The organism is Bacillus sp. FDAARGOS_235, from assembly GCF_002073415.2.
GTDB classification, from domain to species: Bacteria; Bacillota; Bacilli; order Bacillales; family Bacillaceae_G; genus Bacillus_A; species Bacillus_A toyonensis.
On record NZ_CP020434.2, the window covers coordinates 57,672 to 173,014 of the forward strand.

96 protein-coding genes and 8 pseudogenes (1 of these 104 only partly in view) are annotated in these 115,343 nt (G+C 31.9%); 85 read left to right on the forward strand and 19 right to left on the reverse strand.

Annotated features, from left to right (window positions below):
- Positions 1–158: 158 nt before the first annotated feature.
- The 5 genes from A6J74_RS00310 to A6J74_RS00330 all read left to right on the forward strand — a co-directional run bounded on the left by A6J74_RS00310 (position 159) and on the right by A6J74_RS00330 (position 7,139).
- Positions 159–1,127, forward strand: a complete 969-nt coding sequence (locus A6J74_RS00310; protein WP_098155523.1) for a Replicase RepFR55 — start codon at positions 159–161, stop codon at positions 1,125–1,127.
- 1,165 nt (positions 1,128–2,292) lie between these two features.
- Positions 2,293–2,847 (forward strand): MerR family transcriptional regulator, encoded by a 555-nt coding sequence (locus A6J74_RS00315; protein ID WP_000455694.1) that lies wholly within the window; start codon positions 2,293–2,295, stop codon positions 2,845–2,847.
- A 1,631-nt stretch (positions 2,848–4,478) separates the two neighbouring features.
- Entirely contained in the window at positions 4,479–4,847 is a 369-nt protein-coding gene (locus A6J74_RS00320; RefSeq protein ID WP_080609155.1) for an ASCH domain-containing protein, read from the forward strand.
- Between the two features lie 665 nt (positions 4,848–5,512).
- Positions 5,513–6,700, forward strand: coding sequence for a ParM/StbA family protein (locus A6J74_RS00325; RefSeq protein WP_000798156.1), 1,188 nt, complete (start codon positions 5,513–5,515; stop codon positions 6,698–6,700).
- A gap of 1 nt (position 6,701) precedes the next feature.
- Positions 6,702–7,139, forward strand: a complete 438-nt coding sequence (locus A6J74_RS00330) for a hypothetical protein (RefSeq protein ID WP_000763937.1) — start codon at positions 6,702–6,704, stop codon at positions 7,137–7,139.
- 64 nt (positions 7,140–7,203) lie between these two features.
- Here A6J74_RS00330 and A6J74_RS00335 read toward each other — a convergent pair whose 3' ends face one another.
- Complete coding sequence (locus tag A6J74_RS00335; protein WP_000342930.1) at positions 7,204–8,883, reverse strand: helix-turn-helix domain-containing protein; 1,680 nt, start codon at positions 8,881–8,883, stop codon at positions 7,204–7,206.
- A gap of 337 nt (positions 8,884–9,220) precedes the next feature.
- On the opposite strand from A6J74_RS00335, the pseudogene A6J74_RS00340 reads away from it, so the two are divergent.
- The 6 genes and pseudogenes from A6J74_RS00340 (at position 9,221) to A6J74_RS00365 (ending at position 16,562) form a co-directional block, all read left to right on the forward strand.
- Positions 9,221–9,973, forward strand: a pseudogene (locus A6J74_RS00340) (glycosyltransferase).
- A gap of 1,534 nt (positions 9,974–11,507) precedes the next feature.
- Positions 11,508–13,208, forward strand: coding sequence for a hypothetical protein (locus A6J74_RS00345; protein WP_080609157.1), 1,701 nt, complete (start codon positions 11,508–11,510; stop codon positions 13,206–13,208).
- A gap of 1,036 nt (positions 13,209–14,244) precedes the next feature.
- A complete protein-coding gene (locus tag A6J74_RS00350) occupies positions 14,245–14,541 on the forward strand; it encodes a hypothetical protein (protein ID WP_001077845.1) in 297 nt (98 codons plus the stop codon).
- 1 nt (position 14,542) lies between these two features.
- On the forward strand, positions 14,543–14,728 hold the full coding sequence (locus A6J74_RS00355; protein ID WP_080609159.1) for a hypothetical protein: 186 nt from the start codon (positions 14,543–14,545) through the stop codon (positions 14,726–14,728).
- 99 nt (positions 14,729–14,827) lie between these two features.
- On the forward strand, positions 14,828–16,009 hold the full coding sequence (locus tag A6J74_RS00360) for an FtsK/SpoIIIE domain-containing protein (RefSeq protein ID WP_080609161.1): 1,182 nt from the start codon (positions 14,828–14,830) through the stop codon (positions 16,007–16,009).
- Positions 15,948–16,562, forward strand: a complete 615-nt coding sequence (locus A6J74_RS00365) for a replication-relaxation family protein (RefSeq protein ID WP_001216349.1) — start codon at positions 15,948–15,950, stop codon at positions 16,560–16,562. Before A6J74_RS00360 ends, A6J74_RS00365 begins: the two co-directional genes overlap by 62 nt.
- Positions 16,563–16,567: 5 nt before the next feature.
- Here A6J74_RS00365 and A6J74_RS00370 read toward each other — a convergent pair whose 3' ends face one another.
- Positions 16,568–16,798 (reverse strand): helix-turn-helix domain-containing protein, encoded by a 231-nt coding sequence (locus A6J74_RS00370; RefSeq protein ID WP_000467337.1) that lies wholly within the window; start codon positions 16,796–16,798, stop codon positions 16,568–16,570.
- 798 nt (positions 16,799–17,596) lie between these two features.
- Between A6J74_RS00370 and A6J74_RS00380 the strand changes: the two genes are divergently transcribed.
- The 11 genes and pseudogenes from A6J74_RS00380 (at position 17,597) to A6J74_RS00435 (ending at position 27,364) form a co-directional block, all read left to right on the forward strand.
- Positions 17,597–17,932 carry a hypothetical protein gene (locus tag A6J74_RS00380; RefSeq protein ID WP_000831332.1) on the forward strand — a complete coding sequence of 112 codons (336 nt, stop codon included), beginning with the start codon at positions 17,597–17,599 and terminating at the stop codon, positions 17,930–17,932.
- 41 nt (positions 17,933–17,973) lie between these two features.
- The gene (locus A6J74_RS00385) at positions 17,974–18,402 is read left to right on the forward strand and encodes a hypothetical protein (protein ID WP_080609163.1); all 429 of its coding nucleotides are present in this window, start codon (positions 17,974–17,976) and stop codon (positions 18,400–18,402) included.
- 395 nt (positions 18,403–18,797) lie between these two features.
- Entirely contained in the window at positions 18,798–19,622 is an 825-nt protein-coding gene (locus A6J74_RS00390; protein ID WP_142309184.1) for a DUF2262 domain-containing protein, read from the forward strand.
- A 260-nt stretch (positions 19,623–19,882) separates the two neighbouring features.
- A complete protein-coding gene (locus tag A6J74_RS00395) occupies positions 19,883–20,752 on the forward strand; it encodes a hypothetical protein (protein WP_016107011.1) in 870 nt (289 codons plus the stop codon).
- A gap of 599 nt (positions 20,753–21,351) precedes the next feature.
- On the forward strand, positions 21,352–21,945 hold the full coding sequence (locus A6J74_RS00400) for a TasA family protein (RefSeq protein WP_000053750.1): 594 nt from the start codon (positions 21,352–21,354) through the stop codon (positions 21,943–21,945).
- Positions 21,946–22,624: 679 nt separating this feature from the next.
- Positions 22,625–23,107 (forward strand): annotated as a pseudogene (locus A6J74_RS00405) (excalibur calcium-binding domain-containing protein).
- Between the two features lie 129 nt (positions 23,108–23,236).
- Entirely contained in the window at positions 23,237–23,830 is a 594-nt protein-coding gene (locus A6J74_RS00410) for a DUF4352 domain-containing protein (RefSeq protein ID WP_000515993.1), read from the forward strand.
- A 317-nt stretch (positions 23,831–24,147) separates the two neighbouring features.
- A complete protein-coding gene (locus A6J74_RS00415) occupies positions 24,148–24,666 on the forward strand; it encodes a DUF4352 domain-containing protein (protein ID WP_000515999.1) in 519 nt (172 codons plus the stop codon).
- Between the two features lie 307 nt (positions 24,667–24,973).
- Positions 24,974–25,537: an excalibur calcium-binding domain-containing protein gene (locus A6J74_RS00420; RefSeq protein WP_080609165.1), complete on the forward strand. Its 564-nt coding sequence runs from the start codon at positions 24,974–24,976 to the stop codon at positions 25,535–25,537.
- 56 nt (positions 25,538–25,593) lie between these two features.
- The gene (locus A6J74_RS00425) at positions 25,594–26,253 is read left to right on the forward strand and encodes a class D sortase (protein ID WP_001036114.1); all 660 of its coding nucleotides are present in this window, start codon (positions 25,594–25,596) and stop codon (positions 26,251–26,253) included.
- A gap of 217 nt (positions 26,254–26,470) precedes the next feature.
- Complete coding sequence (locus A6J74_RS00435; RefSeq protein ID WP_000397866.1) at positions 26,471–27,364, forward strand: helix-turn-helix domain-containing protein; 894 nt, start codon at positions 26,471–26,473, stop codon at positions 27,362–27,364.
- Positions 27,365–27,984: 620 nt separating this feature from the next.
- Here the strand turns inward: A6J74_RS00435 and A6J74_RS00440 are convergent.
- On the reverse strand, positions 27,985–28,278 hold the full coding sequence (locus tag A6J74_RS00440) for an LCI fold-containing protein (protein WP_000473819.1): 294 nt from the start codon (positions 28,276–28,278) through the stop codon (positions 27,985–27,987).
- A 404-nt stretch (positions 28,279–28,682) separates the two neighbouring features.
- On the opposite strand from A6J74_RS00440, the gene A6J74_RS00445 reads away from it, so the two are divergent.
- The 3 genes from A6J74_RS00445 to A6J74_RS00455 all read left to right on the forward strand — a co-directional run bounded on the left by A6J74_RS00445 (position 28,683) and on the right by A6J74_RS00455 (position 30,179).
- Positions 28,683–28,793 (forward strand): YjcZ family sporulation protein, encoded by a 111-nt coding sequence (locus A6J74_RS00445; protein WP_002109682.1) that lies wholly within the window; start codon positions 28,683–28,685, stop codon positions 28,791–28,793.
- Positions 28,794–28,988: 195 nt separating this feature from the next.
- On the forward strand, positions 28,989–29,549 hold the full coding sequence (locus A6J74_RS00450) for a DUF4236 domain-containing protein (protein WP_000540757.1): 561 nt from the start codon (positions 28,989–28,991) through the stop codon (positions 29,547–29,549).
- Between the two features lie 201 nt (positions 29,550–29,750).
- Positions 29,751–30,179, forward strand: coding sequence for a hypothetical protein (locus A6J74_RS00455; protein ID WP_000476460.1), 429 nt, complete (start codon positions 29,751–29,753; stop codon positions 30,177–30,179).
- A gap of 191 nt (positions 30,180–30,370) precedes the next feature.
- Here A6J74_RS00455 and A6J74_RS00465 read toward each other — a convergent pair.
- Positions 30,371–31,533, reverse strand: a protein-coding gene (locus A6J74_RS00465) for an IS3 family transposase (RefSeq protein ID WP_087962473.1) whose coding sequence is annotated in 2 segments (ribosomal slippage) — positions 30,371–31,266 and positions 31,266–31,533 — 1,164 coding nt in all. Because the reading frame shifts where the segments join, the coding sequence is not laid out codon by codon here.
- Positions 31,534–31,645: 112 nt separating this feature from the next.
- Here A6J74_RS00465 and A6J74_RS00470 point away from each other — a divergent pair.
- A pseudogene (locus tag A6J74_RS00470) lies at positions 31,646–33,075 on the forward strand (IS4 family transposase).
- A gap of 398 nt (positions 33,076–33,473) precedes the next feature.
- On the forward strand, positions 33,474–34,703 hold the full coding sequence (locus tag A6J74_RS00475) for an NAD(P)/FAD-dependent oxidoreductase (RefSeq protein WP_080609167.1): 1,230 nt from the start codon (positions 33,474–33,476) through the stop codon (positions 34,701–34,703).
- A gap of 234 nt (positions 34,704–34,937) precedes the next feature.
- Here A6J74_RS00475 and A6J74_RS00480 read toward each other — a convergent pair whose 3' ends face one another.
- From A6J74_RS00480 to A6J74_RS00490, 3 genes and pseudogenes are all read right to left on the reverse strand, one after another.
- Positions 34,938–35,084, reverse strand: coding sequence for a hypothetical protein (locus A6J74_RS00480; protein ID WP_098129157.1), 147 nt, complete (start codon positions 35,082–35,084; stop codon positions 34,938–34,940).
- Between the two features lie 87 nt (positions 35,085–35,171).
- A pseudogene (locus A6J74_RS30225) lies at positions 35,172–35,354 on the reverse strand (nucleoid-structuring protein H-NS); the annotation flags it as partial.
- Positions 35,355–35,470: 116 nt separating this feature from the next.
- The gene (locus tag A6J74_RS00490; protein ID WP_000758862.1) at positions 35,471–35,965 is read right to left on the reverse strand and encodes a DUF2716 domain-containing protein; all 495 of its coding nucleotides are present in this window, start codon (positions 35,963–35,965) and stop codon (positions 35,471–35,473) included.
- Between the two features lie 668 nt (positions 35,966–36,633).
- Here A6J74_RS00490 and A6J74_RS00495 point away from each other — a divergent pair.
- A complete protein-coding gene (locus tag A6J74_RS00495; RefSeq protein WP_001120957.1) occupies positions 36,634–36,966 on the forward strand; it encodes a DUF1904 family protein in 333 nt (110 codons plus the stop codon).
- A 366-nt stretch (positions 36,967–37,332) separates the two neighbouring features.
- Positions 37,333–37,521: an RNA chaperone Hfq gene (hfq, locus tag A6J74_RS00500; RefSeq protein WP_000282528.1), complete on the forward strand. Its 189-nt coding sequence runs from the start codon at positions 37,333–37,335 to the stop codon at positions 37,519–37,521.
- A 106-nt stretch (positions 37,522–37,627) separates the two neighbouring features.
- Here hfq (A6J74_RS00500) and A6J74_RS00505 read toward each other — a convergent pair whose 3' ends face one another.
- Positions 37,628–38,323 (reverse strand): ArsR/SmtB family transcription factor, encoded by a 696-nt coding sequence (locus tag A6J74_RS00505; RefSeq protein WP_000993334.1) that lies wholly within the window; start codon positions 38,321–38,323, stop codon positions 37,628–37,630.
- A gap of 100 nt (positions 38,324–38,423) precedes the next feature.
- Between A6J74_RS00505 and A6J74_RS00510 the strand changes: the two genes are divergently transcribed.
- On the forward strand, positions 38,424–39,044 hold the full coding sequence (locus A6J74_RS00510) for a flavin reductase family protein (protein ID WP_000738042.1): 621 nt from the start codon (positions 38,424–38,426) through the stop codon (positions 39,042–39,044).
- 526 nt (positions 39,045–39,570) lie between these two features.
- Here the strand turns inward: A6J74_RS00510 and A6J74_RS00515 are convergent.
- The gene (locus A6J74_RS00515) at positions 39,571–40,977 is read right to left on the reverse strand and encodes an alpha/beta hydrolase family protein (protein WP_000889693.1); all 1,407 of its coding nucleotides are present in this window, start codon (positions 40,975–40,977) and stop codon (positions 39,571–39,573) included.
- Positions 40,978–41,608: 631 nt separating this feature from the next.
- Between A6J74_RS00515 and A6J74_RS00520 the strand changes: the two genes are divergently transcribed.
- The 5 genes and pseudogenes from A6J74_RS00520 to A6J74_RS00540 all read left to right on the forward strand — a co-directional run bounded on the left by A6J74_RS00520 (position 41,609) and on the right by A6J74_RS00540 (position 48,845).
- Positions 41,609–42,499: a helix-turn-helix domain-containing protein gene (locus tag A6J74_RS00520; protein WP_000395463.1), complete on the forward strand. Its 891-nt coding sequence runs from the start codon at positions 41,609–41,611 to the stop codon at positions 42,497–42,499.
- 504 nt (positions 42,500–43,003) lie between these two features.
- Entirely contained in the window at positions 43,004–43,855 is an 852-nt protein-coding gene (locus A6J74_RS00525; RefSeq protein ID WP_001093203.1) for a P-loop NTPase family protein, read from the forward strand.
- Positions 43,856–44,591: 736 nt separating this feature from the next.
- Positions 44,592–44,774 (forward strand): annotated as a pseudogene (locus tag A6J74_RS30575) (hypothetical protein).
- Positions 44,775–45,133: 359 nt separating this feature from the next.
- Entirely contained in the window at positions 45,134–46,663 is a 1,530-nt protein-coding gene (locus A6J74_RS00535) for a thiol-activated cytolysin family protein (protein ID WP_000859049.1), read from the forward strand.
- A 532-nt stretch (positions 46,664–47,195) separates the two neighbouring features.
- Complete coding sequence (locus tag A6J74_RS00540; protein WP_002156563.1) at positions 47,196–48,845, forward strand: M4 family metallopeptidase; 1,650 nt, start codon at positions 47,196–47,198, stop codon at positions 48,843–48,845.
- A 225-nt stretch (positions 48,846–49,070) separates the two neighbouring features.
- Here the strand turns inward: A6J74_RS00540 and A6J74_RS00545 are convergent, their stop codons facing one another.
- Together A6J74_RS00545 and A6J74_RS00550 are read right to left on the reverse strand one after the other, a co-directional pair.
- Positions 49,071–50,240, reverse strand: coding sequence for a pectinesterase (locus A6J74_RS00545; RefSeq protein WP_000022066.1), 1,170 nt, complete (start codon positions 50,238–50,240; stop codon positions 49,071–49,073).
- 434 nt (positions 50,241–50,674) lie between these two features.
- Positions 50,675–51,610, reverse strand: a complete 936-nt coding sequence (locus tag A6J74_RS00550; protein ID WP_000756793.1) for a nucleoside hydrolase — start codon at positions 51,608–51,610, stop codon at positions 50,675–50,677.
- Between the two features lie 329 nt (positions 51,611–51,939).
- On the opposite strand from A6J74_RS00550, the gene A6J74_RS30230 reads away from it, so the two are divergent.
- The 7 genes from A6J74_RS30230 (at position 51,940) to hfq (A6J74_RS00585) (ending at position 56,821) form a co-directional block, all read left to right on the forward strand.
- Complete coding sequence (locus tag A6J74_RS30230) at positions 51,940–52,209, forward strand: amino acid carrier protein (RefSeq protein ID WP_225988031.1); 270 nt, start codon at positions 51,940–51,942, stop codon at positions 52,207–52,209.
- A 331-nt stretch (positions 52,210–52,540) separates the two neighbouring features.
- Positions 52,541–53,818: a right-handed parallel beta-helix repeat-containing protein gene (locus A6J74_RS00560; RefSeq protein ID WP_000732097.1), complete on the forward strand. Its 1,278-nt coding sequence runs from the start codon at positions 52,541–52,543 to the stop codon at positions 53,816–53,818.
- The gene (locus A6J74_RS00565; protein WP_001264234.1) at positions 53,818–54,324 is read left to right on the forward strand and encodes a nitrous oxide reductase accessory protein NosL; all 507 of its coding nucleotides are present in this window, start codon (positions 53,818–53,820) and stop codon (positions 54,322–54,324) included. Before A6J74_RS00560 ends, A6J74_RS00565 begins: the two co-directional genes overlap by 1 nt.
- Before the next feature lie 81 nt (positions 54,325–54,405).
- On the forward strand, positions 54,406–55,218 hold the full coding sequence (locus A6J74_RS00570; RefSeq protein ID WP_000267183.1) for an ABC transporter permease: 813 nt from the start codon (positions 54,406–54,408) through the stop codon (positions 55,216–55,218).
- Entirely contained in the window at positions 55,215–55,910 is a 696-nt protein-coding gene (locus A6J74_RS00575) for an ABC transporter ATP-binding protein (protein ID WP_000217362.1), read from the forward strand. Before A6J74_RS00570 ends, A6J74_RS00575 begins: the two co-directional genes overlap by 4 nt.
- Before the next feature lie 455 nt (positions 55,911–56,365).
- Complete coding sequence (locus A6J74_RS00580) at positions 56,366–56,566, forward strand: hypothetical protein (RefSeq protein WP_000381150.1); 201 nt, start codon at positions 56,366–56,368, stop codon at positions 56,564–56,566.
- 21 nt (positions 56,567–56,587) lie between these two features.
- Positions 56,588–56,821, forward strand: coding sequence for an RNA chaperone Hfq (hfq, locus tag A6J74_RS00585; protein ID WP_000448509.1), 234 nt, complete (start codon positions 56,588–56,590; stop codon positions 56,819–56,821).
- A 355-nt stretch (positions 56,822–57,176) separates the two neighbouring features.
- Here the strand turns inward: hfq (A6J74_RS00585) and A6J74_RS00595 are convergent, their stop codons facing one another.
- Complete coding sequence (locus A6J74_RS00595) at positions 57,177–57,761, reverse strand: SCO family protein (protein WP_000738663.1); 585 nt, start codon at positions 57,759–57,761, stop codon at positions 57,177–57,179.
- An 804-nt stretch (positions 57,762–58,565) separates the two neighbouring features.
- Here A6J74_RS00595 and A6J74_RS00600 point away from each other — a divergent pair.
- The 9 genes from A6J74_RS00600 to A6J74_RS00640 all read left to right on the forward strand — a co-directional run bounded on the left by A6J74_RS00600 (position 58,566) and on the right by A6J74_RS00640 (position 68,904).
- Positions 58,566–58,901 (forward strand): cupin domain-containing protein, encoded by a 336-nt coding sequence (locus tag A6J74_RS00600; RefSeq protein WP_000800965.1) that lies wholly within the window; start codon positions 58,566–58,568, stop codon positions 58,899–58,901.
- A 408-nt stretch (positions 58,902–59,309) separates the two neighbouring features.
- A complete protein-coding gene (locus A6J74_RS00605) occupies positions 59,310–60,584 on the forward strand; it encodes an ATP-grasp domain-containing protein (protein ID WP_000791267.1) in 1,275 nt (424 codons plus the stop codon).
- Between the two features lie 140 nt (positions 60,585–60,724).
- On the forward strand, positions 60,725–61,633 hold the full coding sequence (gene rocF, locus A6J74_RS00610; protein WP_001036988.1) for an arginase: 909 nt from the start codon (positions 60,725–60,727) through the stop codon (positions 61,631–61,633).
- Positions 61,634–61,736: 103 nt separating this feature from the next.
- Positions 61,737–63,026 (forward strand): lysine N(6)-hydroxylase/L-ornithine N(5)-oxygenase family protein, encoded by a 1,290-nt coding sequence (locus A6J74_RS00615; protein WP_001060352.1) that lies wholly within the window; start codon positions 61,737–61,739, stop codon positions 63,024–63,026.
- A 16-nt stretch (positions 63,027–63,042) separates the two neighbouring features.
- Positions 63,043–65,058, forward strand: coding sequence for a class I tRNA ligase family protein (locus tag A6J74_RS00620; protein WP_000546770.1), 2,016 nt, complete (start codon positions 63,043–63,045; stop codon positions 65,056–65,058).
- Between the two features lie 66 nt (positions 65,059–65,124).
- Positions 65,125–66,033: a branched-chain amino acid ABC transporter substrate-binding protein gene (locus A6J74_RS00625; protein WP_000659945.1), complete on the forward strand. Its 909-nt coding sequence runs from the start codon at positions 65,125–65,127 to the stop codon at positions 66,031–66,033.
- 25 nt (positions 66,034–66,058) lie between these two features.
- Positions 66,059–67,072, forward strand: a complete 1,014-nt coding sequence (locus A6J74_RS00630; protein WP_232304915.1) for an NAD(P)/FAD-dependent oxidoreductase — start codon at positions 66,059–66,061, stop codon at positions 67,070–67,072.
- Positions 67,073–67,086: 14 nt separating this feature from the next.
- Positions 67,087–67,542, forward strand: coding sequence for a GNAT family N-acetyltransferase (locus tag A6J74_RS00635; protein WP_001061014.1), 456 nt, complete (start codon positions 67,087–67,089; stop codon positions 67,540–67,542).
- Positions 67,543–67,686: 144 nt separating this feature from the next.
- The gene (locus A6J74_RS00640) at positions 67,687–68,904 is read left to right on the forward strand and encodes an MFS transporter (protein ID WP_001122313.1); all 1,218 of its coding nucleotides are present in this window, start codon (positions 67,687–67,689) and stop codon (positions 68,902–68,904) included.
- A gap of 552 nt (positions 68,905–69,456) precedes the next feature.
- On the opposite strand, the gene A6J74_RS00645 is transcribed toward A6J74_RS00640, so the two are convergent.
- Together A6J74_RS00645 and A6J74_RS00650 are read right to left on the reverse strand one after the other, a co-directional pair.
- Complete coding sequence (locus tag A6J74_RS00645; protein WP_000479686.1) at positions 69,457–69,660, reverse strand: hypothetical protein; 204 nt, start codon at positions 69,658–69,660, stop codon at positions 69,457–69,459.
- A gap of 385 nt (positions 69,661–70,045) precedes the next feature.
- A complete protein-coding gene (locus A6J74_RS00650; protein ID WP_000799645.1) occupies positions 70,046–70,375 on the reverse strand; it encodes an Lrp/AsnC family transcriptional regulator in 330 nt (109 codons plus the stop codon).
- Positions 70,376–72,378: 2,003 nt separating this feature from the next.
- Between A6J74_RS00650 and A6J74_RS00655 the strand changes: the two genes are divergently transcribed.
- The 10 genes and pseudogenes from A6J74_RS00655 to A6J74_RS00700 all read left to right on the forward strand — a co-directional run bounded on the left by A6J74_RS00655 (position 72,379) and on the right by A6J74_RS00700 (position 84,741).
- Positions 72,379–72,585, forward strand: coding sequence for a hypothetical protein (locus A6J74_RS00655; RefSeq protein ID WP_000581809.1), 207 nt, complete (start codon positions 72,379–72,381; stop codon positions 72,583–72,585).
- 643 nt (positions 72,586–73,228) lie between these two features.
- Entirely contained in the window at positions 73,229–74,833 is a 1,605-nt protein-coding gene (locus tag A6J74_RS00660; protein ID WP_000746347.1) for a sensor histidine kinase, read from the forward strand.
- Positions 74,830–75,537, forward strand: coding sequence for a response regulator (locus A6J74_RS00665; RefSeq protein ID WP_000598686.1), 708 nt, complete (start codon positions 74,830–74,832; stop codon positions 75,535–75,537). Before A6J74_RS00660 ends, A6J74_RS00665 begins: the two co-directional genes overlap by 4 nt.
- 392 nt (positions 75,538–75,929) lie before the next feature.
- A complete protein-coding gene (locus A6J74_RS00670; RefSeq protein ID WP_001172105.1) occupies positions 75,930–78,224 on the forward strand; it encodes a M60 family metallopeptidase in 2,295 nt (764 codons plus the stop codon).
- 860 nt (positions 78,225–79,084) lie between these two features.
- Positions 79,085–79,279, forward strand: a pseudogene (locus A6J74_RS30235) (type II toxin-antitoxin system RelE family toxin).
- Positions 79,280–79,681: 402 nt separating this feature from the next.
- Positions 79,682–80,449 (forward strand): ABC transporter ATP-binding protein, encoded by a 768-nt coding sequence (locus A6J74_RS00680; RefSeq protein WP_000836176.1) that lies wholly within the window; start codon positions 79,682–79,684, stop codon positions 80,447–80,449.
- Positions 80,439–82,421 carry an ABC transporter permease gene (locus A6J74_RS00685; RefSeq protein WP_000286995.1) on the forward strand — a complete coding sequence of 661 codons (1,983 nt, stop codon included), beginning with the start codon at positions 80,439–80,441 and terminating at the stop codon, positions 82,419–82,421. Before A6J74_RS00680 ends, A6J74_RS00685 begins: the two co-directional genes overlap by 11 nt.
- 61 nt (positions 82,422–82,482) lie before the next feature.
- On the forward strand, positions 82,483–82,854 hold the full coding sequence (locus A6J74_RS00690; protein ID WP_255410426.1) for a YxeA family protein: 372 nt from the start codon (positions 82,483–82,485) through the stop codon (positions 82,852–82,854).
- Between the two features lie 196 nt (positions 82,855–83,050).
- Positions 83,051–83,722, forward strand: a complete 672-nt coding sequence (locus tag A6J74_RS00695) for a response regulator transcription factor (protein ID WP_080609174.1) — start codon at positions 83,051–83,053, stop codon at positions 83,720–83,722.
- Positions 83,719–84,741: a sensor histidine kinase gene (locus A6J74_RS00700; protein ID WP_000021943.1), complete on the forward strand. Its 1,023-nt coding sequence runs from the start codon at positions 83,719–83,721 to the stop codon at positions 84,739–84,741. The genes A6J74_RS00695 and A6J74_RS00700 overlap by 4 nt, the downstream gene beginning before the upstream one ends.
- 428 nt (positions 84,742–85,169) lie before the next feature.
- Here the strand turns inward: A6J74_RS00700 and A6J74_RS00705 are convergent, their stop codons facing one another.
- Positions 85,170–86,636 carry a catalase gene (locus A6J74_RS00705; RefSeq protein WP_001069197.1) on the reverse strand — a complete coding sequence of 489 codons (1,467 nt, stop codon included), beginning with the start codon at positions 86,634–86,636 and terminating at the stop codon, positions 85,170–85,172.
- Positions 86,637–87,703: 1,067 nt separating this feature from the next.
- Here A6J74_RS00705 and A6J74_RS29865 point away from each other — a divergent pair.
- The 8 genes and pseudogenes from A6J74_RS29865 to A6J74_RS30580 all read left to right on the forward strand — a co-directional run.
- On the forward strand, positions 87,704–87,859 hold the full coding sequence (locus A6J74_RS29865) for a hypothetical protein (protein ID WP_000056873.1): 156 nt from the start codon (positions 87,704–87,706) through the stop codon (positions 87,857–87,859).
- Between the two features lie 30 nt (positions 87,860–87,889).
- Complete coding sequence (locus A6J74_RS30240) at positions 87,890–88,012, forward strand: hypothetical protein (RefSeq protein WP_000562068.1); 123 nt, start codon at positions 87,890–87,892, stop codon at positions 88,010–88,012.
- A 253-nt stretch (positions 88,013–88,265) separates the two neighbouring features.
- Positions 88,266–88,547 carry a hypothetical protein gene (locus tag A6J74_RS00715; protein WP_000053167.1) on the forward strand — a complete coding sequence of 94 codons (282 nt, stop codon included), beginning with the start codon at positions 88,266–88,268 and terminating at the stop codon, positions 88,545–88,547.
- Positions 88,548–89,115: 568 nt separating this feature from the next.
- Positions 89,116–89,811: a response regulator transcription factor gene (locus A6J74_RS00725; RefSeq protein ID WP_000207757.1), complete on the forward strand. Its 696-nt coding sequence runs from the start codon at positions 89,116–89,118 to the stop codon at positions 89,809–89,811.
- A 583-nt stretch (positions 89,812–90,394) separates the two neighbouring features.
- Positions 90,395–91,516 carry an IS200/IS605 family element RNA-guided endonuclease TnpB gene (gene tnpB, locus A6J74_RS00735; RefSeq protein WP_000973303.1) on the forward strand — a complete coding sequence of 374 codons (1,122 nt, stop codon included), beginning with the start codon at positions 90,395–90,397 and terminating at the stop codon, positions 91,514–91,516.
- 171 nt (positions 91,517–91,687) lie between these two features.
- Positions 91,688–91,999: a heavy metal-binding domain-containing protein gene (locus A6J74_RS00740; RefSeq protein ID WP_000637486.1), complete on the forward strand. Its 312-nt coding sequence runs from the start codon at positions 91,688–91,690 to the stop codon at positions 91,997–91,999.
- A gap of 537 nt (positions 92,000–92,536) precedes the next feature.
- Positions 92,537–92,824 carry an ArsR/SmtB family transcription factor gene (locus A6J74_RS00745; RefSeq protein WP_000935902.1) on the forward strand — a complete coding sequence of 96 codons (288 nt, stop codon included), beginning with the start codon at positions 92,537–92,539 and terminating at the stop codon, positions 92,822–92,824.
- A gap of 51 nt (positions 92,825–92,875) precedes the next feature.
- Positions 92,876–92,975: pseudogene (locus A6J74_RS30580) on the forward strand (DDE-type integrase/transposase/recombinase); the annotation flags it as partial.
- Positions 92,976–93,125: 150 nt separating this feature from the next.
- Here the strand turns inward: A6J74_RS30580 and A6J74_RS30245 are convergent.
- Positions 93,126–93,260 (reverse strand): hypothetical protein, encoded by a 135-nt coding sequence (locus A6J74_RS30245; protein ID WP_000653177.1) that lies wholly within the window; start codon positions 93,258–93,260, stop codon positions 93,126–93,128.
- Positions 93,261–93,913: 653 nt separating this feature from the next.
- On the opposite strand from A6J74_RS30245, the gene A6J74_RS00755 reads away from it, so the two are divergent.
- The 8 genes from A6J74_RS00755 (at position 93,914) to A6J74_RS00795 (ending at position 104,593) form a co-directional block, all read left to right on the forward strand.
- Positions 93,914–94,201, forward strand: coding sequence for a lactococcin 972 family bacteriocin (locus tag A6J74_RS00755; RefSeq protein WP_000768886.1), 288 nt, complete (start codon positions 93,914–93,916; stop codon positions 94,199–94,201).
- Positions 94,202–94,378: 177 nt separating this feature from the next.
- Positions 94,379–96,598, forward strand: a complete 2,220-nt coding sequence (locus A6J74_RS00760; RefSeq protein WP_080609176.1) for a DUF1430 domain-containing protein — start codon at positions 94,379–94,381, stop codon at positions 96,596–96,598.
- Positions 96,599–96,603: 5 nt separating this feature from the next.
- Positions 96,604–97,230, forward strand: coding sequence for an ABC transporter ATP-binding protein (locus A6J74_RS00765; protein WP_000402084.1), 627 nt, complete (start codon positions 96,604–96,606; stop codon positions 97,228–97,230).
- A 732-nt stretch (positions 97,231–97,962) separates the two neighbouring features.
- The gene (locus A6J74_RS00775) at positions 97,963–100,197 is read left to right on the forward strand and encodes an N-acetylmuramoyl-L-alanine amidase family protein (protein WP_080609177.1); all 2,235 of its coding nucleotides are present in this window, start codon (positions 97,963–97,965) and stop codon (positions 100,195–100,197) included.
- 206 nt (positions 100,198–100,403) lie between these two features.
- On the forward strand, positions 100,404–100,523 hold the full coding sequence (locus tag A6J74_RS00780) for a DUF2164 family protein (RefSeq protein WP_000658556.1): 120 nt from the start codon (positions 100,404–100,406) through the stop codon (positions 100,521–100,523).
- 385 nt (positions 100,524–100,908) lie between these two features.
- On the forward strand, positions 100,909–102,408 hold the full coding sequence (locus A6J74_RS00785; protein ID WP_080609179.1) for a spore germination protein: 1,500 nt from the start codon (positions 100,909–100,911) through the stop codon (positions 102,406–102,408).
- Between the two features lie 20 nt (positions 102,409–102,428).
- Entirely contained in the window at positions 102,429–103,511 is a 1,083-nt protein-coding gene (locus tag A6J74_RS00790; protein ID WP_000809704.1) for a GerAB/ArcD/ProY family transporter, read from the forward strand.
- A gap of 2 nt (positions 103,512–103,513) precedes the next feature.
- Positions 103,514–104,593, forward strand: coding sequence for a Ger(x)C family spore germination protein (locus tag A6J74_RS00795; protein WP_000832868.1), 1,080 nt, complete (start codon positions 103,514–103,516; stop codon positions 104,591–104,593).
- Positions 104,594–104,873: 280 nt separating this feature from the next.
- Here the strand turns inward: A6J74_RS00795 and A6J74_RS00800 are convergent, their stop codons facing one another.
- Positions 104,874–105,824, reverse strand: a complete 951-nt coding sequence (locus A6J74_RS00800; protein WP_001170302.1) for a nucleoside hydrolase — start codon at positions 105,822–105,824, stop codon at positions 104,874–104,876.
- Between the two features lie 866 nt (positions 105,825–106,690).
- Here A6J74_RS00800 and A6J74_RS00815 point away from each other — a divergent pair.
- The 5 genes from A6J74_RS00815 to arsC all read left to right on the forward strand — a co-directional run bounded on the left by A6J74_RS00815 (position 106,691) and on the right by arsC (position 110,106).
- Positions 106,691–107,587 carry an Rpn family recombination-promoting nuclease/putative transposase gene (locus A6J74_RS00815; protein ID WP_000071780.1) on the forward strand — a complete coding sequence of 299 codons (897 nt, stop codon included), beginning with the start codon at positions 106,691–106,693 and terminating at the stop codon, positions 107,585–107,587.
- 225 nt (positions 107,588–107,812) lie between these two features.
- Complete coding sequence (arsR, locus tag A6J74_RS00820) at positions 107,813–108,118, forward strand: arsenical resistance operon transcriptional regulator ArsR (RefSeq protein ID WP_033659113.1); 306 nt, start codon at positions 107,813–107,815, stop codon at positions 108,116–108,118.
- 60 nt (positions 108,119–108,178) lie between these two features.
- Positions 108,179–108,616, forward strand: a complete 438-nt coding sequence (locus A6J74_RS00825) for an ArsI/CadI family heavy metal resistance metalloenzyme (protein ID WP_000878296.1) — start codon at positions 108,179–108,181, stop codon at positions 108,614–108,616.
- An 18-nt stretch (positions 108,617–108,634) separates the two neighbouring features.
- Positions 108,635–109,675: an ACR3 family arsenite efflux transporter gene (gene arsB, locus A6J74_RS00830; protein ID WP_000826534.1), complete on the forward strand. Its 1,041-nt coding sequence runs from the start codon at positions 108,635–108,637 to the stop codon at positions 109,673–109,675.
- Positions 109,676–109,701: 26 nt separating this feature from the next.
- The gene (gene arsC / locus A6J74_RS00835) at positions 109,702–110,106 is read left to right on the forward strand and encodes an arsenate reductase (thioredoxin) (protein ID WP_000428324.1); all 405 of its coding nucleotides are present in this window, start codon (positions 109,702–109,704) and stop codon (positions 110,104–110,106) included.
- Positions 110,107–110,348: 242 nt separating this feature from the next.
- Here arsC and A6J74_RS30250 read toward each other — a convergent pair whose 3' ends face one another.
- Positions 110,349–110,588: a hypothetical protein gene (locus tag A6J74_RS30250; RefSeq protein ID WP_000002615.1), complete on the reverse strand. Its 240-nt coding sequence runs from the start codon at positions 110,586–110,588 to the stop codon at positions 110,349–110,351.
- Positions 110,588–111,337 (reverse strand): annotated as a pseudogene (locus tag A6J74_RS00845) (tyrosine-type recombinase/integrase); the annotation flags it as partial. The gene A6J74_RS30250 and the pseudogene A6J74_RS00845, both read right to left, overlap by 1 nt.
- Positions 111,338–111,970: 633 nt before the next feature.
- Between A6J74_RS00845 and A6J74_RS00850 the strand changes: the two are divergent.
- The 3 genes in view from A6J74_RS00850 to A6J74_RS00860 are tightly spaced (at most 20 nt apart) and all read left to right on the forward strand, a layout consistent with a single transcriptional unit that may run on beyond the window.
- Positions 111,971–113,005 (forward strand): bis-aminopropyl spermidine synthase family protein, encoded by a 1,035-nt coding sequence (locus A6J74_RS00850; RefSeq protein ID WP_000662191.1) that lies wholly within the window; start codon positions 111,971–111,973, stop codon positions 113,003–113,005.
- 20 nt (positions 113,006–113,025) lie between these two features.
- A complete protein-coding gene (locus A6J74_RS00855) occupies positions 113,026–114,693 on the forward strand; it encodes a carbamoyltransferase family protein (protein WP_000289407.1) in 1,668 nt (555 codons plus the stop codon).
- A gap of 13 nt (positions 114,694–114,706) precedes the next feature.
- Positions 114,707–115,343: the 5' portion of a DUF5591 domain-containing protein gene (locus A6J74_RS00860; protein WP_001246017.1), read on the forward strand. The gene runs 122 nt beyond the window's last position; 637 of the gene's 759 nt are visible here — the first part of the coding sequence; its start codon is at positions 114,707–114,709; its stop codon lies off the right edge, out of view.

Genomic DNA, 115,343 nt, shown 5'->3' on the forward strand with positions numbered 1-115,343 from the left:
CTCCTCTGGATAGGGTTTTAGATTCACACTACAAATGTATGTGTTTTTCTTTAGTATCATACTTGATATTAAAATTATACCATAAGGTGCATACATTGTGAATATAAAACCCCTGTTTTCCTATTTATTTGTGGTGGGAAATTTAGGAGGGTTTTTCTGTGTTATTGCACAACTTTTTACTTAGTCGAGCGAAAGCCGAACTAAGTCCTCACATCAGTCACCTATCAAAGAAAACCGGGGCTATTAATCATTCAATAAAAAAAGTTACTACTTACATTGACAATATTGTCCTAGAATATGAGGGTGTTACCACTAAAGATTATCTTACCAAAAGAAAATATGAAGCTTTAGAGACTGTTTTATCTTATTTAGTACAAGAAGGCTTTAGTCAAGTTAGGCAAGAACACATTAGCAAAAAATCAGGCATTTCAAAACCAGTCATTAACTACGTGTTAACATGGCTGCAAGATCTGGGCGTATGCCAACAAATTAAAGTGCGAAGACATGGTAAAATCGCCCCTTCAATTTACATATTAACCATACATAACAACTATTTAAAAATCATTGAATATTTTAAGATAAAATGGGCTTTAGCAATTGATGTGTGCTCTACTTTCACTAAATTTCTACGTGAAAAACTCTTTAAGAAAAATTTTGTAGCCAATCCTGAAAATCTAAAGAATGATATACAAGTCTCGTCTAATTCTTTAGATGTTTTCGACATAAATAAACAAGAAAAATCAGATAAGGATTGTGAATTAAAAGAAAAGCATAACAGATTACAAGATTTAGATGACTATCTAAGTGAGGATCAGAGAAAAGCTTATTACTACATTTTAAGCCAAGAACTAAATCATCTTAGTGAAAAAGATGCATATACAATTGCTTTAAGGATGCCACATTATATCGACCGCTATGCTAGATGGGATTTTGAAGAATGTGTGCAATGGTTCCAATACAATGAAGCTCAAAATAGCAATCCTGCACATTTTATAAAAATGTTTGGGCAAAAATCTAAACAAAACTGGGAACGAAGAAATCAAAACGCATTAGAAAAGAAATCACTGCATGGTTTAAATAAAAAAAGAGAATTTGTTTTCTATAATTTTTTAGAAGAGAGTAATTAAATTTAAAAAATCATACTAGTCTGTAGCCTTGCTTAAAAAAATCAACCATAGCAAGGCTATTTGTCATATCCTCTTATAAACAGTCATAAACTTGCTATTTTTCGACACAAGAAACTTCAAAATACAAATCATCTTATAGGATTTGTATTTTGAAGTTTCAGGAAATCTACGTATACAGTTAACCATAATATATTTATAGTTAGCTCTTCTTTAACTATCAAATTAAACTTGAAATTTACTAAGAGAAAATGCTGAATAGCTTGCTAGAGTAAGTTTAAAAGCATCATTATTTATTCTAATGTTATTAATGGTTTTACTTTTTAAAACAAGATTTATTTAATATAGCATTCTGGAATTCTTTCTCTTTTGTCTAATTTTAGGGAATCCGATTCAACTTGAAAAATATATAAATGATTATGTAGATGCCTGTAATCAGCTTCCCTAAAATCTGATAAAATTCTATTCATTTCAAATGGAATCTATATGCCTCCCCCTTCCTCCCCCACTTCTAAATAATATCACTAGCTATTGAATACACTTTAAAAAGATGGACCATACTAAAAAACGTAAACTATTAAATATAACCTAGTAGCATTATTTTTGTTTAAGATTAAATACCTCTAATACTTTGTAGATTATGTAAAAGTTTAAAACACCTTATAAGCCATTTTGAGGAAAAAAATTTCATTAGAAGTATCTCTATTTCACATTGAGTATTATTATTTACTAGTAAAACGCTATTTAAACGCATAGCGTTCAATACACCCCCTCATTATTTTTTGTATTTTGAATTAAAAGAATATTAACTGGATACTAATTCTATTAATGAAAACTTTGATTCTTGCACATATATCTAGTAAAATTCTTATATTGGAAACAAACTTTTAATAATAAAATTTTAAGTAATTCTTTAGTTATTCTATTGTCTACTAAATATCTTTTTACTTCCAAAGGTGAACGTTATCAAAACGGATAACCTTTATAATTTAATTCACATTAATACTAGATACATAGACTAATCTAGCACACAAGTAGCTGCACTGAAAACATTTTAAAGGTAGTAAAGCTTCTTACCGAGTGGCCCAATAAAGATTTTTATTATTAGAGGAATGATCCTTCTAATAAAGAAAGAATATCTAACACACAAATAATGGAGGTGTGAAGTTTGGAATATGGATATTTTGCACAAGAAGTAGCAAAGCAACTGGATATAAACACCAATACACTTCGTAGATGGTCAATTGAACTAGAAAAAATGGAGTACATATTTGAAAGAAATGAACGTAACCAAAGAATTTATTATGAAAATGATATAGATATTTTAAAACAAATGAAGGAATACCTAAATCAAAACTGGAAATTAGAAGAGGCCGCTACACGAAGCATGGAGACAGCCGAAGAAAACGCCCCGAAAACGGATAGTGTTCAGGAAGAAAATGAAACTGAAGTAACACTTCAGAAACGTTCACAAACAGATATTTCAATAATTCAAGATAAGTTTTCCTATATGTTTAACCAGCAGGAAAAAATTGTACAACAAAACCAAGATATTATTAATTTATTATTACAAGAACGTTCAGAAAAGGAAGAAAAAGATTTACAAATCCAGTTACTACAGGAAAAACTGGATAAAGCCATTCAATTGTTAAATGAGGATCGCCAAGAACAACAAGATAACAGTAAACAAACGTTCATTCAACGTTTGTTCAATCGAAAATAATTGGGCGATTTTCTTTTAAACACATTTCCCAAATAAAAAAAAGCGGTAATTACCGCTTTTTTTTATTTGGGAAATCACCTTCACAAGGCTAAATATACATCATTAAAAAGAATTCCTCTTATGTCTGTCTTTAATACCTATTTAACTTCAAAAGTAAAATGTATATTTACTAATATACATCTAACTAATACTCATTAAAAGTTCATATACTTTTTTACTAAAGTTCATACATATCGTCTAAGTATAATAAAGAGAAAATCACTTAATTTCAATTATAATATTATTAGTTGAAAAAGCCAAAAAACCCCTGTCTTTTTCTCAACCTTTTCTTAATTACTTTTCTTAATTCAAACATATCAAAACCATCTTAATCCTTTTAATATCAAGGGATTAACGCATCATAAACGCCTAGCGTTCACGATGAATTTCAGTTTTTATATACTTCAATTCTATATAGTTATTCCTCAACTCAAATTTAACTTTAATTTTGTATAAAATTTAGAGTATTAGTTTCAATTTTATTGCGTTTAAGGTACTTCCACCATTTCAACAATTAGAAGTATTTATATATTTATTTGGCCTTACCTATGAATCCCAAAAATCCTCGGTATTAATTAATATCAATGTATTGATCGTTATTTTCAAAATCATCAAAATTCCATCAGTTTTTCGGGAAGCTTGGTTAAACGCTGTAACGCCCTAACCTTTTAAAAATTTCATATTATAGAACTTAAGTAAGAATGCCTTAACCCCATAAAACAATGGGTTTAACGGATTATGAACGCATAGCGTTCACGTTCATTAGAACGTTAATTTACCACTTCACAAGCGTTCATTCTGTATCCGTTTTATCTTGTTGTAATGAAATTATATATTGAATACTTAAATTACGTTTCTTTATTACAAATATAGAATGCTAGCTTATTTTAAATGAAACTACAAATTTAAAATAACGCATCCCTAAATTTCACAAACAATGCTTTCTTGATCCTCAACTTTCAGCTTTACCAGCAAATCTTTTATCATTATCTCTAAGCAATCTTAGTACAAGTTGCATTCTTCTAAATAAATGAACCCTCATAAACGTTGCTATGAAAGGGATAGTCGCTACAAAAACGGATAGCGTTTACGTATTCTTAAACACTAAAATAACACTTTGATAACGTTTATATCTTAGGGGGTTTAGTTACATTCTCTAAAACATCACATCCTCTTGAAAGTATTAAACTTTCAGATCCAACTAACTACTTTATTAACTAAAAAATGAATTCTAACTTAAATAATTGGGTTGGTTCATATACAAATTACTCGCTCTAATTAATGCTTTCATTATTACTTTTGAACACTATAACTTAAGCGGTCTATCAGTTATTACACTAAATCTAGAGGGTCATGCCGAATGTTATTATGTAAACTGGGAACTCACATTATATATAGATCAGAGAAAGCAAAACATCCTAAATTAATATATTTAATAGTTTACATGTTCTTCTAAAATATTGAGAGATTATAGGGATGAGGGACTAATATAAGTTAATAAGATAGAAGAATATTTGCATATGTGCGCGAGAGAAAATGAGTTAAACATAAGTGTTCCAGATGCATAGGTGTTCGGAGATGATTCCAAGGAAATGAGAGATGAATTAAGAAGTTTGATTGTTAAAGGAATCAAAACAGGAACATACGCTGCACATTGTGTTTACGGGCTTGAAGGAGAGGAAATTCAAAAGTTTGGTCAGTACGATATTGTATTGGCTGGAGACAATACTCGATTAGCAATTATAAAATATACAGAGATTGATTTTTTAAAAATGAATGAAGTAACAAGTGATTTTTCCAGATCTGAGGGTACAGGTGATTTAGGCTATGATTATTGGTATAGTGAGCGTGTTGAATTTCTCACTTGGGAATTAAGCCCGTATGGACTTACTTTTGCTCCAGACTTATTGCTAATTTCTCAAACGTTTAGGGTGATGGATGTTTATAAGGATAGAGTATAAATTGAAATCCAAACATGCTTTATTCTAGCTATATACAAGAAACAGGCTGTAAAAATCCGATTTTACAGCCTGTTTTTAAACATCTATTTTATTTTTAAAACAACTTTATTATTCGTTAACAAAAACCTTACAAACGTTGTTATTAAAGGGATAAACGCCATAATAACGTATAGCGTTTATGTATTATTAAACACCAAATTAACACTTTGATAACGTTTGTCTGTTAGTGGATTTTATACATCCTCGAAAACTTCAAATTCTCTTAAGAAGATTATAATTTAAACTATTGATTTTAACTTTAATTCCTAAGAATATCTTAAAGGAATTCATTCAACTCATATAGAAAACTTCTCCAAGGTTTATATAAATGCCTTACAAAAGATACAATTAACTAAAAAAACAATCAATCTAGCAAACGAACTGAACTTATTTCTAATAAATATAAAATAAATATCTAATTTATATTTATTTTATATAGAAACCTAATTAATCAACCATTAAATATAAAAAGAATTCATTTAAATATTAATTTTATATTTAAATTATATCTGATCGATATTTAATTAAGGTTAATCCCGTCCAAAACCTTGTAATTACTCTATTTTTAAGGTATAATATATTTATTAAATATAAATAAAAAATAAATTTTATAGAGGTGATGTATAATGAAGAATTCAAAAGGAAAAACTCTTCATATAGACATTGAAGGCGATATTGGGAACGATTCTTTTAAAGGTTACATTAATGGTGAATACATAAAAATGAAAAACGTATATCAAAGCGTTTACTCAATGCCAAATGTAACAGAAACAAACACTCAAAAAAATGTGATTAATCTAGTAGACAATATGTTTGTAAATATTGCTAGTAAATCAATTAGAAGATCTGGTATGTACTTTATTGGTAATCGAGCGATGCTGACAGGGAAGAACCCAAAAAACATGAACATTAAAGTAGGTCAAAAATATAACGATGATTTGCCGTTAATTAATATGCTAGGACTAATTGCAAATAAATCCGTTCAGCTTGAGTGGGAAAGAACTGAACAACTACCACAATCAATTAATGTGACTGTTGATCTTATTTCAGCTATTCCAGCAAGCCAATGGACACCAGTAAATGCAAAACACCTAGAGCAACGTTTTACTAATTCAAATCATGTTGTAGTTGTTTATGTAGGGGAAGAACAAGTAACAGTCAGCTTAACATTTAACAGTGCAAACATTACCCAGGAAGGCGTTCCTCCTTTATATGCAATCCTTGAAGGCGAAGAAGATATGTTTAGTGACTTTATTAAACTATATAAAGACAAACTTGAGGTAGAGACAGTTGAAAAATCCTTCTTTAAGAACAAAAAAATCTTACATAGCGACATTGGAGATGGAACAACTGAGTATATATACACAGTTGGTGTGAATCCAGTCATTGATGCTTGTAGCGGAGAAAGACGTGGAGTTGGGCATGCTACAGAAGAAGCTGTTAAGCTATTAAACCAAGAACGTGGAACAAACATTAAACGCCAACAATTCTCACAAATCCTTCAAGATCCAGATCATAAATACTATGAAGAAGCAACTGGGTACTTTAATATTACAAAAGTAGAACAAGCTGAACTTATCTTAGAAGATACAAGTGAAAAGTATGTAAGCAATACCGCCAGTGAAGCTGAAATTTTATGTGTATACGGTGGGGGAAGTGTTACTTTTAAAGATGAGTTATATAATCAACTATTAGAGTATTGTGAGCAAGTTGGTATGTACTTATTATGGATACCAGAAAAATATGCTGTAGATATGAATGCTAGAGGGATGCAAGTAATCAAGAAGATTCTTACTCGAAAAAAGGTGAGATAATATGGCTGACAAGAAAAGAGAATCTTTCTTTTGGAATCTCAAAAAAATTGAGAATGAAGAGTTCTTTAAATGGTTTGAATCTCAAGGGAATATAGCAGATTCATTATATAAACTTGTCTGTTACTTTATTGATAAACATGGTTTACAAGATGTTGGTGATTATAAGATTCAACAACAAATGCAAAGAGAGATCTTACTTCAAGATAAAGATTTTTTAAATGAGGTTAAACGGGTCCTATTGAATGATTCAAAACTCATTATCAAAAATGATGATCAAAACATCCATAATGAGATTAAATCTTCTAATGAAGTAATTGGAACTTCTGAAGAGAAGCCCGATAATGAAGATGAAAAAAAAGAAGACGTTTCTAAATCTGAAACAAATGTTTTGAATGATGAATATGATGATCTTGATACGGCAAGTTTATTTGGTAATTAGTATGTAAATACTCTAAAAAAAGAGTCCTAGAAATAGGACTCTTTTTTTAGGTTTAATTTTCAACTTACATCTTATCAATGATTAACTGTCGTTTATACCATTGATTTAATTTGCTTCTCGCCGTACTAGAGAGACGTTTTGTTTTTTTATTATAAAATCTAGAAAGAGTAGGCTGCGATATACCTATCTCAATTGAAAGTTCTCGCATAGTTATATTCTTTTTCATATGCACAAACTCTATTTTTTCTCTAATTACTTGTTCATTTTCAGTTGTATCTAATGGTTTTTCTACAATTTTTATTGGCTGATTTTCCTCATGTATTGTATCAATTGTTTTCTTTTTTGCTAAGTTTTCCATTGAACTAATTAGTTCTTTTGGCGGCAATATTACTATTCCTAACTGTGAATAATAGTTTTTAAACCAATTCTTTTTTGTTAGTTTTTCTTCTTCTAAACCATTATCATATTCCCAATGAGAAATTACCTCTTCTTTTTCTAGATCCATAAGAACATTTTCTAATTGTTCGCGAATACGATTCGGTTTTTGTTTCTGGTTTATCCCCATAACTGCTAACAAACCTTTATCTCCACCTATGGAATAAGGTCTTTGTAAACTAGAAAACATTTGACGTATTCTCCATTGCCATGTCAAATATCGAATTAACCTTTTATGATATTTATGTCTATAACTATTATATTCAAGTGCCTTTTTTGATAATAATGCGGTAGTACTATTAGATCCATATAAATATCCGGATAAGAAACTTCCCGGTTTGATTCGGCACGATTCTATTCCCATATATTCGTTTGTGTTTTTATCTCTCCATAGAACTACAGAATCTAATACGAATAGTCTTTTAATTACCTCACGTTTTACTTCATAATGCTTACCTGTTTCAGCACGATCATTTAATACGACTACTTCATTGTCATCATTTAGATATATAAAAATACTTGCTAGGGCCGCAATCCGCTTCGCTACTTTAATTTTATCTTCTACCCTGTAGTATTCAACACCATTTGCCTTAGCCTTTGAAATACTGCACATCTCTAAAACTTGTTCATATGAAAAATCAATAAATTCATCGGGCGATTTTGCTTCATTCAACCATTGAATCGTGATGGTATCTAAACAATCTGCAGTTAAATCATCCATATTACTCATTACACCATCTACTAATGTATTCCATCTTGCTGCCTCTTCAATATTCGTTAATTTTAGATCTTCATCTTTATGAGAGGAAAGCTGTGCCACTCCATTACTATCCTTTGTTTCAATAGGATATGATTTTAACAGTGTATTTTCATCTTCTTCAAATTGATTTTTAGCTATTCCATCCCTTAACTTATAATATACTGCGGAGTTATTCACTTCTAAATAATTTTCATTCAATGTGCTTGCATTTGATTCACTTGTTGCTGTATGCACTTTATTACTAGCTGTCTGATTTTTACGAAACTCTTGTTCAATAAAGACACCTATTGTCTCATCAATGATTAATCTATATTCATCAATATTTCTATATATATCTAGAGGAGAAATACCTTTTCTTTGTTGTTGCTCTAGCCACTGTACGAGCATTGAAAATGATGGAGAAAGGTATTCTGAAGTCACAATTTTACTTTTATCTGCTTCAACCTCAACATAATAAGACACCCATTTTTGCCACAATTGCTCATCTTTTTTATACAATTGTTCCGTTATTGATAGTGCATCTCTAAACAATTGTAGAACGTCATCCATATAAATTCTGCTCCTTATATACATTTAGTTATTCTTAATCTGAACTTGAAAATAATTAGCTATATGATGTTCCTTTTTATAAAAACTAGAAATGAAGTCAGAATATTCCCGTTCCTATTTCGTTGTTAACATGTTAAAGGCTCTAGTTTGCATACTTATAGCCCGCTCTGTAACTGATTATACAAGACTCAATCAATTTGTAAAATCCAAAGGGATAAAACGGGGCATCTTTTTTCAAAACGATTAAATTTTATTTTTGCTTTCTCTAATAAAACCTCAAAAATGTTAATATATGTTATGTATAGTTAAAATTCACTTTATAAAAAGGGGGAATATTATGACTGATACAAATGAACCTTCAGGAGTCAATTTTAAAAAAGATGTGAAGTTTTCTATTATAATACCTGCTCACAATGAAGAAAAGTACATTAGGAAATGTTTAGATTCAATTGCAAAGGCATCAGAAGCATATAAAGATCAAATTGAGGTCATAGTTGTTTTAAATCGTTGCACAGATAAAACAGAGGAAATAGCAAAATCTTATAATTGTATTACATTAAAAAATAACGATAAAAATTTGTCTAAAATCCGAAATGCAGGGGCTAAAATAGCTAGTGGAGAAATAATCATTACTATAGATGCTGATACTCAAATGGCAGAGTCTATGTTATCTAATGTAGATAAATATTTAGCTTCAGGTAAATAGATTGGTGGTGGGGTAACTGGGAAGTTTGAAAGAATATCTTTAGGAATATTCTTTTCCGCAATTTTAATAATAATCCCCTTACTTTTTAAGTATGGAGCTATATCTGTCGGGATTTTTTGGTGCTATAAAAAAGACTTTATGGAAATCAACGGATTTAATGAAAACATGCTTATGACAGAAGATGCAGATTTCGCTAAACGGTTAAAAGTGTGGGGAAAGCAAAATAATAAGAAATTCGGTACAATTAAAAATGGAATGATCACTTCATGCAGAAGATTTGATACATATGGAGACTGGGCTTTACTTAAAAATCCAAAAGTAATCTTAGCCTATCTAAAAGGAAATGATAAAAAATACGCAGATAAAACATATTATGATAACTAGGAAAGATAACCGTGAGAATCCCTAAACAAATCATCATTAAATGAACTAATAAACAGGATTGATAAAATTCAATACAGAAAATATAGGTAGAAAATTCAGGACAACTTTTATATTATATAACGCACTAACACCATACATTTTCATGGCAAAGGAATGCAAGTATAATAATCTATACTGCATTCCTTTATTGTAATTGTATGTCCACTATATTTTTATTCTTCCTTTTCTAAAGTTAAAAAACTAATATCCAAATTTCTTGTTTTTCACCTCTTTCTGGATCCGCTCCATTGTAATAAAAACTCTTCATTAAGTGTCTAAGCTATTAGCTATCCCTCCTAAACAATAATAATTTTTAAAATAGTAATCCCAAATGTTAAAAAAAATTAAATCTTTACAAGAGAAAACAACTTGGATAAAAACAGGTTGTTTTCTTTTATAAGGAAGAACAAAGAAAGAGTGGAAAAGCAATACACAAACGTGAAAATCATACGGAGTAACCGATAAAAAGTGAATATTCTGACAATTTAATCGCTAAGGGTTTTCGTTTACTCTTTCTTTGTTGTTATGAGTTTAACATTATAAACAACATAAATCAACAAAAAAATAACAAAATTCTTATATTTTCGACATTTTATTCACCTTGCTCTAATTTCACCTTAAAAACATAGTTACTCTAGCTTGAAAATAAAGTTTAATCGTTTTATGCCTAATATTCAAAAGGGGAACTACGCTTAACAAGTCTTGTTTAGTGCTTTTATTTTTCGATTACTTCGAACATCCCAAACTCATGAACATGAAAATTTATAGTCATATCATGTACCTTTTTTACAAAACATGAAACAAAAATAACATTATGTGTCTCTTTCTTACTAACTCGAAATTTTTTTCTAATATTGCTTAAACCTTGATATATAAGCTTTTCTATTACAGCAATACTATTAGTTATGAAAATTTACAGCTATATGATGTCCCTTTTTTTTTTAGATAAAAAGCCCATAAACCCTTTCGCATTAAGGATTAACACGTTTCTAACTCTATTTTCATGTATTTATGCAACATGAAAACATATAGCTATATGATGTTCCTTTTTTTAACCGAACATGAAAACTCACCTAGCTAATTCATGTCCCTTTTTCAATTGGAAAATTACAGATAAATCCCATCAACATCACTATTTAAAGAGTTTTTCTTATTTAACTCATAATTATAAACATGAAAATTTATAGCCATATCATGTCCCTTTTTCCTTTTGAAAAACTAATATAACTGTTGATTTAATCATACTTATACAGGTTTTTTTCTATTTTTCATCTTTTCTACTAATATGAAAATCTATAGCCATATCATGTCCATAAAAAAAAATGAAAGATTCCTGAAACCCCTTGGTACACAAGGGATTAAAGGCCGTTTCATCTTTTCATTTTTTCTCTTAAAGGGACGCATTTCATCAAATTTCGATTTGGTATAATCAAAATTGATATATTTTATAGTTTTTGGTATTTATTTCAAGATTTATAGGTAGGAGGTGAAAAAGATGGGAAAATCATTTATTATTCGTAATCAACGTAGTCTAAATGGACAATCCACAAATGCAGTTTTAGTAACACTGAAGTCTTGGCAAAAACTTGTTGAAACTTTCGAAGAGAAATACTACAGCTATAAAGATACATACCTTGAGGATATTGTTGATCATATGACATACGAAGAGCGTATTGCCGATGTGGATGGCTTCGTTGCACAGGCTAAACCATCTTTTTCACGTCGTACACTATCTGCTATTTCGGAAACAATGGGAAGAAAGCATAAATTATATGGCATTACAAACGCAGATCTGGAGGTCTTCTTATATCTACATAAAAAATGTTACACAAATGGAGTCATTCCAAATGTAACAATACATATGATGTGGGAAGATTACAAACTGTATAAAGAAGAATTTGCTTACATACAGCATTCTCAATTCTATATTGCATTAAAGAAATTAAGTATACATAACATTATTTCGATTGAAAATGAACTAGATGGCCGATATACAATTAAATTAACTCATTTTATGAATGAAGAAACTGAAAAGGCCAATGCATATGTTTATATTAGCCCCGTGGTATTTACAAAAGCTTTCTTTGAGTTATCAATTGCATCTAAGAAACTCTTCTTAGATATTGCAATGCAACAGCACAGTGAAACTACACTAAAACGTTCCTTAGACAAACAAGATGAAAGAGGGAATAGAACTCATTTTGGTGGGATGTACCGCTTCTTACATAAAAAATACCCACATCAGATACGTGCGGTTATAACAGAGTTAACAACTGCATTACCATGTACAGGGACTCCACTATTCAAAATTTGTAAATTACAAAAAGGGGTTAAGAATAAAAAAAGATATACAACTCTATATCTATCCTTACATACCGATTTCTTATGTACAAAAGAAATCGGAGAAGTACAGTATCGTGATCCATTCACACCAAAGCTTACTTATGCTCGTAAAGCTCGTTTTATCGAATCCGTACTACAAGAGATGAGTATTGGAGAATTTACACAAGACATGAACAAATTTATTCATGTACTAAAACATACATGCAATCGACAAATTCGAAGTGTAATCCATAGCTTACGTGACATGATAGATCGTAATGAAGAATATCCAAGCAAGTTAGTATATACACTGAAGAAATTATTAAATCAAACATCACAATATAAAATTCTTGATACAGCTGCTAAAGAGGGTATCTATTCTCTTATTACACAGCATGTTCCAAAAGAACAAAAAGAACAAGCTGTATTTGATTTCGGATTGCATTTCTCTATGTACTCTCTGCGAAACATCAAAAAGTTGTTCCGCAAAACATATGAATTACTAAACTCTAAATTTGCTATACCTGTTACAGAGGAATCGTATCACCGCAACTATCTAAAGTATCAAGAAGAAACGTTGTTTAGAAAGTACGCCTATGAACAAGGTACAAACCTCAACGCTTATATGGCTTTAGAAATTGAAATACGTGAACTCTTAAAAGCTAGAGGGCATAAAGAGCGTATTATTCCTAGTGATGTTCGTGAATTGTTCATTGAAAAGATAGATAGATTACCGAAAGAAAAGCTTCGTGTTATTGAAGTACCAGATAGCTTCAATTTAATTACATTTATGCGTGCCTTTGAAAAGTTAATACGCGCTGGTATCCAAGTAACAACAGCTGAGCAAGTACTGACAGCAATGAAAGCGAACTAATCATCATCAGCTCTCTATTTTTGAAAAAATTCAAGATAGAGGGCTATTCGTGTTGATCCGTTTATTTAAAAGAAATTTACTCCTTCTTCACAATAAGTAGCTTTACTCGATTCTATTCATAATAGAGTCTTTTTTTATGCAATCATATACAAAAATAGTATGGTACTTATCTCAATTTCCACACATACTTTCATAAAAAGACGTTATGAGTTGTCTAAATACATTCAAATACCTACAAGAAATCATAAGAAATAAATTAAATTTCGTGGATAAGTAGATAAATAACACATAATGTGAGTAATTTAGTGCAATTATCATTGATATAAATAGCCTATACGCCTTCATCTATCAAAAATCATCAATATTCATGTGATTTATGTGCTAAATATGGATTATGTTGATTAATTAACACATAATGTGAATCTTTTGTGGGTAACTATAATCAAATTGTGGAGATTCCGTTAATTCATATGAAATTTCACGATTGAATAAATATGTTTAATAATGTATTAATTTGTTTCATTTTTTATGTAGAAATACTAAATTTCATTTATGATTATTTGTAGTTTTTAGAGCTTAATATGGTTTGTTCTTCTGCTGTAAAATTCTACTATTTATGATTTTTTACGCTATATAATGTTAAAAGGCTTTGTTACAGTAAGGATATACGTACATTTCTCAGTCCTATATAAGTTTTATCTTTATATTTTAAATATATATAAGATATATATTTATATTAGATTTTATTAACTAATGTTCATAAACAAACTGATATAGTATAACGATAAACAATGATTATAGAAAAGCTAACAAAACTATAGCATTCATTAAATACCATTGTGTGTTCAAAAATAAATCTATAGCCATCCTCATAGTTATTTTTTAAGGCTATAGCAACATGTCAGAGAATTTAAGATTCCTGTCAAACGTCATTCCTATTTTGGAATGATGTATTTTTTTGGGACAAATTCGAAAACTCATATCATTATCATATGTATTTAGTGTATCTAGAATTCTATATGGATGGTGAAGACATATGAATCAATATCAAATGCTGTATAGTACACCTTATCTGTATTCTTCTCGAACATTGAAACAAATGTACAAAGCGACTAAAAATGAAGAAAACGTATGTGCTATACAAGAACACATGCGACGACATGAAGTATATCTGGACCGACAATACCGAGGGTATTATTATTTAAGTCAAAAAATCGAAGAGGATCTATATGGTGATGAACTGGCTGTCTCCTGGAATCAGCTATTAGATGAATATCAACTTTTTAAAGACGGTAAAGGGAATTTGTCCATTAAACCAAAAGGATGGGGTTAATATGACTATCATTGGGGAGCTAGGGATTGTGTATGGCGTGACAGGAGCTTCAGTTTTAGGAATAAAATTGCTGAGGAAGAAAGGTTTCTATCTTCCAGGTTGGTTGCTACGTGCGGGTCTTAAATGCTTACTAATTGGGAGCGTTTGGTACGTTCTAATGGATATTCTAGATGTGTTTCTACGCTAGCATTACATCTGGTAGTTGAAAATGATTATAATAGCGCATCTTAAACGCTTTTTCTAAGCTTCCATACAGGCTCAACTACCTTAAGGAGGTATGGAGGGAATGTTGTCACTTTTATTAATCCCAGCAACCTTTATAACTGTGGCTTATTTTTACCAAAGTAATGGACCGAATGATAAGAAAAAAATTGCAACGTTTTTTGAAATTACAAAGGTTTGTGTTCAACATAAAGGTGAATTACAATATCCCATTTTTATAAAAGAAATTAAAGATGATATAAGTATGAATTATGTTTACAAGTTACCACTTGGTGTACCTAGTCAACTAATCCAAAAGTTAGCTGAAGTATTAGAAGAAGGTCTATATAAACCTGTTAAAATATCGTTTCATCAAAGAGAGCTTCATATTCGAGTATTTAGCCAAAGAATACCTGAAATGTGGAATTGGTCTAAGGATCTATTAAAAGAGCATACATGGAGAGTTATGGTGGGGAAAGCGTTAGATAAATATGTATATCATGATTTTGAGAAAACACCGCATATGTGTGTAAGTGGAATGACTCGTTTTGGAAAGACAGTATTCTTAAAAAATGTGATGACTAGTTTAATTTTACAACAATCTCAACACGTGAAATTTTTTATTATTGATTTGAAAGAAGGGTTAGAGTTTAGCCCTTACAAAGAGTTATCCCAAGTTGTAGAAGTCGCTGAAAACCCGAAACAGGCATTAGAAATGTTGGGAAGAGTACGTGAAAAGATGGTAAAACAGATTGAAATGATGAAGAAGTCCTATTTTACCAATATCATAGACACATCAATTAAAGAACGTTGCTTCATCATAGTAGATGAAGGAGCAAATCTTTGTCCGACACAAGGATTACCTAAAAAACAACGTGATGTTTTATTTTTGTGCCAGGAGGTGCTATCTGAAATCGCAAGAATTGGAGGTGGTTTAGGATTCCGGCTCATATTTTGTACGCAATATCCAACCTCTGATACATTACCAAGGCAAATTAAACAGAATGCTGATGCGAAAATAGGCTTTCGATTACCAACGGCGGTCGCTTCACAAGTTGCTTTGGATGAACCAGGTCTTGAAGATTTACCTTCTCTTCCAGGAAGAGCATTATTTAAGACTGATCGTACAGAAGAAATTCAGGTACCTTTTTTAAAGGATACAGATATGTGGGAGTTACTAAAGCAATATAAGGTGGTGAAGCAAAATGAGGCATCAAACACTCAAACAGAAAGCGAGACAAATCGAGATTTTATCCACTTTGAGTAAGTTGGATTTTTTAACTAGGAGGCAATTACAAGCCATCCACTGTCTAGGGAGTATTCGAAATGCAAATCGTGTATTAAAGGATATGCACCCGTATTGTCACATTACAAAAATGGCTCGTGAACACGTATATTATTTAAATAAAAAGGGACGGGATTTATTAGGAATTACAAAAGAAGTAAAGAAAAGTAGTCAATTACAGCACATATTAATGCGAAACGAAAGCTGGATGTGGCTTGGATTTCCAGAATGGAAAACAGAAAGACCTATCGAGTTTTCAATTAATGGTCAACGGTATCAGATTATTCCTGACGCAACGTATTTTGAAGATAATGTTCCCCATTTTGTTGAAATAGATCGTATGCAACATATGAAGGCAAACGAACATAAAATACAGTTATATGGCCATATAACAGATATCTACAAAAGACAGAATGCTATTGTTCCAGTAATTAATTTTTTTACATTATCAGACTATCGACAATCAAAGTTAGAGCAATATGCTATAAACCGAAATGTGTTTATGAGAACATTTGTAATGGAAGATATATTTTAGTTGTTTTAAGCATTTATGTCCCAAAAATCATGATAATCAATACGTTTATCAAATTTCCTTAGTGTTTTAATGATTTTAGTTGCGGATGTTAAGGTGGGAATTCGATTCTTCTTATTTGCTAAATCACTTATTAAAGATTTACTTAATCCAGTTCGTTGTACTAACCATTGTTGTTTAATCCCTCTACGGTCTAAATATTCACCAAATGGAGTTCTCTTTTTTCCTAACCCAAACATCGGGATCCCCCCTAAGTAAGCTTGTGGTAATAATAACTTGTCCAAATTTCCATAAATCTAAACTTTTGTTCATAAATATGGAATTATAATTTTAAATAAAGCATAGAATAATATAAAGAAAATCTAAAAAATGTGTAATAATTTTGAAGAATGTAGCATTCATAGTAATAGCTACAAGTTGCTGATACACTATCCTAATGGCAACTTGTTGCAAAGGGTATTCTTACAAAATAAAAAGCTTAAATCCATTGGTGCATAAGGATTTAAGCTTTTTTAAATTTATGAAGAATTGAGGGTGAGTTTAATAAATTAAGAGATATTAGACTGTTCAGCATTCGAATTTTGAAGAACATTGTACTTATTTCATTGGTTTTAAAGAAATAAGTATTTCTCTTTTATAACAATCTGGGTATAACGTGTTTCTTAAGAATTTTCCGCTGTTCAGTATCCAATAGGATCCACTCTTTAAAATGATCTGGATATGTATCATGCAATGGTTGATTTAGGTTTCCGTGTAAAGAGATAGACATGACTTAAGGAGGGGATGTCTATCTTCTTTATTAATCCAAGACTTAATTAAATTTCACGTACTGGAATTTAATTAAAAAATGTTTGTATAAACCAAAACAAAAGGTTTATAGTAAGAACAAAGGTTCTGTTTCGGAGGGTGAAACAATGTTTGATTACTCGAAATGAGTTAAGAGTTATTGATAAACATGATAAGGTGATATGTATATACATCAATCATATTACAGATATAAAACATACATAATTTGAAAAATAGGATAGGTTGTTATATTGAAACGAACAGGTGAAGATGTAATTGGACTGATTGGTACGTTGTTAGGATTACTATGTTCGCTAGTCATTCTATTTCTAGGAAGATTAGCATACGAAATGGGAGAGTTAGAAGGAGCTGAAAAAGGTCTTACTGTTGGATGTATGGGAGCATTTTTTTCTATTTTAGGATTCTTTGGCTTTATAAAAGCTAAGGGTGCATGTAAAGAGGCTGGATTTTTGATGATTGTATCCGCAATAGGTTTATTTGTTTGTGTAAATAAAATTACATTTTATCTATTCCCTGGCTTGGCACTTTTACTTAGTGGACTAAATAATATTTTTGGCAAGAAATAATACATAAATAGCAAAAAAATATTAATTAAGGAGTGGTAAGTGTGAAATATTTTGTATTTGAAGATGATGAATTAATAGGGGGATGTGAAGAGACAATATACGTTTTTGAACAAACCAAAAGAAAAAATAACTACGAAAGTATTAATGATTTGGAGGAGTTTGCAGTACAATGCCTATTCATTGAACGGAGAAATACACATTGGTATTGGTATAAAGGAAAAAATGAGATAGAAATGACCATGCAGGAACTCGAAGAGGGGATTAGAGCGGAACTAAAAGAATTGAAAATGATATCCAAAGAAGAATTTACAGAAGTAAGAAACAGATATTCTCCTTATATCAAACCTATCGAGTTTCCTCGAAGTGGAATCAGATGTGCATATGCTTATGAACCAGACTGGAATGATGTGTTCTTTGTTATGGAAACAGAAGAAAGTTATTTTGCCCTTTATTGGTTCACAGGGGCGTGAAATTCACACTCCCTTATAATAAGCATTAATTCTAGATTCACTTAACAAGTTATATTTTTTAATAATCTTATTTGATTGTTTTAAAACATCACTATGTTGTTAAATATAAGCCTCTTTAAATATATCTAAGAAGACATACTTACTTACTATCCTCTTCATCTATCTCATAAGAATTTCGGTCTACAGTTAAATAAGTAGCAGTACACTAAACCCTACTATACAGTAACAAATTACTTTGGATACAGTATTTTGTTACAATGAATTCAAGAGTTATGAAGCTCATTATTTTTAAATACAAACGTGATTTAAACGTTCGTTTTTGTTACAAAACATAGACCAATTATAATAAAACAGGAAAACTCACAAAGTACTTATGCCTGTGGGTGACGAAGGGAATGTGTACGAAATTGAGTAAATCAAGTGAAATAAGTAGATTTGAAAATAGATTCTCAGAAAATGTGATTGAAATAGCAGCTGTCACAGGAGCATTAGGAATTGGTGCATCAAAAGGCGGTGACAACATTTTGTGGACTGCGTCAATTGATTTGATTGCGTGGAAAGACTTACATAACAATGAAACGATTACAAAAGAAGACATACGACTCGCATGGTTGGTTGATGATGAAGAGTGGAGAAAATCAAAAGACATTTTGACAGCAAATACAGTTGTAACATTACAGGTGCGCAAGTCAGAAAATTCATTGATGCTTGTTAAGGTTTTGGAAACACCATATAAAGATGATGAGTTGGAAATCATCTTACAAGATGCGATGAAACCGGTTTTTTATCATGACGGGATCTTGGGTGAGTTTGAACTTGATAAAAGAGTGAAAACTTTTGAAAAGAGAATGTCTTGGGCTGGTGAAGAATGTCATTTATATTTTGATTGGAATAAAAACAAACATATGATGAAGTCTGCACTGGAAACAGCACATGTACTTTTCAAAGAGCAAGATGAATGGAACATGAAAATGAAAATGTACGCCGCAAAAGAACTGGTAGAGTTAGCAAATGAATGGCTACAAGATGATGATGAAGCGGAAATCGACGAAATTACAAAAGAAATGTTCATCGATTCCATCACATTAAGCAGCTTAAGCGTTTATTCAGAAGGTGATTTTGAAATATTCTTTTTGGATGGAGATATATTTTGGGGACATTACATCATTGTAAGCGGTAATATTCATGAGGGACTCTCTTCGGCTGAGATTGCAGGATAAATTGAAACTTCCATCAGTGAGGATTTTTCTTCATCCCTACTGATGGATTAGTTGGACCAATCGTGCTCTTACTGCTCTAAAGTAGCGGGATAAATTGTTATACTTTTTGATGTGTACGGATAATAAAATGGTTTAAAAATCTAAGTTTTATTCAAAAAATGGCGCTCGATTGTTAAACCATCTAACATTGTTTGCGAACTATAAAAAATGTATAAAACTGAAATGATGGTGAGTATTCTAATTATAAAGGAGTGTTCATTATGATAAATGACGAGTTAAACTGGCAGAAAATATTAGAAATAGGAGCTAGTTCTTTGGGTTCTTCAATAGGTACAGCAATAATAAACGAAATGTTTTCATCGGAAGATAGTGCTCAAGAAGCGGTGAAACAAGCAGTAGAAGAAATTTGTGATAGGGTTAAAAAAATAATTGACCAAGACTTTTTAGATCACTATGTAGCTAATTGTGACAGTATTGTGAGACGTCTTCAGGGCTATCCAGAGAGCGGTGATGTGAATATTTTACATGGCATATATGACGATGGTTCAGATTTAGTATCAGATTTAGTACGTTTTGAAACGTTTGAAGGTATAACAGCCCTTGTTTACATTTGTACTTTGCATCTAACTGACATAAAAGCTCTTAGTGAAATTGACTCTGGGTATAAAGCTACTTTAAGTCGTTGTGGGGATGAGTATGCTGCTTTATGTGAACCACGTGGTGACAAATTAGTGTACTTTACAAATGTAAGTGTAGGTGATGCAATGTATGCTAATAGTGGTCTCTACGATATGATTACAGCTCCTACTACTTCTAATTCCTATCCTACACTCAAATACAGGTTTAATTTTGTAGATGAATGGGATGAAAATTTAGACACAAAGGTTCATATATATGATTCTGATCCTATATCACTAACAGATCCACTATGGTACACAGAATCTCCAGGTATCCCACGTTATAGATTAACCGAAGTTGGTAGAAATTCTTCATCTATTCAAAGGCTCTATTTGAGTGCTAAAAATGAGATAATCTCACAGAGAGATACTTTCTTAAATGACAGGCTAGAAATTACAAATAATATGCGTGAAAATATTCGCAAGGCATGTGATGAGTGGCGCAATCTTTAAATTCATAAGTGAAACGAGAAGTGAATTCCGACGTTTCTATGCTCCTTAACACACATTTAGGCATCTATTAAAATGAATGCCTAAATGTGTGTATCATTTTCCTTTCATCGTTTAAATTGGAAGGATGTTTAGTTATGGCGAGTTATTCTTTGAATCGTTTTCATACATCATCAATACTTCTTTTTCTTCTGGTGTTAAATCTTCTAATTCCTTAGCAACTCCAATTATTTAAAAATAAAAGTCAGACTATGACCTGTTTTTACACATATCTCGGCTGTATCCCTATAGTAGTATGTTAGCCTTTATTTGTTAATTTCTCCTCGACGACTTATCGATAATATCATCAAAAACTTCCTTGCATCTTATAAAGGGTATTAATATTAATTTGTTTTTGGCAGAGGTTTTGATAATTATAAATTCAACTTTTCTATTTTTGGGACGTTTCATTTACAGAAGATAGATATTAACATAATTTTCTCAATAAGGAATTTTTTGCTTTTAATATAATTTTTTCACAATTCATGGTATATCTGTATTAAGGGGACCTTTTCGGTTGATTAGGGAGAAAGATTATAAAAATGATATGGGAGGAACAAAAAATGTCATTGAAAAAGAAATTAGGTGTTGGAGTGGTTTCAGCCGCTCTTGGTTTATCTTTAATTGGTGGGGGAACATATGCATATTTTAGCGATCAAGTGGTGACAAATAATGCATTTGCTGCAGGTACATTGGATTTAGCTATGCAACCAACTACTTCACTTAACTTAGAAAATTTAAAACCTGGGGACAAAATATTAAAGAAATTCAATTTGAAAAATAGTGGTACATTAGATATTAAAGATATCATGATGAAAATAGACTATACTGTAAACGATTTAAAACAAAATAACACTACAGAAGATTTCGGTAAACATATTAAAGTACAATTTCTTTTGGATTGGGATCCTGCGAAAAGCCCTGTATACGAGACAACTCTTGCAGAACTAAAATCACAAAGCCCAGAGATTGCCTCCAAAAAAGTATTTCATTCTAAGTGGACTGAAACAGGGGGATTAAAACCTGGGAAAATGGATTGGTTTTGGATAAAGTTTGTATTTGAAGATAACGGCACAGATCAGAACGTGTTCCAAGGGGATAGTATTGCGCTAAAAATGGAGTTCCAAGCCAATCAAACAGATGGACAAGAAAGATAAAATTAAGAGCATATTACTGGTAAAAAGTAAAACTGAGCTTATGCCTTTTAATTATTTAAAAAATTGTAGGTTATTTAAAATAAAACACAAAAAGAACTTGTAGGAATCCCTACAAGTTCTTTTTTAGATAATGCAAAAAAGGTGAAACAAACTATCTCATAATTTGAATCGGAGCAAACACTCTAACTACGGGTTGCCTTCATTATATACCAAATCTTAAAATGTGAAGTTATAATATTTGAAAATTATGTGAATTCAGAGAGAGAAAATAAAACCCTGATTATAATTTCTAAAAATATCCAAAGGTTTTGCAATTAGACTATTAAAAAAAGTCCTATTTAAGATATTTCTATAATGAAACAAGACACCTGTGAAGGTGTTTTTTCATCTCTTCTTATTAATCCTAGGTAGAATAATATTTATAACAATAATAGGTAATAGGTACTCTTAGGTTAATGGCAATATGATAATCCCCATCAATGAACAAAACAATTTAACATGGTAAAATAATATTTGGATGGGAGTCCAATACATATTATTAAAATTAAAGTGGTTCAAGTCGCAGGAAGGCACCTTAGGGTGTCTTTTTTTCACTTCCGTTCGACATAATATAATAATATTTATTTTGATACGATTGTCCAGAAATATTACATTTTATATATCTTGGAGGAATTAAATTATGAGCAAAAGATTATTAATGGCTTTAGCATGTAGCGTGTTACTTATGGGATTGGCTGCTTGTGGTTCAAATGATAAAGCAAGTACATCAGAAGAACCAAAACAAGAAACTAAAAAAGAAGAGGAACAAAAGAAAATAGAAGGACAGAAAAAAGTCGAAGAACAAAAACAAGCTGAAGAGCAGAAACGACTAGAACAACAGAAAAAGGCTGAAGAGCAAAAGAAATTAGAAGAACAACGGAAACAAGAAGAAGCTCAAAGACAACAGGGAGAACAAAAGACTATAGCTAATACAGCAACTCAGCAATAAGCTGCACCTAAACAAGAGAAAGTTCACTTTGCAAACTGTACAGATGCAAATAATGCCGGTTACTATGATATAACTCCAGATAGCCCAGCTTATGCCTCACATTTAGATCGCGATGGTGATGGCGTGGCTTGTGAACGAAATAAAGGACATAAAAAATCTAGTAAAAAACATTAGATTTATGACAAAGCACTCTTGTGAGTGCTTTTTTTATTTTCGTTCGACAAAATATGACAAACTTGTTGTAACTGTTTCTGTTATGATAGTTTCGGAAATCTTACATTATATCATTGGAGGAACTACATAATGGGTAAAATTTTTAAGTTTGGGTGTTTAGGATTTATTGCTTTAATCGTACTTGGTGCCATTGCGGCGGCATTAGGTGGAGGAGACGACGAGAAAGAAAAAGCTTCTTCTGAGCCAAAACAAGAAACACAAGCGCCGGCTGCTAAAGAAGAGCCTAAGAAGCAAGAGGCTAAGAAAGAAGAACCTAAAAAAGAACTTTCTAAAGAAGGCGAGTCTTCTAAAGTTAAAATCGCTGTAGGTTCTGTTGAATCAATTGATTCAGTAGGTGGAGAATATTTAAAAGAAAAAGCACAAGGCGTGTTTAAAGTAGTCGAAATTACTATTACAAACAATCAAAAAGATGCTATCACTGTTGATGCTAACAGTTTTAAATTAGTTGATAATAAAGATCGTGAATTTACTTACTCTACACAAGCTCAAACTGCTTTCGATGTAGGTAATGGTGAAAGTTCTGATTTCTTCTTAAAACAACTTAACCCTGGTTTATCTCAAACAGGAAAAATCATCTTCGATGTTCCTGCTGACGCACAGGGATTAGTGTTAAAAGCTCGTGGCGGTATGATGGGTAAAGAAATTAAATTAAAAGTAGAATAGTTGAAGGCACTCGAAAGAGTGCTTTTCTTTTTTCTCAATGGCCAGCATTACTTAATGTGGTAAAATAATATTTGGATGGGAGTCCAATACATATTATTAAAATTAAAGTGGTTCAAGTCGGAGAAAGGCACCTTTGGGTGTCTTTTCTTTATGAATAAGAGGTACGGCAGAAATAATAGATCATAGGACAGAAATCTAGTCTAAAAATTCTAAACTATATTTTTATTTCCTTTCGACATAATATGACAATATAAAGATGTACAATTTGTTATTATTAACGTGGCAATCTTACATTTTACATAATTGGAGGAACAAACGTGGGAAAAATATTTAAGTTTGGATGCCTAGGCATTATAGCTTTATTTGTAATCGGAATAATTGCTATGATTGCTGGTGGCGGAGATTTAACAGAAAAGACTTCAACAGACACTAAAGCAGTATCAAAAGAAGGTGTCTCTTCTGATGTGAAAATCGCTGTGGGATCTATGGAAACAGTAGATTCTGTGGGTAATGAATACTCAAAAGAACAAGCACAAGGTGTCTTTAAGATTTTAGAAGTTACACTTACTAATAATCAAAAAGACGCTATCACTGTTGATACTAACAGCTTTAAATTGGTAGATAACAAAGGTCGTGAATTCACATCTTCAGTACAAGGTCAAACATCTTTTGACTTAGCTAACGGTGGAAAAACTGACTTCTTCTTAAAACAATTAAATCCTGGTCTAACACAGACAGGGAAAATTGTATTTGATATACCAAAAGATGCTGAAGGACTTTTCTTAAAAGCTAGTGGCGGTATGACAGGTGAAGAAATTAAGTTAAAAGTAGAATAGTAACAAGGTACTCGAAAGAGTGCCTTTATTTTTTCTCAATGGCCAATATTGATTAACGTGGTAAAATAATATTTGGATGGGAGTCCAATACATATTATTAAAATTAAAGTGGTTCAAGTCGCAGGAAGGCACCTTAGGGTGTCTTTTTTTATTTCTTTCTACATAATATGACAATATATGAATTAATAGTTTGTTATTATTATCTAGAAATCTTACATTTATCTACAAAATATTATTATATTTTTAATTTTTTAAATGTAAAACATTTCAATGTGAATACATACCATTTAGGGAGATGGAGAAAATTATGAAAAAACTATTAGCTTCAGCAACAGCAGTTACATTATTAACAGTGGGGTACAGTTCTGCTGCATTTGCAGAAAAAAATCCAAACGACAAGAATTGCGGTCACTTTAAAAACAAACAAGAAGTTATGGAATTCTGGCACAGCAATGGATACAGCGCAACTAATGATCCTCATGACTTAGATCGTGACAATGACGGCTTACCTTGTGAAGTTAAAAAAGGGGACTATGATCAATTTTTAGCTAGCAAGCAAACTACTAAAAAAGATGAAAATAAACCTCAAGAACAAACTGAGCAAGAACCGGCTAAACAAGAAAACACTAAGCAAGAGAATTCAAAACAAAACAATCAAACAACGAATAATAAACAAGAACAAACTAAACCTCAAACAACTGCAAAAGAAACAAAGAAAAATACTAATACAGTTGTGAAAAAAGAAACTAAAAAACAAGGTGAAAAATTACCTAATACAGCATCAAACGGTGTTACAATGATGTTAGCAAGCTTAGGCTTAGCATTAGCTGGATCTGTATTAATGTTCCGTCGTAAAAAGACAAACGCATAAAATAGTTCCTTAAAACGGCAGGAGAAATCCTGTCGTTTTCAAATGGAGTGATAAAAATGAATAAAAAGCAATGGATAGGCTTAAGTTTAACTATTATTGGACTTACTATCTTTTCCTATTATTTTCTAGAATGGTACGGTGCTAGACAATCAGCAGAGTCGCTAACGACCAACGAAGCGAAACACTATGAGACCTCCACACCTTCTAAAGAAAATGAAACAACAAACATCAATCAAACAGAGACAACCACTGAGACTTCATTACAACCTGAAGAACCTGTACAAATTCCAGCTTCAACGGTAAACCATCAATTAGGAGATAAAGTGGCATATTTAATTATCCCTAAAATACAAAAGAAATACTCTGTACATTGGGGAGCTGACGGTAAAGTACTGAAAAAAGGTGTAGGTATGTTTGTTAGTGATTTAACTACTACACCATCTGGAAATGGGCATACAGTTTTAAGTGGGCATAGAGATACTGTTTTTACCGAGCTTGATCAACTAAAGGAAAATGACCAACTTATCGTGGAATATGAAAATAAAACATATACATATAGAATTAACAAGCATTGGATAACGGATTCAGAAGATCGAACAGTTATTGTAGACAAAAGTGAGCCAACATTAACATTAACAACTTGCTATCCTTTTGACTATATAGGAGACGCTCCAGATCGGTACATAATTGAATCATCTCTACTTTCCATCCGGTGAGGATGGGAGTCCAATACATATTATTAAAATTAAAGTGGTTCAAGTCGAAGGAAGGCACCTTAGGGTGTCTTTTTTTGTACATAAAAAAGCCTCACCATCTTATAGAAACAGTAAGTCCTTGAAAATAAACAACGATTGCAAATATATTAATTTTACATTAGATTAAAGATTAGCGAATATTCGTATACTAATAAAGTGCTAAATAGTAGGTGAAAAAATGGAATTTTACGATTTGGGTATTACCATTAAAGAAATTAGAATTAAAAAAAACATATCACAATCCGAATTATGTCATGGAATATGTTCACAAAGTCAAATTAGCAAAATAGAAAAAGGTATGATTTATCCATCTAGCATATTGTTGTATCAATTATCTGAACGGCTTGGTATTGATCCAAATAATATATTTGCACTAACTCAAAACAAGAAATTAAAATACGTAAAAAATGTAAAATACGTAATGAGAGATTGCGCAAAGCAAAAACAATATAAAGAACTTTATGAAATAGTAAAACAAGAAAAAAAACAAAATAATTTTCAATCAAAAGAAGATAACCAATTTCTAATATGGCATGAAGCAATTGCTATATTTGAGGTAAATAGATCAACAAAAACTGCTTTAACTCTTTTAAATCATGCATTAAAACTAACTTTAACCAATTCTGATTTTTTATCAGAAAGAGAAATAGATATTATGCAGACAATGGCTATATTTTATGCAGAACACAAAGAATATGAAAAAAGTATTAATATATTAAGAAGATGTTTAACCAATTTTAATAAGTTAGATTTTCCTAGAGATAAAGAAATTAAATTAAAAATCATTTTAAATTTAGCAAAATTTTTGGACCTCACATATCAACATGAAGAGGCAATAAAATACCTTGATAAGGGCATCAAATTAGCTATTAATCTAGACACTTTATACCTACTAGGTGAACTATACTATTTAAAAAGTCAGTATTTATTAAAGATTAAACAACATAATGAAGAAGATGTTGTTAATAACATGAAAAAAGCATTATTTATATTTGAACTAAGAGAAAAAGAACATTATATACAAATGATTAAAGATGAACTTATTGAAATACAGAATAAAAAACACTCATAATTTCGTAAAAACTACTTACAAAGCCCACAGGAAAAACCCCTATAGTTTTTAAACTTAGAACTATATTATTAAAATTAAAGTCGTTCGAGTCGGAAGAAGGCACTTTGGGGTGTCTTTTCTTTATTTCTCAATATAAGAACTTTAAGGATATGCTATTATTTAAATACAAATTCCCTTTTGTGCACTGAGATAGTAATACCCAATAAAAAAGCCCACCTATTTCCGTAGGTGGGCCTTGTCTTTATTACACAATATCAAAGTATACTCTCTTTTTCCCATAAACTTTATGTAATTATACATATTTGTAAAAATTAAACTAAATAAATATTACATGTAGTAAAATATAAACCGTGGACACGTTCTATAAAGCAGATTCTTTTGAAAGACGTAACATATTGATCTCAAATCTCTTGTATTTTGTGAACTAACAATCTGGTGTATATAGACGATTCTGTTTTATAGGATGTGTTTACACGTATAACAAAGGGATAATACGGATAAGTTTATACTAAATGAACGTGTTTCAAGTCGGAGGAAGGCACCTTAGGGTGTCTTTTCTTTATGGAAATGATTCTAAAAAATAGAAAAGCCTCATTATTGGAGGCTTTTCAGTAAATATTTTAATATTTTCTTCCTTCATAATAAGCTTCATATTTTCCGCCTACGACTTGGATACCTTTAAGGTACCATGTAATCCCTTGTTTATCAGTATAGGAATTTGCAAATACGTTTTGGCTCTTACATTCATATTTATAGTATATACCACTGCCTTTCTGAGTTTCTTGAGCTTGCGTATTTTTGCACTGCGCAGATAGTACACTTGCTGTATTCTCTGTACTTGCTGATGCGGCTCCAATTCCTCCTGTTAATGCAATACCAGTTGCTAATGCTCCTACTACTAATTTCTTAAACATAATAAATCCCCCTTTAATAGTTTTTATAGATTACAACTTAACTGTATCACTTTTGTTATTTTTGTAAATATTTTGAATTTGTAGAAATATTTATTATAATTTTGGTAATATTAGGTTTATATTTTATCAAATGGAAAATAGAGGGATTTACAGCGGTATGTAATAATGCATGAAAAATCATTCGGATATTATGATATACTCTCAAAGAGCTGATACAAAACTTCTTTAGATTGGAAAACTAAAGTCTTATCTACCTAAAAGGAAGGCGCCTTATGGCGTCTTTTCTTTATTTTCAAAAGGACCTGCTCATTTAACGCCTAAAAACATAAGGTAAAGTGAACCCGTTAGAATACATGGAATGAACCCTAGTTTTACCCTCTTATCTAAAAGGAGGAACTATTGTTATGGGATATGGTGGTACTTGCGGTGAAGGCTGCGGTTTTGCTGGAGGATTTGCTTTACTAGTTGTATTATTTATTCTATTAATCATTATCGGATGCAGTTGCTTCTGCTAAAAAACTGTCGGAAAAGGCACTCTTATATGGGTGTCTTTTCTTGATAAAAAAGGACTCCTAAAACGTCTTAAATTAGTAAACTTCAATATTACTCTTTTTTATTAATTTGTTTTAACTTAATATATTAATGTTAAGTTAAAAATTTGTTATAATTAGTAAATAATTATATTAATTAGATGGAGAGGATACAATATTATGGGTTATAAGTTTCGTAGAATTATCCAAGTTTCCCCGGGTATGAAAATTAACTTTACATACACAGGTACGGGAGGGAACTCCATTCCACCTGAATCAAGGACAACAACTTATATACCTGGAACTGGAATCTCGTATACACCACGAATAGCTGAGTCAAACAACTATTATATACAACGAGGGTTTCAAGTTCAAAACACTTCCTATCCCACTATGAATGAACAAGATTACAATACGGTAAGAGCATTTGAGCAGGTAAGAGAAACCAAAACTTACATTGTTACTGCTTTTCGTAAGAAGGATAATCAAGTAAACTCCGTGGGTAGAAAACTAATGAAACCATTTTCCATAATTGGAGGCGTTTTTGCGGGCCTATTCTTAATTATGATGCTTGTTATACCAGCTCTAATCCTGGCAGCCCTTTCTTTCCTATGTTATAAAAATATAAAAACACCATTTGCGGTTGTATGCCCAGAATGTGATGCTGAGAACTTATTCATTTTTGAGGAAGAGAAGATTGCTTGTCGTAAATGTGAGAGCACTCTCATAATCCAAAAATAAAAGGTTCTCAAATACACTTCCCAAAAATGAATTGTGGTATTGAATTCCAAGATGGCCCTTAAAGCTCATAATTGTTTCCATACCTCCTTAAAGGCTTCAGCTCTCTTTTTTTATTTCCTTTCGACAATATATGACAATATAAAGATTAATAATTTGTTATTATATTTACGGATTTATTTACATTAGGAGGAATGAACAACTATGTTTAAAAGATTAGCAGTATTACTTATTGGAGCTCTATTATTATTTGGTTTATCCGCTTGTGACAGCGTTAAATCAATGACAAGTAATGTCACGGTTAGTAAGGTAATTGAAGAATTTAAAGCTGCAGGATTAGAAGCTGACAATCCTAGTGACCTACCAGAAAAAGAATTTGGAAATACTAGAAAAGAAGCAAAGCGCATTCTTGTTCCAGCATTAGGTGAAGATAGTGGTGGTAGAATATTTGAGTTTAAAAACAAAGAAGATCTTGAAAAAGCTAAGAAATACTATGACGATTTAGGTAATGGTAATCAAATGCTATTCTCTCATACTTACGCAAAAGGTAACTTCCTTATACAAATGAATGGTGATATGGAAGATACCCAATTTAACAAATATAAAGAAGTTATGGACAAAGTAATTAAGTAAGTTAAAGAATCCGCTTTCATTTATGTGAAAACATGTTAGAATTATCTTTGGATGGGAGTCCAATACATATTATTAAAATTAAAGTGGTTCAAGTCGGAGGAAGGCACCTTAGGGTGTCTTTTCTTTTGTACCTTAAAAAGGTATCGACAGCATTTGGTCTGGCCCCATTTGGTGAGACAAAGAAAAAACACCTAGATAACATGTTTCCTATAAGCTATAGGTGACATATTATCTAATTTTCTCTGAATCCGTTCATTATTATAGTAGTGGATGTATTCATCCACAGTTTGTATTATACTAGCATTATTCGATTGTTTTATATTTTGCGCATAGAATCCTTCGGATTTCAAATGAGAATGAAAGGATTCTATGAGGGCATTATCATGGCAGTTTCCTGTACGAGACATGCTTGTGATAATGCCTTTTTCTTTGGCATATGTTTGAAATTGTTTTGATGTATACACCTTTCCTTGATCCGAATGTAAAATCGTATCAATCACATTTCGCTTTTTTAAAGCCTCTTTTAGAGTATCTAATACAAGAGAAACATCCTGTGTCTCAGCTATTTTATAACTTACAATTTCATTGTTAAACCCATCTATAATAGATGAAAAATAAAGAGTCTTATTGCCGAACATCAAATATGTGATATCAGTGAACCATTTTTCATTAGGCTTGGTAGCTTTAAATCTCCGTTGTATTCTATTTTTAGCTACCACTGGTTCATGACCGAGTACAAATATCTTTTTCTTTTTTCTAACCCGAGATAATACGTTGTATTTTCTCATGATACGTAATACTTTTTTATGATTCATTACGATGTTAAATTGATCACGTAGACAAGCTGTAACCCGACGATATCCATACCGATATTTATGATGTTGACATATTTCTATTACGGTTTTTTCTTCATAGTTAGTTACTGTTTTCTCCTGCTTTTTCCAACGATAATAAGTAGCACGTGAAATATTAAATATGGAACACAGTTCTGCAATTGTAAAAATTGATTGCCATTCCTTTATCATTTTCATTATTTCTTCTTTTCCTCCCACCTCCTTAAGATTTCTTGGCACTTTTCCAGCAATATAATCTTTGCCTTTAAATAACGTATTTCTAATTCTTTTTGTTCAAGTTCTGTTAACCTTTTTAAGCCTTTTCCATGTGCAGATTGTCTTCCAATAGATTGTTCAAACCGATAGGTTTCGCCTTCACGATACCATTTCATCCAAGTTTTAATTTGAGCCACATGTCTAATTCCTAAGGCATCCATAATTTCTTTATTTTTGAATCCTTGGTGTTTCATTTCAACTACTTTCCACTTTATTTCGGCGGGATAATGCACCTTTTTCCCCATACGAAAAACACCTCCATTAAAATCATAACTGATACTTACGATTTAGAGAGGTGTTTTTTATCGTCTCATTCCCAGGGTTCACTCCAAAATAGGAAAGGATGGCGTTTTTTGTATGTCTATTTCTATATCTGATGAACTACAACTATTTGCTCAAGAGATTCAAAGCTTTTTATCTCCAAATATCTTACGCGATCTTGCTAGAGATGTTGGTTTCGTACAACGAACCAGTAAATACCAAGCAAAAGATTTAGTCGCTTTATGTGTATGGATGAGCCAAAATGTCGCTATAACTTCTTTAACTCAATTATCTAGCTGTTTGGAAGCATCAACAGAAGTACTCATCAGTCCTGAGGGACTGAATCAACGGTTTAATAAGGCGGCCGTCCTACTTTTACAACAGCTACTAGCCGAACTATTAAGCAAAAAAATGGCCGCATCTATGCCGATTTCTTCTCCATACACTTCTGTTTTCAAGCGTATTCGTATTTTAGATTCAACTGCATTTCAACTCCCGGATGTATTTTCATCGGTTTATCCAGGTGCAGGAGGATGCAGCCATACAGCTGGGATAAAAATTCAACTTGAGTATGATTTGTTAAGTGGACAGTTCCTACATATTCATACAGGTCCAGGTAAACAACATGATCGCACTTACGGCTCGCTGTGTGCTCCAACTGTGACAGCGAATGATTTATGTATCCGAGATTTAGGTTATTTTCATTTAAAAGACCTTCAATATATACAAGATAAAGAGGCCTACTATATCTCTCGTATCAAGTCGAATACACGTATGTATCAAAAAAATCCTAACCCTGATTATTTTCAAGATGGAAGAATTAAGAAAGGTACAGAGTATATACAGATAGATATGGAAACGTTAATGAACTCTCTTCAACCAGGACAAACATGTGAAATAGCTGATGCTTATGTAGGAATGATTGATAAAGTGCCAGCTCGTGTAATTGTTCATCGATTAACAAAACAACAGCAACAAAAACGATTACAAGATCAAGCTGTAAGAGAAAAAAGAAAGGAATAAAGTATTCTCCTCGTAGTAAACGACTCAGTGGTATCAACGTATATATGACAAACACCCCTACAGATATTGTCCCGATGGGACAGGTACATGACTGGTATTCTTTGCGTTGGCAAATCGAAATTTTATTTAAAACGTGGAAGTCATTCTTTCAAATTCATCATTGTAAAAAGATAAAACCAGAACGATTGGAGTGCCATCTATATGGTCAGTTGATTGCCATTCTACTCTGTTCTTCTATCATGTTTCAGATGCGCCAATTGCTCCTCATGAAGAAAAAACGAGAGCTTAGTGAGTATAAAGCCATATATATGATTAAAGACTATTTTCTTCTTCTATTCCAAACTATACAAAAAAACATCCAAGAGTTATCAAAGGTGTTACTTCGCCTGTTCAATCTCCTACAGCAAAACGGGCGGAAATCTCATCGATATGAGAAAAAAACGGTCTTTGATATATTAGGTGTCGTTTACAATTGTACCCTGTCTTATAATCAAGCCGCTTAATTCAAAAAAATGAAACCCGCTAGGGTTTATTTCGTATGCAAATCTTTCAATCAACTACACTTGCCCTTTAGAAAAAAGAAACAATCTCGTCTAAAATTGACTTTGCATAAGCTTAGCTTGATAGCGATGTGGCGATACCCCTATTAACTCTTCACGAGACAAGTAAACGGACCTTTATTTAATACTTAAATTATCATTCCGATTTTTACCACAAATTCTTTTTAATTGTATAGCAGGTGAGAATTTTCTGTACTTATTTCGTTTTAGCTTCCATACTTTATGTATGTAGTGCATTCTTATCAATTTTCCCCATTACTTTAACTCGTAGGGGCATTAACTTTAGAACTCTGCTAATGGATAAGCAAGTTAATAATTATACTTGAAAATGGAGTGATACGATGAATAAGACGTATGATGTCATCATTACCGGTGCTAGATGTGCCGGCTCTACCCTGGCAATTTATCTTGCTAAGGCAGGTTTCCATGTGTTGTTAGTGGACCGAGCGAATTTTCCAAGGGACACATTATCAACCCATACCTTTTTCAATAATACTGTCGCTCTTCTTCGAGAAACTGGTGTCCTGGACAAGTTATTGGAAACAAAAGCACCGCCGGTACGGGATATTAAATTTCAATTTGAGGATACCGTGATAGAAGGTCTCATCCCTGAGGTTTACGGAGAGGAAAGTTGTTATTGTATTAGAAGAACTTATCTCGATCATATTCTACTTGAACAAGCCAAATCCCAAATGAATGTAACTGTTTTAGAAGGATTTCGTGTGACGGATGTCATCCGTGATGGCGAAACAGTGATAGGCGTGAAAGGTTTAGACGGCGACAACGAGAAACAAGAATTTTTAGCTCGCCTGGTAGTCGGGGCAGACGGCCGATCCTCTATTATTCGCAAGCTGGTAAAAAGTGAACTCAAAATAAGTATTCCGGCAACAGTCGGCATCTATTTCGGGTATTTCTCAGAATTTCGCCACGATAATGTCCCTAAATTTGAAGTATACAAGATAAAAGATAACACAGCCATTCTCTTTCCGACGAATGATGATTTATATGTAATTGTCGGCATTTTCCCATTAGAAAATAAGGAATTGATAGAACGGTTGAAATTAAATCCGGAAAGCTGTCTACGCAATTTCTTTACAGATAACTTTCCAAATACAACAATTGGGGAGCGCTTGAAAAATGCAGAACTAGTAGAACCGGTCAAAGGCATTCTCGGATATGATAATTACTGGTATAAAGGAATGGGAAAAGGATGGGCGTTGGTTGGAGATGCAGTTTGTTTTAAAGATCCTAGCATGGCGCAGGGTATCCATGATGCTATATGTGGAGCACGTATATTATCCAATATTCTATCAAAATATAAGGGACAATCCGATCAATCAAATCAAATGTCTGAAGAATATCAAAAGGCAATAGAAGATGAGTTTATGGTTCGGTTTCACATGGGATGCCAAATTTCGAAGAATGAACGCATATCTGAACAACAGGATGCTGTCAACAAGCTAATCAGTTCCCATCCAGAGGCTATAGAGAAGTTTTTAGGGATTTACAATTATGCAAACGAGCCCGCTGCTTTAGAAAAAGAACTCGCACGAATTATGCAATCGATCTAGCAATGATTTTAGAGATTAAGTGATTTAAGTACAAAAATAATTCACTATGAACCTCCCCCACTTACTCGCTTCCGCTTGAAGTGGGGATTTCTTAGCATCAACAAAGACAAGGTCCCATGAGAAGCGGATTTTCCATCTCCTCTCTGCACCTATGCAGGGACTCCTTTTCTTCATTTGACTAAGCAACTTCTGCACATGCAGAAGGGTGGGAACGCACCGTCTACTACTTTTTGCTTACGCAATCCACAAATACTTTCTCTTCGTTTCTTCCGGAATATGACACATCTTTCCGTACAGTTCTTTTGCCAAAATGTTGCGGGCACCGTGAATGTCCCAGTGTTCTTCGTAGCCGCACACACAAACGTAGTTACGTGTCCGCACTTTCTTTCTTCTTTGGCAACAAGGGCATGTTTGAGAAGTGTATGCTTCGTCTACGAGAAACAATAGAGGTACCTTTAGCAATCTAACCTATTTCGATGCTGGAGCCAGAGTGACTTCGGGTGATGTTACCTTGTCATAAAAATCTAAGAATTTGTCACGATCGGCGCTATCACGGTAAGCCATGGCGACACGTGGATGTTCATTAAATACACCAGAGATCATGTAAGGTATGATATAGCCTCACTCCCACTCTTGTCGCATTTCTAACAAGAGTATATCTTACTAGTGAATTCTGTATGTATTATTATGTGGGGTACCGCCAGCATTTCGGAAAAAAACCACGCTAAGCAAAAAATACAATAAGCTGTCCATATGGGAAGTGAAATTTATACTTTATCATTGGTCTTTTTTAATCTACTAGCCCTTAATTCTTTGAAATTCTTGATTAATTCTTCTCCGAAAATATAAATAACTTTTTCCCATGGATGCCCTAAATAACCCCACTTAAAGTCTTTTTGCAAAAAGAAATAATAATCTCCATCCGGAAAAAATGGGATTTTCCATTGATGATCATCTTCGTTTAGATTTAAATTTAAACTAGGATTCATCCAGTAGCCAGCATGCTGCCAATCTAACGCATATATATATTCATGTTTCTCGGTACATAAAATAAGAGCTTCCAATAATATATGATCAAAAATATAATCATCGTCATCAGTCCATTTTCCTTCAAAATAATTAGGTAAATCATAAGTAATATATGGACAAGAAAATTTAAATGATTGGTCACCATCAATATTAGGATTAAAAGCAAATTCATCATAAAATCTATCCCAAACATTCTCATATTCTTGTTCATTTAACAAAATCCATTTTTTCAAACTCCGTACCTACTTTCTAATATTATTATATAATTAAAATACCAAGATGAAATTGTATATTCTATTCATTGCTAATTTACATAACACATTATTATCAGTAGCAAGGAAACGGAGGAACCCTACTCTCTCAAGGGAACCTCCTTTTTTCGTTCTATGGACCTATGCATTTTTTCATACATTCCCATTCTGGCGCGGTTTTAGGTTTCTCGTTTGTTTTTGGATCCACCAAAAAACTGTATTAAATCTTGTTTGATCCTAGGGGTCACTATATATGAACACTACGTATTTGACTTTCTCAATAACCAACATTACTTAACGTGGTAAAATAATATTCGGATGGGAATCCAATGTTATTAAAATTAAAGTGGTTATCAAGTCGGAGGAAGGCACCTTAGGGTGTCTTTTCTTTTTAAAATATATAAGCGCACCATCCCTTTCCTAATAGAGGTCCCCCTCATGCCTCCTTACAGGGAGAATGATAAGGCATTTTTTATTTACCCAATTACCAATTTCTCACATGTTTTAAATAGTTACAATACTTGTATTGCTTCAATAACATATGATCATTCTTAAGAATGTCATTGAAATGTATTAATAGATTCTAGTGCAGCAAAATAAATTATGCTATGATGTGAGCAAATATAAAGCTATCTAACGGAGGGATTTACATGCCGCATGTTGTGTTTCGTGGAATTACTACTGAACAATTAAAACACATAAGCAAGCCATTAGTAGAAGAGCTCGCAGAGATTTGTGAGTGTGGTACGGATAATTTTACGTTGGAACTACCAAGTTCTACGTTTGTATTCAATGGAGAAGAAATAGAAGCGTTTCCTCTTATTGAAGTGAAATGGTTCGAGCGTGGACAGGAAATTCGTAATCGATTTGCCAAGGCCATTACTACATATGTAATGGAGTTTGGGCTTCCAGAAGTAGAGGTTGTATTTACGGTTTTCACAGAATCAGCGTATTATATTAACGGGAAGCATTGTGCAAGTTAGAGCCAGTTGAAAGATTTTTGTAATATTTATAAGGGGTAGAACCACATCGCTATCAAGCTAACTAGACAAAATACCCCCTAAAAAGAAAAAGGCGTTATTCTTTCTGAGAAATCATAGGAAAGGATAACGCCTTTATATCAATATGACGGTATCCTATATGAAAAATTAACATCGTTCCAAATGTATATATTGTGTTCATAAGCATCTAAAAGGCAAGGAGTTGAATCATGAGGATCTTATTATCTAATGTAAGCAAAATAGGAGAATGGTTTGGAAAAATAGAAGGTGAATGGGAAATACAAATAGACCACAATGGAAGGTAGAAAGTATTAAAAGAAAAGTAGCTAAAAATAGGGGGCGCATTTCATGTATAACTTACAAGAAGATATGTATGAACAATTGAAAGATAAAAAAGGAGAAGTTACTGTATTTTTAAAGAATGGCGTTCCAGTACGTGGGAAGATTCTTGCAACAGATAAATTTACCGTCCTAATGATGGTTCATGGTAAACAACAACTAATCTATAAACAAGCAATCTCTACACTTGCTATTTAATGGGTACTGCCAGCATTTCGGAAAAAAACCACGTTAAGCAAATTTCAACACAAAATAGCCGACTTTAATCCCTTTAAGACTCAATCGGCTGTTTTATATTCAAAACTTAGTTGTTTGTAATATCAAAAGAAAATGTTTCTTTTAGTCCCTTTTTCCCGTCAGAAGTGATTTTTATTGCTCTTGTTTTAGGTAAACGTTGAACCCAATTTAGTTCTAATAGTCTTTCTAGAAGGGCATTTCCTAATGCTCCCGCAAGGTGGTGACGTCTTTCACTCCAATCTAAACATTTGTGTGTAAATGAACGACGCTTTTTCTTAACCCTTTCAAGATCAATTTGAAGATTTGTAAAGAATGACTCCCCTTTTTCAGTAACAGTAAACCCGTCCTTTTCTTCATAAATAACACCTATTTTAATTAAAGAATCTGTTAATTGTACTCCTAAATTTCCCGCAAGATGATCATAACATGTTCTTGCAAAACGCATCGCTTTATCTTCCGAAGCCTGTTTTAATGATTTAATTTCAATGGGTGGAGCTATTGATAAAAATGACTCCATAACTTGAGCAACTTCCGGATTTCGAATTCCATAATATCGATGTCTCCCCTGTTTTTCAACTATAACTACATTCGCATCGACCATTTTTGTCAAATGGAAACTAGCCGTCTGTGGTTTGATTCCTGCCATATATGCTAATTCGCTTGCAGGGTGGAATCTACCATCTAATAAGACTGTTAATATTGCTGCACGAGAAGCTTCACTCACAAGAGTAGCAATCATTGCTACATTTGGATTTGCGTTCATTTTAATTTCCCCCTAATGTAATCCATATTTCGATGATAATCGAAATGTTTATATTCTACAATAAATAAGGAAGAACATATGAATAGGAGGAGAAATAAAGATGAAAAAAATGGCTCAGGTTTCAAACACAGAGACTATTAAACCTAAAATTCTATACTACGGAACTCCTGTGATTTTACTAAATTCACTAAATGAAGATGGAACAGTAAACATCAGCCCTATGTCATCATCATGGGCATTAGGGGATTGTATTATATTGGGAATTGGACTTGGTGGGAAAGCTATCGAAAATTTAGAACGACATCCTGAATGTGTAATCAATGTTCCGAGTCCTTCATTATGGGAGAATGTTGAACAATTAGCGCCCTATACAGGGAAAAATCCCGTTCCAGATTATAAGAAAAAGAATGGGTTTACATATGAAAAAGAAAAATATGATATTAGTAGATTAACACCTACTGAGTCTAAATCGGTAAAACCTACTCGAATTATGGAGTGTCCAATTCAAATTGAGGCAAGGGTGAAACATATTCGAATTCCTGATTATTCTCCTGATTTTGCAATTGTTGAGACACAAGCTATACATGTACACGCTCATAAGGAAATCATTCTTGAAGAAAATCATATTGACCCAAATAAATGGAGCCCACTTATATATAATTTCCGTCATTATTTTGGTCTTGGTAATCAGTTAGGTAAAACCTTTCGATCCGAAATATAAATAAATATATTATCTTTTAAAGTGGACAATCTTTTCCTAATTAAAGTTAAATATTGTAGTAAGAAACCGAATTCCACCTGTTAAGGAATTCGGCTTCTTTATTATTTTTAATTTTGCTAAGAAGTGTTATTTCGATTTCCTTATAGCATCCAATACAACACAATTTAAATTAGCGTTAAAATGGCTCAAAAATCCTTAGCGTGGTTTTATTCCGTTTTGCGGTCTGTATCCCTTAATGGAGGAATGAAGAATGAAGATTGCTGTATCGGAATGGAAAGCATTGAAAAAAGAAACAAAGTTAAAGCTATTGCGTTATGCGATGTTAGAAAGTAAGTATAAGTAGGGGTCCTGCCAACATAACGCGAATTTCGTACGTTAAGGAATTATTAGATGTCTGTTATTTGTTTTAATTCATTTACTTATATTATTTTTTGAGCGCCCCAGTGATGGGGCCTTTTTTTATAATTGTGTTAAAGTAGAAACCCCTCAAGTATAAGGAGGGGTTACATAACTCGGAAAATGGTTATTAGTGTTTAATCAGATGAAGTTCAGGATATTGCTTCTGAATTTCCTCTAAATGATTTTTGTTTATTCCTTTTAAATTTTGATCGAAGAAGCTAGTTACTAGTTTATTAATGAGTGTATAATTTGCGGCTACATCTTCGTCTGGTGCGTTAATAATAGGTGAAAGTGCTGCTAAATCTGTAAAACTAATATGATTTGTTTTTGGAATTACCACTGTGTACACGCCAGGTTTTTCAATAGTTTTATTTCTTAAATAGGATATTTCCAATAATTCATTTTGGATTCCGGTTGTCTTTTGATTTTTAGCTTCTTTCATATAATGAATCGTAGCCTCAGCATTCATCAACATGAATGGTTTCTGAGGACCGTCTTTAGGCATTGGATCACCAAACAATCCGCCATCCATATCAATTGCAGCTTTAATACGCGTATCCTTTACTAACATTTGTGCGGAAGTTGCTCCGCCAAAAGAGTGACCGAACATTCCAATTTTGTCATAGTTAATTAAGTCTGCGATAGTTTTAAAACTTTTATCGAAATTCCCTTCTATTACTTCGTTTAAAATAAAAGTAGTATCCTGTTCCCATTTTTGAACTATGTTATTTAAGTCAGTAGGTGTATATTCAATTGGTATAGAGTCTACACGGTTTCCGTTAGGGAAAATCGTTGTTGCTGCATATCCTGTGAAATTAAGAGCGATTACTACATAGCCTTGACTAGCTAATTCCTCTAACTGAAATGTATTTTGTTGACCATATAATCCCATCCCATGGCCGAATAAAAGGAGGGGGAATTTTTCTTTATCTTGAAGTGGCTTAGCATCTTGATAAGAATGTGTTTTTGTCAGCCCTAAATGTGTCGTTACGATATACGGAGCACCGTTTAGTATTGCCAATTGTTCACCCAGCTCGTTTATGTTCTCAAAATAGGCAGAAGGGTTTCCTGATCCTTTTGCGGCAGGATAGTATACTTGTATCATTAACTCACGATTTCCATGATTATTTGGTACAGTTGTTTCTTTTCGATTTGTATCAATTAAATGAAAAGCTTTCGTTCCTACTGTATATTTTCCAGTAGGCTCTGGGAGTGTTATGATCGGAAAAAGTAAAGGTAATGTAAACATTGCGATAGCAGTTACGATAATTCCTAAACCTTTTAAAACTTTCATCACTAACTTTTTAGAAACGGCTGTAGTTTTTGGTTTCAAAAAAACTTGTAATGTTAAAACGAACAATAAGAAATAGGCGGGAATCATACGCCAGTTTGCACCAATTACAATGATGGTGGCAAATAATAATGCATAATTTATTAGTAAAATGACGCCATTTTTTTTCGTCAAACCCCGCTTGATAAAGATGGGAATGATACTAGATAAAAGTAATACAGCAACAAAAATGATTTCTAACATTTTCAGCTTTTAGCTCCTTTCCTAATCACATAAATGTAGATTGATAATTTATAATATTCTCAATTATATAACCATCTTTGATAATTGTATGCATGTAAGTAAGTTTAGAATGTTTTTACATGACATGGTAAGAAAAAGTACTCATACGAGTACTTTTTTTAAATAAATGTAAACGTCAAGTAACCCTAAAATATACAATAAAAGGTAGTAGGTAATCCTAAGTTGATGGCGATATGATGATCCCCATCAATGAACAAAATAATGTAACATGGTAAAATAATATTTGGATGGGGTTCCAATATATATTATTAAAGTAGTTCAATTCGGAGGAAGGCACCTTAGGGTGTCTTTTCTTATGTACATTAAAAAGCCTCGCCATCCTATGGAAATGGTGAGGTTCTTATGTATATTACTCAGTATCTTGTTTCCTATAATACTTTCTTCTTGATGGAACATCTATTGCCTCATAATCATAACAACAAAAATAATTCCTGCAATTACGAGTACCGAAAAACATAGACTAATATATGCAATATTAATTAACCAATAATTGCAACTATATTAATTTTACATTACATTAAGGGTGGAGAATATTCTTATACTAATACAGCGCTAAATAGTAGGGGGAAAAATGGAATTTAACGATTTGGGTATTACCATTAAAGAACTTCGAATTAAAAAAAATATATCACAATCCGAATTATGTCATGGAATATGTTCACAAAGTCAAATTAGCAAGATAGAAAAAGGTATGATTTATCCATCTAGCATATTGTTATATCAATTATCAGAAAGACTTGGTATAGATCCAAATAATATATTTGCAATAACTCAAAATAAAAAATTAAAATATGTAGAAAATGTAAAAAGTGTAATTAAAGATTGCATAAGGCAACATCAATATAAAGAACTTTATGAAATAGTAAAAAAAGAGAAAAACGAAAACAATTTCCAATCAACAGAAGATAAACAATTTCTAGTATGGCATGAAGCAATTGCCATATATCGTGTGAATAACTCAATAAAATCGGCTTTAACTCTTTTAAATCATGCATTAAAACTAACTTTAACCAATGCTGATTGTTTATCAGAAAGAGAAATAGATATTATGCAGACAATGGCTATATTTTATGCAGAAAACAAAGAATACAAAAAAAGTATTAATATATTAAGAAGATGTTTAACTAATTTTAATAAGTTAGATTTTCCTAGAGATAAAGAAATTAGATTAAAGATCATTTATAATTTATCAAAATGTTTAAGTTCCACATGTCAATACGAAGAGGCAATAAAATACATTGATAAGGGCATCCAATTAGCTATTAATTTAAATACTTTATACTTATTGGGTGAACTATACTATGGAAAAGGTTCAAACCTATTAAAGCTTAACCAATCTAATGACGAAAATGTTGCTAATAACATGAAAACAGCATTATTTATATTTGAATTAACAAAAAATGAAAACAAATTACAAATAATTAAAAAAGAGTATTTTGAAAACGAAGATAACCATTCATAATTTCTTAAAAACTACTTACACAGCTCAAAGGAGAAGTCCCTATAGTTTTTAAACTTGGAACCATAGTATTAAAATTAAAGTGGTTCAAGTCGGAGGAAGGCACCTTAGGGTGACTTTTCTTTATACATTAAAAGGGGCTCGGTCTCGACAGCATTTCGGAAAAAGACCATGCTAAGAGTATGCAAGATTTTATACAATTTTGCGGATAATTCAGTACTAAACAAGAGCCCTAAAACCACGCCAGGATAGGAATGTATAAAAAATGCATGGAGCCATAGAAAAAGAAAAAGCCAGATTTCTTGTGAGAGCGAGAATCCGGCTTTTTCTTACTAGCAATAAAAGACGTTATGTCGACCGATTATGTATACGATATATAAGAAAAACTTCTTTACTACCGCATTATCAAGATGGTAAAATTTAGAAAAATAAATGGCGGTGAGTTCAGTGGAAAATTTATTTTTAATTTAAAACTTTTTATTTTGTCTTAGAAAGGTGTAGATTTTTTTGAATACAAAATTAATCATAGTAGAAGGGCTTCCAGGCTTTGGGAAATCCACCACTGCAAACTTGCTTTACGATATTCTAATTGAAAAAAATATTGATGTTGATTTATTTCTTGAAGGGAATCCAGACCACCCTGCCGATTATGATGGGGTATCTTGTTTTGATAATAATGAATTCGAAAGTTTGTTAGTGAATAGTGGTAATTTTAGGGGAGTAATTAGTGATAGAGTCACGAAGCGAGGGAACAATTATTTATTGCCATATAAAAAAATTAAAAATGAATCCAGCTCTAATTTTCCTGAAAGTTTATTAAATACCATTTTCAAAAATGATATATATGAATTACCGCTAGAGAGGAATATTGAATTAATAACTGAAAAATGGAGGGATTTTGTTGAAATAGCCAACAACGAAAATAAAATTTATATTTTTGAATGTTGCTTCATACAAAATCCATTAACAATCGGAATGGTTAAATATGGTGAAAAAAAAGAGAAAGTTATAAGTTATATTAATGCATTAGCGAAAATCATAGAGAAATTAAATCCAGTATTGTTTTATATAGAACAAGATGATTTGGAATTCTCATTCAGAAAGGTATTTAATGAAAGAGCAAAAGAATGGTCTGCTGGATTTATTGAGTATTATACAAATCAAGGGTATGCGAAAATGAAAGGCTATCACGGTTTAGACGGAACAATTAAAGTTTTAGAAGCAAGAAGAGATATTGAAAGAGAAATATTTGATATGTTAAATATAAAAAAGACAAAAATTAATAATTCACAGTATGAAGCTATCAAATATAAGTCAATGATAGTTGAAAAATTGAAATCACTTGAATTTCTAGATTAATGTAGTGCTTTAATTGAGCAAGAAACTAAGAATTTTTAACTTCCGCTTTCGATAATTATTTAAATAAGCTGTCCATATGGACAGCTTATTGTATTTTTTGCTGAGCGTGGTTTTTTTCCGAAATGCTGGCGGTTCCACTACTAGTATTCTTGCATTTAAATTATTTTTAATATATTATATTTATATGGTTATATAGGGATGAATGTATACAAAAAGAGTTTACCAAAATGTAATATAACTTATGCTTGTCTTTTTAATATGTATCTAGTAAAAATACATTTTTTATCAATACAATTATGTTTTCAATATAAACGGAAGCTTTTAAATGGAAGTCTATTTACTTTCAATGATAGGAGTTACTAGTTCTAGAACATAGAGGAACAAGGCACCATACAGAGTAATTTGACGAACCTAAGAAGTATTGTATGCAGTTTATTCATCTCAAGTACAACAAGAGAGCCTTACTTCTTTAGGCAAGACTCCATTAGTGTAGTTGTATAATTTTCACATATCAAATAAGAAACAGAAAACATATAACACAAAGTAGCAGAACCCTACCATTCCGCCTACAGCTAATACCTGTTTAACCCAACTCTTAAATTTTAGATTACTGTAAATCTCTTGTACTCTTTCCATATTTCCTCCTATTAAGAAGAACCCTTAAAGACTCTCACCTTGCTATGGTACCATTAAAGAATGACTAATAGAGGTCTAATTTTTGTCTAAACGTATAAATATGCAATATTGCATACAGTATTGCTACAAATGTAAACGCTTACTATAATAGGGGTATAAAGATTAATCACATCCTAGTACTAACAAAAGAGGAGGAAATAATATGGAAATCGCAATGGCAGTTTTAAAATTTATCGGTGGAGCAATCCCATTAGTTCAAGAACTTCTAAAAGCATTTATGTAAATTCACTATTTAGCAATTATTTATAAAAATTATCATACAAATGATCTGTATATCAAAGATGAATTGATATACAGATTATTTGTGTGAGTAAAGTTCCTTTAACACTATTAATATGCAATATTACATATAAAAATGTGTTGATAGAATTGTAAGCGCTTACTATAATGAGAGTATAAAGATAAATCACATCTTAGCAACAACAAAAGGGGCGGAAATAATATGATAATTTTAAAATTTATAGGTGGAGTACTCCCATTAATTCAAGAACTTTTAAAAGCATTTATGTAATTTCACTATTTAGCAATTATTTATAAATAATTATTATACCTTAATACGAAAAAAGGAAGAAGTTGATTTTTATGAAGACTACAAGAAATACAAAAGGAAAAAAATTACTAGCAAGTTTAATAATCGGCTTTTGCACTATTAATTATTCATCTATTTCATTAGCGGAAACATCTAAAAGTAATTCAGCTAATGCACCCAAACAAGCTATTGGCATTGATACTGGTATAGCAAATTTAAAGTATGATAGTAGAGATATTTTAGCAGTAAATGGGGATAAAGTAGAGAGTTTTGTTCCGAAAGAAAGTACAAATTCAAATGGTAAATTTGTAGTAGTGGAACGTGAGAAGAAATCACTTACAACTTCACCTGTGGATATTTCAATTATTGATTCTGTGGCTAATCGTACGTATCCAGGAGCAGTACAACTTGCAAATAAAGCTTTTACCGATAATCAACCTAGTTTATTAGTGGCTAAGAGAAAACCTATAAATATTAGTATAGACTTACCTGGAATGAGAAAAGAAAATACGATATCTGTCCAAAATCCGACATATGGTAATGTGTCTGGAGCAGTAGATGATTTAGTATCTACTTGGAATGAGAAGTATGCATCAACACATTCGTTACCTGCAAGAATGCAGTATACAGAATCTATGGTGTATAGTAAATCACAAATCGCAAGTGCCCTTAATGTCAACGCTAAATATCTTGATAACAGCCTAAACATTGACTTTAATGCCGTTGCAAATGGAGAGAAAAAAGTGATGGTTGCGGCATATAAGCAAATATTTTATACCGTAAGTGCTGAACTACCTAACAATCCATCTGATCTTTTTGATAACAGTGTTACGTTTGATGAGTTGACTCGTAAAGGGGTAAGTAATACGGCTCCGCCTGTTATGGTGTCAAATGTAGCCTATGGTAGAACCGTTTATGTAAAATTAGAAACATCATCAAAAAGTAAAGATGTACAATCTGCTTTTAAAGCTCTAATTAAGGGTCAAGGCGTTGAAGCAAGTGGACAGTACAAAGATATTTTTGAAGAAAGTACCTTTACCGCTGTAGTATTAGGCGGAGATGCAAAAGAGCATAACAAAGTTGTTACAAAAGATTTTAATGAAATCCGAAATATTATTAAAGATAATGCAGAATTAAGTTCTAAAAATCCAGCATACCCAATTTCATATACAAGCACTTTCTTAAAAGATAACGCAACTGCTGCTGTTCATAACAATACAGATTATATTGAGACTACAACTACAGAATATTCAAGTGCGAAAATGACGCTTGATCATTACGGTGCATATGTTGCTCAATTTGATGTATCTTGGGATGAATTTTCATATGATCAAAATGGGAAAGAAGTATTAACACATAAAACTTGGGAAGGAAACAACCAAGATAAAACGGCTCATTACTCTACAGTAATACCGCTTCCACCGAATTCAAAAAATGTAAAAGTCGTAGCGAGAGAATGTACAGGTCTTGCATGGGAATGGTGGAGAACAATTATTAATGAACAAAATGTTCCATTAACAAATGAAATAAAAGTTTCAATTGGAGGAACAACTTTATACCCAACTGCTAATATTAGTCATTAGGTAGAAATGAAGCACCCTGTTTACAGGGTGCTTTTTTACATGGTCACAAGTATATTGGGGTCTTTTTCAAATATAGCATACTCATCAGATAGCGATGGAGTGTAGACTCATTTAGTAAACTTTGCAACTGAACCACTAATTTTAATTTTTATAGATTTGCAAGAATTTTGTTGTATTCAACTTAGCGTTTTTTGACACTCCCACGGCTAAAGGCACAAGCTGACTAACGCCAGTGGGATTCTTGCTACCAAAGGCGAAGTCTATTTCTAGTATCGCTGACGTGTAAGACTGCGGTGTTCCATCACCACTCTCACAACAGACTATATAGGTTTGTGGGCTACGGTACTGTGACCATACCGTACAAATAGTTGGTTCTCATATGATTTTACGTCTTTTGCATGACCATGAAATGTTTATAAGTTTTTTATCTGAATTTTCTGTTTTGTTTTTATATAATTTCAAACAGGAGGCGATTTACTATTATATCTAGAATTGTGTAAAAGTGTTAAAAAATGGGATGGGAAGTGGTATTTTGAAAAAGGTGATTTTATCTTCAACATTAGCTGTATCTATGGCTTTAGGTGCATTTGCGACATTAGGAACGTCACGTACATATGCAGCAGAGCAAAAGATTCAATACAACCAAGAATTTCAAACACCATCTTATATTGGGGAAGAGTGGAAAGCACCAGAAGGACTAGATAAAAAAGAGACTGTGTTCGAGTATTTAAAGAGTAAAAAAGACATGTTTAAATTAGCAGGAAATATGGAGAAACATTTTGAAATCGTTAAAGAAGAAAAAGACACAGAAGCAGAAACAACGCATGTGAAGCTTATTGAAAAATATAATGGTGTTCCTGTATATGGATCTGATCAAACAGTAGCACTTGATAAAAATAATAATGTGAAAGCATTTTTTGGACAAGTTATACCGAATTTAGAAAATAAAAATATCCCATCAACTGCAAGCATTTCAGAAGATGATGCTGTAAATATTGCGAAAGCTGGTATTGAGAAAGAGATTGGAAAAGTAGATAACTATGATGGTATGAAGAAAGATTTATATGTATATGAAAAAGATGGACAATATTATCTTTCCTATCTTGTAAAAGCCTCTGTTTCAAAACCAGCACCAGGCTACTGGCATTATTTTATAGATGCAACAAATGGCAATGTGATCAATAAATATAATGCGGTCGATCATATTACTGGTTTTGGATATGGTGTTTTAGGAAACAGACAATCATTTGAAATTGTTCAAAATGAAAAAACAGGTGCATTCCATTTATTTGATGGTAAACGTGGAAACGGTGTTTATACGTTTGATTGGAGAAATTTGTTGAAACAATCCTATGATTCAACATCAAAAGGACTGGGATATACAGGTTATGAAATTGAAAGTAGATCCAAGTTCTTTGAAGATAAAGCAGGTGTTGATGCACATGCAAATGCAGAAAAAGTATATGACTATTATAAGAAAACATTTAATCGTAATTCCTATGATAACAAAGGAGCGAAGTTACGTTCTGTTGTTCACGTAGGAGAAAACTGGAATAATGCTAGTTGGAACGGTGTGTATATGGCGTATGGTGATGGTGATGGAAAACTGTTTATTCCATTTTCAGCGAGCTTAGATGTAGTTGCCCATGAGTTAACACATGCTGTAACAGAGCATACAGCAAATTTAGAGTATCAAGATGAGTCTGGTGCATTAAACGAGTCATTTTCGGATATTTTCGGTGCGATGGTAGACCGTGATGATTGGGAGGCGGGAGAAGATATTTATACACCAGATATAGCAGGGGATGCGATGCGATCCTTAAGTCATCCTGCATCTATTCCCAATCCATTAGAACCCACTCAAGGTTATCCAGATCATTATAGAAAATATTATCCTGGACCATATGATAATGGCGGTGTTCATATTAACAGTAGTATCAATAATAAAGCAGCATATTTATTGTCGGAAGGTGGCTGGCATTACGGTGTGGAAGTAAATGGCGTTGGCCGCGAAGCTACAGAAAAAATTTACTATCGTGCTCTTACAAAATATTTAACAGCAAAATCTGATTTTAAAATGATGCGCCAAGCTGCACTTCAAGCCGCAGAAGATTTATATGGTAAAAATTCAAAAGAAGTACAAGCTGTAGCGAAAGCTTATGATGCAGTTGGTATAGAGTAAGACCTGAAAAGGACCTGATATATAACTTCAGGTCTTTTTTTACTGCGTAATCAGGAATGATTTTCGCTATGACTTTATAAACATTCATTAAATGAGAATGTAAACCTCATAACTCAATAAATATATTGTTCACGCTTTTCTTCTTCTGTTTAAGATAAGAAGAATACAATTTTGCAACAACAATGTCTTTTTCACGTTTCCTTGTACGCTAAGGGTCTATGTATATTAAAAAATTTCAACTTGAGCTACAGTATCTGTTGTAGCATTTGCACCTCCTGTCGTTACTTTTAGTGAAATACGATCACCTACTAGAAATGTCACCGAAATATCATTATTTATATTGGAAGTTTGAGTACCAGTTAGTGAAACAGTAAGAGGTGTATCTATACCATTTTTTCGAATTGTCAAAGTGACCGTGTTTGTACCTCCAGGTCCAGTTAAGGCCTGAATTGCTAAAGATTTTATTACTGCTTTTTGGCCTAATCGTAGAAAGGCTTCTGTAGTTGAAACGGCAGCCGTCCCAGGTCGATAAAAACGAGTCGCACTATTTGGTAAACTACCAGGATCTGCCCAAACAAGGAATGTAGGTTGTGAAATTGTAGAAAAACCAAAATTGTTAGCATTTGAGTTTTGAAGATTTGTTGAACTTAAAACCAAAGTTCCGGCAGTTTGAGATATATCCGCAGTAGGACCTTGAATAGATGCTAAACGTAAACTTAATTGTGCTCCAGCCCGATTAACTTCTGCACCAATATATGATCCAGATCCACCTGAACTAGTAGTAATTAAATTAATATCACGACAATGAAAGTTATGTGGATTCGTGTTAACTAATAATGTTCTTTTATTTCCAAGACCAATTGATCTAGTCGTTATTGTGGAAGCTCTTACTGTACTTATACTTTCATCCGGAGTTCCTGTTCCAAAAGAATGAATACCATAAACATTGGAAGTTCCGCTTGTTGATGCAGTTGAATTATCTACTGTTACAACTGCGTTTCGTAATCTAGCTGTTAATGATGTGGTACCCGGAAAAGCAACCCCTGTTAAATTGACATGATTAATTGAAGTTAATAGTACAGTAATATCTTCAACTCTTGTATTTTCACCCATTGTTAACACAGTTGTATTCAAGGTTACATTCTGTTGACGAATCGTTACAGTTAACAAGCTAATCCCTCTTAATGAATTTCCATTTGGAATGACTACTGTCTCATCGTAGATTCCAGGAAACACAAAAATCGTTATTCCAGTGGCACTTATTGCATTAATTGCTGTTATGGCGCCATTAATTGTTTTAAAAGGATTCCCCCCAATGAAAGCCGTTGAATCATTTCCTGATTTCATTACTACAGCTGTATTAGCTCTAGATATCAAAACTTCATGTATACTCATTTAATCTCACTCCTTTACATTTCAAAATAATTTTTAGACCAAATGATATATACTTCCTTTTATTTTCAGCATGTAAAATGATTTCGGTAAATATTAATTATTTTCCTTCATATCAAGAAATTGATTGATATGTGTTCAAATTAAGTTCAACTGTGTCATTTTTTTTGAATGGTGGCCAATTAGTTGTGCATAAAAAAGAGACACATTTTGTGTCTCTTAGGATTCTTGAATAGTATGAATAAAATAGTAGAGTTTTACAAAAAGAATATAGCATACCACATCATTAATAAAAAAATCCACCCAATTGTAAGTACTAAGTATCTTAAAAATCCTACACAAAAATGCATACATACTCCTTTTAGGTATATTGTATACTATTTAAAGAAAATTTATTATGTCATCCTGCTTTACATACGAATGGGTAAATTCATTTTCTAATTTGTTCCTCTATCTATCATAATTTCCATGAAATTCTTAATAAACTGTTTTTGATTTAATTTTAATCCAATTCTAGTTCCCTCAGCTTTTGCACCTGGTCGAAAATCTGCGACAGTCTGTCCCCTTAAAGATTCTAAATCAATCTCTACTTTTCGATACATGTATTGAAGAAAATCTGGATTGACAATTGCACTCATCGCAACAACATCATGTAAAGGAGCGCCTTTAATACTAGGGTTTAATTTTTTGTAGGCATTAAAATAATAATCATAAATTGGTTTAATTAATGATTTAAATGGGGTAGTAGTGTGTTCTGCAATATATTCCGCTTCATTTGGAAGTAAAATAGCTGCATTTGTTACGTTTAAAGGAATTATTGTTAAATTTTTAGATTGATTAATTACAAACCGGGTTGAAACTGGATCACCATATGCATTTGCTTCAGCTACAGGTGAGACGTTTCCTGGTTGAAGAAATACCCCCGACATTATGTATATTTCTTTTATGCTTTGCATTGTTTCTTTCCAAAGGTTTAAAGCGATTGCAAGAGAAGTGGATCTACCTACATCAACGATTGTTAATTCTTCCTTATATTTTTCAACAATTGACAGAATTAGACTAAAATTATGAATAGGAATTGATGCTACACTTTCTGGTGGTTGGATAGGTCCAAGTCCTTCTGCACCATGTATTTCTGGATAATAAGCAGTGAAACCATTAAGAAATGGTAAAGAGGCACCACTTATAACAGGGATATCTGTTCTTCCAGCTAATTGTAATAAGTAAACAGCATTTCGAGTCGTTTGTTCTTTTGTAACATTTCCGTAACTTGTAACAATTCCGACAATTTCAATTTCAGGATGCAATAAACCGTATATTATTGCCAAAGAATCATCTATACCAGGGTCTCCAAATAATAATACTTTTTTCAAGGGGAATTCTCCCTTCTTACATAACTAAATATTTAATAAGACAAGCTCTATATTATATATGTAAGAAGACCATATATTTATGATTTATATTTTTAAAATTGTTAAAGGTGATTGTTGTTTGAATATTCCGTCTTCATTTAAATGTTTATATCAAAGTAATAGCATGTGATAATAGACATGTTTGTTTAGAAAAATCTAGTTTATGTAGAAATAAAATTGACTTTTTATTTCTTATTTCACTTGTGGGGTTTTTCCGGAATGCTGGCCGTAACCTTATAAAGAACCTTCGATTTGCGCTCTCTTCATATGCTATTTTAGAAAGGGATATTATGATGAAAAAAAGTAGTATAAATATAAGCATATCAATTTTAATACCTATTTTATTAATGATATGTCTTATTAATGTTAAATACAGAATCATATTAACTTCATTATTTGGAGCTTCGATTTTTTCAACAACATTTCTTTGTGTGATTGGATGTATCCTAGCTGTTTTATCATATATAGAAAATAAAAATATTTGGGCAAAAATCGGAATAATGTTAAACGTGTTAGTATTTTTTATTCCTTTTATTTGGATTTTCGGATGTGATAAGTAGTTTAGATTTATGGGTACAACTTTATCACCATCAAACCAAGAAAAGCGAATACCCCAAAACGAAAAAATGAACTGAATTCTCCGAGACAATTGTGGCGAGATAAAATTTTTGTTTTGGGGTACTTCAAAATCTAATCTTGAAGGGCATGGAGTGGTACCCCTATTTATATTATGCACTTCTTGTGTGTGGGTGGGTAAACGCAAACCACGTCACTCTTATATAATTTTATATGTATCACAAAAACTACGTTTATTTTTCACAAATTTCACACAAATTATTGATATTCTCATCTATAGTGATAGCTAATAGCTTTGAGAGAAGGGAACTGTATATGAAAAAGCTTTGTTCTCCTCTTCTGTTATTTTTAGTTTTTTGTTTTCCAGGAGTAAGTATTTATGCGGAGTCTACATTACAATCAAAAATTGACGCGGCTTCCCCTTATGAAACAATTACATTAGAGAGTAGAGTTTATAATGAAACAATCAAAATATTGAAACCGATTACAATACAAGGAGATAAAAATACTAAAATAATCTCTTGTGGTAAAGATCCTGTCATTACAATAAATAAGGAAAACATTATCCTCAAAGATTTGAAAATAGAACAATGTAATGATAATACAGATCAGCCAGCAATATTAGTATCGGGAGATAAACACTATATCAATGGATTGGAAATTAACGCATCATACATGGGGATTAAGCTAGAAGATGCTAGGAATATAAAAGTTGAGAACAGTACAATCGTTGGACAAAAACGGGCTAATGGAATTGATTTATGGAAATCTAATCGTAATCTGATAGAGAATATCAAAATCCGAAATGTCCGTGATGGTATTTATTTAGAACAAAGCGACAATAATACAATAAGGGAAAATACAATCTGGCAGTCTCGTTATGGCATTCATCTTATGTATTCTGATAGAACTGTTGTTGAAAAAAATTTATCAAAAGAAAATACAACGGGTGCTATGATTATGGGAACAAAGGAAACATCTGTAGTAGGAAATCGCTTTATTGACAATAAAAGTAATGTTCATGCACAAGGTATATTACTTTATGATGCAATAAAAACAAACATTTTACAAAATGAGATTGCTAATAATAGAGTAGGTATTTATGTAGAAAAGGCAAAGCATAATACTATTATGAGTAATTCAATTTTTCATAATTTTATCGGATTACAATTTAAAGATACCCGTGAAAATGAATTTACTCAAAATGTAATGATAGGGAATGTTAATGAATCACAAGCTACACAAAGCAGAGAAAATAATATCTATAAAAATTATTGGGATGCTTCTTTAAAAGTAGATATAGACGGTTCAGGTATTAGTAACATTCCATATAAAGCAGATGCCTATTTTCTTTTGTTAACACAAGATATTCCAGAATATCAGTTGTTCTTTCAATCACCAGGGATGCGTATTTTACAAAGTTTCATAAAAATTCCAGATCAATCTTTATTGGTAGACAAAGAATCTAGAATGGAACCAAAAGGTATTACGCAAAAAGGTGAGGAGGTTGCGTTTCAGTATAACATTTTGATTGTAAGTGTAAGTTTGTTACTAATGGGAAGTATATTGTTCATTTTAGGGAGGAAAAATTGATGAGAGTTAAGTATATGTTATTTACTATTTGTTTATGTATGGTATTCGCCGTAGTAGGGTGCGGTAAGAAAGAAACTAAACCAGTTGCTATTAATGAAAAAAATGATAAGTGTGATGTGTGTAATATGGCAGTAATGGATAATCAATTTGCAACTGAGGTTATTTTAGAAAATGGAAAAGCTCTAAAGTTTGATGATATTGGTTGTATGTATAAGTGGATGGATGAACATAAAAATGAAAAAACACAAGAGAAATTTGTAAGAGATTACACTACAAAAGATTGGGTTGCAGTGGATAAAGCTACATATGTATATGATAAATCAATTAAGACACCAATGGCTTATAATGTAATTTCTTTTAAAGAAAAGAAAGATGCGGACAGCTTTGTAGAAAAACATACTGGGAAAATCCTTTCTTCTAAAGAACTAGCAGAACATAAATGGGAAATGAATAAAGAGATGATGGGAAAAGAAAAGAAAGATCATGGTAGTGGACATTCTCACTAATAAGTGATTAATACTATGAAAAATTAGTGAGAAAAAGACAGCCAACTATGGTTGTCTTTTTCATTAGAGAGGTGAATAGCTATGTGGAATATATTACATTCAGAATGGCGTAGTGCAGTAAGGGGTAAACTTGCATACATGTTTTTGTTTCTTTGGATAACTATATTTTCTTTAATATTTGTTATGGAAAGAAATACCCCGGCTTTAGCAGGCTATACTAATGTAACGGGGACAATGGTAAATCTTATTTTATATATTGTACCTTTACTTATGTTAATTATAGGAGCATTCTCTATTGCAGGTGAGGTGGAAAATGGGAAATGGAGACTTTTATGTACGTATCCTTTAAAGAGTACCTCATATGTAATAGGTAAAACTATTGGCCAATTTATAGGGCAAACAGCTATTTTTTCAATAAGTTTTGGAGTAAGTATAATAATTGGTTTAGTAAACGGTAGTAATTTTGATATGTTTTGGGTGGTAGCAACGTATATCTTCTCTGTTTTATTAATTTTTTTATTTTTATTACTGGGAATAACAATCGGTTCTTTTTCTATAACAAGATGGCAAGCTTTAGCCATAAGTATCGTAGTTTGGTTCTTTCTTATTATGATGTGGCCAACGGCTTTAATTAGTGTTCTTAATTTTGTTCCATATTCAATGATTGCACCATTAATAAAAATATTATTGTTTTGCAACCCAGCAGAATTTCTTCGAATTATATTTGTAATTCAACTAGGTGGTGGAGCAATATTTGGGCAAGTATATGATCAGTTGGTCATAATTTTTCAAAGTAAAGCTGTTATTTGGATTCTACTAATATACTGCATTATCTACACAACTGTGTTCTTGTTTATGGCGGGGTGGCAAATGGAGAGGAGAAGAAAAAAATGACAGTATTAAACCTCAAAGAAGTTTGTAAAAGATATAAAAAGAAAATAGCATTATCTCCAATCTCACTTCAAAGTAAACAAGGAGAGTGTATCGTATTATGTGGTGGGAATGGAGCTGGGAAAAGTACGCTCCTTGATATAATTGCTGGAATTACAACACCGACAACTGGTACTGTTCAATTAGGGAATATAGAGTTACAGAAAGATAGAAAACAGTATTTGAGTGACATAGGTTATATGCCAGATGATTTTCATGCACAGCAAGATATGACAGTTCAAGAATTTTTATTCTTTTATGCTGCTTTTCGAAATATAGGAAAAGACAAAGTACAGGCAGTTATTGAATCAATAGGCTTAAATGAGAAAAAAAATGAACGATTACATAAACTATCTAAAGGGATGAGACAGAGGCTATTATTTGGGCAGGCGTATCTTGGTAACCCTAAAATTTTGATATTAGACGAACCAACAAACGGCCTGGATCCGTATTGGGTAGATGAGTTTTTAACTATATTAAAGACTTTAAAAAGAGATGGTACCATGATCATTTTCTCCACACATATGATGGATGTAGCTGCTGAAATTGGTGATCGGATAATCTTTATGAAGGAAGGAAAAGTCATAGAAGAAATAAAAAATGATAGGAACTTAGAAAATTTAACGATAACGTTATTACAAATGCATAGAAGATAAATTGTACATAAAACAGCTACTTTCATTACAGTAGCTGTTTTATGTACAACTTACCATTTGAAAACTAAGCAAATTATCTCCTGAAATTACAAAAATGCAAAAACAGGATTGTTAATCAATCCTTATTTTAAATGACTAATATAAGTTCTAATGAATGAAATAGTAAGATGTAATGCCTGAAGCTAATAATAGGTATTTTCATTTGTCTTATTTCAACATTCACGGCAAGCTTATGGGTTAATAATAAATCCACGGTAAAGTTATGCTTCTTTTAGCAGCAACTTTATGGGGAAAGTCACAATATAGTTTTAAAATACTGAAAATGGTCACATGAAATGTGAGATATTGTACTTGTAAAAGAGGAGGACATTCCTATGAAAGAAACAGGTATTTTACGAAAAGTAGATAATATTGGACAAATTGTGATACCAAAAGAAACAAACAAAACTTTATAAGTGGATACAAGAGATACGCTAGAAATTTTTGTAGAAGAAAATGTGATTATTCTACAAAAATATACATCGCATGGTACTTGTCCTATCACGGGAGAAATATCTGCAAGGAATGTAAAACTGGCAGGTGGAAAGCTGCCTCTGAGTCCAGAGGGTGTAAAACAACTGCTAGCTGAACTAGAACAATACAAAGTAACGGTATGAGAAGAATAGGGGTAGAACTTGTTGGAAACGAAATTACAAGCATTTCAAAAGGATAGAGGTAAGAACAGGTTATTTTTGCAGGAACAATTGTTACAAGAAGCGTTTCAAAAGAGAAAGGATATCATGTTAATTCTGTTAAAAGGGTCACATATAATAGGAATAATAAGAGGATATGATACTTTTTCTATTTTAATAGAATTTGAAGGGAAGCAACAGCTTGTATATAAACACGCAATCTCCACGATTCGGTTCTAAAATAAAACAGTAGCCCACGGACAGCAAGTAGTCTACAAACAAATATTCTCCTAAATTATTAAAAATTTTTAGTTCCAGAATTCTTATTATATAAGGATTCTTTTTTGTATCAAAAGTATACAAGGTAAGGTAAAAAGATAAGATCGGCGAACACGATCTTATCTTTAGCACAAGGAGTAAAAAAAAGGATAACTATTATATTTTTATTTTGCTTAGATTCTTGCTGATTCTTAAAATTAAAGCCATAATCAACAAGAGTATATATTGAGAAAGTAATTACAAATTTTGTTGTAAATATTTAAAAAATGAAAATAAACTTTCACTTGCCTCTACATATTGAATTAATAGAATTTTTTTATCGAATTTTTTTAATGTCTTGAACAATTTCGTCATAAGGAGTATTTTCGACACCTGAATATTTTTTTAGAACTTTTCCATTTTTGTCAATCAGATAAAAACTTGTACCATGTATAACTTGTGTATCATTTTCTGGTTTAGTTACAAGTGATTGGAAGTTTTCTTTAGCAAACTTTTCAATATCTGTTCTTTTATATCCCGTGAGGAAATGAGTCCTACTTCCATCCATTTCATAGGCCTTCATAAATTCTGTTATTTTTTCTGGTGTGTCTACTTCAGGATCCACACTAAATGATACAAATTCTACATCTTTAATCCCGTCCGTATTCAACATTCTCTGGAGTTTTGCCATATTGGCTGTCATAGGTGGACAAACTGTTTGGCAACTTGTAAAGAAGAAATCAGCTACCCAAATTTTATCTTGTAACTCAGCTGATCCAAATTGCTTCCCATTTTGATCTGTAAATGAGAACTTCTGCACATCCCAATCAAGTGAATTGTTGAGTTTTTCATCTTTGCATGCTCCTAGAGCTATAACTATGAATATAAGTATAAGTGATCTAATGAAATTCATTTTTTTCATATGTATTTATCTCCTTTCAATTTCTATAGATTTTACGGAATGGTTATATGAACTACCCAATACTCGGTAGTATTTACTTTGGTTAATTTTTATTTTTAATAGCCGCCGAATTAATCTTAACAAAACCGAATGAATCCCCTTGTTTCAGGGTATTTATACTACTACTACTATGCATATAGCTTCCTCTTTGATGTTTATAGTTCACAAGAATGCTTATAATTAAGATTGTTAGGTATGTTATTAGTACATACATTGCTTCTTTATTTTACGGATTATAATAAAAGGTTAAAGGTAAATTAAAACAAGAAGATATTATCTAGTACTTTGTTATACAAAGCGCAATCTTTGATAAGAAGTATTATATGTAAGGAAAAATAGATAGTTCATTCTAGAACTTATTTACAATTATGGTAATAAATTAATCTCGGTGTGATCCTTGAATTAATATCCTTCATAAGAGTGAGAAAACACCATATATTTGGATAACGTGTTAAAAATAGAGTTAACTATAGTATAAATTAAAGATTAAATTATACATATTGAGAAAATATTTTAGAGATTGAATATTAAGATTTCCCCTATTAAAATTAAATTTGAAATGAAAGGATAATCTTTAAGCATGGCCTTTATGTAGAAAAGAGATAGGACTATTTCTATCTCTTTTTGTTATGCTGTCAGTTCATATATCTTTAATTAATTCTTTAGACACATGTAAAGGAATTTAGATTATGCCTGATATATTCCTTTTATTAAGTTAAATAAGTTAATTGATTCTAGAATTTTATAACATTAGGAGGATAGCAAATGAAAAATTATCAACTTACACAGATTTTAAGAGAAAAAAGAAATATAGACAAAAATTATTATGAATTTTTGCATGAAACAGATCTAAGTATGGGAATTTATGAATTGAAAGCAGGATCTTTAGATATGCAACAACCACATACAGAAGATGAAGTATATTATATTATCAATGGCAGAGCACAACTTGAAGTAGAGAGTGAAAATATTTTTGTGGAACCTGGTTCTATTATTTATGTAAAGGCTAACATGAAACATAGATTTCATACTATTGAAGAAGATCTCACGGTACTAGTTTTCTTTGCACCTGCTGAATACTCTTGCGAAAAAGATTTTTAATTACAACGATAATTGCATAATAAGAAAGGTAAAAATAAATATCTTTTTATCAAGTTTGTTTAAATTAGACAACAACTAATTATAGGCAAGTATGTAATTCCATTAAAGAAAAATAAATTTTTTCAATAAATAATAATCAATAGAAAAAAACATAAATGTTAAAAATAGTAAATTAATGTTTAAAAAAGGTAAACTTTACGGCGTTTTAATGAATTCTTGTTTGTTTTTCTTAAGTAAAAATATCTAGTTGTATGACTTTAAATTTGGTAATTTTTAGTATTTTTTTACATAAAAATATATTTACGGTAAAATATTTCTAAATATTTCTAATCTATTGAACAATTAAAAGTTTTAGTATACGATTACAACGTGATATCAAGATATACAGAGAAGAAAAGGAGATTACATATGAAAAATAAAAAAATTGGAATCATCATGAGAAAAGGTTATAGCATTCATGGTGATCATATTGAAACTGCAGGAAGAATATCTGATGAACTTTACTTGTTTACGAGTGTACCAAGTAAAACAATGGATGCGCGCTTTAAAGAAGTAATTGTACTTGAAGAGGCTTCTGAAATAGATGCTGAAAATTATATTTTTACAAAAGGAAAAGATATAGGAATTAGCTTTTTTGTCACTTGGCAAGAAACTGATATTGTCTTAACTGCTAAAATTAATGAACGCTTTGGGAATAAAGCATTATCTGTTGAAGCTGCTACGACATCTCGTGATAAATCAAAGCAGAGAGAATTTATGTTAAAGAATTCTATTGCTAGTCCTAAATTTGCAAAAGTTAATTCTATAGAGGATGCAGAGAAAGAAATAGAAAATATTCCTTTCCCTGTAATTATTAAGCCTACTATGGCTGCTAGCAGTGAATCTGTATATTTAGTTAACAATTTAGAAGAATTGAATAATTCATTAGAAAAAATTATTAATCTTTCTAAAACAAATAAAGGATTCTACTTTAACCAAACACAACAATGTGTGGCATTAGTAGAAGAATTTCTGACTGGTGAAGAAATTACAGTTGATGGAGTCATTTTAAATGGAGAATTTTACCTTGGTGGAATTCACAATAAAAATAAAATGATGGGCCCATATTTCGAGGAAGATGAATACACTTTACCGTATGTTGGTGTAGATGAAGACATAGTTGTTAATATTGCTAAAGAAATATGTGGAAAATTAGCTATTGAAAACAGTTTATTTAATGTAGAACTACGCCGAGATACGCAAGGGAATTTTAAAGTTGTAGAATTTAGTACTAGAATCAGTGGCGGGCATGTTTATCGTAATATACGTGATGTACATGGAATTGATTTAGTAGCCGTTAATATTCTTGGTTTATTAGATTGTAAAGGGGATATTATGGAATTCTTCTTAACTAGATCTACAACACCAAAATCTTGTACTTGTATTAAATTTGTATATAGATCTGGAATTATAAAGAAAAATGAATTGGGAATTGTTGCTGAACAGCCAGAGTATAAAGCTTACTATCCTGTAGCAAAAGTAGGATCTGAAGTATATCATGCTCCAAAAGGATTTGATATAACGGGCTTACTTTCATTAAGAGCGCCATATAATGATAAATCTGATGTAGAAAAATTGCGCCAAAGAGCTAGAGTACTAGATAATCAATTAGATATAGAATTAGAAATTCCGGTTCATGCATAAAAACTTAAGTAAATCTGGTTGTTATATTCCTTGTTTTAAATGAGGAATATAACCGCTAGATTTATCGATAAAGTATTTAATAGTATCAATTTAAAACCGAGTAATCAAATGTGTATTATAGAAATGGAGTGGAAAATGTTATGAATAAAAAAGTATCTATTTTGGGAGCACCTACTTACTTCGGAGCTAGTATAGGAGGGGTTGACCTTGGACCATATGTTGTAAGATATGGCGGTATGTCGAAACAATTAACTGAAATCGGAATTGATTTTGTTGATCTAGGGGACATTTCTCTTCCTTCAACCAATAATGAAAATTATGGAATTGTCAAACAAGAGTTTTCAAATGAAGTAATTGATATATGTAAAAATATTGCTTCGACAGTTGAGAGCGAATTGGAAAAAGGGCATTTCCCATTAGTTTTAGGTGGAGATCATAGTATTGCAATTGGGACTGTTACTGGAATTCTTAGAAAAATACCACGATTGGGAGTAATCTGGTTTGATGCTCATGGGGATGCAAATACATTTGAAACATCGATTTCTGGTAATATTCATGGGATGTCTTTAGCAATTCTCTTAGGATACGGTAACGAAAAATTTAAAGATTTTCTAGAGAAAGAAACTAAAATTGATCCAAAGAATATCGTACAAATAGGAATTCGTGATTTAGACCCGGGGGAAGAAGAGTTTCTCAAAAATTTAGGAGTAACAATTTTTACAGCAGAAGATGTGAGAAAACAAGGAATAAAAAGTATTATGGAAAAGGCAATTAAGATTCTCAATAATAATACAGATGCAGTTCATCTAACATTTGATTTGGATGCATTAGATCCTGAATTTGCTCCTGGAGGAGGATTGGCAGTTCCACATGGTTTAAGTTTAGATGATACAAAAGAGGCAATTGATATGCTAAGAAATAATACAAACTTAGTAGCTGCAGAGTTCACGGAAATAAACCCTATATTAGACAAGGATAATATTACTGTCAACACAACAATTGAACTTATCACTGAACTTTTAAGTAAGAAAGTTACTATGTCTAAATAAAACTTTTTCTGGAATTATTTTTAAAAATATAAAGAAAATATAAAAAAACTATAAAAAATAAAATTATATACGAGAATTTAAAAAAACGAAAAGGACGAGTCAAATGAATAATAAAATCTATGACGTTATTGGAATTGGATTTGGGCCAGCGAACCTAGCTTTAGCAACTGCTATTGAAGAAGAAAATAATTCAATGGAAAGAATTTTTCTAGAAGAAAAAACGCACTATCAATGGCATCCGGGGATGCTTTTAGATAATACAAATATTCAAATTTCATTTTTGAAAGACCTTGTAACTCTAAAAAATCCTAAAAGTAAATTCTCCTTCTTAAATTACCTACATGAAAATGAAAGACTAAGCGATTTTATTAATCTCTCAGAGTTTTATCCGTCACGACTTGAATACAATGATTATATGTCTTGGGTTGCTTCTCAATTAGAAGATCACGTTTATTATAGTCGAACAGTAATTTCAGTAGACCCTATTGTGTCTGAAGATTCTGTCGAATTATTAGAAGTTATTGTGCAAAATACAAAAACTAATCAATTAGAGAGCTATATTACTAAAAATATTGTTTTGGCTACGGGTGGAACACCAAGAACGCCAATAAATATTGAAATGAATAATAGTAGAGTATTTCATTCAAGTCAATTTAAAAACAAAATTAATAACTTTGAACAGAATGATGCTCATAAGTTTTTAGTTGTAGGATCGGGACAAAGTTCAGCTGAATTATTTTTCCATCTAATCAATAATTATCCGAAATCAGATATTACGGCAACGATGAGACCTTTCTCATATAAAGCTGTAAATGAAAGTAAGCTTGTTAATCGTATATTTGATGCTAATATGATTGACTTTATTTATTCTTTACCAGAAAAAAATCGAGATGCTTTATTAAAACACCACAGTGATACTAATTATGCAGCTGCGGATGGAAGTTTAATAAGCCAAATTAATAAAGCTTTATATAACCAAAAATTTCATGGAGAAGATCGTTTTAGAATAAAGCCATTTTTAGAATTAACGGAGATAAAAACACTGTCTGATAAAGTGGTTGTTTATTACAAAGACATAGTTAAACATACAGAAGTTGTTATTGAAGCTGATGCTGTAATTCTTGCTACTGGGTACGAAAGTAAAAAGAACCATCCTTTATTAAAAAATCTTAACTCGTACATTTCAGATAATATTGAAGTTTCCCGAAATTATCGTTTAGAAACAACGGATAAATTTAAACCTGGTATTTATTTGCAGGGTGTAAATGAAAGCACTCATGGACTGAGTGACACTTTATTATCTAATTTATCTATTCGGTCAAATGAAATTTTAAAAACCGTACAAGAAAATAATTCATTAACAGAAGAAAAAACTAAAAACGTGGTTTCATAATATAGGGGGTCTAAAGATGCATATTGAAAAGATAAATCCACAGATTTTCACAAATGAATATGATATTATGTGTCAACGATTATTTCCGCATTCTAATAAATTATATGATTCACCATTTGGTGCAATGTGGGGAATCATAGAACCTGGAGAAATTTCTAAAATTCATGGACATCATGAAGTTGAAACTTTTATTATCTTTAAGGGTGAAGGAATAGTTAAAGTGGGTAAAAAAGAAGAACCTGTTACGCAAGGGGACGCCATCTTTATTCCACCATTTGAAGAACATAGTTTGAAAAATACATCAGATGAAAATTTGATATTCTTCACCATATGGTGGGAAAATGCTTTTAGTAAAAAAAATAGCAAGAAGTTAGATTCAGGTAAAAAGAAATATTTAATAACGGCCACACCACCAACGCCTAATGGTGATTTACATGTGGGGCACCTATCTGGTCCATATACAGGAGCTGACATTTTAACTAGATATTTAAAACTTAAAGGAAATGAAGTCTTTTATATGAGTGGGGCGGATGATCATCAAAGCTATGTGCCGTTTAAGGCGGGACAATTAGAAAAATCTCCTAGAGAAACGGCAGATCATTTTGCTAATGAAATTGAAAAAACATTAAGGCTAGCAGAAATTAATCCGGATATTTTTGTAAAACCTCATTTTTCAACATTCCATATTGAGTTTGTCAAAGAGTTTTTTGAAAAACTTTGGAATGAAGGTAAATTAGTAGAAAAAGAAGTCGACATTCTATTCTGTAAGCAATGCGATAAGCACCTTTATGAAGCTTATGTGAGAGGTAATTGTCCACATTGTGATGAATTATCAGATGGCAACGCTTGTGAAAAATGTGGTAGACCTAATTTGTGTATAGATTTATTAAACCCAACTTGTAAATGTTGTGGCAGCGAACCAGAGAAATCTAAAATTAAACAACTATTTTTCCCATTAAGTAATTATAAAACACAATTAAAACAGTACTACAAAGAATTAAAAATAGGACCACATCTAACGGCATTATGTGAGAGAATGCTAGATGAGGATTTGCCTGATATTCCTATTTCACATGTATCTGATTGGGGAATTCCAGTTCCGGTAGAAGGATATGAAAATCAAACTATATATGTATGGTTTGAAATGGCACCTGGATATTTATCTGCAACAAACGAATTAATTCAGGATAAAAACCTTTCGTATACGTTAAGGGATTTTTGGAAGAATCAAGATACGACGATCATTAATTTCTTTGGATATGATAATGGTTATTTCCATTCAGTGCTTTTCCCAGCTATTTGGCTAGCATATAGTGAAGATATAACTCTTCCTAAAACAATGATAACAAATGAATTTTATCAACTAGAGGGTCTTAAGTTTTCAACAAGCAGGGGACATGCTGTATGGGGCAAAGAATTATTAGAAAATGCTTCACATGATGTTGTAAGGTATTATTTATCTTATAGTAGACCGGAAACAGTTGAAACAAACTTTACTATGGAAGAATTTAATCATATTGTAGATACGAATTTAAACCAAGAATGGGAATCATGGTTACATGATTTAAAATGCAAGTTAGAAGCAGAGTTTCCAAATGGTGCTCCAGAATTAGAGACACTATCAGGTAATTATTTAATGTATTATCAACATGTAAATCGAATTATGAATGAAATTATGAATGCATATGAACCAAATACATTTTCACCGCAAAAGGTAGTTAGATTATTAAACGAATTAGTGAGAATTGCTAAAAAATTCTCGGCAGGAGAAGAATTTTTAACGGTATTAAAGAATAATCAACAAAGAAGAAATACTGCTATTGCACTAGAATTATATACTGCAAAAATTTTAGCAATATTTTCTAGCCCGATCATGCCTACATTTGGTAAAATGCTATGGGGGGATTTGGGATTTAATGTTGACATGCAGTTGGATGAGGAAGTAAGCTTTTTGCCTGCTGGACAGAAAGTGGATCTTCAAGAGAATTATTTTTCAAAAACAAACGACAGTTTTTATCTTCAGAATATTTGATAATATGAGGAGGTAGTACTTACCTCCTCATATTTCCTAATAAAAAATATATAGGGAGCTCAAATTATGAAAGAGAAAATAAAAATTGGAGTAGTAGGCCCTTTTTCAGGTCCTAGGTCTGTATACGGACAAATGTTAATTGAGGGTGTAAATCGTGCGAAGCTAAATTATGCTGATAACATCGAATGGGTTTATCAAGATGATAAAGGAGATCCAAATACCATCAAAGATATTTCTAAAAAAATGATTGAATCAGGGGTTGTTGCTGTAATTGGCCACTTTAATAGTGCATGTGCTTTAAAAGCAATACCGTTTTATTCCAAGGCGAAAATTCCATTCTTAGTTCCTGCATCAACTAATTTAGAAGTTACGCTTAATAGCGAGGAATTAGTATTTAGGTTTTGTTCTAATGATTTGGTACAAGCTGAAACCGTTATTAATTTTTTGAAAACTAAAGATATTCAAACGATTACGGCAGTTTCCGATGAAACATTTTACGGGAAAAGCCTAGCAGATTTACTGTATCAAAGTGCAAATTCTTTATTTAAAGAAGTTACTAGAATTGAAGATTTTAATAGTGAAAATAATAAGCATAGCGATGCAATATTCTTTGCTGGGACACACTTTAACTCCGCAACTTATCTAAGGGAACTAAGGATGAGAGGGTATAAAGGAATTTTTATAGCTTCAGATGATTCTTATGTAGATGAATTTATAGAATTAGCCCAAGATTATTCTAACGATGCTTTTACCATAAAAGCAAAAGAGGATTATGTAGAAACATCATTTCTTGCAGCTTCGTATCTATTAGAATGTATTGAATCTAATGTAGAAAACTTAATTAATGAATTAGCAACAGGTAATTCTACAATTAAATTTTCAAGCAATGGAGATCGTTTAGGAGCTTCATGGATAATTGCACAAGTTATTGATAAATCTTTTGTTGAGGTGAATTATCATAAAACATTCAGCTGATGTAGTTATTATTGGCGGCGGCATTATTGGTGCAGCTGTACAGTATTATTTAACCAAGCAAAATATTACAAATACAATTTTATTAGAGAAAAATTCCTTTAGTAGTGGATCAACAGGCCAATCCGGAGGTTTTATAAGGGTCTATCATAATGATCCGTATCTAACTGAAATAGCAAAAGAAGGAATAAATGATTTTTTTAGTATTAGTGAAGAGGTTAAATTTAAGCAGACTGGAATGTTATATGTTGAGAATGAAACACAACATATAAAAATGGAAAAGCAAATTGGAGAACTTGAAAAATCTGGGCATAAAATTAGTATCCTTTCACCTGAAGTATTAAAGAAAGAATTTAAATTTATAAATTTTCCTAAAAACAGCTGTGTGGCTTACGAGGAACAAGCAGGGTACATTAGCCCATCGTTAGCCACGAATACATGGATTGAAACATCTAGAACTAAAGGTGCATTAGCTTGTGAAGGAATCGAAGTGAAAGAAATTCTAATGGATAATAACTGTGTTGTAGGTGTTAAAACCTCCTATGGGACTATACATTGTAAACATGTTGTTGTTGCAGCTGGAGCCTGGAGTGGAAATATATTAGATACTATAGGCATTAAAATTCCAGTAAGAAGTAAAATTATTCAAATTCATTTCTTTGATGGAATAGGACAAACAGACCATCCAATTTTTATAGATGATAGTACTGGATTATATGGCAGACCTGATAATCTAGGTACTTCTCTAGTAGGATATCCAGTAGATAAGTATGATATTGATCCGGACAAAAAAATGTCAATTGACCCAAATGACTTTGAAAAAATGCTTCAAAATTCAAAAAATAGATTGCCATATCTAAATAAAAAATTATTTATAGGTGGAAGAAGAAGCTTTGATGCATATACATCAGATAATCGAGGAATGATAGAACAATTTCCACAAGCACAAGGCTTAATCGTTGCAACTGGCTGGAGTGGTGGTGGAGTAAAGTTGGCTCCTGGTATTGGTAAGAGAATAGCGAAAGTGATTACTGGAGTATAAGGGGAGAAAAGACTATGAACAATCTCGAGAATATTGAAATTTTTGAAGCAACCTATGATGATAGAGAGACTGTTATCAATTTAATTAGAATGTATATGGAATTCTATGAAAAACCTGTGCATGAAAAAAGTTCTTTAGATACATTAGTAAATACGATAATAAAAAATAAAGATTTGGGATTATTCTACGTTTGTACGGTTAATAAAGAGCCAGTAGGATTTGCTACTTTATATACCACTTTCAGTACGTTAAGTATGGGAAGAGCAATGATTTTAAATGATTTATTTGTTATCCCTGATTATAGAAAATTGGGTGTTGGGGATATGTTATTTAATACTTGTAAAAAGTATGTCCAAGACAATAATTATGCATATATGGAATGGGTTACCGCAAAAGATAATATAGTTGCCCAAAATTTCTATAAAAAGCAAAAAGCAAATAAGAGTGATTGGATTGTTTACAGTATTTAAATAGCAATCTAATAGTATTTAGGGCGGATATAACAGAATATTTTCAATGTGCAATTTTGTTATGTATTTTCCAAATCCCTTTCTTTAAACAAGTTAAAACAAATTTAAGGTCAAACAACCGATATAAGAAAGAAGGAATGTATAATGCCAATTCAATTTATATTTATAGTACTATTGGCGCTGACTCTTTGTGGGGAAGGTATGTTAACAGTAACTCTAACCTGGACAATTTTGGATAAAGGGGGATCAGTTACTCATTTAGGAATTATATTAACATTAATGAGTTTGTTACCATTCTTTATGCAAAAATATTCGAAAAGTCTTAAGATGTGGTTAACAAAAAGTCCATTGTTAATTTTCTCTGGTGTCCGTTGCATCGGTATTATTCTGATTATAATAAGTCTTTTAAATAGTGAGCATATTAATGTTTTTACTTTATATATTTTTGCAGGTGTTTTTTCTATTATTTTATTTTTATCTACGCAAAGCTTGGAAACTTATATGTCTCAAATGGTATTATCAGGAGAAATTCCAGCAGGAAAGGCTTCAAATATGTTACAAACTGCAATACAAATTGGAGCATTTGGTGGGAACGCAATAGCAGGATTTATGATGAATGTAGGTGGATTTAATAATGTACTTTATGGCTTAGCATTCTCTTTAGGTATTGGGGTATTTTTACCTCTTCTAATGCCGCTATTAAAAAGTAAAGATGTTCAGCAAAATAAAAAACCTGTATCAAATCATATTGAAAAAGTAAATCCAATAGATAATTCAAAAATATTATGGATTACAATTACTGGTATTGCTGTTTTAACAATACAACTTGCATCATTTAATTTTTTAGTACCAATTTTATTTCACGATGTATATCGTTGGGATCCTATGCAGTATGGATTTGTTAGTGCCGCAGCAGGTTTAGGGGCTTTATTAGCTACACTTGTTGGGAAATTTGAGAAATTTATTCCAAGGTCAATTTTTCTATTAATTGCTGTTTTTGATATTACTTTAGGATTAGTGCATTCCTGGTATTTAGCAATTGCCGTTTCATTTATGCTTGGTTTTGTTTTTAATCGTTCACGTATCAATCAAAGAACTGTCATGTTTGACTTTATTAAAACAAAAGAAGAAACGGTTATTTGGTCTAGTCGATCTACACTAGCATTCCAGTTTACCAAAGCCGCTTTACCTTTATCGTTAGCATTACCTATTCAATGGATTGGGATTATGAATGCAGGCCACCTGTTTGGAGTGATAGGTACGGTTGTTGCTGCTACTATGATGGTAATTTATCTTAACGAACTAAATCATAGAAAAAAAATAGAAGTTTTACAACAAGAAGTTGCTCCAAAATCATTTTAATAGTAGCGTATTAAATGAAAAGAATAGCTAATGAAGTAAATTTTATAACGTCGAAACAACTTATAAATAACGAAAAGAAATGAGTACTGTATAATACAGTACTCATTTCTTTTCGTTCGCCTTTAATTATAATTAAAATAGTCAATATCATTTACTAATTCCAATTCAAATAAGCAATTAAATTTCCACTACTCTATTGATAGATTTCTCAAATGAAACAATATCAACATTAATTCCTTATATAGATATGAGAGTATTAGATCCATTTTACTATGCATTTTGTGTAGTAATGTATTTATATTATGTTTTAGAGTTGTGTCACTTTACCTAAAAGTTTGTCGCAATTGGAAGCATAAACTTGCCGTGAATGCTGTTTGTTTGTAATAAAGTTTGATCAAAAACATGCTACAAACGTTGATTTTAGAATAGATTCTTTTCCAGTAGATTTAAGATTGGTTTTTATAAAAATGGTTGATTAAAATTACACATGATAACCTTACTATGTGATTCTCTGATTAATAAAACGCAAAAAAAATTTGGGAATAGTAACATCTATACACTACCATTATCCTTTTTTTTATAGAAATGGTTCGAATTCTCAACAATAATCCATCCTATAGTTATTAATGTTATAGAAAATAATCTAAGACCCAATCTATACATATAATCTAAATCCTTAAGATAAAAGAAAGATAATATCCCTATAACAGCACCAATTATCCCAATAATCAAACCTTTATATTTTTGTAAAAACATATAGTTACCCCTTTCATGTAAACAAAATATTCCATATTTAAATAATACTAAATTATGGAATATTTTTAAAGGATTAAAATATTTTTATATTCAGTTTACATATCATGTTTCTTTTATTAATAAAAATATCCCTATAGATAAGTAAACCCAAAGGGATAAAACGATCAACTTTTTTATAATCGGTACGAATTTATTTCAAAGCTATAGGAAGCATAAGTTTGCCGCAAACAAAAAGAACCATAAGCTTGCCGTTCTGGCAAACTTATGGTTCATATCACAAGTTGTGACTTAAACTTAATTTATATTGTCAAAAAACTACACCCAAATTGTTAGGAGTGTAGTTTTTAGTTATGGTGTTTATTATTAGGAAAAATCGCTTATAACCTTAATTCTCTGTCAAATCATAATTAGTATTTGTTTTAAATATTATAAGATTAGATACTATTTGAGCTACAGAAATATAATTATCAACAAATTCTTCTAATTCTCTCAAATCAGCTATTATGATTTTAGCAATAAAGTCAGTCTTTCCTGTAACTCTATAACAAAATTCAATATTTGTTTCAAGCTGTATACAATCCATAAATTCCTGGAATTGTCCTTCTTTTACTTTTATTTCTAATATTGCTTGTAAAGAATTTGTAGTTGTTTCTTTATTGCTATTTTCCGTTCCAATCATGTTAGTGGATTTAGTTTGAATAACGGTATTTTTCATTTGATAAAAAATCCTTTCAAATTAGTTTCAAATAGAAAAAATATAACCTTTTTCCATTACAGGTGAAATGGTAAGTCGAAGTAGGGTTTAGTATTATAAAGGTATTCAGATATAGATATAAAATATTATATGGTAAAAAATTTTAAAAGGAGGAATTTATATTATGAAAAAAGCATCGGATGATCAAAAGTTATTGAGTATCTATTTTCAACAAATTGTAAAAGCAATTATTCTCATGAAATAGTATAACATTCTATTATTCATTAAGAAGTATATTATTGAAAAAATTTAATAGATCTTGGTAATTATGATAGTTTTCTAAACGCTAAAGAGCAATTTTATAAAACTGAAAATATTGAGAAATAAGAAAAGTCAGTCGATTGATATTGGATTTATTACGCAAAATGTTATAATACATATATAAGCATTATTTAAAAAAGCAACTCGAACCCCAATCCGAGTTGCTTTTTTATTATTTGTTTAATTATAAAATAACAACTAATTGAGTTTTTAATTTATAATATGTGATTGTTTGAAAATTGAATTTTTATATGCAATATTGCATATAAAAGCCTTTGTTTAACATGTTATAATTTTGTTAGTAAATTATTCATCCATTAATTTACTGCTATTCATATCAACAGATATGAAAACCCTAAATTTATAAATAAAAAGAGAAGAACTATGGTGGGTTCTTCTCTTTTTATTTATAATTATTTATTACTTTTAAAAAAGTCTATAGAATCTCAGTCATTTAAAAAAAGGTAGATTTTTATGAGTGAAGAGTCTTTATAAAATAAAATATGCCTATCTAGTTTTAAAAAAATTATCTTATTAATGAGAAAATTAAGAAGGACCTGATGTATTAAATCAGGTCCTTCAATTAAAGCACTAGAAAACAAACTGTCACCATTATAATAACAATAAGGGGAATTTAATTCAATATGTTAAATGTTGAGAAATAAACGATAATAATTCCATTGTATCGTAAATAAAAGAGTACTTACTTCTTGTAAGTATTGCCACAATAGGTAAAGTGATCATACCAGCAATATTTAGACGCCTGTGAATCAGCATCACTATTTAAATTTTTACCAGAGAGTAATTTAGTTCATTAGTAGAAAAAGGAAGGGGCCTATTTGGCTCCTTCCTTTTTCTCATACATAACGCTTGTTGACAACTTATGAAATAATAGCATTCATCGCTATTAAAATATAACACTAAAAGCATTTTAATAGATATGTAATTATGCATACATCGTGCTATTTCATGAATGGGAACAAAACTATTTATCTCTTTCGGGTTGGAAACAAATAGATTTAGGTATATTTAGCTAATCATTGATTGCTAATTAAACCTTATTTCTACGTATCTGAAACAAATTATTTTACTGGATTGCATGTTAAAGAGGGTAAGGGCTTTATAAAATGTAGATTGTTCCTTAGTTTCTTGCTCGTGATTTTAATAGGAGGATGCATAGGAAAAGAAGTTAGGTTATATACGATTCCAAAAGGGGTATTAGTCAGTGCGCCCAAAGATACGCTCCGTTTACGGTTTCCTATCCTACTAAATTGTCATTCTAAGTAGATTCCTTCTCTTTCAAACAATTCATTCCATCGAATAAAGTTAATTCCGTCATACGTATCGCGTGGCATGGTAAAGGGGAGCGCATATATCGGTGCAATCATTGAAAAAGTCAGGAAAAAATAATTGTATTCTTAGTGAGATGTAACAATGATTTTTTTTAAAGTTATTGCATATATTTTATTAATTGATACTCCTCCCCCTAAAGGGTCAGCTGACTAACGTCAGTGGGGTTCTTGCTACCAAAGGCGAAGTCTATTTCTGGTATCGCTGACATGCAAGATTGCGGTGTGCTATCACTTAACTAAGAAAAATCTGATATGTATCAAAGTGTGTACCTATCTTCAAAAATTATAATTGTAAACAACAAATAAGAATGATCTGTGAGAAAACTTAGGGAAAAAGGGAGTGGAGAAATCTTGATACATCAATATGAATTGAATTTTTCAGTGATGTATAGTGGTAAAGTATCAAGCTCACAATCTACGGTGATTCCAGCAAGTTCTTTAGAGGAAGCAAATGAAAAATTACTATCAGAAGTAAAGCGGCGATTAGGGGATTGTAGTATAGAAATTAATTCAAAAAGTTTATATGTTTCAGAAGATAGCCGATATACCATTGAATAAGATAAAAAAGTTCCCTAGAAAGGGAGCTTTTTTTTATCAATTTCACATGTAATTTTAAAAATATATATAGATTTATTTATGAGTTATTTGTATAGTTTAATTGTCTGTTATTTTTTTAAATTCATTTTTTTGAGTGCTCCAGAAATGGAGCCTTTTTTATGCAATAATCCACTTTCCTTAGGTTATTAAGTAGATCCATATGTGCTTTACTTTCTCTAATTAAGGAATCCGTCATATGTTCATCAACTTCATATTTTGAGATATTCCCAAAATCAAAAAAGAAAACTTTATAATTCTACAGTTATTTATGAGGATTCAACTCATCTTTTGTATTTTAGGGAGGAGTGTATTTTTTAGCTTGATGGCAATGCGATAGATTAACTTTTATGAGTAATTTAGAAGTGTTTTGTGAGAAGTATAAGTTGACTAACATAACCATCTTATACTCCTTGCTACAAAAGAAATGACAATATTAAATTTCTCTTATTTTTTATTATGGAATAAATTTTGCAGCTAATCAAAACTTAGAAGAAACGATAGAAAAACTCCAAAAAATAATGAGTAAATTTAAAGTATAATAACAGCTTACTTATTGTATATTTACCAAAGATCGCATAGAAGAATTAGAGGAGTCAATGAAGAGATGAAAAAAAGGAAAAAGTTATTGGATTTATGGAAAACAATCACATTATTAGTGTGTACAGTTGTAATGTTTTCTTTACTTGTGACAGATATATTAATTAGTCATAATGTAGAACGGGCAACGGAGGATAGCCAAGCAGAGAAAGCAAAAACGATTGCACGTATTGTGGCGAATGATTCAGTTGTAATCGATGGTTTAACAGGCAAAGCAGATACTTCCGCAATCCAAACGTATACAAATAGGCTATTAAAAAATACAGATGTTCAATTTATTGTTGTTATGGACATGGGAGGAATAAGAAAGTCTCACCCAGATCCAAAGAAAATAGGTCATCATTTTATTGGAGGAGATGAGGGACCTGCATTGAAGGGACAGGAGCATGTTTCACTTGCAGAAGGAACTTTAGGGGTTTCTATGCGAGTATTCGTACCTATTTTTGCTGAAACAGGTGAGCAACTTGGTGCGGTCGCTGTTGGTATTTCAGCTGATAATGTGAAAGAGAGTGTGAAAAAAAGTAGACATATTATTTATATCGGTGTTGGAGTAGGAATATTAGTTGGTATTATAGGGGCGATATTGCTAGCTAGACATATAAAGAAAAGTTTATTTGGTCTTGAGCCACATAGGATAGCGAAAATCCTTGAAGAAAGAAATGCGATGTTACTTTCGGTGAAGGAGGGTATTATTGCTGTAGATAAAGATGCCAATGTAACTTTAATAAATAACGAAGCAAAACGAATATTAAAGAAAGGTGGACTCACGGGAGATATTATCGGTAAAAATCTTGAAATGTATACGCCGAATTCACGTATAAAAGAAGTGTTGCAAACGGGAGAGGTACAATTAAACGAAGAACAAAATATTTACGGCATTACGATTGTGACGAATCGTGTTCCTTTATATGTAAAAGGAGAAATAGTTGGCGCGATTGCAACATTTCGTGATAAAACAGAGATTAGACAATTAGCAGAAGAACTAACTGGTATTAAGCTATATGCGGAAGCATTACGGGCACAATCTCATGAGTTTATGAATAAAATGCATGTCGTTTTAGGCCTTACACATATGAAACAGTATGAAGAATTGCAGAAATATGTAAGTCGTATGGTATCAGAGCATCAATATGAAATTGGTGGTGTTATGAAAAGAATTAAAAGTCCAGTATTTGCTGGTTTTTTACTAGGTAAACTTAGCTATGCTAGGGAGAAAAATATAAAGTTAATTATAAGTGAAGAATCGGACTTACCAGATATATATGATGATTGTATCATTCATGAACTTATTACGATTGTTGGAAATTTAATCAATAATGCATTTGACGCAGTAATGAATTGTGAGAAAAAACAAGTTGAAGTTGGAATACAACATGGAGATGCCTTAATGATAACAGTACAAGATACAGGCAGTGGAATACCAGAAGATATGCTGGATAAATTATTTACAAAAGGTTATTCCACAAAGGGAGATAATCGCGGTTATGGCTTATATCTTGTAAAGGAAAGTACACAGCAAATAAATGGGGAGATTTATATTTATTCATCGTTAGGAGAGGGAACTAAGATAACAATTGAAATACCTAATAGTAGGGATGAGGGGCAAATATGATTAAAGTTTTAATTGTAGAAGATGATCCGATGGTAGCAATGTTAAATACACATTATTTAGAACAAGTAGGAGGGTTTGAACTTGTTCAAGCAGTTAACTCAGTAAAATCGGCGATAGAAGTATTAGAGAAATCGCGAGTAGATTTAGTCTTACTTGATATTTTTATGCCTGAAGAGACTGGATTTGAGCTTTTAATGTATATTCGAAATCAAGAAAAAGAAATCGATATTATAATGATTTCAGCTGTACATGATATGGGGAGTATTAAAAAAGCATTACATTATGGCGTAGTAGATTATTTAATTAAACCATTTACATTTGAACGATTTAAAGAGGCATTAGCTATATATCGAGAAAAGCTTACTTTCATGACAGAACAACAAAAAATTAGTCAATCGGAATTAGATTCGTTAATTTTACAAAAGGAAAAAAGAGAGCCTATTGTCACTAAAGAGCTTCCAAAAGGATTAACGAAACAAACGTTACAATTAATTTGGGAGAAAATAGAGTCACTGAATGGACGGACGTTTACAACAGATGAAATGGCACAATTAGTAGGAATTTCAAGAGTTTCTATTCGAAAGTATGTCATGTTTTTGACTGAAATAGGAATATTAGAGAATAAAATGGTGTATCAGCATGTGGGAAGGCCGGTGAGTAAATTGAGATGCATTGACCAAAATAAAATAAGTTTTTACGTATAAGCGACTTATGATAAGTCGCTTATATTTTTTTAATTTCTTGTTGAGTGATGTAAGACTACTTATTTAGTAAGATAAGAAAATTGTCGAAAAAAAGATATAATTGTCAAATTATATTGCAGTAAGACTTGTTCGATGTTAAATTCTTATTAATAAGAAAAAAGGAAATGGGTTCGTTTCATTCTCATACCCTATATTTTGTAATTATTTAGTATAAACAAGGTTGAAAATTTCTTTCTTCTGGTATGTTTTATATTTATTAAACAATAGTAAGATTTCTGAGTTTATATTTCTGAAATTTCAGAAATATAAACTCGCCAGGAGATCGAAATTAATTACATTCGTTCAACAAAAGGATTTTAACGGAACAAATTGAAAAAGAAAGGATTATTTATATGCAGAAAAGGAATCATTATATATTTCAAAAACCGATGAAAGTAATTGCGACATCTGCTATTTTGACAACTACAGTATTTACACCTATTATAACAAACAATTTAAATGTACACGCTGAAACAGTTAATCAACAAACTACAAACCAATATGAACTAAGGGAGTTTGAGCTACCAGCTACAGGAAGCTATCAGGATGAAGCCACAAGAGAGAGAAGAAGTGAACAAAAAACCTATATACCAACTGGAATTTATATAAAACCGAATGAAGAGGTTACAGTTGAAGTATCAGGAACGAATAAGATTAGAGCAATTATTGGAACACATGGCTATGATAAAGAATGGGGAAAAGAAATTAAACTTTCTCCTGGTACGAATAAGATTTCATCTCCAAATGGTGGGTTATTAGGACTTGATAATAATCAAACTACAGGAACAGTTAAGGTAAAAGTCACACAAGGTGGGAGCCATATTCCACTCTTTGAACTAGGGAAGCATACGAAAGCAGACTGGATGGCGATGATGGACAAGTATCCAAATGCACATGCTGTTCAATTAAAATCAAGGAAAGCAGTACTTACGGTTACTCAGGATAGTGCTAAGAAGCATATAGTGAATCAAGATCCTATCCCGTTATTAGAAACATATGATGAAATGATTCGAGCGCAAGATAAAATATCTGGATTATCTGAAACAGATCCTAATCCTTTACATCGTTCGACTGAACGTATTTGGGCCTTTATAGAAAATCCTAACAGACCAACATGGGGCATGTATGCAAGTCTAGATGGAGCTGCATTTACTACTGCTGGTAACGCAATTGAAAGTGCTTTAAATGTAAATAAATTTGGATGGGGACAAATGCACGAAGCGGGACATGCAAGACAACAACACCCATGGACGTGGAATGATTTAAGAGGGATGGGTGAAGTAACAGTTAATCTATATTCTTTAGCTGCACAAAAGCGATTATTCCCGAATCAACCGACGCGCTTAGAAAAATCAGGTGATTACGATAAAGCTTTTGCATACTTAAAACAAATAGATAAAGACTATAAAAATATAAATGACTTGTTTGTGAAACTTGTTATGCCTTGGCAACTTCATCTCGCATATGGTGAAGACTTTTATCCGAATCTTCACAAACTATATCGAGAGTTACCAAAGGATCGACTTCCAAAAACGGATGAAGAGAAAATTCAAGCATTCATTTACAATACATCCAAAGTAGCGAAACAAAATGTACTCCCGTTTTTTGATCAATGGGGACTGAAAGCATCACAAGAAACGCGACAAAAAATAGAAGCTTTGAACTATCCGATATTAACCGCACCTATTTGGGAAGCAACAGATTCTAAACCTGTAATTGTAGAAGAAACTCCAGATATGGAACCGAATTTTACAGTACCTGTTGGAGCGACAATTACTATAGGTAATTCATTCGATCCAATGTCAGGAGTGTCTGCTACTGATAAGGAAGACGGAGACCTTACTAATAAAATAACAGTTGACGGTAAAGTAGATACCTCTAAAGCAGGCACTTACGAGTTAACATACACAGTTAAAGACTCTAAAAATCATAAAGTAAACGCGAAACAAACGATTACGGTTAAAGAAAAAGAAGAAATAAAAGATGAGGCGCCATTACTAAAAGTGCCCTCAGAAACTAAAATTTCGGAAGGGGATAAATTCGATCCAATGAGAGATGTAAGTGCTACTGATAAAGAAGATGGTGATCTTACATCAGAAGTAAAATATGAAGGTGAAGTAGATACAAATACACCTGGCACTTGCACGATTAAATATACAGTTAAAGATTCTGCAGGTCATTTGGCAACTCAAATACAAACTGTAACAGTTAAAGAAAAAGAAAAACCTATTGAGATTCAAGAGCCTGAGTTAAATGTACCTACTGAAGTGAATATGAATGTAGGAGACAAATTCTCACCAATATCTGGGGTTAATGCTATTGAGAAGGAAGATAGTGATATTACTGATAAAGTAAGACATTTTGGTGAAATAGATATATTTAAAACTGGTACTTCCGAGGTAAAATTACTTGGTCGTGACTCTGGTAGTAATGAGGTAATTACAATACAAAAAGTGGTAGTGAAAGATGAAAAAAATGGTATTAATAATATCTCTAACAACAGTAATTCTGATGAAAAAGAAGATACGTATAAAGAGCTTCCAAAAGCAGGTACAAGTACAAATAATAGTGCAGCAATAGGCATATTGATGGTTCTTGTAGGTATGATAATTACTTTTGGTTGCAAATTTAAAAAGGTACTAAAATAGTTGTACCTCAGTGCATTTAATAAAAGTAAGACTGAATCAGGAGCTCAAATTGAAACAATGGAGAGATTGATTGACACTCCCACGTCTAAAGTAGGATTAAAGTCCTGTGTGGGCTTTCTCGTATCGTAAATTCTGTAATTTTTTTGTTACCTTCAAATGAATCAGCTATATGTTAAAATATTTATATTCCTCCTAATCAATTCATGTGATTAGGTGAGCCCTAAAGAGTCCCTATCTCCTAAGGGCTCTTTTCATAAAGTCTATTATTCTATCTCATTTCTCTACTCTATCAAGCAAATTGAACCATACCACAAATTATTATCCTCAATATCAGATGCCTTGAGATCTCTCTTCAGGATATTAGGTACTTCCCCCTTGATGCGAGAGTATTAAGCCATTATTAGCACTGTTTATAGTTATGTAGTTTTTACATAATTAAAATTGATTAACTATCTATATTTTAGTATTTATTCTTACAAAGATTCAAGTATACATTAGTTCTTGGGGCCTGTGTAGCAATGGAACCAAATCACGCAATAAGCATTAGCGGACATCAAACGTTTATTTTTCTACACTTTATGTCCACTAATATTAATTAGTGGACATTTAAAACAATACCGAAGGTCGGTGTAGTATATGGCTATTCGTTAAGAAGATTTCAACGCTCAAAAAGAAAACTTGCAGATTGGGAGAACATTGATTGTACAGAAATAGATGATGAACTATTATTGAAACAAGAGCTAGAACAATTACAAAATGAAGAAGGATATGTATCAGGAGAAGGCAGGAACTTGAGTTCGGGATACAAGTTGATTTACCATAAGTTCGCAATAAAATTTATTGCAAAGTAAGAAAAAGGAATACAAAAAAGAATTGCTGAAGGGCTGAAGAGGCTTCTTGAAATCTCCCCTAAAGGAGATATTAGAAGTATGAAGGGTTACACAGATTTATATCAATTACAGGTTGGAACCTTTTGAATTTTATTTGAAATAAATTATAATAAGAAAGTCATATACATACAAGCCATCGGAATTCGTGGTGACATCTATAAATAATACTAACATGTATTTTTAAAAAGGAAGGTCTTTCAAATTAAAGAGCCTTCCTTTTTTGTGCACGGATAATGCCCGCTAATGCTCATTGCGTGATTTGCTTCAGACCCCACGAATCACCAAGTAATAGAAGATATGGCTAAAAAAGTAGCATAGATTTAACTTTTTTGTGTCTAAAATATTAACTCCGATCTAGCTTCCACTTAGGAACTGTGCCTAAAACAAAATTCTCTTTCATTATTTTTCCCTCGGCTTATTCATGAGTCGAGGGTTTCTTTTGTGAAACATTACAAAAATGTAACGTTAATGTAATGTAGTTCCATCGATACTACAAATATAACCGGATAAAATAAGTTACATAAGACGAAATCCCAAAAAGGAGCGTTACCAAAAGGAGTGCTACAAATGAAAAGCATATTAAGTGTTGAAAAAATTGAAAAGTATTATGGAAATAAAGATAACGTAACAAAGGCAATTGATAATATCAGCTTTAAAGTAGATGAAGGGGAATTCGTTGGAATCATGGGACCTTCGGGAAGTGGTAAAACTACGCTTCTTAACTGTATATCAACTATTGATAATGTTACTACAGGAAAAATAATCATCAATAATAGTGACATTACTAGGTTAAAATCAAAAGCATTAGATAAATTTAGACGAAATGAGTTAGGCTTTATATTTCAGGATTTTAACCTATTAGATACTCTTACAGCATACGAAAATATTGCTTTAGCGTTAACAATTAAAGGTGAAAAAAGTTCAGAAATAGATGGGAAAATAAAAGCAGTAGCAAAGTATTTGGAGATTGTAGAAGTTTTAAACAAATATCCCTATCAGATGTCAGGTGGACAAAAACAAAGGGTTGCGTCAGCAAGAGCAATCGTGACAGATCCATCCTTAGTCCTTGCGGATGAACCAACCGGAGCGTTGGATTCTAAATCATCTAGATTATTACTGGAAAGATTTGAGAGTCTAAATAAAGATTTAAAGACAACAATTCTTATGGTTACGCATGATGCCTTTACAGCTAGCTATGCTCGTAGAATCCTTTTTATTAAAGATGGGAAAATCTTTAATGAGTTAGTCAGAGGAAATGATTCTCGAAAAGAATTCTTTAATAAAATTATCGAAGTAATCACACTGCTTGGAGGTGATGATAATAATGTACTCTAAGATTGCCGTAAGTAATGTAAAGAAGAGTTTTAAGGATTATGCTATATATTTCTTAACACTAACATTAGCTGTTTGTATATTTTATAGCTTTAATTCAATAGAGTCACAAAAGGCGCTTACTGAACTGAAGTATTCAGGTTCATCATATATAAAAACATTAACTAGTACATTGGCTGGTATATCAGTATTTGTATCCATCATATTAGGAAGTCTTATATTATATGCGAGTAATTTTTTAATAAAGAAACGTAAAAAAGAATTAGGAATTTATATGACCTTAGGTATGGGAAAAAGAAGAATATCTAGCATATTAGTAACAGAGACCATAATAGTTGGGGCTATATCTTTAATTAGCGGACTTATACTAGGAATTGTAGTATCACAAGCCTTATCTAGCTTGACTTTAAAGCTATTTGATTTACCGATGAATGAATATAAATTCGCAGTTTCGACTGGTGCTATAGGTAAGACTATATTGTACTTTGGTATCATGTTCTTACTTGTTATAATCTTTAATGTATTTGTTATTTCTAAGTATAAAATCATCGATTTGATAACAGCAAGTAAGAAAAATGAAGAGGTAAAATTTAAAAATCCTATTATACATCTAATGGTATTTATTTTATGCGTAATCTCGCTTGGCTATGCATATAAAACAATACTGAAAATAGGCTTTAGGATAGATAATCCTATGTTCCTGCTAGCAATAATCCTTGGAATTTTAGGTACAGTATTATTTTTCTTTAGTTTATCTGGATTCATCTTGTATATAGTAAAGAAAAATAAAAAGATATATTTAAAAGAGTTAAATATTTTTATAATTAAACAAATAAATAGTAAGGTGAATACGAATTTTTTATCCATGTCTCTCATTTGCTTAATGTTATTTCTTACAATAGGGATATTGTCTACCGGAATAAGTTTTAAACAAGCTACTGAAGAAGGACTTGAACAAGTAACGCCTTTTGATGCTAGTGTTAGGTTGTACAATGTTAGTCAAAATAACCATGAAGATACGTTAAATAAGATTAAATCTAAAATAAGTAAAAATGAAAAATATATAGTTTACAATGAATATGATGCAGAGTTAAGCGTAGGAGAATTGTTGAAATCTCGAGATAAAAAGCTTCAACCATTTAACGTAAGCTTTGTTAAGGTATCTGATTATAATAAAATTCTCCAATTAAAGGGTGAAACAGAAATAAATTTAAATAAGGATGAGGTTTTAATCTCATCAGATAAAGGTCCAGTAATTCAACCAATTAATAAAAAGTTAAAAGACAGTAAAAAACTTAATATTAAGGGAAAGGAATATTCGGTAAAACAAACTAAAGTTATAGAAGAAAATCTTCATACTACTAGTGGTTTTACAGATAATGTATGTACAATCATTATAAATGATGAATTTTTATCAGGTTATAAGATTCGTATGTCAGTATTTAATGTAAATTATTTAGATAAAAACAGAGAAGAATATAATAAAAAATATGCTAAAATCGACCATGACTTTTTTATGGCTGGATATCGGGATAGAGGTATGCCACAGGGGGTATCAAAGGATCAAACATACTCAGAATCCAAGGGGTTCACAGTTATGGTGCTGTATATCGGAATATATATTGGAATCGTGTTCTTAATTACTAGCATGGCTGTATTAGCTCTTCAACAATTATCAGAGGCCAGTGATAGTATAGAAAGATATAAAGCCTTAAAGAGAATTGGTGCAAACGAAAGAATGATTAACAAAACAATTTTTATGCAAACTGGCATATATTTTAGTCTTCCGGTTATTCTTGCATTGATTCACTCAGTGGTGGGAATTAAGATGATGAGTGACACGATAAGTAATGTGTATCAACTAGATATTACCCTTCCAGCGCTAATGACTGCTTTCATATTTATTATAGTGTATGTAGGATATTTCTTTACAACATATATAGGATATAAAAATATTGTTAAGAGTAATTTATAAAGAGATTGATTGTAGACAAGGCTTTAGTAAAATTCAGCAGTAAAAATAATAGAAGTAAAAGGTGATTATTTTGAAAAAAACGCTAATTGTTTTAAGTATTTTAAGTGGACTGTTATTCGCAGCAATTGGAGGCTGGTACGGTTATAATAAACTGAAGTATGAAAAGTGTTACGTTAAAATAACGGAAAATGGAAAATCAGACGGCACGGCCCCTTCGAAGGAATTCGTTAGTTATAATCTTGTGGCCTATGATAAAAACGGAAATGAGGTTCCTGTGAAATTTTGGGCTAAAAAAAAGCTGAGAGTAAATGCATATCTTGCTGTTGATGTATTTAAACCATTGAATAAGGATTCAAATGATATAAACTCATATAAAGAGGTAACAGCGGAACAATTACCTGAAAAAGTGAAAGAAAAGTTAAATATTAAATGATAAATAAGGATTCATGTAAAGAGGTATTTACTGAAAAGTAGGTACCTCTTTAATATAATCAAGAATGTAATAGGTGAAAATCCCTAATAAAACTAAATATGCACTTTCATATTTAGTAGTTAAATATAGCTGTATATTTATATAAAATATTAGAGATAATATAATGAAAGGTGAAATAGATCGGTGGGGGAATTATATGAAAAAAATTATGATTATTGAAGATGATGAAGTGATTAGAGAAGAATTGCAAAACTTTTTACAAAGATATGGATACGATGTAAAAGCTCCTATAGATTATATTAATATTATGCAGTATGTTGAAAACGAAAATGCAGATCTTATATTGCTAGACATAAATCTTCCTGTGTTCGATGGATATTATATATGTAGAGAAATACGTAAAAATTCAGATGTTCCAATTATAATAGTTACAAGTAGGGACAATGAAGTAGATGAATTAATGAGTATGAATTTAGGTGCAGATGATTTTATTACAAAGCTCTATAATACAGAAATATTATTAGCAAGGATAACAAATATCATGAAAAGAACATATGGAAGCTCGAAGACGAGTAATATGTTAAGTTACATGGATTTCCATTTAAATCTTTCCAATGCAAGCGTTATGTATAAAGATCAAGTGATAGAGTTAACGAAAAATGAAGTGAAAATCCTTTCCTATTTAATAAACAATAAGGGAAATATCGTAAAAAGGGAGTTCCTTATGGAACACTTGTGGAAATCAGATTATTTTGTAGATGACGGTACTTTAACTGTGAATATTACTAGATTACGAAAAAAACTTGAGGAGCTTGGTATCGAAAACCCAATCGAAACAAGAAGGGGATTGGGGTATATCATGCCATGAGTATAGGTGAATTCATTAAAGACAAAGTGATAGTAATTATGTCTAATCTGCTGTTATTTTTTATATTATTAGTTGTGATGGTTATGATGGATTTTCATGCCCTTCTCATATTCTTTGTGTTTTGTATTTGGTTTTTGCCCTTATTTTCGTATATGGCTTTAGAGTGTATACAGGCTAAAGCATATTATGATGAAGTTGACAGCATATTAGAAAGTTTAGATAAGAAATACCTACTTCCAGAAGTAATAAAGGAAGCTCATTTTATCCATGGGGAAAAACTAAACCATATACTGAAGCAGGTAAGTAGAGATATGCATGAGAAGGTGAAATACTATAAAGATATGCAGGCAGACTATAGGGAGTATATAGAAACATGGGTACATGAGATTAAAACCCCAATTGCTTCTACAAAGCTAATTATTGAAAATAATCAAAATGAATTAACGAATAAAATAGACCTCCAGATCGATAGGATTGAGGGATTTGTAGAACAGGTGTTGTATTATTCACGAAGTAACAATGTAAGCAAAGACTACATTATTAAACCCATTCAACTTAATGATGCAGTAAGGAATGTCGTGAAAAGAAATTATAGGGATTTCATTCATAAGAAAATCAAACTAGATATAAAAGATATCAATGAAATTGTATATAGTGATAGAAAATGGTTCGAGTTTATGCTCAATCAGATAATAGGGAACGCTGTAAAATATGCAAACAGTGAAACGCCCATGATCAGCATATATTCAGTTAAGAAAGCTAACTCAGTCATGTTAACTATAGAAGATAATGGAGTAGGGATCGTAGATAAAGATATAAATAGAGTATTTGAAAAAGGATTTACAGGTGAAAATGGTAGAAGATTTAGTAAAAGTACAGGTATGGGCTTGTATCTATGTGAAAAGCTTTGTTCCAAGCTAGGCATAAAAATTACGATTGACTCTAAGGTAAATATAGGAACTAAAGTTACATTTATAATTCCTTTGTCAGATATGATAAACTATGTAGATTATTTATGAATCTTTAAAAAGGAAGGTCTTCCAAATTGAAGAGTTTTCTTTTTTTGTGCACGGATAATGTCCGCTAATACTTATTGCGTGATTTGGTTCCATTGCTACACAGACCCCTTCTTCGCCAAGGTTCCCAAAATAAAAATATATCCATAGGGAAGCGTGTAGAACCTTGCTATAACGATAATAAGAAAATACAGCCAATATATGTTAGCTATATGCCTGCATTGCAATTGTAGGATTAGCAAAAACAAAATAATAATTTGGAAATGCTGCATAAATTGTATGAACAAATATTAATAATCCTATCTATTGTTGAAGAGAACTAAAAAAAGAGGTTGTCCCTAAAAAGTCGTTTTTTAACGAATTTTTGAGACAACTTCTTTTCTTACATATTGTAAGTTAAATTTGAGAGTAAAATAAAATTAAGCATGTTATTATTTTGTAGAAATTCCTACATACGATGAAATATCAACATTTAATGCTTCTGCTAAGCGAATACCATATTCGCGATCTGCACGGAAGAAGTTACAAATAGCTAGTAGTTTCGTACGCTCATTTACGTCTTTCAAGTCATTAGTTAAGTTTGCAATTAAGTTGTCTTGCTCTTCTTTAGAGAATGAACGATAACGCTCACCGGCTTGTTTGAAGTCGTTCGGTTTCTCATTTTTTTCACGAGATACATAGCCTCCTACTCTCATAGTTGAATCGCGGTATGTTGGGTCTTCAACTGGATTTTCAGTATGGCGGCTCGGTTCATAGTTTATTGTAGATGGGTTTTGATTTACTTGCATCGCACCATCACGTTGTTGATTACGAACAGTTGCGTATGGGCAGTTTACAGGGATTTGTAAATAATTTGCACCAAGTCGGTAACGCTGTGTATCTGGGTAAGAGAATAAACGACCTTGTAATAGCTTATCTTCAGATGGTTCAATACCAGGTATAGTTGCACTTGGTGTAAAGGCCACTTGCTCTACTTCCGCAAAAAAGTTTTGTGGGTTACGATTTAGTGTCATTGTCCCTACTTCAATGAGTGGGAAACAATCTTCTGGCCATACTTTTGTTGGATCTAATGGGTCGAAATCTAAAGAATCCATTTGATCTAATTGCATCACTTGTACGTATAGATCCCATTTTGGATGATTTCCTTTTTCAATCGCATCGAATAAATCGCGAGTTGCATGATTGAAATCTTTACCTTGTACTTGTTCCACTTCTTTTGCACTTAAATTTCGTACACCCTGCTGTGGTTTCCAGTGATATTTAATGTAAACAATTTTACCTTTTGCATTAATCCATTTAAATGAATGGACGCCGAAACCTTCCATTTCACGATAGTTTGCTGGTGTACCATAATCAGAAAATACCCATGTCATCATATGAGTAGATTCTGGTGTTAACGTCATGAAATCCCAATAACGATCTGGCGTTTGAATATTTGTATCAGGTGCTGGCTTTAAAGAATGCACCATGTCAGGGAATTTAATTGCATCACGAATGAAGAAAACTGGTAAATGGTTACCTACGATATCGTAGTTTCCTTCTTCTGTATAAAATTTAACAGCGAACCCACGCGGATCACGTGCTGTCTCCGGAGAGCCTTGGCCATGAATAACTGTTGAGAAACGAACGAATACAGGCGTTTCAGTTCCTTCATTTTGTAAAAATGCTGCCCTCGTATATTGCTTCATACTGTTTTTAGTTACAAATACACCGTGAGCACCTGCACCACGTGCATGTACAACACGCTCTGGAATACGTTCACGATCAAAATGAGCAAGCTTTTCTACTAAATGATAGTCTTCTAATAATACCGACCCACGGCGACCAGCTGTACGAGAATTTTGGTTATCTCCAACTGGAGCACCTTGGTTTGTTGTTAAGCGATTATTTGGATTCATGATGTGGAACCTCCTATTTATAAACGATAATAATTTTTTCATAATAATTATTATAATTTAATATATATTTAGTTTTATTGCTTGTCAATAAATAAAAATCGTTTTTATTTCATTTTTTGAAATAGGATCCGCGAATCAATCTATAAATATATCTTGTATATTTACCATAGCCAACCTAAAATACTCTGCAAGAAATCCATGACTCTGTCTTATCACCTGAAATTATCCAACCGATTAGTAATCTTCTAAACTAGAGCATACTAATAACACATCTTTTCTGCTGTTTCATTCTCCTTATATTTATATAAATTAATCCGTATGAGTACTCGTCCATCATTTTGGAATTTTTTTAAAACCGCTCCAGTGGGAACTATATGCTCAACTAAGTAATTATTTCATGTTATGTAGTATGTATATTAAGTTGTAATTATTATAAATTGATAATTGATAAAAGTAAATAATTTGTCGATAAGTGTCATAAAAAAACCAATATCAATTCTTTTTTTATAATTTTTATAAAAAAAGAATTGATATTGCATGGAGATTATATTAATATCATTCGAGGATATTATGTACTATTTGGGTCCACCGCCAGCATTTTGGAGCAACCAAGCTTCTTAAATGAAAAGATCTCTAGCGTACGATATTCGCCTTTAGGCTAGGAAGATATTAATTTCTTGGGAGAATATACGTTCGGGATATTACACCCAATAAGTTTACATTGCTTATGTCTTCTGAATATTAAAGAGCCGATTTGCTCATAACGAGGTAAATTGGGCTCTTTTCTTCTCTGACTTTTCGTAGCTTGTTTTTTTTTCTGAAATAAACGTTAATTACGAGGAGAGAATGCCGATGCTTAGAAAATACCGAAATATAGGGAGTTTATTATTAATTCTTACTCTGCTAATTATAGCCTGTGTATTACAGGCCTTGGGAGAGGAGAATGGGGAATGACGGATGCAATTATAGAAATTTTTATGAAATTCATTGTGATTTATTGTATAGGCTGTTTTGGTGGTAGTTTGTTATGGAAAACGAAAACAGATTGAAAGATAAGGAGATTCACTATGAGCCTTCCCACCCAAAAAAAGATGTTGCAGCGGGTTAAAAAAGAGGCAACGTCATACTGTAATGTTGATCCTTTAGCTTTTGCAATAGGGATTAGAAATGGATTTTTAATGGTAATGCCATTTTGGTTAGTTGTATTGTATTTAGTTATATAAAAACGCCATAACTACGAAAGGGTGGGAGAAATGATTGCTTCGAATGGAATTATAGATATCCATTCGAAAAAGCAGGCCCAAGAATTCACAATGGAAATGACAAAACAAATGCTTCATGAAACCGTTGGATTCAAGTGGGGGAGAAATGCATAATCATTTTTAAGTGGAACCATCTTTGATATTAAAGCTAAGTATAAAGAACAAGCTCATTTATCCGAACTTAAAGTGTTTGTTGTACAAAGTGAGAAGAAGGACAGCTTTTTAGAAGATATCACTAGCCATTTGAGATTATCCTTCCTCTCATTCATGCTTTTTAAATCATGTTAGCTTGAAGAATCAATACGTGCTCTTTGTTCCTATCCTTTCTGGATCGTATATGAGGGCAATAGAGGGGGGGAATAACAAAATGAGTTTAATTACTCCACATTATTTGCTTGTAGGTGGATGTTCGAAAGACAAAGTGTTACAGGCACATAAAAAAGCAAAAGAAATATTTAATCAGAATAACGAAATAAATAAATTGATAAGTCCGTTGAAAAGCGACTCCTTTTTTATACTTTATGATGGCAGCCATCACAGATGGAAAAATGAAGATGAATATATGAAGGCGAAAACGGCATATGTTCAATACCTTGTAGAGTCTGATATTCAGTTTGTAGAAATGGCAACACAAGAATTAATTTCTTGAAAGCATGCAAAAGGTCCAAAAAAACTAGAACAGCACATCTATCATGTAAAAAGAAAAAAACGGCGCATCATTAATCAGCTAATCGATTGGGGAGTTTCAAGAGGCTCAACTTTATTCAGGTGAATCAGAAGAGAACTTGTATTATCTAGTCAAAGCGTTTTGAGGTGTATATAAAAACGTGGGAATTTAAGAGCAAACGATGAAAAATATTTCGTTTTCACGTAATAAATTATGTGGTCGTAGAGTTGACAGGGGAATGAGATTAAGGACGAAAAAGTCCTATCACTTAATTAATATAGAACGAATAAACTAGGGATACCACTCCATGTCCACCAACTTAAGAATCTTTACTAGCTCCACGTTATTCTTTCTAAAAGACTAAATCGAAAGGATGACAGTTTTTTTACTAGATTTTTAAGTTGATGGACATATATAGTGACTCCTAGGAGTTGATACATATAAAAAAAGTGCACATGTATATAAAATTTTTTGAAAATAAACTACCAGAATCTTAGAACTTATATCAAACCAATAGCCGTTTATCAACAAGAGTAAAGGAGCGGTGAGTATGACAACAATCTTAGTATTAGAAGATGATATAACCATCCGTAGTTTTATTACATTGAACATGCAGCGTGCTGGTTTCAATGTTTTAGAAACCGATACAGGTGAAAAAGCTCTTGAACTTTTAGAACAGAATAATGTTGATATTGTAATACTTGATGTTATGTTACCAGGAATAGATGGATTTCGGGTATGCAAAAGTATACGAAAAAACAATGAAGATATTGGTATTATTATATTAACGGCACTTGTTCAAGAGAAAGATCAGGTACACGGTTTGACAATTGGGGCAGATGATTATATTAAAAAGCCATTTAGTATAATTGAATTAGTAGCACGTGTACAATCATTGCTAAGAAGAATTCAAAAAAATAAAAAGGAATTGGAATTGATTCATTCGGGGCCATTTCAATTAAATCTTCTGCTAGGAGAATTATATAGGAATGAGATAGTAATTGATTTAACTCCAACAGAGCATATTATTTTACGATATTTAATGGAAAATTCCATGAAACCAATTTCACGTAATGAACTCCTAAATAAAATATGGGGTATAAATTGTGTAGGTAATACAAAAGTCATCGATGTGAATATCAATCGTCTTCGTCAAAAGATCGAAACTAGTCCTTCTAATCCTGAGTTTCTCCTTACGGTACGAGGAAAAGGATATAGATGGAACGAAAACAAACATTGCAACTAATTTGGCAGAAAATCGATTCGCTTATACTTTTTTTTAATTACAAAAGTATTTACAAAACTTACAAAAACTATTTTTAATATTGAAAGCATTTTAATATTAGTGTTAAGAAAACAAATTTGGGCAATAGGGCAATTCAAAAGAACGTCGAAACAGTATCATTTTCTGATGGGAATGAATTGAAAATTAAATCTATTTCTTTAAGATTATAAATGTTAAAATCGATGTTTTATCGTTATATGTAGTATCGGCTACTATTATTTCTGAAGCATCTGTATATAATAAATTACCAGTAGATATGATTGATGGATATGCAGTTTTTTGATAAATAACCCCTACAAGAAACAAGTTTTTTGTGGATAGCTTGTTTTCTTTCACCCTTACAGAACTGTCATCTTTATCATTTTAGCCAAGAAGACTCCTTCCTCAAGGAACGCGAAGTGAGTAGGTGGGAGATGAATTGGCTTCGGACAAGAGATGGCAGGAAGCAATCTTAATTGTTCGACATACATAAACTGTTACTTCACTATCTATCGAATGTATGTTTGTTGTATAATAGACACATGCCGAAATGGAGGTGAAATGAGTGATGATTAATAAAGCATATAAATTTCGTATCTATCCAAATCAAGCACAAGCAACCCTAATTAATAAAACAATTGGCTGTTCTCGTTTTGTATTCAATCATTTCCTATCTCTATGGGATAACGCATACAAAGAGACAGGGAAAGGTTTGACATATGGTACATGCTCTGCCAAACTTCCTGCCATGAAGAAAGAATTTGTTTGGCTCAAAGAAGTGGATAGTATTGCGATTCAGTCGTCTGTTCGCAACCTTGCGGATGCTTATACACGCTTTTTCAAAAAACAAAACAGTGCCCCGTGTTTCAAATCTAAGAAAAACAACGTACAATCTTACAACACAAAACAAACAAATGAAAACATTGCCGTTGTAGGAGACAAAATAAAATTGCCAAAACTAGGTCTTGTTCGATTTGCCAAAAGTCGTGAAGTAAAAGGACGTATTTTAAATGCTACAGTTAGACGGAACCCTTCTGGCAGATACTTTGTGTCCTTGTTAGTTGAAACAGAAGTACAAGAACTTCCGAAAACACATTCTTACATTGGAATGGATGTGGGACTAAAAGATTTCGCCATTTTGTCAGATGGAACAATCTATAAAAATCCGAAGTTTTTTCGATCATTAGAAGAGAAGTTGGCGAAAGCACAGCGTGTTCTTTCTAGAAGAACAAAAGGATCTTCTCGCTGGAATAAACAGCGAGTAAAAGTGGCTAGAATTCATGAATACATGGCAAATGCTAGAAAAGATTACTTGGACAAAATCTCAACTGAAATCATCAAAAACCACGATGTTATCGGTATAGAGGATTTGCAAGTATCGAATATGTTAAAGAATCATAAGTTAGCAAAAGCAATTAGTGAGGTATCATGGTCACAGTTTCGAACCATGTTGGAATACAAAGCAAAATGGTACGGCAAACAAGTCATTGTCGTATCGAAAACATTTGCTTCCAGCCAATTATGTTCTTGTTGTGGATATCAAAACAAAGACGTTAAAAATCTCAACCTACGTAAATGGGACTGCCCTTCTTGTCGTACACACCATGATAGGGATATTAACGCAAGTATTAATCTAAAGAATGAAGCGATAAGGCTTCTAACCGCAAGGACTGCGGAGATAGCCTAATAAATTAGAGTTCAATAGAACTCTTTACTTAGGAATCCCCCTCTTCTAAACGAAGTGAAAGTGGGGGTAGTTCAAGTAAGGTTATTAGATAGTTTATTTAGTTTTTAAAATTAATAATAGGATTATAGCAATCAACAATAACTTTTTAAAAATTATAGGAGTGTGTTAATAATGATCGTAACAACAACTAATACTATTCAGGGTAAAGAAATTATTGAGTATATAGACATCGTAAACGGTGAAGCAATTATGGGTGCAAATATCGTACGCGACATATTCGCTTCTGTTCGTGACGTTGTAGGTGGCCGTTCTGGTGCTTATGAAAGTAAATTAAAAGAAGCTCGTGACATTGCCATGGAAGAAATGAAACAACTTGCAACGCAAAAAGGAGCAAATGCAATTGTTGGTATCGATGTAGACTACGAAGTCGTTCGTGATGGAATGCTAATGGTTGCAGTAAGCGGTACAGCTGTACGTGTCTAAATAGAAAGCAAAATATAACCTAATTGGTGAACTGCAATTCTAATTGTTAGACATAACTAACAATTAGAGTTGCAGTTTTTTATAGAAAAATACTCTTTGAAAAAAATTAGTTACATAGAGGTTCTGGCGAATAGCTAACAATGTATCAAATAAGTCGATACATTAGGTGTAGGGTTTACACAATCGCTATTAACTATTGGAATTTCTGGCATATCCCAAAAAGGATTCTTGCGAAAGTACATGAAGGGAGTCAATTCCTTGGTAGAGGTCAATTCCTACTACTAGAAACCACTGATTCGGTTAAGCAAAGTTACTTAGGTAAGAAACCATCAAAGGTGATCTTGGAATTATGTCTAATATGAAAAAGCCAAATGCAACATTTTCAGATGAATTAAAGGAAGTAAAAAAAGAGAATAAGAGTGTCTCAAGCATACCAGGGTATGTTGAAAAAATAAAAAACTAATTAAATCAAAAAGATGATGCAGAATAAATTATTAATATTATAAACATATATCGATTCAAAAGGAGATGTTTAGTTTGTTAAATTATGAAAAAGACGCAGAAGTTTTTAAGGCATTAGCTCATCCAGTAAGAATTGAAATTTTGAAAGAATTAATTATAAGAGGGGCATGTAATGTAACACAAATTGTAGGTATACTGGGTATCCCACAATCTACTGTTTCACAGCATTTAGCAAAGATGAAATCTCAAAAATTAATTAGAAATGATAGAAAAGGATTAGAAGTCTACTATAGTGCCCAAAACAAAACTATTAATTCCATTGTTGAAATACTACTAGATTACAAATCTACTAATTGTAAGTAAAAAATAATAATCTTTGTTCCAGAACCCCCTAAGTCAATCAAGGATTCTTAGCGGATTGATGAGACATATGTAAAAATTAAAGGTCAATGGATGTACTAATACCGTGCTGTTATTTAAAGTTAATACAATTAATTTTCATGTTTCAAATACGTCAATGACTTCTTATGATTAAACTACCCCCACTTTCACTTTTTTAGAAGAGGGAGATTCCTAAGTAAAGAGTTAGGCTATCTCCACAGTCCTTGCGGTTAGAAGCCTTATCGCTTCATTCTTTAGATTGATACTTGCGTTATAAACATTTTCAGTCTTCCTTCTTTTTAATTAACTCTTTTACAAAACCTTTTACTTTCTCTTTTTCTACCTCACTACATTTTATTTCTTCAAATTCAGTTAGGTTTATATGGATCTCTTGTAATAGTTCATAAATATCTTTCATACTATCTCACCCCCTAAATTCTTTCTTATTTTAATTTTTTATGCAATTAAGAAAGTGAATCTAAGGCATATTTAGTAAAAATTTATTCTTTCCGTATTATCGAAATATTTAATTTGTAATATGTAACGTTAATAATGGATAGACAATTTCTTATACCTTATATAACGTATTAAACAAAGTGATTTCTCACACTTACCACAAATTTTTTTTAGATCGCATACCATACGATTCCATGCTAACAAAAAATTGAAAATGTCTATTTCTTAAATTGCATCATTTAAAATACTTTCCAATTACTCCCCTCTATATTTGTAAATACTTACTTGATTGAAAATTTTCTTTTTAAGTATCACTATTTTTATATCAAATAATTACAGAAAATTCTGAATTTTATTTAAAAAATTTTGAATGTGTCTTTCTTGAAAAAAACTGTGATAATATTTAAAAAAACGATTTGAAGTTAATATTTCCCACCCTATTTTTAATTGAATTATTTTTTCATTTGAGTATCTTTACCTTATTTACTTCCTATTTGTTAGTTTATTGTATTCTGTTCTATATATTTATTTTTTAATGCGGTTGTTTAAAAATAAAAAGGTAGTCAGTCTGCAATATCTAAATAAATTAATTAGATGTTAAAGGGGGAAAAAACATTGAAATTGAAAAAAACTGTAAGTTCATTAGTATTAAGTGCTGCAATACTTGGTTCAGGAGCAACAGCAGCATTTGCTGCAACACAAAATGTAGGGGGGGGAACATGGAATTATGGAACCGGTGGTGGTTCAGTTTGGTCAAATTATTACCACGGAAGCAAAGTTCACAAATCTTCAGTAATCGGACAATATTATTATAGTTCTCCATGGACGAACCCAGGTTATACTTCATATGCAAGTGCACCTGATACAGCTGGTGTAGATGAATCTTATTGGTCTGTTAAATAAAAAGTAAGAAAAATCCTAGAACTCGTGGGTTATTACCTGCATGTTCTAGGATTCTATTTTATGTGACTTATATACATATAGATAAGCAAATTATTTTTATTAATATTTGAAGACAAAGGGTATTCTATCTTCATTTGAATTCTAAATGAAAATAGAATACGGAAAATGGAGACTGGTATGAAAAAAATATTAATTACTTTAGTACTTGTAGCCTATGCTGTATCTTCATTTGTATTTACTAAGCACTTTGAAAAAAGAGAAATGGTAAATATAAATTTTTCTGATAAAAATGGAATTCAAGTGGTTGAATTGAATAAAGATGAACGCCCGGAAGATAAACTAAGAAAGATTGAGGAATTATCCAAAAAGGAAAAAATCAACATCTATAAATTATCATATAAACCGATTAAAACTTCAAAAAAACAAAAAGTAACTATCTATGCAGCTATCGGGGATGAAACACAATTCAAACAAAAATATCCGCTAGAATGGGGAGAGATATTCACTCAAGATCATTCCGCAGCAAGTTATTTGTCATCAAGAGATACGAAAGATAAAGAGCAGGTTGGAAAGATAAACATATTTTCACCTGAACTTATGGTGGAAATTAGGCCTATAGAAGCGGCAAAAGATGAAAACTTGAGAGGCGCTTATTTTGTTGATAGTAACAATCCAAACGTTGTTCAAAAGGTAAAAGAGAAATTAAATACCGAAATCGGGTTCAAAACGGAAGAGTCAGAACGAGTAGGTGCTATGAACATCCTAGAAAATCAGGGAGTTGATAAGTACTTTATTATAGTTCTTACTATAGTTCTGTTACTCATCTTCCTGAGTTTTTTATATTATATATTATTAAATTATAAAAGTTTGGCAATTAGAAAACTGTTTGGATATACGGATAGAGAACTGATTTTTAAGCATCTATTAAAAGAAAGTATTCAAATTCATACGTTATCCTTAATGGTAGTTATTATAGGACAAGTAATATACTTGTTTTTTTATAATGGGATGAGTAAATTCTTAGATTTTGGTAGTACATGGATTGTGTGGCAATTAATTTTTTCAGGTATTTCTATTCTAGTTAGCCTACTTCCTTCTTTAATGATATATCATATAAAAATTCTGGAACTATTAAAAAATAAAAAACCATTAAAACTAGTTCAATTTTTAAATTATAGTTCAAAGTTTATCTTTTCGATTTTTCTAATTATCTTTTCTTTTAATCTTATAAATTATTATCAAGATCTAACTGTACAAAACTCTAACCAGGAACAATGGGATACAACAAAAAATTATAGTTTTTATGAATATCAAAGTAATATTATAGGCGACCGCACAAACTGGGAATATGAAACTGGAATTAAAAGCAAGAAACTATTTGGAATAACTAACCAAAAAGGGGCTTTGCTTATAAAACCATCAGATGGTATAACGTACAAAAAACAGTTAGAGTATAACAATTCTTTAAACAATACTATAGGAGATGTTAAAGAGTATGATCCTCATGGCGGTAACACCCTTCAAGTGAATTCTAATTATTTACATGATAATCCAGTTTATGATTTGAATGGTAAAAAAATCAATATCGATGCTGATTATGGTGACTATTTAGTTATATTAGTTCCCAATAAATATCGCAGCAACGAAGCTGATATTTTAAAAATGTATAAAGAATGGTATCAATTCACAAGGTTTATTGATGAAGATAAACATAAGGAAAGCATAGGAGAAAAAATTGAACCACATAAACAGGTTGAAATTAAACTTCTCTATATCCAAGATAACCAAAAACATTTTTTGTATAATCCTATGCTAGAGGTTAACAACCAAAATTATAGCAAGGGCGCTATATTGATTGTTGTTAACTCAGAAAATATGGGTGGAGACAGCTATTTAAGTTATTTAACTGGGCGTTATTTTTTCCCAAAAGTAGATAATCCAAGTCAGCCTTATAAAGAATTAAAAGAAGACATTAAAATCGCAGGTCTCCAAGATATCATTCTTACAACGCCGTCATTATATAGTATTGTAGATGATTATCTCTTTAAATTAAAAAGCGAACTTCAATTTACTCTTCTTTTTGTAACATTATTACTTAGCATAGAGATTATTATTACTTGTTTTACAGTTTTAAATTATTTAGAAAGAAATAAATTTATTCATGCCGTTCAGAGAATCAATGGCTTCGATTTTTATAAGCGACACAGTAAAATCTGTTTTCTTTTAGGTCTTTTTTGGTTAATAATTTATTTAGGTGCATTAACATTTAAATTAGCAAATTATACAATTATTTCACTTATAATTCCAGCTTATTGGTTAGTTGAATTATTAATTGTTTATTTCATCATTCGATTTGTAGAAAAGAAGAAAAATAAGGACGTATTAAAAGGAGCGTAGTTCAAGTGGAAATTGAGCTGAAAAATATATCTAAGAAATATGAAAATAAACAAGTGCTTGATAATTTTAATTTGGTTGTAAATAAAGGAGAAATGATGGCTATTACGGGGCAAAGTGGAACCGGAAAATCAACGCTATTAAATATAGTAGGTCTTTTAGAAGAACCAGATTCTGGAGATGTCATCATACAAGGAATAGAAAACGCTTGGAAGAGCGAAAAAAAACAAATCGAGCTTTTTAGATATACAATAGGCTATCTCTTTCAAAATTATGCATTAATTGATAATGAGACTGTGAGCAAAAATTTAGATGTAGCACTAGAATATGTTAAGTTACCTAATAAAGATGACAAGAAAAAAGAAGTTCTAGAAAAAGTTGGGCTACTAGACAAATTAAACAGTAAAATTTATCAACTTAGTGGTGGAGAACAACAAAGAATAGCATTAGCTAGGCTCATGTTAAAAAAGAATGATATCATCCTAGCAGATGAGCCAACTGGATCATTAGATGAAGTGAATCGGGATCAGGTGCTTAGTATATTAAAGTCATTAAATAATGAAGGAAAAACAATTCTAATTGTTACTCATGACCCTGAAGTATCTAAAATATGTACTAACGTTGTTACACTATAAATTTTGAAAATAAGGTATTAACGGTTATGGTGCAAAAACTTCAAAATAACTGTAATGAAAAATCCCCCATAGATCTTATACCTATGAGAGCTTCCTAAGGGTATTTCATATTTGACTTAGTTCTATTGTAACAGGCTTTCGTCATACATGAGAAACATAAAGATCCTCATAACAAGAAATTCTTTAAACCTTTGCTGAAAGGGAATGTACGCTTATCTTATAAAAAAAGAATGCTCCTTTAAATAACAAAAAGGGCATTCTTTTTTTAGTGGCTTTATTCTCCAGTATCCAACTTCATTTTAACTGAGGCTTTAGCCTTTTCTGGTAGATGGCCTTTAAATCCGAGTCTGAAAGGTTTCGTTTTTGTGCAACTATTTGAATTAACGCAAGTATCAATCTAAAGAAAGAAGCGATAAGGCTTCTAACCGCAAGGACTGTGGAGCTAGCCTAATAAATTAGAGTTCGATAGAACTCTTTACTTAGGAATCCCCCTCTTCTAAACGAAGTGAAAGTGGGGGTAGTTCAAACAGGTTTCAAGGGATATGTTATAGGAATATTACTTTGGTTAAGAGTGAATTATGGAGAATTAGTGAAAACAAACAATAAAATCACCTTATGAAAGACTTTTGTAATATTTACGTAAGAGATTTGAAAGGTTTTTAAATTAAGATAACCTTTCGAACGTAAGATTCGGATTAATAAATAGAAAAATAAAAAGCGAGGAATGACATTATGAATGGAAAAGAAACAAAAAGGGTAAAAGAAATTCTTCCTGTAGGAATTAGAAAGAAGGTAATCCCTGCAACAGCGGCATTAGGTATTCTTTTTTCTATGGCTCCTGTTGGAGAAAGTAAGGCTAGTGCAGGGATAGGTGCGGTAGTAGATATAACTATTACTGTATTAGGTGCTGTAGCAAACACTTATGAAGCACTTGGAATAAGCCCAGGGGATCGAGACCCAGGTACTCACATTGATGTATATGCAGAAAACGAAACTTACCAAGCTCCTAGTTTTAAATCTGGGGAATTTAATATTTCTATGTATCATACACAAGGTGATTTGAATTTTCTTAAACAAGTTAAAGTACGCTATCCAAATGGAAAAATTGAAATTCATCAACTAAAATCTGGACAGCAGCTTAAAATTACTGAAGCAGGTGCAATTATAGATTTAAACCCTAATGCAGCAAATGTTTCAGAACACGATCTTCTTTACATTACACAAGCACAATTAGACGAAGGAAAGACCGGAGTTGTGATCAATCAAGGCCAACATGCATTTGTAGAAAAAGCATCTGGTAAAAACCCAAGATTTCTTGGTCCACTTTACAAAAAATATTCCGGTGACTCCTTTGGCGATTGGACGGTGATTGCTAGAAATTCAGATTACCTATTTGATCAGATAGCAAATAAATTATCAGATGAACAAAAACGATTGATAACATTAACTTCAAAGCCAGTATCTAAAGATGTCCTTGACAACTATGTTAATATTGATCCTAAAGCTCGTGCAGATTTTTATGATCGATTATCTGATGTATTGGCGGAGCGTACTAACGTCCTAGAGACATCTATGGCACTGCCATTCATTACACTAAATGACGGTAAAGGTTATCAAATTATCCCTTATAAAAAAGGAACGAATAAAGTAATCGTAAAGACAGGTTCAAAATATCTTTCAGGAAAAGAAGGAAACGGACTTCAATATTCCGATTCGCTTGGCGATGATGAAGTGTTTGAACTTGTTCAGATAGGAAATTCTAACGATGGTAAATTTCAATTCCGTTTGAATAACAAAAATGGGGTAAGTCTGGCAGGTAATCAATATACTTCTCAATTTGGTACTGATTGGAGTTTCAAATCTGAAATTCGTTTCTCTAATAAAAGCAACAATGAAATTAACAATTGGTTAATAGAGTGGTATCCGGGTAAAGAAAATGAGAAACAAAATTATGACAAAATAGAGATTATATCTAATGAAAAGGACCCTACTAAATATAGTGCAAAAGATTCCTCTGGAAACGTGATAAAGAACAGTTGGATAAATCGAGGTACTGGTTATTCCTTTGCAGATGCTGAAGGAGTCATTTTGACAGGCTGGCAAGAAATTAAGGAGAAGACTTATTATTTCTCATCCCCTTATGGCTACATGGTTACTGGAGGAGGAAGTGACTCACTAATTGATGGGAAGTACTATAACTTCAATGACTCCGGTGTTCTGCAACGATCAGCATGGAGAGACCTATACTATTCTGATGCCTCTGGAGCGTTTGTTAAAGAAGGCTTGAAAGATATAGATGGGAAAATTTATTATTTCCAAAACTTCGTGCCAAATAAAAAAGAAATACGTTTAGAAGATCAAGATGTCATCCTTCACTTTTCCGACAAAGGTGTGCTGGAGAGAGTTTCTAATCTAAATGGGGAAGCTATAAACAACGCTGTTAATGTTAAGCTTGACAACAAAATATTAGCATTTAATAACGACGGTTCAATTTTGAAAACAGGAATCAACAAAAATGCGAACACAATAGCATATTATAGTTTAGAAGATGGCTCTTTCTATACCGGCTGGAAAATGATAGACGGTAAAAGATACTATTTCACAAATGGCCACAATACTATTTTCAATAATTATGAAAACATTGACGGGAAAAGATTTTATTTCCATGAAGATGGATCTGTTAACCGAGCAGGATTTGAAAAAATCGACGGTAAACTATATCACTTTGACAATAACGGCGTAGTACAAACGGGCTGGCAAACTATCGATAATAAATATTATTACTTCGATGAGAATGGGGCAGCTAAAACAGGATGGTTCCAAGTTGGTGGTGGATATAGACCTTGGCCTCTTGCATATGGATACCTTTGGTATTGTGCTAGGGAAGATGGTTCCCTTTATGCAGACGGTTGGTTTAAAATTGACGGTAAAGATTATCACTTTGACCAATGGGGACATAAAATGTAATAACATAATGATAGTTTGAAAATTTAGCCTATACGTATAAAAATGGATCATGACATGGACTGATTATATTTTCCATGTTATGATCCGTTTTAATCTTTTTAGATATACTCCCTCTTATTAGTTCTCGATTCTATTCTTTGAGACTAAATAAAAAATTCGAACTAGACTTAAGTTCACTTGAAGCTGAATATATATTGGAGTTTATGATGAAAGAAATTGGCCCACTTGTATATAATCAAGCTGTAGAAGATGCATGTAAAACATTACGTCTTCAGATGGATGTTATTGAAGAAGAAATTTACGTGCTACAATTTCCAATAAAATAGAAATGATACACCCGAGCCCCCCTTTTTTGTAGAAAAAAAGGGGGCTTTTGTCATCTCATAAATCCTTAACATAGGAAAATCAGTTATTCAACTTTTAAAAAATGTCTTAGCTTAGGTTTTATATCATTTAGTTGGCGGGTATCTCGAAGAGAAGTTGGTAAAAGCACAGCGTGGAGATTTCATTTAATCTATATCATATTTTCGCTTACAACTATTTCTAACTTTTACTTTCAATGCATTTTTTAACCAATTTTGGTTAAGTTATTTTCATAGAGGTTATTGCTAATTCAATGGACATATTTGCATATCAGTATGCCTGATTTTTAAAATATAAATTTCTTAAAAACTTTATGTAACTTCTTTCTGAAAGGAAGGGTATTATCAATTGAAACCTTATGAAAAAGTACCTGATGAATCTATAAAATCTTTACAGGATTTAATGCAATTACTAAAAAAATCTAAAGATTTTATAACATTGGAAATCAATTCAAACAATTCCTCTATAGTCATTTCATATTTTAGAACATTAATCGATGTGAATATATTCCATGAAGAGATTTTAACTTATATAAAGGAGAAGAGCTTCGATTCATTACAAGATATTCAGTCTGTCTTACCCTTTGAAAATTCAAAAATAACAAATCAAACGGAAGATATTCAGGATAGTATTTTAAGCGGCTATATACTTATTCAGTTCGATACAGATAAATTAAATGGCTTGTTAATAAATGTGTCAAAGAAAGAAAAAAGAGATATTACAAAAGCTGAAATTGAATACAATATCGTGGGTCCACAAATCGCGTTTGTTGAAGATTTAGATGTAAACTTAAATTTAGTACGTAGAAAGCTTCCAACACCTTATTTACAAATGAAGGAATTGAAGGTAGGATCTCTTTCTAATACAACCGTTGCAATTGTATATATTGAGGGAATTGTAAATGATCAAAATCTACAAGAAATTATAAAACGGGTGAGTCAAATAAAAACAGACCACGTTTTGGATAGCACGTATTTGATTCAGTTAATTGCAGACAATCCTAATTCTATATTTCCTCAATTTTTGAATACAGAACGACCAGACCGTGTAGCAGCTGTATTGGCAGAAGGGAAAATTGCACTTTTTGTAGATGGCTCACCTTACGCTATCACCCTTCCAACAACATTAATTGACTTTTTTTCTACGACAGAAGATTACACCATGCCTTGGATTATTGCCTCATTTTTTCGACTGTTAAGGATTTTTGCTTTTATCTTTTCTGTTTTAACGACTCCATTATATGTTTCGATCTTAACATATCATTATGAGCTTATTCCAAAAGAACTTCTTGAAACGTTGATCATATCGAGAAGTAAAGTACCTTTTCCTCCATTAATTGAAGCACTTTTTTTAGAAATAACGATTGAATTACTGAGAGAAGCGGGGACACGTTTACCAACTAAAGTGGGTTTAACTGTCGGTATAGTAGGGGGTATTGTAATTGGACAAGCATCGGTGGAGGCAAGTCTTACAAGTAACGTACTTATTATCATTGTTGCACTTTCAGCTCTTAGTTCATTTACAGCACCAATATATCGAATTGGTAATACAATTCGAGTAATTCGTTTTCCTTTTATAATAGCTGCACACCTGCTGGGCTTATTAGGAATTGTTTTAACAAGTTCTTTCCTTTTAGCACGCTTATTACGTACAGAATCATTAAGACGTCCTTATTTGTTCCCTTTTTATCCCACACGCCCTACAGATTGGAAAGACAGCATTATACGTCTGCCAATCTCAGCGATGTTCCGACGTCCAATTTTTTCAAGATCTAAACAGCGTTTTCGTTTTAATCCAGAAGAGGTAGAGAAAAATAAAATCATATCACGAAATGATTTTGATGACTGAATTTAACAGGGAGGAGCATTATGAAACAGATCCCAATTGAGTATCAAGTATCTCCATATATGGTGTTTTTTTTAATTATTACTATACAGATGGGGGTTGGTATGCTTGGCTTTGAAAGGATTAGTGCAAAATTAGTTGGAAATGATGCATGGATTAGTACGCTACTTTTTGGAATATCTGTTAATCTTATGATTTGGATCATATATCAGATTTTAAATCAGGGTAATGGAGACATCATTGCAATCAATCAAAACGTACTTGGAAAATGGATTGGTGGATTGTTCAACTTCATTTTTTTATCCTATATTGTATTGTTAGGTGCAACAACACTACATACTTATATCGAAATAGTACATGTTTGGATGTTTCCTTCAATTTCATCTTGGGTTATAGCGGGGGCTTTTTTAGGCCTATGTTATTACATTGTAACTGGAGGATTTCGTGTAGTTGCCGGAATCGGCTTCTTTGGAATCGTTATCCCAAGTATTCTAATTTTCACATTTTTTTATCCTTTGCAGTATGCAGATTTCCGAAATTTATTTCCAATTGCACAGCATTCATTCCTAGAAATTATGAAAGGAATGAAAGGAAATATGTTTAGTTTTTTTGGATTTGAAATGTTATTGTTGTACTACCCATTTATTAGAAAGGCAAAAACGTCTCAAAAATATGCGCACTATGCAAATTTAGTAACGACTATTGTCTACACATACCTTATGATTTTAACTCTTGCGTTTTTTAGTGAAAAACAACTCGCGAGCGCGATATGGGCATATTTAAGCATGATTAAAATTATACAATTTCCCTTTATAGAACGGTTTGAATACATTATTGTTTCTTTTTGGGCTTTTTTTATATTACCCAATGTTTCCTTTACACTATGGGGAGTAAGTCGTGGTATAAAAGAGGCACTAGGAATAAAGCAAAAATATGTTTTGCCAGTCATCATCGTATTCATCTTTGTTTTATCATTTTTCTTAAATAACCGTAATAAAATTAACTTATTAAATACTTGGACAGGTCAAATTGGCTTTGTATATATATATGTATACCTACCTGTACTATGGCTAATTCAAACCGCCAAAATAAAGTTAAGGAGATAAACATGAAGCGATGGATACTTTTCCTTATATTAAGTGTCTTCTCAATAGGTTGTGCTAAAACGAAAATCGTGGATGACATTGATTTAGTTCAAGTTGCGGCATATGATACTGAAGCAGAAGGTAAGCTAAAAGGAACCTTTGCGATTGCAGCTTATAAAGGAGGCGGGGAAGGTGAAACGAAAATCTATTCAGCATCAGGCCAGACTGGTAGAGAAGTTCTTGCAAGAGCATCCGAAAAATCTTCTGGACCTCTAGAGTTAGGTCAATTGCGTGTTATTATATTTAATGAAAAAATAATTGAAAAGGGAATGCAGGAAATTTTAGAGACTTTGAACCGAAATCCCAGTGTAGGAAATGCAATTTATTTAGCAATTACAAATGTAAAAGGTGAATCACTATTAAAGGGGAACTATTCTAAAGAAAAAGAAATTGCTTCCTATCTATCTTCTTTACTGGAGCAAAATATGGACAATGGAACGCAACCAAAAACAAATTTTTTTATGTTTTTAAACCAACTTGATGATGATGCGAGAGATTCATATTTACCGATGATATCTAAAAAAGATAACGTGTTGGAGTTAAATGGAATAGCACTTTTTAAAAGATGTAAAATGGTTGATACAGTGAAACCTAAAGATTTATTTGTATTTAAATTGTTGACAGATACTTTTAAACAAGGCACATACCAATTCAAACTACCTGGTTCTTCAAATACTTACGCCACGATAGAGAATATAAAGGCTAGAACAAAATATAAGATGGAGGGGAATAGCAAGCATCCATTCGTAAATGCTCATATTCAAGTTAAAGCTGAAATTCAAGAATTTACAAAAACAAAAAATCTAGATAATCCTAGAGAAATAAAAAAATTAGAAAAAATTATGGAAAAAGAAATAAAAAAAAAAGCAACTACATTGATAAAGAGTTTTATTAAAAAAGGCACAGATCCTATAGGACTTAGAAAACTTGGTAGAACTCACGTAAGAAAATGGAACAGTCAAGAATGGGAAGAATCCTATAAACATTTACGTTTTCGTGTAACAGCTGATGTAAAGGTAACCCAATCTGGTGTTACAGAATAAGTAAATCAAATAAGATATGGAAAATTTAAATAAATATGGTCTCGCAGGAGATTAGGGAGAAGAGAAACTAGTAACAAAGCATCTCATAAACATTAAGATGCTTTGTTACTAGTTTTTATTTATGAATTTTCACATAGTATTTTTTAATATAAGTACAGCCAACATTTCGGAATTTTTGTATGCTAAGCGAATTTTAACCTAAAAAATTCGAATTCCTGTACGTTAAGTGAAGTGACTTTTCATTCACATAATCCGTATTATTTGAAGTTAATAAAGTATGTTACACTCTCTTTTTTAAGAATGTTTCCATAATATCCTTCTGGAATCTTTCATAATCAAATTGAAAAGCTACATTATGTGTTTTATAGCCTGGATTCGTAGCAAAACGAAAGTCTGCAATGCTTTGACCAAATCCTTCTCCTTGATCAGGAATAACTTTAATGGGTACTCTTGAAAGGCTAACAGCCTCTTGATTCAGCAAATACCACACTGTTACAAAATCATGCATAGGGCTTCCGCTTATACCAGGATTAGACTTGGAGTAGAAATTATAATAATAGTCTAACATAGGTTTGATGATGAGTCCTGCAAGATCCTGTGTATTCCGATGAAATGCATCGATTTGCTGGACCATTTCGGGTGTAACAATCGCATGTTGAGTTACATTTAATGGGATAATTGTTAAGTTCTTCGCATGCTGCAGAATTAAATTTGCTGCATAAGGATCTGCGTAAAAGTTAGCTTCAGCCACGGCAGTCACGTTACCTGGATAGAAAAAAGCTCCGCCCATGCAAATGCATTCTCTTACGTTACGCATTGTTTCTAAATTCAATACAAAGGTCGTAGCTAGCGAAGAAAGTCTTCCCAAATTGATAATTGTAAGGTCTTCTAAATTTGAATGTATAATTTGATAAATATCATTTAAAGGATAAACTGGATAAGAAATTTCAGGGGGAATGATAGGTCCTAATCCGACTTTTCCATGTACCTCAGGGAAATAGTGAACCAATATACCTGTCAACGGTACAGAAGCACCAAGGAATACAGGTATCTCTTTTTTTCCCGCTATGTACTTCAAATAGTTAATATTTCTTATTACATTTTCTCTTGATACATTTCCATAATCGGCTACAATCCCTACAAGTTGAATATCTTTACGAAAAAAAGTGTACAGCATAGCAAATGCATCATCAATTCCCAAATCTGTAAACAGAAGAACCTTTTTTTGCATATGTCTTCCTCCAAAATTTATAGAATTCTACTTTCACTAATGATGTAGTGATTAGACTAAACTTGTACGTATATATTTTATGTATTCCTAAAGAGTGGATTCTATTCATTTGAAGTAGCTTTACTCATCTAAATTTGATATTATGTTCAATCGCAAAATACATAAGGGGAATTAGAAATATGGAAAGACCCGTTGTTATTGAGGAGTATACACCGGATTGGGCACTACAATTTAAAGAAGAACAAAAGTAGAAAACTGCATAATCCTTAAAAATACAACTTATCAAGGTTAGTTGCGGTTTTGAACTACTCACCACTTAACGTCCTTACGGACTGTTTGAAGTGGGAGATTCCTGCGAACACCGATGTATCCACCGGTTATCTTAGCAGGCTCTACCCGTAGTCCCTACGGTGGGAACATAAATATCTTGTACGTTGACTCACCACACTCCCTACTTTAGCTTGGTTTTCGCAACTTCGGCAAGCGTGGGGCGATAGAACGTTGAAGAATTTACGGTTGCAACGTTTTTCCGCGACCAACCTCATATCTTCAGTTTTCGAAGAGCAATCTGTACAAGTATATGGTAGCAAATATGTTGGCTTATGCCAACCGACATTCATCTCCCACCTAAAATTGGTGTTTCACACCTTCACATTTTTGAGGAAGGAGTTTTCTGTCGGAAAACGATAAATTCCTTAGCGTACCATTTTCTCAAAATGATATGGTGATCCCAAATCATCTTCGAGAATCTATCGTGTAAATCTGTATGCATCCTCTATATAAATCATAAGGATTGTTTGCATGTTGGCTTTAGTTTTATGTACAATAAAGGGAAAGATATAGTCTGAAACAGGAAGAGGAGAATCATGTCCAATTCATTAGTAAATTTACGTATCGATTTTGCATTTAAGCAGTTATTTGGCACAAATGGGAATGAAGATATTTTAGTTGCTTTTTTAAATGCCATATTAAAAGATTCTTTAGAATCACCTATTGTTTCCCTGCAATTAGAAGATCCACATTTGCATCGAGAATATGAAGAAGATAAATTATCCATTTTAGATATTTCGACTACATTAAATACAGGAACAAAGGTAAATGTAGAAATACAATTGAATAACAATCACGATATGATCAAACGAAGCTTGTATTATTGGGGAAGGCTATACACCTCTCAATTGCAAAAAGGAATGCCTTATAGCTCACTTCATAAAACGATTACCATTAACTTGTTAAACTTTGTGATGTTTCCAGAATATGAAGCATTTCATACAACAGGAATCCTTTGGAATCAGCAACAACAAAAGCTATTAAGTGACGATATAGAAGTTCATATTGTAGAGATTCCAAAGTTACTACAGCAATGGCGCGAAGAGAAAGTTAATCCGTGGGAAGATTCTTTTGTTCGTTGGTTATTATTATTACCAGCGAATGAAGATGAGTATCTCACACAAACATTGGAGGACATTGCCATGAACGAAGATCCGATTTTACAAAAAGCAATAAATAAGTGGGAACATATGAGTCAAGATTCTTCTTTCCGTCAAGCATATGAAGCAAGAGAAAAGGCCTTAATGGATGAGGCAGCAAAGTTTGCTCATGCTCGTAACGAGGGAAAAAAAGAAGGAATTCAAGAAGGGGTTCAGCAAGGAAAAATACAGATGATTAAAGGTATGCATGAGCTTGGTGTACCACTTGAAACGATTGCTAAAGCCAGTAAATTAGGCATAGATGAAATTGAACGTATTTTAGAACAAAAATAATCAGTAATAAAAAAAGAACCTATGAAATTTAAAGATATATAACTACAAGTAAGTATTATAATTAAAAGCCTATATCGAAAATTACTAAGTAACTTTCGATATAGGCTCCTTTTATTTAGATTGGTCTATATTAATCAAAAAAAATTGATTAATTAGTTGCATAATGAAATAAGAAAGGTATATACTTTATACATCGAAAAAAGTTGACGAAGGGAGTGAATAATGATGGTAAAAGATTTTCAGTTGTATGAGAAGAAGTTTAAAGCACTGGCTGATCAAAAGCGGTTAGAGATTATGTATGAACTTTGTCAACGAGGACAGACTTGTGTATGTGATCTAACAGAGGCTTTTGAAATGACTCAATCTAAGTTGTCTTATCATTTGAAAATCCTATTGGATGCGGGTTTAATTGTAAAAGAAACAAAAGGTACGTGGAGTTATTATGATTTAAATGATGCTGAAGTAAACAATTTATTATCAGAAGAACTATGCTGTATCTTTAGAAAAACAGGAAAAGGCAGCTGTTGTTAAATTTTTGTGCTATTAATCAAAAAAAATTGATTAATAGCATATAAAAAGGAGGAATTATCTATGAAATATGTTCATGTTGGTATCAATGTTACTAATTTAGAAAAGTCTATTGAGTTTTATGAAAAGGTATTTGGTGTATCGCCAGTTAAAACAAAAGTTGATTATGCAAAATTCTTATTAGATAATCCAGGTCTGAATTTCACACTTAATGTACGAGATGAGGTAAATGGGAATCAGGTGAATCACTTTGGCTTCCAAGTGGATACAGCCGAAGAAATTACATTTCATAAAGAAAGATTAGAAAAAGAAGGATTCTTTGCACGTGATGAGATGGATACTACTTGTTGCTATGCTGTGCAAGATAAGTTTTGGGTAACTGATCCGGATGGTAACGAGTGGGAGTTCTTTTATACAAAAGCAGATAGTGCTGTTCACAAAATAGAAGATCCATCTTGTTGTACCACTTCTAACGAAGTAGAAAAAAATTCTTGTTGTTAATAGGAGAAGGAGGATAAAATGAAACGTTTATCTTTTCTAGATCGATATTTAACACTGTGGATTTTTCTAGCGATGGCTGTTGGAATTGGTTTAGGATTTGTGTTTCCTAGTGTAGTAGATGGTCTGAATGAATTGCAAGTTGGAACAACTTCTGTACCACTTGCTGTTGGTTTAATTTTAATGATGTATCCGCCGTTGGCGAAGGTCCGCTATGAGGAAATGGGTCGTGTATTTAAAGATGTAAAAGTTCTGGTTCTATCTTTGGTTCAAAACTGGATTATTGGACCTGTACTTATGTTTGTTCTAGCAATTATTTTTCTCCCTGATAAACCAGAGTATATGGTAGGACTTATTATGATTGGTCTAGCACGTTGTATTGCGATGGTTATTGTTTGGAATGATCTTGCTGATGGTGATAAAGAATATGCAGCGGGTTTGGTGGCTTTTAACTCGGTCTTCCAAATGTTATTTTTCTCGGTTTATGCATATGTGTTTGTAACAGTAATCCCCGAATGGTTAGGAATTGAAGGGGCTATTGTTGATATTACAATGGCAGAAGTAGCTAAATCAGTATTTATCTATTTGGGTATTCCTTTCCTAGCGGGTATGTTGACACGCTTTGTATTAGTGAAGTTAAAGGGGAGAATGTGGTATGAAAAGGTGTTTATACCTAAGATTAGTCCCCTTACATTAATTGCATTGCTATTTACGATTATCATTATGTTCTCTTTAAAAGGAGAAATGATTATTAGCGTACCATTAGATGTAGTACGCATAGCGATTCCGTTATTGATTTATTTTATTGTGATGTTTTTTGTTTCTTTCTTTATGGGAAGAAAAATCGGTGCAAACTATCCTGTGACAACAACATTAGCATTTACAGCAGGTAGTAATAACTTTGAGTTAGCGATTGCTGTGGCTGTTGGGGTCTTTGGTATTCATTCAGGTGCAGCATTTGCAGCTGTCATTGGACCATTAGTCGAAGTACCTGTAATGATTGCACTTGTAAATGTTGCTTTTTGGTTTAAGCGTAAATACTTCAATGACCAACCAGTATAAATTGAAAAACAAAGGTGGAAAACAACATGGAAAACAAAAAGACGATCTACTTTTTATGCACGGGAAACTCATGCCGCAGCCAAATGGCAGAAGCTTTAGGGAAACAATACCTAGGTGATAAGTGGAATGTATATTCCGCAGGAATTGAAGCGCATGGCGTGAATCCAAATGCAATTAAAGCCATGAAAGAAGTGGATATCGATATAACAAATCAAACATCAGATATTATTGATACAAACATTTTAAATAGTGCGGATTTAGTGGTTACTCTTTGTAGTCATGCGGATTCAGTGTGTCCGTCTACACCTCCACATGTGAATCGTGTTCATTGGGGATTTGATGACCCAGCAGGAAAAGAGTGGTCTGAATTTCAACGTGTTCGCGATGAAATCGGTGCACGTATTAAACAATTTACTGAAACAGGTGAATAATCAAATACAAAAGACCTTTCAAAACATGAAAGGTCTTTTGCGTATCATACTCATGTTAAGTTAACAAGCATTTTGGTTTTACCATTCCTACAATTTTGACAATTTACCAAGTAAAATGGCATTGTCTTTTTTTAGTTTTTTGTTTTCTACATCCAACTCGGATATTCTTCTTTTTAGGGACTCAATCAACTTGTCTTTTGAGCTTTCGCTGAACATCTGTTTTTTTTGATAATCTTTATCTTCTAATTTTGTTTCTTTATTGCTTCATCGATTGGCTTTATAAGCTCTTCCCGATAAGAATATAAGAATGTTTTACTCACACCTGCCTTACGGCATATTTCAGCTTTTGAGATTGGATTATTTATAGGGTCATCAAGGAGCGTTACCTCCTTTAAAATACCTAAAACAGCCTGTTTCTTCAAGTCGCTTTCCATTTTCTTTGTTTCAACCATTTTTGAGGTATTCGGGTTCATATTAGCCATCAATGAACCCCTCCAGTGTAAAAGTGTTTCGCTGCGTCGAACGTTTCACCCTTTTTGATGACTTCCAATGCATTTTGGTAGAACTGCACAACTTTATCAAATTCCTCAATCTTTTCTTCAAGCCCAATCTGTTTAGCTTGGTTTAAATGGGTTGTGAACGCGTCTATGGTATCTACAACAGCGTTCTTATGTCTTGGGAGTATCTTTTTCTTGATACACGTTTTACAAGCAACTTGATGGGGACAGGAAGGCATTTTATATGGATGCTCACAACACCCATCACCTTGGTCGAAAATAGCGATAATCTTATTTTTGACCCACTTGTTATCGCCAAAGATTTCTTCTTGTCCAGGTAGATTCTCTTTAATTGCAGTGGCATCAGATTTAAGTAGTTTTTCTTTGAACTCTTTCTTTAATCGTTGTTGGTACACTTTAATATAATTCTCCGTCATCGTAACAGATGAATGTCCTAAGAAGTTTTTAACAGCGTAAATATCCACCCCAGCATCAATCATTTCGGTAGCCACCGTGTGCCTGAACTGGTGTGGTGAAATTTTATAAATATCACCAGACTCTGCGCCGATGTTAGATAATGGGGTTTTATTACAAACTTTATTCAGGATCCCTGTATTAACAACAGTATATTTAAACACTTCTGTTATAGGATTACCTTGTACATCATAAGTAATGATTTCTCTAAATAAATACTTTTTCTTATCTGAAGTAGGCGGTAAATCTTTCACCCGTTCCACAAACTCCATATTTACGTCAAATGCACATCCTTCATTATGTCTCTAAATAATATTTTTGCACCAGAACCCAAAAAGTTACCTAATGAAATAACCTGTCTAATTTATGCGGGCACTTCAAATTATCGTGCCCCCAAAAAATAGACATCCCCCCAATAGCCCTCGAAAATAAACATTTTTTGAAAAATTTATAAAAAAGAAAATCGACAAAAATCTCTAAGAAAAGGCTCTATACTAGGTTTTTAAAAAATCCTAATATAAAAACTAAAATAATATAAATACCCATAATTATTCCTATTATTGTTTTATCAGGAAAAATTATACTTAATTTTCTGAACATTTTTTATCTACAAATACAATTTATTTATTAATCAGAAAATTCTATTTTTATGCTAATATTGGTGGTGCAGATCTGTTGCAAATATTTGAACTACACAATTATCTTTAAAAGGGGGAATGTGAAATGGAAAAGGAATATATTCATGAAGAAATGCTAGAACTTGAAGATCTTGAATTAGATGAAGAGGATTTATTAATTCGTGCAGGCAAGACATTAGGTTAAGTTTTTAAAATAAGGAGGTTACATATGCAGTTTAACTGTATATGTAACTTTTTTAAGGTAGGGTATACAGTATGAAAGAAAATAAGATTATTTTATTATATGAAAGATTTATTGAATTAGACTATGAAGAAGAGTTAGATAAAGTACCAAAATTAAAAAACAGAGGGGTACTTTTGCATTTTTGGAAAAAATGGTATGAAATTAGTGAAAAACAATTCGAATTTATAATTTGGAAGGCCATTAATACTGTAGATACTTTAGATGATCTGGTCAAAATAACTGGGACTTTAAGTTTGGCTTTAAGATTATTAAAAGTATTAAAAGAAAGAAATTTAGTTGAAATTATAGAAAATAAAATAAGGTTTTCACAAGATTTAACAAGTAGTATTTTATATGAACCAGCCTCTCTTCCTAATACAGGATATGAGAATAAAATAAACAAAAAAAAATATGCTCAATTTAAAGCTACTTGGGATAGTTCGTTGAGAAGAGCTGAAATAATAAATCAAGAGTTATCATCTAATAAAAATATCTTTTTTTGCGGAGATGATGATTATACAAGCTTGGCCCTTAAACAATATAAAAACAGAGAAATAAGTGTAGGAGATATCGACGAAGAATTGATTGAATATTTTAAACGTACAGACAATGATATTAAGTTTTATAATTTTGATGTTAGAAATGAAGTTATAGAAGATTTAAGGAATAAGTATGATGCAATACATTGTGACCCTATAGATGATGGTAGAGGGTTAGATTTGTGGTTAAATAGAGCTAATGAATTATTAAAAGGTCAAAAGGGTGATTTAATTTTTTTAAATATAAGTGTTAAAAGATTAGGTAATAGGGCGGTTTATTTGCAGAATTTCTTGACATCTTTAGGCTTTTATTTAAAAGAAATTATTCACGATTTAAGTTCTTATAAAGTGGCTGAAGAGCCTTACATTGATGAAGAATTAATAAAAAAAGACTTAGATGGCATAGGCTTTTCTAAAGATACATTCCAAAATTTATATATTCAAACGGATATGTTAGTTTTTGTAAGATTAATAGATAAACCAACCCTTTTTCCGCAAGAATATTATGAGATTAGAAGAAAAATATAAAATAACTGCGAGGTAATATAATGTATGTTTTAGGAGTCAATGGGTGGGACTTTGATGTTCATGATGCAAGTGCGTGTTTATTTTATAATGGTAAATTAATAGCTGCAGCTGAAGAAGAAAGATTTATTCGTCAAAAAAAAGCATTAGATAAAATTCCATATAATTCAATAGCTTATTGCTTAAAGGAAGCTGAAATTACTCCAAATGAAGTAGATCATATTGTTATGGGCTGGGATGTAGAACAATTATATTTTGAGAAGTATTCAAAGAAGCTTAACAAAGATGAATGTCTTGAAAAGATTTTTCCGAAGAGAATTTTCAAGAGAGATAAAGATCCTCAAATCCATATGTGTTCTCATCATTTGGCACATGCTTCTGGTGCGTTCTTTAGTTCAGGATTCAATGAAGCTACCATAATAGTTATTGATGGAAGTGGAGAAGAAGAGTCAATAACTATAGCAAAAGGAAAAGGTAATATAATTGAAGTACTAGAAAAATACCCGTTAGAACATTCTTTAGGTATTTTTTATGAAGCATTAACTGTATTTTCAGGTTTAGGGAGGCATAATGAAGGGAAGTTAATGGGCCTATCTTCATATGGGGAAGAAATATTTGAATTTCCTGAAATACTGGAAAATCCTTTGAAACCAAATAGAAATACAGTTAGTATGAATGGTAAATATTTTTCGGTATTAAAAGATTGGATAAAAGTTATTAATAGTATAACAAAGATAGCTCCTAATTATATTAAATATGAATATAATCCAATAGATTCAATACTATTAATGAATTCATCAGTAATGGAATATAAAAATATTGCAGCCTCAGGTCAGGCAGCCTTGGAAAGGGCAATTGTTAAGCTTGTAAAAAAAGCTGTTAATCTAACTGGAATTAATAATTTGTGTCTTTCGGGAGGAGTAGCATTAAATTGTATAGCAAATAGAATTATAGCTGATTTACCAGAAGTGAATAGTCTGTACATTCAACCAGGTGCTTCAGATAGTGGGGTAAGTATTGGAGCAGCTACATGGTTTCTTGCAGAAAATGGTATAGCGCCTATATTCACTGTAGATCATGTATATTCTGGTCCGGAATTTACTGATTCTAGTATCTTAAATATATTAAAAAAATATAATTTGTCATATATAGAATTAGGTTCTAATAAATATGATAGATGCTCCGAGTTATTAATGCAAAATAAGATAATAGGAAGATTTTCTGGAAAGATGGAATTCGGTCCTAGAGCTCTAGGAAATAGAAGCATAATAGCTAACCCTCAGAATAAGGATATGTTAAATAAAGTAAATACCATTAAGAAAAGAGAGCAATGGAGACCATTGGCTCCTAGTATCATAGATGAAAACGCTTCTGTAGTATTAGAAGAAAGAATAAATAACCCTTATATGCTGTTAAATTCTACTGTTAAAAAAGAGGTACATCATTTAGTTCCAGCAATAGTTCATGTTGATGGATCAACAAGGGCCCAGGTAGTTACGAGGGATATGAATTCTGATTATTATGAAACAATCTATAACTTTTACCAGAAAACAGGAATTCCTGCAGTAATGAATACATCGTTTAATGTAGGAAAAGAACCAATTATATGTAACCCAAGTGATGCTATCAGGTCATTTTATGGATCAGAGATGGATGCCCTTTTATTAGGTTCATTTTTAATTCTTAAATAAAGGAGGAGAGATTTTGAGAAATAGAAATTATTCTAATCTACAGGATGAAAAGGTAAAGGATTTGGTACTTAATAAAAAAAGTTATCCTTACTACCCAGAATATATACTATTAGATTTAATAAAAGAGGAAACAGTTTTTAAACGAGGAGCTTGCTCAAAGTATATTCATCACGAAGAGTTTAATACATGGCAGGAATATTTTTGTGGGGATTATTACGAAAAGCCTCAAGGGAAAAGAATTGCTTTTTTACAAGTATGTTCTTGGGCTAAACCATATGATTTTTCATATATTGGTAAAAAAATTAGAGAAGTTACAAATAAATACCCAATGGTTCATCCAATTATTCTATCAAATGCGGGAATTATACCATATGAATACCAAATGAATCCTACTTTTTGTGCGTACGATTGGATGGATGACATTGAGGATCCAGTAATTTATGAAGAATTAATGAAAGAATATAGGGATAAATTGATACAAAGAATTAGGAGCTACCTAGAATCAAATTCATACGATGTAGTAGTACAATATGGTATACCGGTAAAAAAATATTCAATGGCTCCTGTAATTAAAGATATTTGTAAGGATCTAGGAATTACTTTTCTTTTAACCCCAGATATAGAAACATATAGAAATAATAAAGATAAAT

Excerpts from the sequence above, each read along its gene's own strand:
- A6J74_RS00510 (WP_000738042.1), top strand. The coding sequence starts at position 38,424 with ATGAAAAAAATGGCTCAGGTTTCAAACACAGAGACTATTAAACCTAAA.
- A6J74_RS00620 (WP_000546770.1), top strand. The coding sequence starts at position 63,043 with ATGCATATTGAAAAGATAAATCCACAGATTTTCACAAATGAATATGAT.
- A6J74_RS00605 (WP_000791267.1), top strand. The coding sequence starts at position 59,310 with ATGAAAAATAAAAAAATTGGAATCATCATGAGAAAAGGTTATAGCATT.
- A6J74_RS00475 (WP_080609167.1), top strand. The coding sequence starts at position 33,474 with ATGAATAAGACGTATGATGTCATCATTACCGGTGCTAGATGTGCCGGC.
- A6J74_RS00330 (WP_000763937.1), top strand. The coding sequence starts at position 6,702 with ATGGCTGACAAGAAAAGAGAATCTTTCTTTTGGAATCTCAAAAAAATT.
- A6J74_RS00425 (WP_001036114.1), top strand. The coding sequence starts at position 25,594 with ATGAATAAAAAGCAATGGATAGGCTTAAGTTTAACTATTATTGGACTT.
- A6J74_RS00725 (WP_000207757.1), top strand. The coding sequence starts at position 89,116 with ATGACAACAATCTTAGTATTAGAAGATGATATAACCATCCGTAGTTTT.
- A6J74_RS00370 (WP_000467337.1), bottom strand. The coding sequence starts at position 16,798 with ATGTTTGGGTTAGGAAAAAAGAGAACTCCATTTGGTGAATATTTAGAC.
- A6J74_RS00395 (WP_016107011.1), top strand. The coding sequence starts at position 19,883 with ATGATAAATGACGAGTTAAACTGGCAGAAAATATTAGAAATAGGAGCT.
- A6J74_RS00780 (WP_000658556.1), top strand. The coding sequence starts at position 100,404 with ATGAAAGAAATTGGCCCACTTGTATATAATCAAGCTGTAGAAGATGCA.
- A6J74_RS00615 (WP_001060352.1), top strand. The coding sequence starts at position 61,737 with ATGAATAATAAAATCTATGACGTTATTGGAATTGGATTTGGGCCAGCG.
- A6J74_RS00705 (WP_001069197.1), bottom strand. The coding sequence starts at position 86,636 with ATGAATCCAAATAATCGCTTAACAACAAACCAAGGTGCTCCAGTTGGA.
- A6J74_RS00715 (WP_000053167.1), top strand. The coding sequence starts at position 88,266 with ATGAGTTTAATTACTCCACATTATTTGCTTGTAGGTGGATGTTCGAAA.
- A6J74_RS00595 (WP_000738663.1), bottom strand. The coding sequence starts at position 57,761 with ATGAAAAAAATGAATTTCATTAGATCACTTATACTTATATTCATAGTT.
- A6J74_RS00640 (WP_001122313.1), top strand. The coding sequence starts at position 67,687 with ATGCCAATTCAATTTATATTTATAGTACTATTGGCGCTGACTCTTTGT.
- A6J74_RS00535 (WP_000859049.1), top strand. The coding sequence starts at position 45,134 with ATGAAGACTACAAGAAATACAAAAGGAAAAAAATTACTAGCAAGTTTA.
- A6J74_RS00400 (WP_000053750.1), top strand. The coding sequence starts at position 21,352 with ATGTCATTGAAAAAGAAATTAGGTGTTGGAGTGGTTTCAGCCGCTCTT.
- A6J74_RS30230 (WP_225988031.1), top strand. The coding sequence starts at position 51,940 with ATGATGAAAAAAAGTAGTATAAATATAAGCATATCAATTTTAATACCT.
- A6J74_RS00795 (WP_000832868.1), top strand. The coding sequence starts at position 103,514 with ATGAAGCGATGGATACTTTTCCTTATATTAAGTGTCTTCTCAATAGGT.
- arsR (WP_033659113.1), top strand. The coding sequence starts at position 107,813 with ATGGTAAAAGATTTTCAGTTGTATGAGAAGAAGTTTAAAGCACTGGCT.
- A6J74_RS00850 (WP_000662191.1), top strand. The coding sequence starts at position 111,971 with ATGAAAGAAAATAAGATTATTTTATTATATGAAAGATTTATTGAATTA.
- A6J74_RS00600 (WP_000800965.1), top strand. The coding sequence starts at position 58,566 with ATGAAAAATTATCAACTTACACAGATTTTAAGAGAAAAAAGAAATATA.
- A6J74_RS00495 (WP_001120957.1), top strand. The coding sequence starts at position 36,634 with ATGCCGCATGTTGTGTTTCGTGGAATTACTACTGAACAATTAAAACAC.
- A6J74_RS00325 (WP_000798156.1), top strand. The coding sequence starts at position 5,513 with ATGAAGAATTCAAAAGGAAAAACTCTTCATATAGACATTGAAGGCGAT.
- A6J74_RS00410 (WP_000515993.1), top strand. The coding sequence starts at position 23,237 with ATGGGTAAAATTTTTAAGTTTGGGTGTTTAGGATTTATTGCTTTAATC.
- A6J74_RS00505 (WP_000993334.1), bottom strand. The coding sequence starts at position 38,323 with ATGAACGCAAATCCAAATGTAGCAATGATTGCTACTCTTGTGAGTGAA.
- A6J74_RS00445 (WP_002109682.1), top strand. The coding sequence starts at position 28,683 with ATGGGATATGGTGGTACTTGCGGTGAAGGCTGCGGTTTTGCTGGAGGA.
- A6J74_RS00665 (WP_000598686.1), top strand. The coding sequence starts at position 74,830 with ATGATTAAAGTTTTAATTGTAGAAGATGATCCGATGGTAGCAATGTTA.
- A6J74_RS00355 (WP_080609159.1), top strand. The coding sequence starts at position 14,543 with ATGACTATCATTGGGGAGCTAGGGATTGTGTATGGCGTGACAGGAGCT.
- A6J74_RS00660 (WP_000746347.1), top strand. The coding sequence starts at position 73,229 with ATGAAAAAAAGGAAAAAGTTATTGGATTTATGGAAAACAATCACATTA.
- A6J74_RS00645 (WP_000479686.1), bottom strand. The coding sequence starts at position 69,660 with ATGTTTTTACAAAAATATAAAGGTTTGATTATTGGGATAATTGGTGCT.
- A6J74_RS00635 (WP_001061014.1), top strand. The coding sequence starts at position 67,087 with ATGAACAATCTCGAGAATATTGAAATTTTTGAAGCAACCTATGATGAT.
- A6J74_RS00685 (WP_000286995.1), top strand. The coding sequence starts at position 80,439 with ATGTACTCTAAGATTGCCGTAAGTAATGTAAAGAAGAGTTTTAAGGAT.
- A6J74_RS00390 (WP_142309184.1), top strand. The coding sequence starts at position 18,798 with ATGTGTACGAAATTGAGTAAATCAAGTGAAATAAGTAGATTTGAAAAT.
- arsB (WP_000826534.1), top strand. The coding sequence starts at position 108,635 with ATGAAACGTTTATCTTTTCTAGATCGATATTTAACACTGTGGATTTTT.
- A6J74_RS00650 (WP_000799645.1), bottom strand. The coding sequence starts at position 70,375 with ATGAAAAATACCGTTATTCAAACTAAATCCACTAACATGATTGGAACG.
- A6J74_RS00800 (WP_001170302.1), bottom strand. The coding sequence starts at position 105,824 with ATGCAAAAAAAGGTTCTTCTGTTTACAGATTTGGGAATTGATGATGCA.
- A6J74_RS00545 (WP_000022066.1), bottom strand. The coding sequence starts at position 50,240 with ATGAGTATACATGAAGTTTTGATATCTAGAGCTAATACAGCTGTAGTA.
- A6J74_RS29865 (WP_000056873.1), top strand. The coding sequence starts at position 87,704 with ATGAGCCTTCCCACCCAAAAAAAGATGTTGCAGCGGGTTAAAAAAGAG.
- rocF (WP_001036988.1), top strand. The coding sequence starts at position 60,725 with ATGAATAAAAAAGTATCTATTTTGGGAGCACCTACTTACTTCGGAGCT.
- A6J74_RS00360 (WP_080609161.1), top strand. The coding sequence starts at position 14,828 with ATGTTGTCACTTTTATTAATCCCAGCAACCTTTATAACTGTGGCTTAT.
- A6J74_RS00570 (WP_000267183.1), top strand. The coding sequence starts at position 54,406 with ATGTGGAATATATTACATTCAGAATGGCGTAGTGCAGTAAGGGGTAAA.
- A6J74_RS30245 (WP_000653177.1), bottom strand. The coding sequence starts at position 93,260 with ATGAAAGATATTTATGAACTATTACAAGAGATCCATATAAACCTAACT.
- A6J74_RS00680 (WP_000836176.1), top strand. The coding sequence starts at position 79,682 with ATGAAAAGCATATTAAGTGTTGAAAAAATTGAAAAGTATTATGGAAAT.
- A6J74_RS00775 (WP_080609177.1), top strand. The coding sequence starts at position 97,963 with ATGAATGGAAAAGAAACAAAAAGGGTAAAAGAAATTCTTCCTGTAGGA.
- A6J74_RS00565 (WP_001264234.1), top strand. The coding sequence starts at position 53,818 with ATGAGAGTTAAGTATATGTTATTTACTATTTGTTTATGTATGGTATTC.
- A6J74_RS00825 (WP_000878296.1), top strand. The coding sequence starts at position 108,179 with ATGAAATATGTTCATGTTGGTATCAATGTTACTAATTTAGAAAAGTCT.
- A6J74_RS00575 (WP_000217362.1), top strand. The coding sequence starts at position 55,215 with ATGACAGTATTAAACCTCAAAGAAGTTTGTAAAAGATATAAAAAGAAA.
- A6J74_RS00350 (WP_001077845.1), top strand. The coding sequence starts at position 14,245 with ATGAATCAATATCAAATGCTGTATAGTACACCTTATCTGTATTCTTCT.
- A6J74_RS00450 (WP_000540757.1), top strand. The coding sequence starts at position 28,989 with ATGGGTTATAAGTTTCGTAGAATTATCCAAGTTTCCCCGGGTATGAAA.
- A6J74_RS00420 (WP_080609165.1), top strand. The coding sequence starts at position 24,974 with ATGAAAAAACTATTAGCTTCAGCAACAGCAGTTACATTATTAACAGTG.
- A6J74_RS30240 (WP_000562068.1), top strand. The coding sequence starts at position 87,890 with ATGATTGCTTCGAATGGAATTATAGATATCCATTCGAAAAAGCAGGCC.
- A6J74_RS00335 (WP_000342930.1), bottom strand. The coding sequence starts at position 8,883 with ATGGATGACGTTCTACAATTGTTTAGAGATGCACTATCAATAACGGAA.
- arsC (WP_000428324.1), top strand. The coding sequence starts at position 109,702 with ATGGAAAACAAAAAGACGATCTACTTTTTATGCACGGGAAACTCATGC.
- A6J74_RS00625 (WP_000659945.1), top strand. The coding sequence starts at position 65,125 with ATGAAAGAGAAAATAAAAATTGGAGTAGTAGGCCCTTTTTCAGGTCCT.
- A6J74_RS00855 (WP_000289407.1), top strand. The coding sequence starts at position 113,026 with ATGTATGTTTTAGGAGTCAATGGGTGGGACTTTGATGTTCATGATGCA.
- A6J74_RS00320 (WP_080609155.1), top strand. The coding sequence starts at position 4,479 with ATGAGAGATGAATTAAGAAGTTTGATTGTTAAAGGAATCAAAACAGGA.
- A6J74_RS00740 (WP_000637486.1), top strand. The coding sequence starts at position 91,688 with ATGATCGTAACAACAACTAATACTATTCAGGGTAAAGAAATTATTGAG.
- hfq (WP_000282528.1), top strand. The coding sequence starts at position 37,333 with ATGTATAACTTACAAGAAGATATGTATGAACAATTGAAAGATAAAAAA.
- A6J74_RS00815 (WP_000071780.1), top strand. The coding sequence starts at position 106,691 with ATGTCCAATTCATTAGTAAATTTACGTATCGATTTTGCATTTAAGCAG.
- A6J74_RS00560 (WP_000732097.1), top strand. The coding sequence starts at position 52,541 with ATGAAAAAGCTTTGTTCTCCTCTTCTGTTATTTTTAGTTTTTTGTTTT.
- A6J74_RS00790 (WP_000809704.1), top strand. The coding sequence starts at position 102,429 with ATGAAACAGATCCCAATTGAGTATCAAGTATCTCCATATATGGTGTTT.
- A6J74_RS00515 (WP_000889693.1), bottom strand. The coding sequence starts at position 40,977 with ATGTTAGAAATCATTTTTGTTGCTGTATTACTTTTATCTAGTATCATT.
- A6J74_RS30250 (WP_000002615.1), bottom strand. The coding sequence starts at position 110,588 with ATGGCTAATATGAACCCGAATACCTCAAAAATGGTTGAAACAAAGAAA.
- A6J74_RS00695 (WP_080609174.1), top strand. The coding sequence starts at position 83,051 with ATGAAAAAAATTATGATTATTGAAGATGATGAAGTGATTAGAGAAGAA.
- A6J74_RS00435 (WP_000397866.1), top strand. The coding sequence starts at position 26,471 with ATGGAATTTTACGATTTGGGTATTACCATTAAAGAAATTAGAATTAAA.
- A6J74_RS00700 (WP_000021943.1), top strand. The coding sequence starts at position 83,719 with ATGAGTATAGGTGAATTCATTAAAGACAAAGTGATAGTAATTATGTCT.
- A6J74_RS00520 (WP_000395463.1), top strand. The coding sequence starts at position 41,609 with ATGGAATTTAACGATTTGGGTATTACCATTAAAGAACTTCGAATTAAA.
- A6J74_RS00345 (WP_080609157.1), top strand. The coding sequence starts at position 11,508 with ATGGGAAAATCATTTATTATTCGTAATCAACGTAGTCTAAATGGACAA.
- A6J74_RS00455 (WP_000476460.1), top strand. The coding sequence starts at position 29,751 with ATGTTTAAAAGATTAGCAGTATTACTTATTGGAGCTCTATTATTATTT.
- A6J74_RS00760 (WP_080609176.1), top strand. The coding sequence starts at position 94,379 with ATGAAAAAAATATTAATTACTTTAGTACTTGTAGCCTATGCTGTATCT.
- A6J74_RS00440 (WP_000473819.1), bottom strand. The coding sequence starts at position 28,278 with ATGTTTAAGAAATTAGTAGTAGGAGCATTAGCAACTGGTATTGCATTA.
- A6J74_RS00670 (WP_001172105.1), top strand. The coding sequence starts at position 75,930 with ATGCAGAAAAGGAATCATTATATATTTCAAAAACCGATGAAAGTAATT.
- A6J74_RS00365 (WP_001216349.1), top strand. The coding sequence starts at position 15,948 with ATGAGGCATCAAACACTCAAACAGAAAGCGAGACAAATCGAGATTTTA.